Below are 113,633 nucleotides of genomic sequence, written 5' to 3'. Positions count from 1 at the left end.
CCTGATCCAGCTGATCGACCGCTTCATGATGTTCTACGTCACCAGCGCCGACAAACTGCAGCGCACCTCGGTCTGGCTCGGCAACCTGGAAGGGGGCGTCGATTACCTGCGCGAGGTGATCATCGACGACAAGCTCGGGTTAAACGAGACCCTGGAGCGCGACATCCAGGTGCTGATCGACAGCTACGAGTGCGAATGGTCCCGCACCCTGAATGAAGAGGAACAGCTCAAACGCTTCAGCCACTTCATCAACAGCGGCAAACGCGACCCGGACGTACAGTTCGTCACCGAGCGCGACCAGCACAGGCCCGCCACCCCGGCCGAGCGCATTCCCGTCTACCAGATCGACATGGAGGCAAAGTGATGAAACTCGCCTGCCAACTCAATGACATTTTGCCAGGAACCGGCGTCTGCGCCCTGCTCGAAGGGCGTCAGATCGCCCTCTTCCGCCCGAGCGAAGCGGCCGAGGTGTTCGCCATCGACAACCGGGACCCCTTCTTCGCCGCCAACGTGCTGTCGCGGGGCCTCATCTGCGAGCACGAGGGCGAGCTCTGGGTCGCCAGCCCCCTCAAGAAGCAGCACTTTCGTCTCAAAGATGGCCACTGCATGGAGAATCCGTCTATGTCAGTCCAGGGCTATCCCGTCGAAGTGCGCGACCAGCAGGTCTGGGTCGCCATCTAACACCATGAATGTCAGGGCAGCCCGGGGCTGCCCCTTTTAAAGAGAACCAACATGTATACCGAAACCATTAACAAATGCGCCGCCAACGCGGCCCGCATCAACCGCTTCGAGCGCAGCGACAAGCTCGGCTTCTGGCTCAGCTCCGCCATGGCGGGGGCCTATGTGGGCCTCGGCATCATCCTCATCTTCACCCTGGGCAACCTGGTGGATCCGAGCGTGCGTCCGCTGGTGATGGGCGCCACCTTCGGCATCGCCCTGACCCTGGTGATCATCGCCGGTTCCGAGCTGTTCACCGGCCACACCATGTTCCTCACCTTCGGGGTGAAGACGGGCAAGATCACCATGGGGGATCTGCTGCGCATCCTGCCCCAGACCTGGGCCGGCAACCTGCTCGGCTCCATCGCGGTGGCGCTGATCTATTCCTACGGCGGCAGCCTGCTGCCGGACGCGGGCAGCCTGGCGCACAAGGTGGCACTGGCCAAGACCCAGGCGCCGGCCCTGACCCTGTTCATGAAGGGCGTGCTGTGCAACTGGCTGGTCTGCCTCGCCATCTGGATGGCGCTGCGCACCGAGGGTGCGGCCAAGTTCATCGCCATCTGGTGGTGCCTGCTGGCCTTCATCGCCTCCGGCTACGAGCACTCGATCGCCAACATGACCCTGTTCGCCCTCTCCTGGTTTGGCGCCCATTCCGAGGCCTACACCCTGGGTGGCATCGGCCACAACCTGCTGTGGGTGACGCTGGGCAACACCGTCTCCGGCGCTCTCTTCATGGGTCTGGGCTACTGGTATGCCACCCCCAAGGCGGAGCGCCCGGTTGCCGTGACCGAAGAAACCGTTAGCCAGACCCAAACCGCCTGATCCGGAGGTCCCATGGACTACTTGCCCATCTTCTGTCGACTCGACAACAAACCCGTGCTGCTGGTTGGCGGCGGCGAGGTGGCTCTGCGCAAGGCGCGCCTGCTGCTGGATGCCGGCGCCCGGCTCACTGTCGTCTCTCCCCGACTCGACCCCGAGCTGGCCGAACTGGCCGACAGCGAGACCATCGAGTGGCTGGCCGGTGATTTCGAGCCGGCGCAGTTGACGGGCAAGTGGCTGGTGGTGGCCGCCACCGACAGATGCGAGGTGAACGCCCTGGTCTACCAGAGCGCTAACCAGGCGGGGATCTTTGCCAACGTGGTGGATGACCCCAAGCGATCCAGCTTCATCATGCCGTCGATCATCGACCGCTCCCCCCTGATGGTGGCCATCTCCTCCGGCGGCAAGGCCCCGGTGCTGGCCCGTCTGCTGCGCGAGAAGCTGGAGGCCCTGCTGCCCCAGCATCTGGGCGCTGTGGCGGCCTTCGCCGGCGGCCTGCGGGCGCGGGTCAAGGCCCGCTTCGCCAGCATGGGGGAGCGACGCCAGTTCTGGGAGCGGCTGCTCGGCGCTGACCGGCTCGGTCAGGCACTGGCACGGGGTGACCAGGCTTCGGCCAATCAGCTGGCCGACAACCTGTTCGCCGAAGAGGGAGCCAGCCAGGGTGAGGTGATCCTGGTCGGCGCCGGCCCCGGCGATCCCGGTCTGCTCACCCTGCACGCCCTGCGCCAGATGCAGCAGGCGGACGTGGTGGTCCATGACCGGCTGGTATCGGACGAGGTGATGGCGTTGGTGCGCCGCGATGCGAAACGCATCTTCGTCGGCAAACAAGCGGGCAACCACTGCGTGCCCCAGGAGGGCATCAACCAGTTGCTGCTGGATGAGGCCAGGAAGGGGCTGCGGGTGGTACGGCTGAAGGGGGGCGACCCCTTCATCTTCGGCCGTGGCGGCGAGGAGCTGGAGACGCTGGTCGGCAGCGGCGTGGGCTTCCAGGTGGTACCGGGGATCACGGCGGCGAGCGGCTGCGCCGCCTACGCCGGCATTCCGCTGACCCATCGCGATCATGCCCAGAGCGTGCGCTTCGTCACCGCCCACGGCAAGGGCGGCACCCAGGATCTCGACTGGCCCCTGCTGGCCCGAGACAAGCAGACCCTGGTGTTCTACATGGGGCTCTCATCCTGCGCCACCATCCGCGAGCAGCTGCTGGCCCATGGCAAGGAGGGCGACACACCGGTGGCTCTGGTCGAGCGCGGCACCCAGCCCTGCCAGCGGGTCATTCGCGGCACCCTTGACCAACTGCCCGAGCTCGCCATCGGCGTCGAGAGCCCGGCCCTCATCATGGTGGGCTCAGTGGTCACCCTGGCTGACCAGCTCGCCTGGTTCGGCCAGGCCAATGCTCCGTCGCGGATTGCGGCATCGGCCTGAGACACCCGGCACCGCCGGTTTTGACAACGCCACCCTTGGGTGGCGTTTCTTTTACTGCGCTGACTGTCATAACCTCTTGTTTTGAGTCTGGTATCCTATGGGGACGGCCAACCGGCCCACCGAATTCGATTTCAGGAATACTGCTTCATGTCTCTGCCCGCCAAGAACAGCGCCAAACAGCGTGAACAAGACAGATCCCGCATCCTCAGCCTGCTGCTGGCCGACGATGCCCTCACCGACAGCCTGCTCGACCCGCAAGGGGTGCAGGATGCCGAGCTGCGGGATCAGACCAGCGAGCTGACGCGACTGGTCAACAGCCTGCCAGCCGCCGACATCGCCGATGCGCTGGAATCCCTGCCGCCGGACGAGCGCCACGTGCTCTGGCAGCAGGTAGACCCGGAGCGGCACGGCCAGATCCTGGTCGAAGCCTCGGAGACGGTATGGGACAGCCTGATCAGCGGCATGAGCGACAAGGAGCTGCTGCAGGCCCTGCGCAGCCTCGACATCGACGATCAGATCTACCTCGGCCAATACCTGCCCCGCAACCTGATGGGGCGGCTGCTCACCTCCATGGCCCCCGACCAGCGCGACCGGGTGCGGGAGGTGATCCGCTACGGCAAGCACACGGTCGGCGCCATGATGGACTTCGAGATCATCACGGTGCGGGCCGAGATAACCCTGGCGACGGTGCAGCGCTATCTGCGCCAGCTCGGCAAGATCCCCGCCAACACCGACAAGCTGTTCGTCACCGACCGCCGCAACCGGCTGCAGGGGGAGCTGCCGCTCACCACAGTGCTGCTGCACAAGCCCGCCACCAAGGTGAGCGACGTGATGGAGCGCAATCCCGTCACTTTCGATCCGGAGGACAACGACGAGGCGGCGGCCCGCACCTTCGAGCGGGACGACCTGGTCTCCGCCGCCGTGGTGGATGCCAAGGGCAAGCTGATGGGGCGGCTCACCGTCGCCGAGGTGGTGGATCTGGTCTATGAGGAGAGCGACACCGATCTGCGCCGCATGGGCGGGATCAGCGAAGATGAGGACATCTTTGCCCCGGTCAGCAAGGCGGTCAAGACGCGCTGGGCCTGGCTGGCGCTGAACCTCTGCACCGCCTTCGTGGCGTCCCGCGTCATCGGTCTGTTCGAGCACAGCATCTCGCAGCTGGTGGCGCTGGCGGCGCTGATGCCCATCGTCGCGGGGATCGGCGGCAACACCGGCAACCAGACCATCACCATGATAGTGCGGGCGCTGGCGCTGCAGCACATCCAGCCGGGCAACGTCTCCTTCCTGCTGTGGCGCGAGCTGGGGGTGGCGCTGGTCAACGGCCTGGTGTGGGGCGGCACCATGGGGATAGCCACCTACTTCCTCTATCAGGATGCGGCGCTGGGCGCCGTGATGACGCTGGCCATGATGCTGAACCTGCTGGTGGCGGCCCTGATGGGGGTCATCATCCCCATGACCATGACTCGCCTCGGCCGGGATCCTGCGGTGGGGGCCAGCGTGATGATCACCGCCATCACCGACACCGGCGGCTTCTTCATCTTCCTAGGCCTGGCGACGCTGTTCCTGCTCTAGTGCCTTGTGAGTGCACACACCGCTAGAAAGGGAGCCTCAAGGGCTCTCTTCTTTCATCCAGGGCCCGCAATGCATAGACCAAGTCCTTGTCCAATATGGGAATGTGCGATGTTGCCCTGAGCACAAAAGCAGCAATTCACGCATTCGAGCAAGGAATAGTCGTTGAAATGCCCCCCCCACTCCTTATACTGGATCCACCTGTTTCCAGCGGTGGATCTGACTCAATGGAATACAACACTTCAGAACTGTGCGACATCTATCAGGACATGGTGGATGTGCTCGAACCCATGCTCTGCTCCTTCGGCGGACGCGCCTCCTTCGGCGGTGTCATCACCACGATCAAATGCTTCGAATCGAACGGCCTGATCCGTGAACTGGTCAAGGAGAACGGCATCGGTCGCGTGTTGCTGATCGACGGCGGCGGCTCCATGCGCCGGGCGCTGATCGACAGCGAGATCGCCACTACGGCGGCGGAAAATGGCTGGGAAGGCATCGTCTGCTACGGCTGCGTGCGCGAGGTCGATATCCTGGAAGATCTGGACATCGGCATCCAGGCCCTGGCGGCCATCCCGGTCGGTGCCGACAGCAAGGACGTGGGAGAGACCGATCTGCCGGTCAACTTCGGCGGCGTCACCTTCCTGCCGGACGATCACCTCTATGCCGATACCACAGGGGTGATCCTCTCCCCCGATGCACTCGACATCGAGTAAGCCGACACAGACTGAAGATGGGAGCCCTGGCTCCCATTTTTTATGGCCGTCATTCGGCTGCAAGCGGCTGAAAAAAGACAAAAAAAAGAGGGCCAGTAATCTACCGGCCCCTTAACTGGAAGCAATGTGAGCAATGTCGTGCCTTCACAAGAAGTCCATCACGTTGGAACGAATGAAGTCTTTCCCGGAAAACAAGTTAACAATAATCATTCTCATTTAACTGTGCAAGTATTATTTAAGAGAAATGCAAAAAAAATGACCACCCCTGGGTGGTCATTCTCCATCAGGCCTGGCGGCTCGCGGTCTGCAAACCGGCGATGCCGGCCTCTCCCACCAGCTTGCGGCTGAGGTAGCGCAGCAGCACGCCGTAGAGCGGCACGAACAATCCCAGGCTTATCAGCAGCTTGAACACATAGTCCACGGTCGCTATCTCGACCCAGTGCTCGGCCATGAAGGGATCCGTGCTGCGCCAGAAGGCGATGCTGAAGAAGGCGATGGTATCCACCAGGTTGCCGAACAGGGTCGAGGCCGCCGGCGCCACCCACCAGGCCCTGAGCAGCCGCAGCCGGTTGAACACCACCACGTCCATGAACTGGCCCACCAGATAGGCCATGAAACTGGCCAGGGCGATGCGCGCCACGAACAGGTTGAACTCGGCCAGATTGCCCACGCCCTGATAGCTGCCCTCGAAGAACAGCACCGAGAGCACGTAGGAAACCGCCAGCGCGGGCAGCATCACGGTCTGGATGATCTTGCGCGCCAGCCCGGCACCGAAGACTCGCACCGTCAGATCGGTGGCCAGGAAGATGAACGGGAAGCTGAAGGCGCCCCAGGTGGTATGGAAGCCAAAGATGGTGATCGGCAGTTGCACCAGATAGTTGCTGCTGGCGATGATCAAAATGTGGAACAACGAGAGACGCACCAGCGCCGTCTGGTGCTGAGCAGGGGTCAGATTCATATTGTGACCTTTTTGGTTAATGGGGTTAGGGAACCCATACCGCCACCATGGCGATAATTGAGGGGCGAGATTATACGCCCCCGACGTGATAGTTCAATCCTTATGCTGCTGGCCGAGCCAGAGCACCACCTCGCGATCGGCCGGGCGTACCGCCTCCAGCCAGCAGCCACCGTGGTGCTCGAACTCCAGCCGAAGCTGGCTCCCCTCAAACGCCAGCAACCAGCTGTGACGATCCGCCCCCCAGTCCCGCTCAACGGGCTCGAGCTCCCACGCCTTCAGCAAGGCCTCGGCCAGGGCGGGGAAGTTATCCCAACAGAGCCCGGGACAATCCAGCATCAGCACCGCTGGCTCAGTGTCTATCTGCGTGATACGCCAATTCATCTCTCATCCCTCCACTGCTGCATCTCTCAGCTACTGCAAGAAAGCTCGCCGCCGCAATACCAGGCAGCCACCGGGGTGGCGAGATCTTCATATTCCGGTTGCTCCGCATAGGGGTGTTGCAGGGCCGCAAACAGCCGCTCGAACGGCGCCATGTCCCCCCGCTCGGCGGCATCTATCACCTGCTGGGCCAGGGCGTTGCGCAGCACGTACTTGGGATTGACCGTGTCCATCCGTTCCTTGCGGGCGACATCCTCACTCCCCTCCCGGATAAGGCGCTCCCGATAGCTCGTTAGCCACCCCTGCCAGAGCGCGGGATCCGGCAGCAGCGCCAGCAAGGACGCAGGCCAGCCACCTTCCAGGGTCAGCTCGCCGAGCCAGCGCAGGAAGAGGTGATAGTCCACTCGCTGGCTCGCCAGCAGCTGGAACAGCTCGCGGAACAGGGCCGGATCCTGATCCTCCCAGCTCGCCAACCCCAGCTTGTCGCGCATCAGCTCGGAGTAGTGCAGCATCAGCTGGTGCTCGTACTGGGCCAGCGCCCCTGCCAGCGCCTCGCCCTCCACATGGCCCGCCAGCGCCTGGGCGAGCTTTTGCAAGTTCCAGTAGCCGACCGCCGGCTGCTGATCCAGCGCGTAGCGACCGCCCGGATCCGAGTGGTTGCAGACGAAGTCCGGCACATAGGCGTCGATGAAGCCGTAAGGGCCGTAATCCAGGGTCAGCCCCAGCAGGGACATGTTGTCGGTGTTCAGCACCCCGTGGCAGAAGCCCGCCGCCTGCCACTTGGCGATCAGCCGCGCGGTGCGCCGCACCACCTCGGCAAACAGCTCCGCGCCATTTGTCAGGTCGGGGAAGTGGTGGCGCAGCGCATAGTCGATGAGGGCGGGGATCTTCTCCCCCTGGCCGCTCCAGGCGAAATATTCGAAGTGGCCGAAGCGCAGGTGGCTCGGCGCGGTGCGCAGCACGGTCGCCCCGCTCTCGGTCTGCTCCCGGTAGATGGGCTCGTCACTGCCCACCAACACCAGAGCGCGGGTGCTGGGGATTCCGAGGGCGTGCAGCGCTTCTGAGGCCAGATACTCGCGGATGCTGGAGCGCAGCACGGCGCGGCCATCGCCGAAGCGGGAGAAGGGGGTCTTGCCCGCCCCTTTCAGGTGCAGATCCCAGCGGCTGCCATCGGGGGCTTGCTGCTCCCCGAGCAGCATGGCGCGGCCATCGCCGAGGCGCGGGCTGTAACCGCCGAACTGATGACCCGCGTAGACCTGGGCCACCGGCTGCATATCCGCCAGAGGCTGGCCCAGGCCGCAGCAGGCGAGCCAGTCGGCCTCGCTGACGTCTGCCAGCCCCAGCTCGCGCAGCAAGCCGTGGTTGAGGTGCAGCAGCCTGGCGTTGTGCAGGGGTTGGGGCGCCACGGGTTCACAGGCCCAGGGCAGTTCGGTGGCGAAAGTATTGATCAGCTTCATGGTGGTGAGGGTCGTCCCTGCGTATGCTCGTGTCACTCTTTATACCGCCGTTGTCCCCTCTTGGGCCAACACGGATGGCGCTATTTCGAATCGAGGAAAATGAAGATGCAAAAATGGGTCTATGTCCTGCCACTGCTGGCACTGTTCTCGGGTCAGCACGCCAGGGCGGCCGATGTGGAGGCCGGCAAGGCGAAGGCCGTGCTGTGCGCCGCCTGTCATGGACCCGAGGGCAAGGCCAGCGTGCCCCTCTACCCGAATCTGGCGGGCCAGCATGCCCCTTACCTCCTCAAACAGATGAAGGCGTTCAAGGACGGTCAACGCAAGGACCCCATGATGGCTCCCTTTATGGCGGCGCTGACCGAGGCGGATATGGAGAACCTGGCCGCCTATTATGCCGGCCTGAAGCAGTGAAAAATCTCGTGTTTATAGTGAATTAATTCACCATACATTAAAAATGCAGTTCGTCGCACTGCCTTTGATCAGGTGGTCGCCGACCCAGTTGACCGCCAGCATCTCGTCCTCGGTCATCGGCATCGCCGCTGACCCATCGCCACCAGAGAGCGCTCCTAACGGCGGCAATACTCGATGATAAGGTCCATGAAGGCCTCACCGAAGCGCTCCAGCTTGCGGTGACCCACGCCATTGACCGCCAGCAGCTCGTCTTCGGTCATCGGCATCGCCGCTGACCCATCGCCACCAGAGAGCGCTCCTAGCGGCGGCAATACTCGATGATAAGGTCCATGAAGGCTTCACCGAAGCGCTCCAGCTTGCGGTGGCCGACCCCGTTCACCGCCAGCAGTTCGTCCTCGGTCATCGGCATCAGCTGCGCCATCTCGACCAGGGTGGCGTCGTTGAACACCACGTAGGGCGGCACCTCCTCCTCCTCGGCGATCTGCTTGCGCAGGTTGCGCAGCTCCTTGAACAGCCGCTTGTCGTAGTTCGCGCTGTCGAGCAGGCCGTTGCGCTTCTCCTTGCGACTGGAGATGGGCTGCAGCCGCGGCACCGCGAGTGCCAGCGCCAGCTCGCCACGCAGCACAGGGCGGGCCGCCTCGGTCAGCTGCAGCACCAGATTGCGGGTGATGTTCTGGGTCAGCAGCCCCTTGTGGATCAGCTGGCGAATGACGCTCATCCAGTACTCGTGACTCTGATCCTTGCCGATGCCGTAGGTCGACAGCTTGTCGTGACCGTGATCCTTGATGCGCTGATTGAGGGAGCCGCGCAGCACCTCCACCACGTAGCCCACCCCGAAGTTCTGGCCCACCCGCCAGACGCAGGAGAGCGCCTTCTGGGCGTCCTCGGTGCCGTCATAGCTCTTGGGGGGGTCCAGGCAGATGTCACAGTTGCCGCACGGCTTGTCGTTGTACTCGCCGAAGTAGTTGAGCAGCACCTGACGGCGGCAGGTCTGCGCCTCGGCAAAGGCCGCCATCACGTTGAGCTTGTACTGCTCCACCTGCAGCTGCTGCGGGTTCTCGATGTTGTCGAGCAACCGCCGCACCCGGCCGATGTCGGCGGGATCGTACAGCAGCAGCGCCTCGGCCGGGGTACCGTCACGGCCCGCACGGCCGGTCTCCTGATAGTAGGATTCGATGTTCTTGGGGATGTCGTAGTGCACCACGAAGCGCACGTTCGGCTTGTCGATGCCCATGCCAAAGGCCACCGTCGCCACCACTATCTCGACGTCATCCTTGAGGAAGGCATCCTGGGTGCGCAGGCGCTGATCCAGCGGCAGACCGGCGTGATAGGGCGCCGCCTTGCAGCCGTGACGTGAGAGCCGTTCGGCCACCTCCTCCACCCGATTGCGGCTGGAGCAGTAGACGATGCCGCAGTTGCCCTTCTGACTCTGCACGTAGCGCAGCAGTTGCTCCGCCGCCTTGAACTTCTCCACCAGGCTGTAGCGGATGTTGGGCCTGTCGAAGCTGGCGGTGTGGATAAAGGGGTCGTGGAGCTCCAGCCGATGCAGCATGTCGCTGCGGGTCGCCTCGTCGGCGGTGGCGGTAAGCGCCACCACCGGCACCTGGGGGAACCACTGCTTGAGCCGCCCCAGCGCCGCGTATTCCGGCCGAAAATCGTGGCCCCACTGAGAGACGCAGTGCGCCTCGTCGATGGCGAACAGGCCGAGCGGCAGCTCCGCCAGCCGATCCATGAATTCGTGCTGCAGCAGGCGCTCCGGCGAGACGTAGACCAGCTTGATCTCGCCGCGGCGCATGGCGGCGAAGTTCTGGATCATCTCCTCCCGGCTCAGGGCCGAGTTGATGTAGGCCGCCGCCACGCCGTTGGCGCGCAGGCTGTCCACCTGATCCTTCATCAGCGAGATAAGCGGGGAGACGACCACGCCCAAGCCAGGGCGCAGCAGGGCCGGGATCTGGAAGCAGAGCGACTTGCCGCCGCCGGTGGGCTTGAGCACCAGCGCATCGCGGCCCGCCACTATCTGCTCGATGATCTCGAGCTGACCCGGCCGGAACTGCTGGTAGCCGAACACCGCCTGCAGCAGGGCAAGTGGTGTCTCGGGCACAGCATCGGGCTGAGAGTCGGGCTGGATATCGGCGATAGCGGTCATGGGCTCTCCTTTGGGGTCGCCATTCTAAAGCAGCCGCCGCTCACAATAAACCTGCCATTGCGACTGTTACGGAACTGTTGCAGACTGGCTGGAGTTTTTACTCGGCTTGCCGCCAGGGATTGGGATCAGGGAATGAAACACATGCTGAAGAAGATGGCGCTCAGTGGCATCGCCAATCTGTTTGCCGAGCGGATGCCGTTCAACAAGCTGATCGGCCTGCAGGTGACGCACTACGACTTCGAGAAGGTGGAGCTGCGCATCAAGATGGAAGACAAGCTCATCGGCAACCCCTTCCACAATATCTTGCACGGCGGCGTCACCGCCAGCCTGCTGGACGTGGCAGGCGGCATGATAGTGGCGGCCTCCTGCATCGACGAGCTGGAGGACTTCTCCCCCAGCTACCTCAAGGAGCGCTTCTCCCGCCTCGGCACCATCGATCTGCGGGTGGACTACCTGCGTCCCGGCCGCGGCAACGAGTTTATCGCCACCGCCCACATCATCCGCGCCGGCAGCAAGGTGGCCGTCGCCCGTATGGAACTGCACAACGAAGAGGGGACCCACATAGCCTTCGGAACCGGTACTTATCTCGTCGGTTAAGGGCTTTATTGCATAAAAAATGCACTTCTAAGCTGATTTTAATCAATAGAAACCCTGGCCCCTGCGCCACTTCGAGGTCCATACTGAAAGTCGGGATTGTGTGCAGAGGGAGGATTGCAGACGATGAGCGCGACACTGGCTACCAAACCATCCAGAGCCTTACTGACACAGATCGAGCTCATGCTCGACGAGGTACATACCCCTGAGTGTCGTCACTGGCTGGAACAGGAGCTGGAGGGGTATTCTCTTTGTTCGCCCCTGCCCTGGTATCGCATCATCGCCTGTCGGCAACGCGGTCACTTCTTGAACCTGAAGACGGGAAAATATTTGACCTGCCATATCGGCAGTCAAACGCTAAGCCAACGCGACCTGGCCCAAGTTCAGTTCATCTATGCCCGTGAACCCGCCGCCCACTATCTACTGCGTCATGATTCCGGTATTGAACCCTGGCCAGAACAGCTGCTGGAAGCGTATCGAGAGCAGCTGATCCCCGGCCATCTCTGCCTGCAAGCCTGGCATGAGCCCGTGTCTTCGTTGCGCTCACAACTGGTGGAGGGTCTCGGCCACTTCATCAGCGAGTACCCCAAGCATGCGGCTCTGCAAACTCAACACGGCTTCAAGGCATTGCGCCATCAACACTGGCACATCTGAGCAAGCGCCCCGGGCGCAAGGAGGGCACCATAGACAAGACCCACAACGAGATTGCCACAATCTAGAGTGCCGGAGTCAACATCAGACTCCACCAGTGGGCCACCGAGCGGTGGCCCTTTTAATGGCCGGCATCCAGCCCGGGAGCACCTTAGGGCTGATTCTTTCTTCGATTGACCGGCAGCCCGGCCGAATTTCAGATGCGAAAAGGCCGCTCATTGAGCGGCCTTTTCTAATATGGTCGGTGTGAGAGGATTCGAACCTCCGACCCCTTCGTCCCGAACGAAGTGCGCTACCAAGCTGCGCTACACACCGATGTCTGCGGGGCGAGAATTTACCGAAAGCCCAGACCATACACAAGCCTTTTTTCTCTCTGACGGGAAAAAAACGCTTACCGCTCAACAATTCAGCATTTTTCGCACCTTCGACATGCACTGCCACAAGGGGATCTGTTATCCCCTTTACTCCGGTAGCTGAAACTCGGTTGGCCCCAGCAGCCGGCGCCGCCAATCCGCCACCACCCCGTGCTCCAGCCAGTTGGCCGCGTGCTGGCGCCAGTTCGGCGAGAGCGCCGGGTTATCCAGCAGCAACTGCAGGTCATCCTCGTTGCGCACCTGGTTGAACAGGATGTCGGCGGTGCGCCTCACCGTCAGCGCGGGATAGGGCCTGTCTACCAGCACCATCTGCGCATCCGGGGCGACCGTGCCTTCCTCCAGCACCCGCAGCAGCCAGCCGCAGCGACCACCAAGCTGCATCACCTGCGAGAGGTGCGCATAACCGAAACGCTGATTGAGCTTGAAACAGGGGGATCTCGGCTGACTTGTCTGGATCAGGGCATCACCGAGGCGATAGACATCGCCGATACAGGCTTGCGTCTCGGTCAGCCCGAGGCCGGAAAGGTTCTCGCCAAAGGCGGCGGGCTGCCAAGGAGTCCGGGGAGCAGGCAAGCCCAGCGCGCTTTGCCAGGTCTGCCACCAGGGATAGTGATCGGCGGGATAGTAATGCAGTGCCCGGTCCGGGCCACCGTGATGGCGCTGGTCGCTCTGCTCATCGCCAGCCAGACCCGCGAAACTGCACCACAGGGGCTGGTGGACAGCCTGCTTGTGGATGGCACTGACGAGGCCGGGGGCCTGCTCGGGATTCAGTTCGGCGCCTTGGCCGATGAAGAGGGAAATCCGCATTCTATCCTCCTGCTGGATGAGAGAATGCGGATCTTAGGAGCTGTCGAGGCTTGGACGCAAGCCCCAAACAGGCGTCAGGCGACGGCTTGCATCTGGGTGGTCATGGCGATCTCGGCGCGGCGGCGCTTCTCCGCCCTGGCCATCAGATACCAGCTGCTGAAGGTAAACAGTGACACCGACAGCAGGATCAGGCTGGCTACCGCGTTGATCTCGGGTTTCACGCCGAGGCGCACCGCCGAGAACACCTCCATCGGCAGGGTGGTGGCACCTGGGCCCGAGACGAAGCTCGCCAGCACCAGATCATCGAGCGACAGGGCGAAGGACATCATGCCGCCCGCCGCCAGGGAGGGGGCGATCATCGGGATGGTGATCAGGAAGAACACCTTCCAGGGTTTGGCCCCCAGATCCATGGCCGCCTCCTCGATGGAGAGATCCAGCTCCCGCAGCCGCGCCGACACCACGATCGCCACGTAGGCGGTACAGAAGGTGGTGTGGGCTATCCAGATGGTCAGCATGCCCCGCTCGGCCGGCCAGCCAATCAGCTGAGCCATGGCCACGAACAGCAGCAACAGTGACAGACCGGTGATCACCTCCGGCATGACCAGAGGCGCCGTCACCAGGCCACCGAACAGGGTGCGGCCGCGGAAGTGCGGGATCCGGGTCAGCACGAAGGCCGCCATGGTTCCCAACGCCACCGCCGCGATGGCGGTATAGAAGGCGATCTCCAGCGAGCGCAACACCGAGCCTATCAGCTGCTTGTTGTCGAGCAGGCCGAAGTACCACTTCAGCGACCAGCCACCCCACACCGTCACCAGCTTGGAGGCGTTGAAGGAGTAGATCACCATGATCAGCATGGGCAGGTAGATAAACAGCAGCCCCAGCCACAGCATCAGCTTGGCAAAACCGAAGCGCCTCATACTTTACCCTCCAGCTCTTTGGCCTGGTTGCGGTTGCACAGGGATGACAGGGGGACTATCAGCAGTACCTTCTTCATACCTTGCCCTCCAATTCCTTCGCCTGGTTGCGGTTGAACAGGATAATCGGGACTATCAGCACCGCCAGCATCACCACTGCCAGGGCGGACGCCACCGGCCAGTCACGGTTGTTGAAGAACTCCTGCCACAGCACCTTGCCGATCATCAGGGTCTCGGGGCCGCCGAGCAGTTCCGGGATGACGAACTCACCGACCACCGGGATGAACACCAGCATGCAGCCGGCGATGATGCCGTTCTTGGAGAGCGGCACCGTGATCTGCCAGAACCGGGTCAGGTTGCGAGCGCCGAGATCTGAGGCCGCCTCCAGCAGGCTCTGGTCGTGCTTGACCAGGTTGGCGTAGAGCGGCAGCACCATGAACGGCAGGTAGGAATAGACGATGCCGATATAGACCGCCAGGTTGGTGTTGAGAATGATCAGCGGCTCGTCAATCAGGCCAATGCCCATCAGCAGGCTGTTGAGCAGGCCATTGTTGCTGAGGATCCCCATCCAGGCGTAGACCCGGATCAGGATCGCGGTCCAGGTCGGCATCATGATGAGCAGCAGCAGAACGGTCTGGGTCTCCTTGTTGGCCCGCGCAATGGAGTAGGCCATGGGATAACCGATCAGCAGACAGAGAATGGTGCTGATGAGGGCCATCTTGAGAGAGCCCAGATAGGCCGCGATATAGAGCTCATCCTCCTGCAGCAGCAGGTAGTTGCCCATGTTGAGCAAGATGGTGAGCTGATTGTCGGCCCAGCTCACCACGTCGGTATAAGGCGGGATGGCCACGTCCGCTTCGGCGAAGCTTATCTTCACCACTATGATGAAGGGCAGCAGGAAGAACAGGAACAGCCAGAAGAACGGCACGCCGATGACCAGCTGGCGTCCGCCCAGTCGCTTCAGTCGACTCAATACCTTCATGATTGCAACACCACGCCGCTGTCATCTTCCCAATACAGGAACACCTGGTCATCCCAGGTTGGCCGCTTGCCGTGGCGTTCGGCGTTGGCGATGAAGGCCTGCACGATTTTGCCCGAGGGCAGCTGGATGTGATAAACCGAGTGGCCACCGAGGTAGGCGATGTCGTAGACCAGCCCCTTGGTCCAGTTGAAGTCGGGATGCTCCAGATCGCTCGGTTTCTGGGTGCTCATCAGCAGCTTCTCCGGCCGCAGGGCATAGGTCACCTTCTTGTTCTCGGCGCGGGAGCTGATGCCGTGGCCCACGTAGATGGGCTGCTCCAGATCCGCACAGGCGATGGTGGCGTGGTCCTGCTCATCCTCCACCAGCAGGCCGTCAAACAGGTTGACGTTGCCGATGAACTCGCACACCAGGCGGCTGGCCGGGGTCTCGTAGATGTCCATCGGGCTGCCGATCTGCTCGATGCAGCCCAGGTGCATGATGGCGATCCGCTCGGCCATGGTCATGGCCTCTTCCTGATCGTGGGTCACCATGACGCAGGTCACGCCGACCCGCTCGATGATCTCGACCAGCTCGAGCTGCATCCTGGAGCGCAGCTTCTTGTCCAGTGCCCCCATGGGTTCGTCCAGCAGCAGCAGCTTGGGGCGCTTGGCCAATGAACGGGCCAGTGCCACCCGCTGGCGCTGGCCACCGGAGAGCTGGTGCGGCTTGCGACGAGCATACTGGGTCATCTGCACCAGCTTGAGCATCTCCTCGACCTGGGCATCGATCTCGGCCTTGGGCAGGCCGTCCTGCTTGAGGCCGAAGGCAATGTTCTGCGCCACCGTCATGTGGGGGAACAGGGCGTAGGACTGGAACATCATGTTGATCGGCCGTTCGTAAGGCGGCATGTCGGTAATGTCGACCCCATCGAGGAACAAACGCCCCTCGGTGGGGCGCTCGAACCCGGCCAGCATCCGCAGCAGGGTAGATTTGCCGGAGCCGGAGCCTCCCAGCAAGGCGAAGATCTCCCCCTTGTGGATGTTGAGGGACACGTTGTCGACCGCCAGCGTTTCGTCGAACTGCTTGCTTACCCTGTCTATTTTGACCAGCACTTCTTTACGCTGCTGGCTGCCCTCGAGGGCTTTCTTGTAGGCACTGGAGGCTATCGCCATTACCAAACTCCCAAACGTGATACCGGCCTTGAGCCGATCCATAAAACAATCTGGCGCCCCGGGATGGGCGCCAAGGTTAGGTTCCGGACTTGATCTTGGTCCAACTCCGGGTGATCAGGCGCTGCACCGAGCGCGGATGTGCATCCTGCACATAGAGCCGCTCCAGCACCGCCTGGGGGGGGTAGACGGATTCGTCATCGCGCACACGCTTGTCCATGAACTCGCCCGCCTTGGTGTTGGGGTTCGCATACCCCACGTAGTCGCTCACCTTGGCGATCACTTCCGGCTCGAGAATGTAGTTGATCAGGGCGTGCGCCTCTTTGACATTGGTGGCATCGACCGGGATGGCCATCATGTCGAACCAGAGGTTGCCACCCTCCTTCGGAATGCTGTAGGCAATCTTGATGCCCTTGCCCGCCTCGTCGGCCCGCGCCGCCGCCTGCAGGATGTCGCCGGAGAAGCCAGCCGCGACGCAGATGTCGCCGTTGGCGAGATCGCCGATGTACTTGGAGGAGTGGAAGTAGGCCACATAGGGGCGCACCTTCAACAGCAGCTCCTCGGCGCGCTTGAGATCGGCCGGATCATGGCTGTTGGGGCTGATGCCGAGGTAGTTCAACGCCGCCGGGATCATCTCGTCGGCCGAGTCGAGGAAGGCGACGCCGCAGTGGGACAGCTTCTTCATGTTTTCCGGCTCGAAGATGACGGCCCAGGAGTCAATCTTGTCGACGCCGAGCGCGGCCTTCACCTTCTCGACGTTGTAACCTATGCCGTTGGTACCCCACAGATAGGGCACGGCGTATTGATGACCCGGATCCACCTTGTCGAGCTGCTTGAGCAACATGGGATCCAGATTGGCCACGTTCGGCAACAGGGTGGGATCCAGCTTCTGGAAAGCCCCTGCCTTGATCTGTTTGGCCAGGAAATTGTTGGAGGGCACGACCAGATCGTAACCGGTTCGCCCGGTCAGCAACTTGCCTTCCAGCGTCTCATTGGAGTCGAACACGTCGTAGACGGTCTTGATCCCGGTCTTCTGCTGAAAGTCACTGAGGGTGGTCTCGCCGATATAATCGGACCAGTTGTAAAAATGAACCACAGGGGCTGCCAGGGTCAGATTTGCAAACCCCAGGGTCAGGGCCAGCGTTGCTATCTTGGTCATGTGCACTTATCAGTCCTCATATGTGTGATTTTGCCCGTCGCGCATCCATACGCGCCGTCCAACCTGTCGGGTGGGTCACCTCCCTCCCGGCCGAACTGCGGACCGGGAGGGGCATTCGTCACTTATTTACCCGATTTGATCTTGGTCCAGCTGCGGGTCATCAGACGCTGCACCTTGGCCGGCAGGGCCGGGAAGGTGTAGATCTTCGCCAAGGTCTCGCCGGACGGGTATACCCCTGGATCCGAGCTGATGGCCTTGTCCACGAACTGGGTTGATGCGCTATTGCCATTGGGTGCATGAATCTGGTTGGTGATATTGGCGATCACCTCAGGCTTCATCAGATAGTTCAGGAATACATGGGCCTCTTCCACGTTCTTGGCATCGGCCGGAATGGCCAGCATGTCAAAGAAGCTGCCTGCCCCCTCTTTCGGGATCACGTAGGTCAGATTGACCCCGTTCTTGGCCTCGATCGCCCGGGACTTGGACTGCTGCAAGTCCATGGAATAACCGACCGCCACGCAGATGTTGCCGTTGGCCAGATCCGAGATGTATTTGGAGGAGTGGAAGTAGGCGGTATAGGGGCGGATGGAGAGGAACAGCTCCTCCGCCTTCTTCAACTCATCCGGTTTCTGGCTGTTCGGATCGAAGCCCAGATATTTCAGGGCGGCCGGCAGCATTTCGGTCGGTGAGTCGAGGAAGGAGACACCGCACTCCTTCAACTTGGCCATGTTTTCCGGCTTGAACACCAGATCCCAGGAGTCCAGCGGCACATCCGCCCCCAACACCGCCTTTACCTTGTCGATGTTGTAGGCGTAGCCGATGGTGCCCCACAGATAAGGCACCGAATACTGGTTACCCGGATCGCTCGGCTCGAGTGCCTTGAGCAACGAGGTATCCAGGTTTTTCCAGTTGGAGAGTTTGGACTTGTCCAGCTTCTGGAACACGCCTGCCTGGATCTGCTTGGCCAGGAAGGAGTTCGACGGCACGACTATGTCATAGCCCGAACTGCCCGCCAGCAACTTGGCTTCCAGCACCTCGTTGCTGTCGAACACGTCATAGACCACCTTGATGCCCGTCTCTTTCTGGAAATCTTCCAGGGTATTTGGCGCGATATAATCGCTCCAGTTGTAGACGTGCAGCACCTTCTCGTCGGCCATCGCCCCGGTACTCATCATGACCAGCGCCACGGAAGCAGCCATCATTCCTTTTTTAAAAGACATAGTCCTTGTCTCCTAAGCAAATTGTATGCGTAAGCCAATCTGCCCGGGTACAGCCTATTCCTGCAGCTTTGCCGCCGTCAGATCCAGACTGAGCCTGGCCAGTTTGACCAATTCATCCACCTGTTCCTCGGTGATCACCAAGGGGGGCGATATGATCATGGTATCGCCGACCGCCCTCATCACCAAGCCATTGTTAAAGCAGAACTCCCTACAGGTCATCCCGGCTTGCAGCTCAGCCGGGAAACGACGTTTCGTCACCTTGTCCTGGACTATTTCCAACGCGGCAACCAGACCCTTACCCCGGGTCTCCCCCACCAGCGGGTGATCGGCCAGTTCGCTCCAGCGGCGTTGCAAATAGGGGCCGATATTATCATGAATGCGCTTAACTATGCTTTCGCTTTGCATAAGCTTAATGTTGGCAATCGCCACGGCGCAGGCGACCGGATGACCGGAATAGGTGAAGCCGTGGTTGAACTCCCCCCCCTCCTCCACCAGCACCCTGGCGACCCTGTCGCCGACCATCACGGCCCCCATCGGCAGGTAGCCGGAGGTGATGCCCTTGGCCAGGCACATCAGATCCGGCTTGATGCCGAAACCTTCGCTGGCAAACCAGTAACCGGTGCGCCCGAAACCGCAGATCACCTCGTCGGCGATGAGCAGGATGTCGTACTTGTCGCAGATGCGCTGGATCTCGGGCCAGTAGCTGTCGGGCGGAATGATGACGCCGCCGGCACCCTGGATGGGTTCCCCGATGAAGGCGGCGACCTTGTCCGCCCCCAGTTCCAGGATCTTCTGCTCCAGCTGGCGGGCCCGCTCCAGTCCGAACGCCTCGGCACTCATCCCCTGCCCTTCACCGAAGTGATAGGGCTGGTCGATGTGCACTATGCCGGGAATGGGCAGTCCGCCCTGGGCGTGCATGCCCTTCATGCCGCCCAGGCTGGCGCCCGCCACGGTGGATCCGTGGTAGGCATTGTGGCGGCTGATGATCACCTGCCTGTCCGGCTGACCCTTGCTGACCCAGTAGTGACGAGCCATGCGCAGCACGGTATCGTTGCATTCCGAGCCCGAGCCGGTGAAGAAGACGTGGTTGAGATGGGACGGCGTGACCTCGGCCAACAGGGTCGCCAGCTCGGCGGCGGGCGGATGGCTGGTCTGGAAGAACAGATTGTAATAGGGCAGTTGCTGCATCTGCCTGGTGGCAGCCTCCACCAGTTCCTGACGGCCGTAGCCCATGTTGACGCACCACAGGCCCGCCATCCCGTCCAGGATGCGGCGCCCGTCGGAGTCTTCCAGATAGACGCCTTCGGCCTTGGTGATGATGCGGCTGCCCTTCTTGTTCAGGGCCTGAAAATCGGTAAAGGGGTGCAGATGATGGCTGGCATCCAGCTGCTGCCACTCGCGGGTAGTACGTTGCATTGCTTGCTCCTCGGTTCCTTCGATTTAAGCAGTGTTTTTTATGAATCAATGAGATCGCTGCCGGTACGCCGGTCAATGTCACTCACGGGCAGTGCGTTGCATGCTCCTCGATTCCTTCGACATGAGCGGGCGGCATTGAGCCACTCCCAAGTCGCCGTCACTCATCGAGTGGCGGCCTTGTTGCTTGCTGCTTTGGTCAGAGACGGGAGAGGCCGGTGCTGGCCTCTCCCGGTAGTGGTCAGGCGCGCCTCGCGCCCAGGGATCACACGTTCAGCAACAGGAATTCCCGTTCCCAACGGCTGATCACCCCGAAGTAGGTCTCGTATTCCTTGCGTTTGACCGCGACGAAGGCGCGGATGAAACGCTCGCCCAGCATGTCCTTGATGGCCTCGCACTGTTCCAGATGGCTCAGCGACTCCTCCAGCGAGCGGGGCAGGCTGTAGGGCAGGTCATAGGCACTCGCCTTCATCTCCTGCATCGGCTCCAGCTTCTCCAGCATGCCGAGGTAGCCACAGGCCAGGGTCGCGGCCAGCGCCAGATAAGGGTTGGCATCGGCTCCGGCGAAGCGGTTCTCGACCCGGCGCGCACTGGCCTCGGAGAAGGGTACACGCAACCCGCAGGTGCGGTTCTCCACCCCCCACTGCACGTTACGCGGCGCGCTCTCGCCGAAGGTGAGGCGACGGTAGGAGTTGACGTTCGGTGCCAGCAGCGCGGTCACCGCCGGGGTGTATTTCTGCAGCCCGGCGATGAAGTGCATGAACTGCTCGGTATTGCCGCCATTTTCCGTGCCGAACAGGTTGCGACCGTTTGCATCCTCCAGGCTCTGGTGGATGTGCATGGCGGAGCCCGGCTCGTCGCTCATGGGTTTGGCCATGAAGGTGGCGTAGATGCCGTGCTTGTGCGCCGCCTCACGCATGGTGCGCTTGAACAGGAACACCTGATCCGCCAGATCGATGGCATCACCGTGCAGGAAGTTGATCTCCATCTGGGCAGCGCCGGACTCGTGGATCAGGGTGTCCACCTCCAGCTCCTGCGCCTCGCAGTAGTCGTACATGTCCTCGAAGATGGGATCGAATTCGTTGACCGCATCGATGCTGAACGACTGACGGGCGGTTTCCGGGCGGCCGTTGCGGCCGATCGGCGGCACCAGCGGATAGTCGGGGTCTTCGTTGCGCTTGACCAGATAGAACTCGAGCTCGGGGGCCACCACCGGCTTCCAGCCCTGCTTCTCGTAAAATGACAGGACCCGGCGCAGCACGGAGCGCGGCGCAATGTCGATGAGCTTGCCATTGATGTCGAAACAGTCGTGGATCACCTGGGCAGTCGGCTCCAAGGCCCAGGGCACGAAACGAATGGTGTTGGGATCGGGATAGAGCTGCATGTCCCGCTCCAGCGGGTCGATCATGCTGTCGTCATCCGGATATTCGCCAGTCACCGTCTGGGTGAAGATGACTTCGGGTAGCCGCATGCCCCCTTCGCGCAGAAATTTATTGGCTGGAATGATCTTGCCTCGGGCATTGCCGGTGAAATCCGGGAACAGGCACTCCACCTCCGTGATGCGATTGCTCTCCATCCAGCCCTTGATACTGTCCATGTTAAACCCCGACTCTACGGTTGTCATTGGCAAGGGTGTCTAATATAAGGAACACCCTTGTTAAATAAATGTAATCAGCAACACCATAAAAGCCCGCTACAAGGGCCTTTGTCAAGCGATGGTGTTTAAAAAACTATAAACATTGGCCTATATAATGACCAGCCCGACACCAAATACTAAACACCTTGTATCCCGATCAACCTACTCTGCAAAGCCGATGCCAACCGCGGGCAGATTCAGGGAGATACTCAGTCAGCCCCTGTCGGATGAGGGTCATTTCTTTGCAAGGGCGCACAATCCTTGCCCGATATGCTTTGCATCCGTGCTTTTTTTTGGTACAAGGCCCGCCCTGATTTGCACTCTCCTGCATGGATTTGGTGCAAATCGGGATACGAGGGCTTGGTCTGCAGGCAGACAGCCCCCATAAATGGGTAAAATTGGGAAACTGACTGGTAGCTAACCGTATGTGTGATTTCATGACTGAAGACCAACTGGCCTTTTACAAGGGGCAGATCGAGCGCCAAATCATCGAGCTCGAAGAACGTCTCAACTCCCAAGCCAGCCAGGCCATCGCCACCGATACCAACGAGATGGCTGATGAGATTGACCGTGCCAGCATCGAGGAAGCTCGCCGTCTGGAGCTGAACCGCATCGAGCACGACAAGTTGCATCTGCGCAAGCTGAGAGGGGCGTTGAAACGCATCAACGAAGGAGACTTTGGCTACTGCGAATCCTGCGGTGACGAGATCTCTCTCAAACGGCTGCAGGCTCGTCCTGAGTCCCGTTTCTGTGTCGAGTGTCAGAGCACCAAGGAATTCAACGATACCCACGTGTTCCGTCGCGTCGCCTGATCCTGCCGGGTAGCGTTCCGATCGGTCGGGAGCCTGGATCGTGGCGCCGACATCAGATCGTGAACAAGTTCTGATAGACTCCGGGCAAGTCCCGGAATCTATCAGGAGAGCAGAGAGTGAAATGGCTCATCAGACTGTGTTTGTGCCTGCCGCTGCTGGCACAAGCACAGACTCTCACCGTTAAGGTCCCCAGCCGACCGATCAATGACCTCGACAACGAATATCAGCTCAAGCTGCTGGAACTGGCGCTCGATCGCGCCGGGCAGCCATTCAAGCTGGAGCGGGTCGAACTCAACCTCAATCAGTACAGCCTGCAGCAAGAACTGCGCAGGGGTAAGACCATCAATGTGTTCTGGATGGGCACCTCCAGTACCCTCGAATCCAATCTCATCCCGGTACCCATACCGCTGTTTCGCGGCCTGGAAGGCTTGCGGATCGCCTTCATCCACAGCGACGCCCAGGAGAAGTTCAACCAAATCAACTCCCTGGCGGACCTCAAGAAGATGAAGGCGGCGCAGGGGGTGGGCTGGGCCGACAACAAGATCCTGGAGCATGCAGGCATCCCCACCTACGCCGGTCGCTACAGCAACCTGTTTCGCCTCATCAACGACGGCGACAAGCTCGACTTCTTCCCCCGCAACCTGGTGGAGATCTTCGCCGAGCGCGCCGAACTGATGGCCCAATATCCCAACCTCGCCGTCGAGCAACACCTGCTGCTGCGCTATCCCTTCGCCGAGTTCTTCTTCGTCAGTCCCGAATCCCCCAAGCTGGCCAAGGCGCTCCAGCTCGGGCTGGAGCGGGCCTACGCCGATGGCAGCTTCATGAAGTTCTTCCACGAGAATCCCAAGATCCGCGAGGCCCTGGCCAGCGCGAACCTGGATCAGCGGGTCAGCATCCAGCTGGCCAACCCGGACATGACCCCCTTGCTCAGGAGCATTCCACCCCAATATTGGGAATACCCGCCACAGGGGAAGTAGCAGCGCACTTTCGGCGATCTCAACTTTGGGATCGCCGCAACGGCAGGGGAAATAACCCAAGCCAATAGACAACAGATCCGCCCGGGATGGGCGAGAGAGACAGCTTTCACCCACAGCACCAGGGAGGTGCCATGAAACGACTCGCACAATGGTTCGACGACTACGGCCAGAGCCACCGCCATCCGATCAACGTGGCGATCCACAAGGTGGCGGTGCCCGGCATCTACCTGTGCGGGCTCGCCCTGCTCTGGTGCCTGCCGAGGCCAGCCGGGCTCAACTGGGCGATGCTGGCGGCAGTGCCGGTGTTGTTGTTCTACCTGCGCCTGTCGTTTCCCCTGTTTCTGGGCATGGCGGCGTTCACCCGGCCTCGGGCTCCTGCTCTGCGCCCTGTGGAACGAATCCCTGCTGCTGACGGCGCTGATCGGTTTCGTATTACTCTGGATAGCCCAGTTTGTCGGCCACCGGATCGAGGGAAAACGTCCCTCCTTCCTCGCCGACCTGCAATTTCTGCTGATCGGCCCCGCCTGGGTGCTGGCCAGCCTCTATCGTCGCTTGGGCCTTCCCTATTAGGCCAGGAGGAGTCTTTATGTCGTATCGACACATGCTGCTGTTGCTGACAGCCCTGTTTGCCGGGCCCGTCCTCGCGGACAAGGCCGATCCCATCGGCGAGGTGAGCACCGCCTTCCAGCTGGTCGGCCCCAACCACAAGATCCTGGTGGAGGCATTCGACGACCCCAGGATAGCCGGTATCGCCTGCTACCTGGCGCGCCCCAAGACCGGCGGCGTCAAGGGCGGGCTCGGGCTGGCGGAGGATCCTTCCCACGCCTCCCTCTCCTGCCACCAGATCGGTCCCATCACCCTGCCCGCCAAGTTGAAGGCCGGGGAAGAGGTGTTCGACGTCAGCACCTCGCTGGTGTTCAAGGAGCAGAAAGTGGTGCGTTTTTACGACGAAAAACGCAATGCGCTGGTGTATCTGACTTACAGCACCAAGTTGGTGGATGGTTCTTACAAGAGTGCGGTGAGCGCCGTTCCCATCATGCCATGGGGCTAATTCCCCACCATTTATCCCGTGATGAAGGGCGCGAGTTGTTGTAATTTAACCACATCGAAACCTGCGGAGAGCGCATCATGAGAGTCGCCGTTTTCAGTACCAAGAGCTATGACAAGGAACACTTCAACCAGGCCAACAGCCAGTACGGCTTCGAGCTGGAGTTCTTCGACGTGCGGCTGGAGGCCAAGACCGCTCGCCTCGCCCACCAGTTCCCCGTGGTCTGCCTGTTCGTCAACGACGACGCCGACCGGGAGGTATTGACCGAGCTGGCCGCCAACGGCACCAAGGTGATCGCCCTGCGCTGCGCCGGTTACAACAACGTGGACCTGGTCGCCGCCAAGGAACTGGGGCTCAAAGTGGTACGGGTGCCCGCCTACTCGCCGGAGGCGGTGGCCGAGCACGCGGTGGGCCTGATGATGACCCTCAACCGCCGCATCCATAAGGCCTATCAGCGTACCCGCGACGCCAACTTCTCCCTCGAGGGGCTGGTCGGCTTCAACATGCACGGCCGCACCGCCGGCATCGTCGGCACCGGCAAGATCGGCATCGCCACCCTGCGCATCCTCAAGGGCTTCGGCATGCGCCTGCTGGTGAGCGACCCCTATCCGAGCCAGGCCGCGCTGGATCTCGGCGCCGAATACGTGGATCTCGACACCCTGTTCCGCCAGTCCGACGTCATCAGCCTGCACTGCCCGCTGTTCAAGGAGAACTACCACCTGCTGAACAAGGAGGCGTTCGCCAAGATGAAGGACGGGGTGATGATCATCAACACCAGCCGTGGCGGCCTGCTGGACGCCAACGCCGCCATCGAGGCGCTCAAGACCGCCCGCATCGGCGCGCTGGGGCTGGACGTGTACGAGGAGGAGGAAGACTTGTTCTTCTCCGACAAGTCCAATGAGGTGATCACCGACGACGTGTTCCGCCGCCTCTCCGCCTGCCACAACGTGCTGTTCACCGGTCACCAGGCCTTCCTGACCCGGGAGGCGCTGCACGCCATCGCCGACACCACCCTCAGCAACATCCAGGCCATCGCGCGCCAGGGTCGCAGCGACAACGAGGTGGAATAAGCTTTCCTCGCAATAAACGAGGTGCCGGGTTGTGAGACCCGGCGCCATCGGGTAGGCTACCAGCCCTTTTTTACTCAGGAGCCTGGCTGCCCATGTTTGTCGGATTTGATTACGGTACCTCCAACTGTGCCGTCGCCGTGATGGAGCAAGGCAGCCCCAGGCTGCTGAGCCTGTGCGGTTCCCATTATCTGCCCTCCACCCTGCACGCCCCTCACCGGGAGGCCATCGCCGGCCTGCTGGCCGAGGGGCTGGCCCCGGCCCAGCAGCAGGAATACCTCAAGCTGCGCGGCCCCGTGGTGCCCCGTGCCCAGGCGGTGCGTCGCCAGATGCGCGAAGAGGGGCTGATCGACGAGCTCAGCTTCGGGGCCGCGGCGCTGGAGCGCTACCTGGAGGAGCCGGACGACGGCTACTACATCAAGTCGCCGAAGTCCTTCCTCGGCGCCTATGGCCTCAAGGCCCCCCAGATCGCCCTGTTTGAAGACATCGTCTGCGCCATGATGCTGCACGTGCGCCGGGAAGCTGAGCAACAGCTGGGCCAACCGGTGCGCGGCGCCGTCATCGGTCGCCCGGTCAACTTCCAGGGGTTGGCGGGGGAAGAGAGCAATCGCCAGGCCATTGCCATCCTGACCGAGGCGGCCCGGCTCGCCGGTTTCGAGCAGGTGGAATTCCTGTATGAACCCGTGGCCGCCGGCTTCGAGTTCGAGGCGCGCCTCGACGAGGATGCGGTGGTACTGGTGGTGGACATCGGCGGCGGCACCACCGACTGCTCCATGCTGCGCATGGGCCCGAGCCACAGAGACCGGCTGGATCGCGGCGGCGATCTGCTCGGTCACAGCGGCCAGCGCATCGGCGGCAACGATTTCGATATCCGGCTGACGGTGGAGGGCATGATGCCGCTGCTCGGCATGCACGAGACCCTCAAGACCGGCAAGCCGCTGCCCCACCCGCTGTTCTGGGACGCGGCCGCCATCAACGACGTCAGCGCCCAGAGCCGCTTCTACAGCCTGGATACCGCCCGTCAGCTGCAAGATCTGCAGCTCGACAGCGGACCCGGCAGCAAGCTCCCGCGCCTCGCCAGTCTGCGTGCCCACAAGCTGAGCCACCAGCTGGTGTGGCGGGCCGAGCAGGGCAAGATTGCACTGTCCGATCACGAGCTCAATCGTCAGACCCTGAGCGAGCTGGAGAAGGGGCTGGAGGCGGAGCTCAGCCGTGCGCAACTGGCCAGCGCCTCGGCGCCGCTGCTGGAGAAGATAGGCGAGCTGATGGACGAGGCGATCGCCGCCGCCGGGGTACAACCGGATCGGATCTTCGTCACCGGCGGCAGCGCCCGTTCGCCGCTGATCAAGGCCTTCATTCGCCAGAAGCTGCCGGCGATCCCGCTGGAAGGCGGCGATGACTTCGGCTCGGTCGCATCCGGTCTCGCCCGCTACGCCGAGCGCCTGTTCGCGAACTGAGTTAGCCGATACCAACGCAACAAGGGCCACCCACGGGTGGCCCTTGTTGTCGATGACGAGGCTCGACCGAGGCAAGTGTTGCCATTTACCGACACCCCTGCCGCCATGAGGGCGACAGAAGCGGTCGGGATCCCCCCCCCTTGCCCTGCCTCGCGGGCCATGCCGAAGGTATGCTTGTCGCTCCCATCACCGGAGCCCCTTCAATGCCCAGATTTTTGCTACTGTTGCTCGCCTTGCTCCTGCTCAGCGCCTGCAGCAGTACTCCCGCCTTCGTCCAGCAAGACCTGCAGCACCACCACTGGGTGCTCGACAAGCTGGATGGTCAAGCCGTCGCCAGCCGCCGCGACAACCCGCCCGATCTCGAGATAGGCGAACACTTCACCGTCAACGGCATCGCCGGTTGCAACCGCTACTTCGGCCAGGGCCACCTCAAGGATGGCAAGTTCTGGGTCAGCAGCCTCGGCAGCACCGCCATGGCCTGCCCGCCACAACTCGATCAGATAGAACAGGCCGTGCTCGCCACCCTGACCGAGGGCGCCACCCTGAGCGGAACCACGGAGACGCTGATCTTGAAGGGAAAACAGCACCGTTTGGAATACAGGCTGCGGGACTGGGTGTACTAGGGCTCACGAAACCCTATCCCAGGCAGGAACAAGTGGTCAGGCTGTGGCACACTATGAGCACTGTTCGCAATGGAGGCTGCTTCAGCCATGTCGATGGATCGCCTGTTTGGCAAGATCAAACAACTGCCCACAATCCCGAAACTGCTGCATGAACTGATGCAGAGTTTCAATGACGAGAATGCCCGCATCGACGAGATCGCGGCCAAGATCGCCATGGATCAAGTCATCAGCGTCAAGGTGCTGCGGATGGCCAACTCGGCCGCCCTGCGCCGGGGCAACGAGGTCACCTCCATCGAGCAGGCGGTGATCCGGCTCGGCTTCAACCGGTTGCGCTCCGTGGTGGTCGCCTCCGGCATCATCAGCAGCTTCAAGGCCCCTCCCAGCTTCGACAAGAACCGCTTCTGGACCCAGACCTTCCAGGTCGCCACCATAGCCCGCACCCTGGCCCAGCAGACCAAGGTGCTGGATGCCGAGACCGCCTTCACCTGCGCCCTGATCCACAACATCGGCGAGCTGCTCATCCAGAGCACACTGCCGGAAGAGGCCGAACTCATCAACCTGGCCATCGAAAAGGGCAGCAGCCGGGTCGAGGCCCAGCGGGAGATGCTGGGTTACGACTATGCCGAGCTCGGCGCCGAGCTGGCGCGGCGCTGGAACCTGTCGGAGTCCTTCGTCGACGCCATCGACCAGCAACTGGATCCGCTCTCCTATCAGCCGGTCAGCAAGGAGGCCGTGCTGATCCGGCTCGCCGTCTTCGTCTCCTTCGCCTGGCATGCGGGCGTCCCGGCCCAGGCCATCATAGCGCGCTTCCCCAAGCCGCTGGCCGATGAGCTGGGGCTGGATCCCGCCACCCTGGCGGATCAGCTCGAGCAGCTGCACGAGCAGGGTAACGCCCTGGCCGATTTGCTGACCCAGTAGATGTACAACGGCCGATCAGCAGGAGCCGGATCCCCGTCTCATTCAGGCGGATCAGCTCGAGCAGCTCCATGAACAGGGCAATGCCCTCGCCGACCTGCTGACCCAGTAAGGGCACGGCGACCGATCGGCGCCCTGAGCACCCTTGCCGGCTCGCTGAGCCAATCGACACACGGCTGACCGACCCACAGGCCTCATTGTGCGCCGGTCAGCACATATCCAACCCGACGGACAGGGTAAAATGGCCCTCGCCGCCCCTCTGACGCAGTAGACACCATGACCCATCCCTTCCTGTTTCACCCCCAGGTGGCACCCTGGTTCAAAGAGAGTGCCGACACCCTGTTGATCACCCTGTTCAGCGAGCTGGACACTCCCATCCGGGAGGTGTGGCTGCGCCACGAGCCGGACAACGAAGAGTACCTGCTGGCCATGCGCCCGGTCTCGACCCGGGACCGGCTGCAGGTGTGGCAGCTCGAGCTGCCGCTCGCCAGGGGGCAGGACATTCACCTCTACTGCTTCAAGTGTCTCACCGACGAGCAGCAGTGGTGGCTGCACGGGGCCGGCGTCAGCGCCGCCATGCCGCCGCGGGAGCAGCATTTTCGCTTCAACGGCCAGCACCAGCCGCCAGCCTGGGTGCAGGATCAGGTGTTCTACCAGATCTTCCCCGACCGCTTCTGCAACGGCGATCCCTCCCTCAGCGTGCGGCACCACGAATACCAGTACAAGGGCAAGGCCGTCATCAGCAAGGCCTGGGGCGCGCCGGTCAGTCGCCACGAGGAGGGTCACGGGGCCTGCGAGTTCTACGGTGGGGATCTGGCGGGGATCGACGGCAAGCTGCACTACCTGCAGTCCCTCGGCATCACGGCACTCTATCTCAACCCCATCTTCGACTCGCCGAGCAACCACAAGTACGACACCCAGGACTACTTCAAGGTGGATGCCCACCTCGGCACCAACGAGCAGTTCGCCGAGCTGACCCGCAACCTGCACCAGCGCGGCATGAAGATCATCCTCGACGCCGTGGTCAATCACACCTCCACCGAGCACCCCTGGTTCTGTCCGCCGCTGGGCGCCCAGCAGAATCCGGACTCCCCCTGGCGCAGCTTCTACACCTTCGATCAAGAAGGAGATTATGTCAGCTGGAAGGGGATCCGCAGCCTGCCCAAACTTGATTTCTCAAGCGAACAGGTGCAAGACGCTGTATATCGGGCCGACAACGCCATCCTGCGCTACTGGATGCGCGCCCCTTACCAGATCGATGGCTGGCGCTTCGACGTCATCCACATGCTGGGGGAGCGCGGCACCGCCGAAGGCAACCGCGGCCATGTGCGTGCCATTCGCGACGCCGTGAAGCAGGAGAACCCGGACGCCTACGTGCTGGGGGAGCACTTCTTCGAGGCGAGCCAGTGGCTGCAGGGGGATCAGGAGGACGGCGCCATGAACTACTACGGCTTCGCCCACCCCATTCGCGCCTTCCTGGCGGGGCAGGACATCGCCTACCACCCCATCAAGATCAGTGCTACCGAGCTGGACAGCTGGCTCAAGCTGGCGCGGGCCCATATCCCGTTCAAGAACCAGCTGGCCCAGTTCAACCTGCTGGACAGCCACGACACCGCCCGCTTCCTGCACCTGCTGGGGGAGGACAAGCAGCGCATGCGCCTCGCCGCCACCCTGCTCATCACCTATATCGGCGTGCCCTCCATCTACTACGGCGACGAGGTGGGGCTCTCCGGCGGCAACGATCCGGACTGCCGGCGCTGCTTCCCCTGGGACAGCACCCACTGGGATCACGTGCTGCACGATCACTATCGCCGCCTGATCCAGCTGCGCAAGCAGCGCCCGGCCCTGCGCCGGGGGGACATCCAGACCCTCTACGCCGGCCCCCACAGCTATGTGTTCGCCCGCACCCTGCAAAGCGATCAGGTGGTGGTGGCCTGCAACCGCCATCCCAGCGAGCCGCGCACCATCAGCCTGCCCCTGTGGCAGACCGCCAGCCCCGCCAGCCGCTTCACCGACGCCTTCAACGGCGACAAGTTCGAGGTGGTGCAGGGGCAGATCCAGCTCACCATCCCGGCCAACTCGGCCAGGGTGCTGCTCTCAAGCTGAGTTGCCGCGAGCATAAAAAAACCGGAGCCTGTGCTCCGGTTTTTTTATGCGGGATCCGCTTGGGTGACGGATGCTGCTATGACACATATTGTCGGCGATTTCTCGCTATTCAAGGTGAACCAGCAGTACTAAACATCCATCACAGCCGTCAAAATCAGTAGTTGATGCTGATATAGGGTACTTCCGGCACCTCCCAGCACTGCTTGAGGTAGACGGTCAGCACGAAGAAGAAGTTCGCCAGCAGGTTCGCGAAGCGATAGAGGATGGGGTCGAAGCGCACCCCGCTCTCCTCCAGCCGTACCAGCAACCGCACCACCTTCTTGCTGCCGCAGCGGCACAGGTGCAGGGTGGGGATGGGCTGGGGCCCCTGAGGCAGCACGAAGCCGGTCACCCGGCCGCGGCTCGCCTCGTTGTAGTGATCGTAACGCCCCTTCAGCCAGTCCAGATCCTGCTCGAAGATCCCGAGCTTGCCGCGCACCGAGCCGTTGAGGTTGTAGATGAGCCGCTGCAAGACCGCGAGATCCGCCAGCATGGGGTCGGTATCGGCATCCGGTGCAAGGTGTGACAACACGGCCCCGACCTGGCAGCAGAGCTCGTCGGTGGCGATCTCGTAGTCACACTGGAACTGGGTTTCGAAGATGAAGGGGTAGCAGAGCTCGCGCTTGTCTCTTGGCTTCTTGGGGTTCATGGCCGCTTCTGATCGAGGAAAAGGGCAGTGTGCCAGCCCGACGAGGGGCTGGCAAACGAGTCAGGCTGCGGATCGGCGTCAGACCTGGCCGAGCAGCCGCATGGCCTCCAGCATCCGCTGGTTGAAGCCCATAAAACCTGCCCCGTCGGTCTGGCCTCGCGCCGCCAGCACGGCCGGCGTCAGCGCCTGCTGCTGCGCTGCGGGCAGCAAGCCGTCGGCCTGCTGTTGCAGCTGGCCGAGCCTCGGCAGGTAGTCCGCCAGCGGCTTCAGGCTGTCTTGCAGGGAGTGGGCCCCCTGATAGGTCTGGCTCAACTTGGTGGATTGCCTGAGCTTGAGGGAATAGGAGGCCAGCTGGCTGTCATCCAGCTGCAAGCCGTTCAACTTGTCCGCCAACGTCTTGTCATCCCCGCCGAAGAACTTGCCCGCCAGCTCGTCCAACCCCTTCACCAGCTGGCCGATGGCATCCAGCTCACCAGCGTCGAGATCCCCCTCCAGGGAGAAATCGAAACTCTGGCTCGACTTGAGGCTGAACTGGTTGCCTCCCTCTTCACTGCGGGACTTGAACTGCCAGCTGTCGCGAAAGCGCAGTATCACCTTGTCCCCGTCCCGGGTCTCGATCTCGAGGGAACTCTGCTGGCGGCTGGCCATCTCGGCCGCCCCCAGTTCGGTGGTCGAGACCTCGCCGAAAAACGCCTTCTCGAAGGACGCCAACCCCTCCTGGATGAGCTTGTAGCTCTGATCGATACCGGTCTTGATGTCCTCGTTATCGGTGGCCCAACTGCCGAGCTGCTCCCTGGCCGCGCCAAAACCCATGTCCACGCCCTTGCGGGCCTGAGCCATCATCTCGGCCAGCTCGTCGTCGTTCTTGCCATCCGCCTTGGCCACGCCCAGCCGGCCGGTGACAAATTGCAGCACGTTGTCCGCCACCGACTCGAAATCGAACAGGGTCTCCGGGGTGATCGCCTCCGGCTGAGCCAGCTTGAACTCCTGACTCTTGGGGGCCTGATAGTGCTGGCCGTTGATCTCCAGCGCGAACTGCAGCGCCTGTTGGATGAGCCGCTGCGCCCATTTGGGTGGCTGGTTGAGGGAGACCTGATCCCCTTCCTCCGCCTGCTTGCTCTGGGTGGTTTGGGTTGCCTTGGGGGAGGCACCCACTCCCTTGGGTTGGGCCGCGCCCATGCCATCGATCTGCATCATTCTTCCTCCCGCCATAGTGGTGGATCGGTTATCGGCCTGACTGGACACTTCTTGACCATAAAAACTTGGAGAATCTGCGGCCGCCTCTTACAATCTTGCCCCTTTGGTTGGCCAAGGCCTTCCCCCGGTTTCTGCCCGGCCCTGCCGGTGTGCATCTGAGGTATCTATGACCCAATCCCAGCGGACCCCCGCCGACTATCAGGCCCAGCTCGACGAGAAGCGCGCCCGCCTCACCGAGCTGTTCGCCAGCAGCAACCCGCCGGCGCTGGAGGTGCACGCCTCCCCCGCCGAGCACTACCGGATGCGCGCCGAGTTTCGCATCTGGCACGAGGGGGACGATCTCTTCCACTGCATGTATACCCCGGCCACCAAGGAGATCATCCGGGTCGACCAGTTCCCCACCGCCAGCCTGCTCATCAACCAGCTGATGCCCAAGCTGATAGAGGGCCTGCGCCCGCACCCGGTGCTGCGCAAGAAACTGTTCCAGATAGATTACCTCTCCACCCAGTCCGGCCAGATCGCAGTCAGCCTGCTCTATCACCGCCAGCTCCAGGCCGATTGGCAGCCTGTCGCCGAGGCACTGCAAAGCGAGTTGCGCGCCCAGGGCTTCGATCTGCGGCTCATCGGTCGCGCCCACAAGCAGAAGATCTGCCTGGGAGAGGAGTTCGTCATCGAGCGGCTGAATGTGCAGGGCCGTGAACTCATCTACAAGCAGGTGGAGAACAGCTTCACCCAGCCCAATGCCGCCATCAACGAGCAGATGCTGGGCTGGGCGCTGGACGTGACCAAGGGGAGCGAGGGGGACCTGCTGGAGCTCTACTGCGGCAACGGCAACTTCTCCATCGCCCTGGCCCAGAATTTCCGCAAGGTGCTGGCCACCGAGATCGCCAAGCCGAGCGTGGACTCAGCCCAGTTCAACATCGCCGCCAACGGGGTGGAGAACCTGATCATACTGCGCATGTCCGCCGAGGAGTTCACCCTGGCGATGCGCGGCGAGCGGGAGTTCAACCGCCTCAAGGGCGTGGATTTGAAGAGCTACCAGTGCAACACCATCTTCGTCGATCCGCCCCGTGCCGGGCTGGACGATGCGACCGTCAAACTGGTGCAGGAGTACGACAACATCCTCTACATCTCCTGCAACCCCGAGACACTGCAGGCCAACATGGCGGTGCTCGGCGAGACCCACGAGATCGCCCGCTTCGCCCTGTTCGACCAGTTCCCCTGGACCCATCATATGGAAGCCGGGGTCTATTTGAAGCGCAAGGCGGGTTAAGCCCTCTCCTTCATCCTCAGCCCTGCTCCCGCCAGGGGAGAAGGGCGCCAGGAGCCTCGATACGAGGCGGGAGCGGCGCCGCAAGGCCGGTCGATAATCTCACCCGCATAACGACAGGGCCCATGGGCCCTGCTCGATTATTTATCCCAGTGCAGACAGACGGCGGAGCCGTTATGCTGGCGGCACGCGCATTCGCGCCATTGCCTGGGCCTCATGCCACCATGCCACGCGTTCTCTTTGTTGAAGATGACCCCGAAATAGGCCAGCTCATCAGCAGCTGGCTCGGCCGCCACGATATCGAGGTGCTGCTGGAGACCCGGGGCGATCTCGCGCTCGCCAGAGTAGAGGCGGAGCAACCGGATCTGGTGCTGCTCGACATCATGCTGCCGGGTCAGGACGGCCTCTCCCTGTGCCGGGATCTGCGGCCGCGCTTTGCCGGCCCCATCGTCATGCTCACCTCGCTCGACAGCGACATGAACCAGATCCTCAGTCTGGAGCTTGGCGCCAACGACTACATCCTCAAGACCACGCCGCCGCCTGTGCTGCTGGCCCGGTTGCGGGTGCAGTTCCGCCAGCAGCAGACCCCGCAACCGGCCGCCCCCGCCACCCCGGCCCAGCGCCTGCAATTCGGCCGATTGCTGATCGATGGCCCCGGCCGGGACGTGCGCCTCGACGGCAACAGCATCCCGCTCTCCACCGCCGATTTCGATCTGCTGTGGGAGCTGGCCTGCCACGCCGGCCAGATCCTGGGGCGGGAGGCGCTGTTTCGCAGCCTGCGCGGCCGCGACTACGACGGCCAGGACCGCAGCATGGACGTCGCCATCTCCCGCCTGCGCCGCAAGCTCGGCGATGACACCACCAACCCGACCCGGATCAAGACGGTACGCCAGAAAGGCTACCTGCTGGTGCCCCAGGCCTGGGACTAACCGGGCTGCTGGCGGCTCAGTGTCGATGGCCAGCCCCCACCTCAACTCACAGGGAAAGCGTCCATGCGTCGCCTGTTTATCCAGTTTTATCTGCTGCTGATCGGCTGTTTTGGCCTCGCCATTCTGCTGATCGGCCTGGTCTATCAGGTCAGCGCCGAGCGAGCGGGGGATCGCTATCTGGAGCACATGATGCAAGGCTCCCTCGGCCTGCTGACCGGCGAGCTGGCCCGCTTGCCACCGGAGCGCTGGTCTGAGCGCACGGCGGAGCAGAGCCGTCAGCTCGCCCTGCCGCTGCAGATAGGCGCCCTCGCCAACCAGCCTCTCGCCCGGGAGGATCAGAGCTTTCTCGAGGCGGGCAACATCGTCATCGTCGAGGAGGATGACACCTTCCTGCAGCGCATCCCCGCCACCGATCAGGTGCTGATCGTCGGCCCCGTGCCCTATCTCTCCTACCTGCACGAGTTGCACTGGGTCGATGTGGGCCTGCTGCTGCTCATCGGTCTCTCCCTTGGCCTGCCCATACTGCTCTGGCTGCGCCCCCACTGGCGCGGCCTGCAACAACTCGAGCAAACCGCCCGCCGGGTCGGTGACGGCGATCTCTCCAGCCGCACCGGCCTGCCCGCCAACAGCAGCCTGGCCAGGGTCGGTCGCACCTTCGATCTGATGGCCGAGCAGCTGCAGGCCATGCTGGCCAGTCGCAAGCAGCTGACCGATGCCATCGCCCACGAGCTGCGCACCCCGCTGGTGCGGCTGCGCTACCGGCTCGCCATGCTGGAGCCGCAACCGGCCGAAGCGGACAGACTGGGGCTGGAGCGCGATCTCGGGGCGCTGGATGCCCTCATCGAGGAGATGCTCACCTACGCCAGGCTCGATCGCCCCGAGCTACCGCTGCAATGCAGCGATCTGGAGCTAGGCGACTGGGCCGGGGCGCACCTCGCCGACTGGCAGGCGCTGCGGCCGGAGAAGCGACTCGAGTTCATTTCCCCCGCCGGTCCCCTGCCCTGGCGTGGCGACGCCAGGCTGCTGGAGCGGGCGCTGGAGAACCTCATCGGCAATGCCCTGCGCCACGCCAGCAGTCGGGTGACCCTGCACATGGCGCGGCAGCAGGAGCATTATCTGCTGGAAGTGAGTGACGATGGGCCCGGCATAGACCCGGCGCTGGCTCCCCAGATCTTCGAGCCCTTCGTGCGCCTCGATCAGAGCCGGGACAGGCGCACCGGTGGCGCCGGGCTCGGGCTCGCCATAGTGCGCAGCATCGCCCGCCACCACGGCGGCGAGGTGCAGCTGCTGCCCTCTGCGAGCGGCGCCCGTTTCTGCCTGACCTTGCCCGTACATTTGGATACAAACCGTCACCAGCCACTCACTGAAGCAAACCAGGCGCTGCCCTAGGATGAACGCATGGAGAAACGCTCCATGTCATCAACCCGAATGAGGAACTGGAATATGAAAAAGCTGATCCCCCTGACCCTGGCCGCTGTCTTCGCCCTGACCTCTGGCTTCACCATGGCGGCCACCCCGACCAAGGCTGCCGCTCCCCATGCCACCCAGACCAAGGTCGTGAAAAAACACCACAAGGCGGCCCACACCTCCGTCGCTCCTGCCAAGGTCAAACCCGCAGCAGCGGCACCCAAGGCCTGATAGCAACGACTCGGCTTTGCCCTAACGAGAAGGGGCCCCATCGCGGGGCCCCTTCTGTTTTTGCCGAGAACGAGCCTGAGGCTCAATCCAGCATATAGTCTGCCGGCAGCGCGATGCGCGCCACGCCGGAGGCCACCGCCGCCAGTGCCACGGCGCGGGCCACCCGCGGCAACAGGCGGGCATCCATCGGCTTGGGAATGACGTAATCCTTGCCAAAATGCAGCTCGCTCACCCCGGCGGCCACCAGCACCTCGGCCGGTACGGGCTCTTTCACCAAGCCACGAATGGCCTCCACCGCCGCCACTTTCATGGCATCGTTGATCCGGCTGGCACGGGCATCCAGCGCGCCGCGGAAGATGAAGGGAAAACAGATCACGTTGTTGATCTGGTTCGGATAGTCCGAACGACCGGTGCCCATGATGAGATCGCCCCGCACGGCATGGGCCAGGGCGGGCTTGATCTCGGGATCCGGGTTGGAGCAGGCGAAGATCACCGGGCGCGGCGCCATCAGGGCCACCGCCTCGGCGGGCAGCACGTCCGGGCCGGAGACGCCGACGAACACATCCGCCCCTTCGATGACATCCATCAGGGTGCGCAGCGGGGTGGCGTTGGCGAAGCGCTGCTTGTACTGGTTCAGATCGGTGCGATCGGCGTGGATCACTCCCTGACGATCCAGCATGAAGATGTTCTGTGGCGCCGCCCCGCACTTGATCAGCAGATCCATGCAGGCGGTGGCGGCCGCACCGGCCCCCATGCAGACGATGCGGCTCTGCTCGATGCGCTTGCCCTGCACCTCCAGCGCGTTGAGCAGGCCGGCGGCGGTGACGATGGCGGTACCGTGCTGATCGTCGTGGAACACCGGGATGTCACAGCGCGCAATCAGCGCCTGCTCGATCTCGAAACACTCCGGTGCCTTGATGTCTTCCAGATTGATGCCACCGAAGGTGTCGGCGATGGCCGCTACGGTGTCGATGAACTGCGCGCTGGTCTCATGCTTGACCTCGATGTCGATGGCGTCGATGCCGGCGAAGCGCTTGAACAGCAGGGCCTTGCCCTCCATCACCGGCTTGGAGGCCAGCGGACCCAGGTTGCCCAGCCCCAGGATGGCGGTGCCATTGGAGATGACGGCTACCAGATTGCCCTTGCCGGTGTAGCGATAGGCATGCTCGGGATTGGCGGCGATCTCGCGCACCGGCTCGGCCACCCCGGGGCTGTAGGCCAGCGCCAGATCACGGGCGGTCTCGGCGGGCTTGGTGAGGGCGATGGCAATCTTGCCGGGGATGGGATGAGCGTGGTAATCGAGCGCTTCTTGACGCAGATCGGACATGGGGGACCCCGATACGGATAATGGATGAGTGATACGAGCTCGCCGGTGGCGAGGGGTCGGGATCATAAAGAAAACCCGCCCCCTTTCACAGCAGAAAGTATTGCCATACCCCACTGATCAGCCAATCATCAGCACGTATCACCAACCACTCATACCTATTTAGTTATAGATATGGTTTCAATCCATCACGGGTATGCCTGCTCGCTCCTCCGCCTGACGGGCGATGGCCTCGGTCATCCCCTGGAAGATGAAGAGGTGGAACGGCAGCATGGCGAGCCAGTAGGCCAGCCCCCAGGCGCCCTGCGGGTGCCAGTGTGCCGTCACCTTGAGCCGGGTCAGGCCGGACTCCTGCGGCAGTATGTTGAACTCCAGCCGCCCCACGCCGGGGGCCTTCATGTTGAACAGCAGATCCAGCCTGCGCCCCTCATCCACCCCGAGGATCTGCCAGGAGTCCAGCATATCGCCCTTCACGAAGCGATCCGGATTGGTGCGCCCCCGGGTCAGGGCCGGGCCGCCGATCAGGTGATCCATCCACTCGCGCACCACCCACAACTCGTTCATGTAGAAGTAGCGTTGCTCACCGCCGAGCTGTTGCAACACCTGCCACACCACCTCGGGAGCGGCGAGGCAGTCGGCCTCCCCGCTGGCGGTGCGGTCGTAGAAGCCGTACTCGGGATGGCGCCAGCGCAGGCCCAGCGGTGTCTCCTCCCCCTGCTGCTCGGCGCCGAGCCGCTGCTCCAGCGCCAGACTCTCGGTCAGCGCCTCGTCGAAGCTGAGCAGGTGCTGGGGTAGCAACGCCCGCAGCGGGCCGTCGTCGGCCGGGATGTCGTGCTTGAGCCCGCCCACCAGCGCCTTGGCAATGGGCTGCGGTACCGAGGTGGCAAACTGCAGCCACCAGGCGGAGAGGCGGGGACTCAGCAAGGGGATGGGGATGATGGGGCAACGCTTGCCGATATGGGCCGCAAACTTCTGCAACTGCTGCTGGTAGCTGAGCAGCTCGGGCCCGGCGGCGTTGAACACCTGGCCCTCCACCCCTTGTGCCTCCACCAGCCCGACCAGATAGTGCAGCAGGTTGGACAGCGCGATGGGCGGCGTGCGGGAGCGTACCCACCTGGGGGTCACCATCATGGGCAGGTTGAACACCAGATCCCGCATCACCTCGAACGCGGCCGAGCCGGGCCCGATGATGATGCCGGCCCGCAGTTCCACCGTCGGCACGCCCGCCTCGCGAAACAGCTCGCCACAGTGGCGGCGGGAGTTGAGGTGACGGCTGTTGCAGTGCGCCGGCTGGATGGCGCCGAGATAGATGATGCGGCGCACCCCGGCGGCGCGAGCGGCGGCGGCGAAATTCTTCACCCCCTGCTGTTCCAGCCGGTGGAAACCGGCACCGGCGCCCATGGCATGCACCAGATAGAAGACGGTGTCGATCCCGGCCAGGGCCGGTGGCAGGGTGGCGGGCTTGAGGCTGTCGGCGAGACGAAACTCCACCCCCTCCGGCAGACGGCAGGGACGGCGGGCCCCGGCGATCACCCGATAGCCCAAGCCTTGCAGATGAGGCACCAGGTAGGATCCTATGTAGCCAGCCGCTCCCATCACCAGACATGTGCGCATGTGTTCTTCTCCCATGATTGAGCCAACACCATAGGGCAAAGCGGCGCAATACAGAACGCCACCCAATAAAAAAGGCGCCCATCGGGCGCCTTTTTCAGAATTCTTTAGAAGTAAGATTACTTCTTGGCAGTCAGACCACCGAAACGCTTGTTGAACTTGTCTACGCGGCCGCCGCTAGAAACTTCTTTCTGCTTGCCGGTGTAGAACGGGTGGCACGCGGAACACACGTCCAGGTTCAGATCTTTACCCAGGGTAGAGAAGGTATTGATGACGTTACCGCAAGAGCATTTGCAGGTGATGGCGACGTACTCGGGATGGATATTAGCTTTCATGGACAACCTCGATAATAGGCCGTGTCGCCATCCGATCTCTTGTCGGACACCACACGATTGTTGAACACAGTTTCAAAGGCTGCGAATAATATAGGAAATGCCTGAGATCAGGCAAGTGGCTTCGCAGAAAAAATAGGCAACCCTTGGTGGATTCATCGCAAACGCTTGATCTGGTTCGTGTCGCAGTACCGGTGCCCCTGCGCCGTCACTTCGACTATCTCTCCCCTCTGCCCCTGCCCGCCCCCGGTTGCCGGGTCGAGATCCCCTTCGGCCCCCAGACCCTGGTCGGCCTGGTGGTGGCCCATCCGACCGAGAGCCAAGTGCCGCGCAACAAGCTCAAACCCATTAAACGGGTGCTGGACAGCGAGCCGGTGCTGGGGCCGGACATACTGGCCCTGATGGCCTGGAGCGCCAGTTATTACCAGCACCCGCTGGGAGAGGTGCTGCCCCATGCCCTGCCGGTGCTGGTACGCAAGGGCGAGAGCGCCGCCTACCGGGAGCTGGAGTTCTGGTTCGCCACCGACGCGGGAATGGCCATCGATCTGAACGAGCTCAAGCGATCCCCCAAGCAGCAGCAGGCCCTCGCCTGGCTGCGCAAGGGGCCGCAGACGCCGTCCGCCCTCAAGCAGGAGGAGATCCAGAGCGCGGCGCTCAACGCGCTGGAGAAGAAGGGTCTGCTGGAGAAACGCAGTCTCGAACCGAGCCACGAAGGGGACTGGGCGACCCGCTTCGATGCGGGCGAGGGGCTGCGCCTCAACGGCGAGCAGGCGCTGGCGGTAGCCGCCATCACCAGCCAGCGCGACAAGTTCGGTGCCTTCCTGCTGGACGGTATCACCGGCTCCGGCAAGACCGAGGTTTACCTGAGCATCCTCGAACCCCTGCTCAAGGCGGGCAAGCAGGCGCTGGTGATGGTGCCGGAGATCGGCCTCACACCGCAGACCATCAACCGCTTCCGCCGCCGCTTCCAGGTGCCGGTGGTGGCGATGAACTCCGCCATGAACGACAGGGAGCGGCTCGATGCCTGGCTCGCCTGCCGGGACGGCGGTGCCGCCATCCTGATCGGCACCCGCTCCGCCGTGTTCACCCCCTTCAAGGATCTCGGCATCATCATCATCGATGAGGAGCACGACGGCTCCTTCAAACAGCAGGACGGTTTCCGCTACCACGCCCGGGATCTCGCGGTGATGCGGGCCCACCGCGCCGGCATCCCCATCCTGCTCGGCTCGGCCACCCCGTCCCTGGAGACACTGCACAACGCCCGCACCGGCAAGTATCACCACCTGCACCTGACCCGACGCGCCGGCAACGCCCAGACCGCCCGCCAGGTGATCCTGGACATCAAGAGCGTGCGGCTGCAGGCCGGATTGTCCCCCCAGCTGGAGCAACTGATGGCGGAACACTTGGCGGCGGGCAATCAGGTGATGCTGTTTCTCAACCGCCGCGGCTACGCCCCGGCCCTCATCTGCCACCAGTGCGGCTGGAGCGCCGCCTGCGAACGCTGCGATGCCTGGTACACCTGGCACCAGGCCGGACGGCGGTTGCACTGTCACCACTGCGACAGCGTCCGCCCGCTGCCCCACCACTGCCCCTCGTGCGGCAGCAACGAGCTGGTGGGTTCCGGGGTCGGCACCGAGCAGCTGGAACAACTGCTCACCACCGCTTTCCCGCAATATCCAGTGGTGCGTATCGATCGGGACAACACCCGCCGCAAGGGAGAGCTGGAGACGCACCTCGGCGACATCAAGGCCGGCAAGTACAAGATCCTGATCGGCACCCAGATGCTGGCCAAGGGTCACCACTTCCCGGACGTGACGCTAGTGGGCCTGCTGGATGTGGATGGCGCCCTGTTCAGCGCCGATTTTCGCGCCGCCGAGAAGCTGGCCCAGCTCTACACCCAGGTGGCGGGTCGCGCCGGACGTGCCAGCAAGCCAGGGCTGGTGGTGCTGCAGAGTCATCACCCGGAGCACGCCCTGCTGCAGGATCTGACCCAGAACGGCTACGGCCACTTCGCCGACACGGCGCTCAAGGAGCGCCGCCTGCTGGGGTTGCCACCCTTCAGCTATCAGGGGCTATTCCGGGCCGAGGCCAACGGCCGCGATGAGGTGCAGTTGTTCCTCGCCCGCCTCGCCGACACCCTGCGCAGTGCCCGTTACCCTCAGGTACAGGTGCTGGGGCCCATCAGCGGCTTCATGGAGCGCAAGGCGGGCAAGTTCCGCATGCAGTTGCTGGTGCAGGGGCCGAACCGGGCCCCGCTCGCCCAGTTGCTGGATTGGGTGGTCAAGGAGCTGGATGGCTGGCCCGAGACCAAGAAGGTGCGCTGGAGTCTGGACATAGACCCCACGGAATTGAATTAACCCCCGTGAGCCTTACAGTGGCGTTTTCCTTATTGCGCGTCTGATTACGCCGCCCCGCGGCTAATCAAACCTAGGGGCCTAGCGATAGTAGGCAGCCGTCATGGCATCTTTACTCCCTTCTCCCCTCGCGGGAGAAGGGTTGGGGATGAGGGGTATAGCCAGAACACAACGAGGGGGCCTTGGCCCCCTCGTTGTTTTTACGCCATGACTGCAGCGGCTTATTCGGCGGCCTGGGAGACCCCGGTCAGCCGCACTTCGACCCGGCGATCCGGGGCCAGACAGGCGATCATCTGCGCCTTGGCACCATCCGGGCAACTGCCGCCCGTCACCGGGGAGGATTCACCGCGCCCCTCGGCACGCACCTTGTCGGCAAACAGGCCCTTGGCGATGAGGTAATCCGCCACGCTGCGGGCTCGTTGCTCGGACAGGGACTGATTGTAGGCATCGGAGCCGATGCGGTCGGTGTGGCCGATCACGGTCGCCACCCCATCCTTCGGATTGGCGGCCAGGATCTGGGCAAACAAGTTATCGAGAGCCTGGCTGGCCTCGGGCTTCAGGGTCGCCTTGTTGAATTCGAACAGCACATCCGAATCCAGACTGAACTGTTTCTCCACCAGCACCGGAGCTGGCGCGGGTTCAGGAGCAGGCACAGGCGCCACCGGCTCGTCGCCGACCTGGCCGAAGCGATAGAGCATGCCAACCGACAACAGGCCGTTGTCCATCTCTATGCCGGACTCATCGAGCGAGGTCTTGCCGAGCGGCGTGGTGTACTGGTACTCGAGGCGAGCGGCCCAATCCTTGTCGATGGCATATTCGATCCCCAGCGCACCGACGAAGGCGGCCCCATGGTACTTGCCACCGCCAGACAGGGACTGGTTGCTGATGCCATCGTTGGCAGATGCATCGATGGAGCTATCGGTCCAGGCATAGGCCCCCCCCAGCCGACCGTAGATGTCCAGCGCCTGAGTCGCCGGGAAGCCTATCTTCATGGTGGCCTGGATCATCTGGGCCTTGGCCTCCCCGTCCAGCCGCGCATCGACACCATTATCTGTAAAGTGTTGATTGACTTGATACTTTCCAAGCCAGTCATAGCCGAGCTCAACGGCCACATTGCGGTTCACCTGATAGCCGGCGAAGGCGCCGAGGCCAAGATCGCTGTGATCCTTGCCGGCATCAAAGGCATCGACCAGGTCCTTGACCTGATCGTCATAATCCACCCCGTAGTAATTGGACCAGCCGGCCTTGCCGCCGACATACCAGGTGTTGTCCTGAGCGGCGGCCTGCACCGCCCCCGTTGCCATCAGGCCGCCGACGAGCACGGCAAGCGTAGACTTGTTCATGATGAGCCCCTGCAATGAATTGTTATGACGCGCTGGCGTCTCTCTTCCCTGATGAGGCCCAGAACCCAAGCCCCTCACTGAGATTATCCTATCTCTTGGTAGCCTCAAATGACCAGGGACTCAGGAGTGTGATATTGGCGACATTATCGGCAGATGACAAAGCTCTACCTATCCACCACCAACGGACATAAAAAAACCGGAGGAGATCCTCCGGTTTCGTCTCTCAGCACCCATGGGCTCGATTCGCGCAACGCAATCCAACCCCATGAACCCCTCAACTCGCCAGGAACAACCTGTAGGCGGGGTCGTCACTGACCTCCTTCCAGCCATAGCCAATCTCGCGCAGGTAGTCGTGGAAGGCGGCCACATCCTGATCCGGTAACTCGAAGGCGCAGAGCACCCGGCCATAGTCGGCGCCGTGGTTGCGATAGTGGAACAGGCTGATGTTCCAGCGACAGCCCAGCGTCTCCAGGAAGCGCATCAGGGCACCCGGTTGCTCCGGGAACTTGAAGCTGTAGAGCCGCTCTCCCAATGGCCGCGCCGGACGGCCACCAATCATGTAACGCACATGATTCTTGGCCAGCTCGCTCTCGGTCATATTGACCACCGGGTAGCCGTTCTCCTCCAGCTGGCCGGTGATCTGGGTCAGCTCCTCGTCGCCACCGGTCAGGCGCACCGAGACGAACAGCGAGGCCTGCGCCGCATCGGCGTAGCGGTAGTTGAACTCGGTCACCATGCGCGGCCCGAGCTGACGGCAGAAGTCGAGAAAGGCCCCCTTACGCTCGGGGATGGTCACCGCCAGCATACCCTCGCGCTTCTCGCCGATCTCGCAACGCTCGGAGACGTAGCGCAGGCTGTGGAAGTTGACGTTGGCGCCAGACAGGATGGCCGCCATCCGGCCGCCCTTGACCTGCTCCCGCTCGCTGTAAGCCTTGAGCCCCGCCAGCGACAGCGCGCCCGAGGGCTCGGCGATGGCACGGCAGTCGTCGAAGATATCTTTCAGCGCCGCGCAGATCTGGTCGTTGGAGACGGTGATCACCTCGTCCAGATACTGGTTGCAGAGGCGGAAGGTCTCGGTGCCGATGCGCTTGACCGCCACCCCGTCCGCAAACAGCGAGACCCGATCCAGATTGACCGGCTCACCGGCCTCCAGCGCCGCCTTGAGGCAGGCGGAACCCTCCGCCTCCACCCCGATCACCTTCACCTCCGGCAGCAACTGCTTGATGTAGACCGCCACCCCGGCGGCCAGACCGCCGCCGCCCACCGGCACAAAGACGTGCGTGAGGTGGGTATCCTGCTCCAGCAGCTCCTTGCCGATGGTGCCCTGGCCCGCGATCACCTCGACGTCATCGAACGGCGGTATCAGGGTATAACCCTCGGTCTCGGCGAGGCGGCGGCTCTCGGCATAGGCCTCGTCGAAGCTGTTGCCAAACAGCAGCACGTTGCCGCCCTGGGCACGCACCGCGTCGATCTTGATGTCCGGCGTGGTCTTGGGCATCACGATGACCGCGTGGATGCCGAGCTTGGCCGCCGACAGGGCGACCCCCTGGGCGTGGTTGCCCGCCGAGGCTGCCACCACGCCGCTGGCCTTCTGCTCGGCGCTCAAGGTCGCGATCTTGTGATAGGCGCCGCGCAGCTTGAAGGAGTGCACCGGCTGCAAGTCTTCCCGCTTGAGCGCCACCTGGTTGCCGAGCCGTTCGGACAATTTTTTAAGGGTCTGCAAGGGAGTGACTCGCGCCGCCTCGTAGACGGGAGAGAGCAACACCTTGCGTAGATAATCCGCCGCAGAAACCATGTTTTTACTCCTCCAGCTTGCTGAGATCGCGCACCGCGCCTTTGTCGGCGCTGGTGGCCAGCATGGCGTAGGCGCGTAGGGCATAGGAGACCTGACGCTGACGGTTGAGCGGCTTCCAGCCACGGGCATCGACGGCCACGCGACGGGCGGCCAGCACGCTGTCGGCGACTTCCAGCACCATGCTGCGGGCCGGGATGTTGATGTTGATGATGTCGCCATCCTCCACCAGCCCTATGGTGCCGCCGGAGGCCGCCTCGGGGGAGACGTGACCGATAGACAGACCCGAGGTGCCACCGGAGAAGCGACCATCGGTGATCAGCGCGCAGGCCTTGCCCAGCCCCATCGACTTGAGATAGGTGGTGGGGTAGAGCATCTCCTGCATACCGGGGCCGCCCTTGGGCCCTTCGTAGCGGATCACCACCACTTCACCGGCCTTGACGGTGCCGTCCAGGATACCGGCGACCGCCGTATCCTGGCTCTCGAACACCCGCGCCGGGCCACGGAAGCAGAGGTTGTCTTCATCCACCCCGGCGGTCTTGACGATGGCGCCATTGAGGGCGATGTTGCCGGACAGCACGGCCAGACCGCCTTCCAGGCTGTAGGCGTTGTCCAGCGAGCGGATGCAGCCCTCGGCGCGGTCCAGATCCAGATCGGGCCAGCGGCAATCCTGACTGAACGCCTTGGTAGTACGGATGCCCGCCGGGCCCGCGCGGTAGAAGTCGTGTACCGCCTGATCATCACAGCGGCTGACGTCGTACTGCTCCAGCAACTCGCTCAGCGAGGTGCCGAGCACGTTGCGGGTATCGCCATGCACCAGGCCGGCCTTCTCCAGTTGACCCAGGATAGCGACCACGCCCCCGGCGCGGTGCACGTCTTCCATGTGGTACTTCTGGGTGGACGGCGCCACCTTGCACAGCTGCGGCACCAGGCGGGACATGCGGTCGATGTCGGCCAGGGTGAAGTCCACCCCCGCCTCCTGCGCCGCCGCCAGCAGGTGCAGCACCGTATTGGTGGAGCCGCCCATGGCGATGTCGAGGGCCATGGCGTTCTCAAACGCCGCCTTGGTGGCGATGTTGCGCGGCAGGGCGCTCTCGTCGTCTTGCAGGTAGTAGCGGTTGGCGAGGGTGACGATGCGCTGACCCGCCAGCTTGAACAGCTGCTCGCGGTCGACGTGAGTGGCCAGCATGGAGCCGTTGCCCGGCTGGGAGAGGCCGAGCGCCTCGGTCAGGCAGTTCATGGAGTTGGCGGTAAACATGCCGGAGCAGGAGCCGCAGGTGGGGCAGGCACTGCGCTCGATCTGATCGCTCTGGGCGTCGGAGACCTTGGGGTCGGCACCCTGGATCATGGCGTCCACCAGATCCAGCTTGATGATCTGATCCGACAGCTTGGTCTTGCCCGCTTCCATCGGGCCGCCGGAGACGAAGATCACCGGGATATTGATGCGCAGGGCGGCCATCAGCATCCCCGGGGTGATCTTGTCGCAGTTGGAGATGCAGACCATGGCGTCGGCGCAGTGGGCGTTGACCATGTACTCCACCGAATCGGCGATGAGTTCGCGGGACGGCAGCGAATAGAGCATGCCGCCGTGGCCCATGGCGATACCGTCATCCACCGCTATGGTGTTGAATTCTTTGGCAACGCCACCCGCGGCTTCAATTTCCCGCGCCACCAGCTGGCCGAGATCCTTGAGGTGAACGTGGCCCGGTACGAACTGGGTGAAGGAGTTGACCACGGCGATGATGGGCTTGCCGAAATCCTGATCGGTCATGCCGGTGGCGCGCCAGAGCGCACGGGCTCCGGCCATGTTACGTCCGTGGGTGGTGGTGGCGGATCTCAACTTCGGCATGGTCTCTACTCCCTGAATACATGAGCCCTGTTGGGCAAATTAGCGATACAAAACGGTCACTTCAAATCGGTTGTGGCCAAGGATGCGGCCCTTGCCACAGCCGACTCTGCGGTTGTCATCCGCATGGGATGGCGCGGGCGACCAGGCCGCCCGCGCCATCATCGATCAGTCGTTGACCGGGGTCAGCCAGCCCCACTTGTCATCGGTCTGGCCGTTGAACAGGCCGAAGAAGGCATTTTGCAACTGTTCGGTCACGGGGCCACGACTGCCGGCGCCGACCCGCATCCGATCCACCGAACGTACCGGGGTGACCTCTGCCGCCGTGCCGGTCATGAAGATTTCGTCGGCCACATAGAGCGCCTCGCGCGGCAATGCCTGCTCGCGCACCTCGTAGCCTAAGTCTCGTGCCAGCGTCATGATGGTGTCGCGGGTGATGCCGGGCAGGATGGCGGCGGTGGCGGGTGGGGTGAACAGCACGCCGTTCTTCACCAGGAACAGGTTCTCCCCCGCCCCTTCGCTCAGGTAGCCGTTCACGTCCAGCGCCAGCCCTTCGGCATAGCCGTTGCGCTTGGCCTCGCGGCTGATCAGCTGGGACGACAGGTAGTTGCCCCCCGCCTTGGCACCGGTGGGGATGGTATTGGGCGCGAGCCGGTGCCAGGAGGTGACACAGACATCCACCCCGTTTTTCAGCCCCTCCTCGCCGAGATAGGCGCCCCAAGGCAGGGCCGCAACCATGAGATCGGCCTTGGCATCGAGCGGCGGATGCAGCCCCAGCCCCACGTTGCCGATGAAGGCCAAGGGGCGCAGATAGCCGCTCTTGAGGCCATTCTCGCGCACCACGGCGCGACAGGCTTCATTCAGCTCGGCCTCGCTGTAGGGCACGTCCATCCAGTAGATCTTGGCGGAGTCGAACAGGCGACGACTGTGCTCCTGCAAGCGGAAGATGCAGGTGCCCCTGGGGGTGTCGTAGGCACGCACCCCCTCGAACACCGAGGAGCCGTAGTGCAGGGCGTGGCTCATGACGTGGACCTGGGCATCTTGCCAGGGCACCATCTTGCCGTTGAACCAGATATATTGCGGCTGAGAGTGAGGATGGGAAGGCTGTGACATTGGCTTTGCTCCTTAAGCGCTGATCCGGGGTTGCTGTTCCAGTGCATCGACCCGGGAGACATCCACCAGCTTGACCAGCTGGCTCCACAACTGCTGGATGGGACGTACCGACTCGACAGTAACCGTGATCCGCAGCTGTTGGCAATCTTGCTCCATGTGCAGGGCATTGAGCGCGAAGCCACGGTGGCGCACCACCCGCAGCACCCGCTCCATCACCTCGGGTCTCGCCTGGGCGTGGATCTGCAAGGTGCTGGTGTGGCTCAAGGGCATGGCGACTACGCTGGCCTGGGTATGTGCATTGGGCTGGTTCATGGGCGTTGCTCCATCATCTTGTGGTTGGCGACTCCTGGCGGAACCAGGGGCCAGACGTTTTCTTCCTCTGAAATCGCGACATGCAGCAGGTAGGCACTCTCGCTGGCGAGCAGGCGACCGAACGCCCCTGCTATCTGATCTTTGCGGCTGATGGTCTCGCCCGGAATACCGAAGGCGGCCGCCAGGGCGATGAAGTCCGGGTTGTCCGAGAGGATGGTCTCGCTGTAGCGGCCATCGAAGAACAACTCCTGCCACTGGCGCACCATGCCGAGCCGCTGGTTGTCGATCAGCACCATCTTCACCTTGAGCTGGGCCCGGCGTATGGTGCCGAGCTCCTGCACGTTCATCATGAAGGAGCCGTCACCGCTCACCAGCACCACTTCATCCTCGGGGCGCGACATCTTGGCGCCGATGGCGGCGGGCAGGCCGAAGCCCATGGTGCCAAGCCCGGCGCTGGAGAGGTGATTGCGCGGGCTGGTGAAACGCATGTGCTGGGCCACCCACATCTGATGCTGGCCGACATCGCAGGCCACCACGCTGCTCTCTGGCAGGCGCTCGGAGAGCTGTTTGAGCAAGGCCGGGGCATAGATGGGCTGGCCGGGATGGTCGTAACGGAACGCGTATTCCAGCGCCATGGCGGCGCAGTGCGCGCGCCAGGGGGCGATATCGAGTTCCATGATCAGCGCCGGCAGCACCCGTTTCAGGTCGGTGGTGATACCCACCTCGGCGGCGCGGCGCTTGCCAAACTCGGCGGCGTCCACGTCCAGATGGATCACCTTGGCGCCGGGGGCAAATTCATCCAGCTTGCCGGTCACCCGATCATCGAAACGGGCGCCGACCACCAGCAACAGATCGCACTGCTGCACCGCGAAGTTGGCCGCCTTGGTGCCGTGCATGCCGAGCATGCCGAGGTAGACGGAGCTGTCGGGGTCCAGCGCCCCAATTCCCTTGAGAGTGGTGACCGCCGGCATGCCGGTGGTGGCGGCAAATTCGCGCAGCTCAGCTTCCGCATTGGCCATGCCTACCCCACCACCGACGTAGAGCACCGGACGCTCGGCAGCACCGAGCAGGGCGCGGGCCGCATTGATCTCGGCCGGGTTGAGGTGCTCTGGCTCCTCCACCGCAAACAGCGGGCTCTGCTTGGGGACCGCGGCCAGCTGCACGTCCTTGGGAAAATCGATAAGCACCGGGCCGGGCCGCCCCGAGGTGGCGATGGCGAAGGCTTCTGCCAGCACCCGGCCCAGATCCGCCGCGTCTGTGACCATGAAGGAGTGCTTGGTGCAGGAGAGCGACATGCCGAGCACGTCCACCTCCTGGAAGGCGTCGGTCCCCACGGCGGCGCAAGCAACCTGGCCGCTGATGGCCACCAGCGGCACCGAGTCGAGCAGCGCCTCGGCCAGCCCGGTCACCAGATTGGTGGCACCGGGGCCCGAGGTGGCGATGCAGACGCCAACCTGACCGGAGGCGCGGGCGTAGCCCACCGCCGCCATGGCGGCGCCCTGCTCGTGACGGCAGAGCTGATGGGCCAGGCCACCGTCATACAGGGCGTCGTAGACCGGCATGATGGCCCCACCCGGGTAACCAAACACCTGGGTCACACCCTGTTTCTTGAGAGCCTGTACCAAAAACTGCGCGCCGTTCATGTGGAAATCCTGTCCTTGGGTCGAAAAAAAACCCCCGAGCCTGGAGGCTCGGGGGTCGCTTGTTTTCGTTCTGTCCGGTGGTGGGTCTATCCCTTGTTCCGTGCAGCTAAACGAGCCCCGAGCGGTGAGATAATAATCACCACTAGGACCACGATAATGCTGACGAAACGGGAGGCCATGTTCATAGTTACAACCGGAAATCCTGTGAAATGGGGGCGGTTCTTACCGCGAATGGCTATTAGAACTAGCACGGTGATTTTTATTGGGCAAGCGTTTTTTACCTGACAAGATCCTGGTTTAAAGCGAGTCCAGTGCCTAAAACTGGCACAAAAAACTAATAAAAAACGGTTAACCAGCATATACATCAAACCAAGGACGGGATTTATGTCATTAGCTGTGGTTTATAGCCGTGCCAGTCTGGGGATAGCGGCACCGCAAGTCACGGTGGAAGTGCATCTCTCCAACGGCCTGCCCGCCTTCAACATGGTGGGGCTGCCGGAAACGTCGGTGAAGGAGTCGCGGGATCGGGTACGCAGCGCCCTGCTCAACGGCAACTTCGAATTCCCGAGCAAGCACATCACCGTCAATCTGGCTCCCGCCGATCTGCCCAAGGAGGGCGGCCGCTTCGATCTGGCCATCGCCATCGGCATCCTCGCCGCTTCCAAGCAGATACCGGCAAAATACCTGCTCGATCATGAATTTTTGGGGGAGCTGGCGCTGACCGGCGAGATCCGCCCCGTGCTCGGGGTGCTGCCCGCCGTGCTCGCCTGCCGGGATGCGGGTCGCACCCTGCTGGTGCCGCGAGAGAACGGTCCCGAGGCCTCCCTCATCGGGGACGCCGAGGTGCGCACCGCCCACCAGCTGTTGGCGGTCACCGCCTGGCTGGCGGGTCAGTATGAACTGCCGCTGCCGGATCCCCAGACCACGGATGCCCTGCCCGATGTGCCGGACTTGCAGGACGTGATCGGCCAGTCCCAGGCCAAGCGAGCGCTGGAGATCGCCGCCGCTGGCAGCCACAACCTGCTGTTCATCGGTCCGCCCGGCACCGGCAAGAGCATGCTGGCGAGCCGCCTGCCCGGCATACTGCCACCGCTCAGCGAACAGGAGGCGCAGCAGACCGCCGCCATCCACTCCATCGGCGGCCTGACCCCGCGCGCCGGCCACTGGCACCACAGGCCCTATCGCACGCCCCATCACAGTGCCTCTGCGGTGGCACTGGTCGGCGGCGGCAGTCATCCACGACCGGGCGAGATCTCGCTGGCCCACAACGGGGTGCTGTTTCTCGACGAGCTGCCGGAGTTCGAGCGCAAGGTGCTCGACTCCCTGCGCGAGCCGTTGGAGACAGGCCACATCACCATCAGCCGGGCCGCCCGTCAGGTGGATTTCCCTGCCCGTTTCCAGCTCATCGGCGCCATGAACCCCAGCCCCTGCGGCCACTACGGTGACGGCCAGACCCGCTCCAGCCCGGATCAGATCCTGCGCTACCTCGGCAAGCTGTCCGGCCCCTTCCTCGATCGCTTCGATCTGACGGTGGAGGTGCCGCTGCTGCCCAAGGGCAGCCTCACCGGCAAGGCGGAGCGGGGGGAGTCGAGCCAGCAGATCCGCGAGCGGGTGCTGGCGGCGCGGGAGCGAATGCTCGCCCGCAACGGCAAGCTCAACAATCTGCTGGATAGCCGTGAGATCGAAACCATTTGCCGACTATCACCGCAAGATGCCGAATTTTTGGAGGGTGCCATTCAGAAGCTCGGGCTCAGCATCCGGGCCTGGCACCGCATCCTGCGGGTGTCGCGCACCATCGCCGATCTCGCAGGCCAGTCCACCATCCGTAAGGAACACCTGATCGAGGCGCTCGGCTATCGCGCCATGGACCGGCTGCTGTCACGGCTGCGCAGCGGTTGAATTCTGTGGGTTAAAGGAGAAGTGAGTCCCATGTGTTTCATGGGCTCACGCATGGTCTCGCGGCGCCTCGGCTGGTATTATGGCCACAGATCAGACCACTTGGTGGTTCCCCACAGACAAGAAGACGGACTCGACTCATGCAAAACAAGCTGATAGAGCGGCTGCGTGGCAGCCTCTCGACCCTGCTCTATTTTCTCAACACCCTGTTCTGGTTTGTCCCCATCCTGCTGCTCGGCCTGCTCAAGCTGCTGCTGCCGCTCAAGGGCTGGCGCACCCTGTGCAACGCCCTGCTGGATGGCTGCGCCAGTTGCTGGATAGGTTTCAACAACCTGATCCAGAAAGTCATCATCAGGACCACTTTCGAGGTGGTCGGACTGGACAAAGGGAGCCGGAATGAGTGGTATATGGTGATTGCCAACCATCAATCCTGGGTCGACATACTGGTATTACAGCGGATTTTTAATCAAAAAATCCCCTTCCTGAAGTTTTTCCTCAAGAAAGAACTGATTTGGGTACCTTTTCTCGGTCTGGCCTGGTGGGCGCTGGATTTCCCCTTCATGCGGCGTTACTCCCGTAAATTTCTGGAAAAACGCCCCCATCTGAAGGGAAAAGACATAGAAACGACGCGCAAGGCCTGTGCCAAGTTCCGCCACATTCCGGTGAGTGTGATGAACTTCGTGGAGGGCACCCGCTTCACCGCTCACAAGCATGACAAGCAGGCCGCGCCCTATCGCCATCTGCTGCACCCGAGAGCAGGCGGCGTCGCTTTTACCCTGGCAGCCATGGGGGATCAACTGCACAAGCTGGTGGATGTGACCATCGCCTATCCGGGCGGTATCCCCAGCTACTGGGACTTCATGTGCGGTCGGGTCAGGGAGATCAAGGTTCGGGTCCGCTTTCTGCCGATCGAACGCAATCTGGTGGGGGATTACTTCAATGACCCCGAGTTCCAACAAGAGTTTCAACAGTGGCTGAACGGGATCTGGCACGAGAAAGACCAGACCCTGAGCCGGCTGCTGGCGGACGAGACACAGTAAACGACACCCATGCTAACCTTCCTGCCCGGCCCGCTGGTGATGCTCATCAGCGCCAGCCTGACCATATTGTTCATCATCCTGGTCTCCAGCCTGATCCTGCTGGTCTCCCTGCTCAAGCTGCTGCCGATCCCGGCCCTCAGCCGCGCCTGCAGCCGGATCAACAACGGCATCATGCGCTGCTGGCTGGGCTGCAATGCCTTCGTCATCCGCCTCACCACCCGCATCGAGTGGCAGATCGAAGACGACACCCGGCTGCGCAAGGATGGCTGGTATCTCATCGTCAGCAACCACATGAGCTGGACCGACATAGTGGTGCTGGGTCACCTGTTCCGGGACCGGCTGCCGGTGCCCAAGTTCTTCATGAAGCACGAGCTGATCTACATCCCCCTGATGGGGCTGGCTTGCTGGGGGCTGGACATGCCCTTTATGCGCCGCTATTCGCGAGAGTTCCTGCTACGAAATCCGCACCTGAGAGGGAAAGATATCGAAACGACGCGCCACGCCTGCGAGAAATTCCGCCACATCCCCACCACCGTCATCAACTTCGTGGAAGGCACCCGTTTCACCGAGTCCAAGCGGGATGCGGGGCGTTCACCCTATCGTCATCTGATGCCCCCCAAGGCGGCGGGCCTGGCCTTCACCCTGGCGGCCATGGGGGAGCAGTTCGACAGCCTGATCAACGTCACCATCAGTTACCCTGACAACCGCGAGACGCCCTTCAAGGACTTCCTGATGGGACGGATGAAGCGCATCCGGGTGCGCATCGAGGAGTTGCCCGTGGACGAGCAACTGGTGGGGGATTACTTCAACGACAAGCAGTTCAAGCGTGGCTTCCAGCAGTGGCTGAACCAGTGCTGGCAGGAGAAGGACAAGGTGCTGGCGCAGTGGCAGGAGGCCGATGCCCTGAGTCAGGCGGAGGTAGCCGCCGCCAAGGCGAGCGCCGCGGCCAAGTCCGGCAACTGATCCTCCGAGAAGACGTTGATGCCGTGGCGGCGCAGCAGGGCCGTGGTCTTGCCCTCGCCCGCCATGGAGGTACCCTCGAAGCGGCCGTTGTAGATGCGGCCGCTGCCACAGGAGGGGCTGCCCTCTTTGAGCAGGGCGAAGCGAATATCCTGGGCCTGGCAGAGTTGCAGCGCCAGTTCGGCGCCGCGATCAAATTCCGCCGTCACATCCAGCCCAGACTGGGTCAGCACCCGCTCCCCCCGCCGCTCGGCGGGCGGGCGCGGGGTCGGCAAGCCGCCGGCCACCTCGGGGCAAAACGCCAGCGCCCGCCCCTCGGCCCCCAGCGCCTCCAGCCAGTCGCTGATGATGCCCTTGCTCTGGCCGTCGTAACGTACCGGCTGGCCGAGCAGGCAGGCGCTGACCAGCACTTTGGGCTTGAGCAGCGTCATGCTTCGGCTCCATTCATGACCTGATCGAACATCACGCAGCAGGGACTCTCCAGCCGGTAAAGAATGGCGGGACGCTGCTTGCCGGTACGCTTGCGACCGGTATCCACCAGGATGTCGGCACGATGGATCCGCTTGCGAAATGCCGCCGTGTTCATCGGGGTCTGCAAGATGAGCTCGAAGGCACGCTGCACCTCGGAGAGGGTGAACTCGGGCCCCAGCAGTTGCAGCGGCAGCGTGCTGTAGCGGCTCTTGATGCGCAGCCGCTCCAGCCCCTTGGCAATCAGCTGCGCATGATCGAAGGCGAGGCTGAGCCCCGGCAGGGCATCGAGTGGATGCCAGTGACCGCGTACCACCTCCACCTCGGGCTCGACCAGGCACAGATACACCAGCGTGGTCGACCAGCCGCGCGGATCCCGCTCCAGATTGCCGAGGGTACAGACCTGCTCGCTGTAGCACTGGCCCAACCCCCACTCCGCCAGCAGGCGATGGCGGGCGGCGTCCAGATCCCTGTCCCGCGTCTCGTCGATACGCAGCGCGGGCAACTGCCAGCTGTGGGCAAAGGGGGGGCGATCGCGGGTCTCAAGCAGCAACTCGAGTCGCTCCTCGTTCAACCGCAGCACCACCATATCCAGACTCATTCTCGGCATCTTGGTCGACCTGCTCGCCTTCTAATAATGTTTGGTAGATAATATCACAAGAATAATATGTGCAGGAGCCAATCATGGGAACCATCGCCAGCCTGGATATTGATGCGCAGAAGGGGTTCACCCCCCTCTGTCCGAGCGAACTGCCCGTCGCGGGCGGGGATGATATTGTGGCTGCGCTCAACGCTCAGGCCTGCCTCGCCAGCCTGCGCGCAGGCAGCAAGGATGCCCACCCCCGCAATGCCGTCTGGGCCGTCACCGACCCGGCCGCCGCGCTGCAGCCGCTGACCCTGGCCAACGCCGACCTCAGCTGGCCGGTGCACTGCGTGCCGGGCACCCCGGGCTTTGAGCTGCTCGATGGCCTGCCCGCCCCCATCGATTACGACTTCTTCGTCTGGAAGGGGGTCGAGCCGGATCTGCATCCCTACGGTGCCTGCTTCCACGATCTGGCCGAGCGACGCAGCACCGGCCTCATCGAGTTTCTGCACTCGCGCGGCGTCGATACCGTGCTGGTCGGCGGCCTCGCCACCGACTACTGCGTCAAGACCAGCGTGCTGCAACTGCGCCGCGCGGGGCTGCGGGTGATAGTGCATCTCGATGCCTGCCGCGGCATCGCCACCGACACCGTCGCCCTTGCCCACACCCAGATGATCGAGGCCGGGGCCGAGCTGGCCCAGACCCTGACCGATGTACAACGCCTGCTGGACGCCTGATATGTCTCCCACCCTGACCCGACTCGTCGACACCGATGCCTGCAAATTACCTATGCAGCAGGGGGATTCCATCATACGTCCCCGTCTGCGAGGAGTCTGATATGCCTCCCATCCTCACTCGTTTTGTCGACACCGATGCCAGCACGTTACCTGTGCAACAGGACGTCATCCCGTCCATCCGACTGCGAGGCGTCTGATATGCCACCGATCCTCACCAGTTTGCTCGACACCGATGCCTACAAACTGCATATGCAGCAGGCCGTCTTCCACCGCTATCCGGATGCCGAGGTGGTGGCCGAGTTCCACAGCCGCAACGACGAAGATCTGCTGCCCATGATGGGCCAGATCGAGGAGCAGCTACGGCTCGCCGGCTCGTTACGGTTGACCAAACCCGAGCTCAACTTCCTGGCCGAGCGCCCCTTCTTCACCGCCGATTACCTCGATCACCTGCGCCGCAAGCCGCTGGACGCCTCCCTGCTGCAGGTATTTGAGCGCGATGGCCGCATCAACGTCCGCGTGGAAGGCCCCTGGCAGGACGTGATCCTGTGGGAGATCCCGGTGCTCGCCATCATCAGCGAGATGCGCAACCGCTTCCGATATCCCCAGTTCGGGGTGAGCCACGCCCTGACCCGGCTGGATCAGAAGATCGACAAGCTGGAACAGACCCTGAGCCCGGCGGAGATGGGCGAGTTCAACCTCATCGACTTTGGTACCCGCCGCCGCTTCTCCCACGGGGTGCAGGATGCCGTGGTGGGCCGTCTCAAGGAGCGTCTACCGGCGTTTCGCGGCACCAGCAACTACCTGCTGGCCCAGAAGTACGGGCTGCCGGCGGTGGGCACCCAGGCCCACGAGTGGTTCCAGGCCCACCAGCAACTCGGCTTCCCGCTGGAACACAGCCAGCGCGCAGCCCTCACCAGCTGGCTGGATGAGTTCACCAACCACCTCGGTATCGCCCTGACCGATTGCATCACCATGGATGCCTTCCTGCGCGACTTCGACTTCGAGCTGGCCAGCCGCTATCAGGGGCTGCGCCACGACTCCGGCGATCCCGTGGTGTGGGGGGAGAAGGCCATCAGCCACTATCAGCGGCTCGGCATAGACCCGACCGACAAGACGCTAGTGTTCTCCGACGGCCTCAACCTGGACAAGGCGGTCCAGCTGTTCCGCCACTTCCGTGGCCGCATCAACACCAGCTTCGGCATCGGCACCAAGCTCACCTGCGATCTGCCCGGCGTCACCCCCATGAACATCGTGTTCAAGCTGATGGAGTGCAACGGCGGCCCGGTCGCCAAGATCTCCGACAGCCCGGGCAAGACCCTGTGCCGGGATGCGGACTTCATCCGCAACCTCAAGCAGGCGTTCCACGTCGGGGTATAAACCCCTCTCAGGGCGAAACAATGCCAAACAAAAAGCCCGCCGGTGCAAACCGGCGGGCTTTTTGTTTGGCATCAGAGGGGATCAGTCTTTCTTGGCCAGCAGGAATTTCACCAGCTGGTTGAACTGCTCCTGGGAAGTGATGGATTCAATCTTCACCATGTATTTGCCATTGACCAGGAAGGCCGGCACACCGCGCACGTTGTAGCTCTCGGTGTTGCGATCGAACTGGGAGACCATGCCGGAGACGGCGAAGCTGTCGACGGCACCGTCGAACTCTTCGGCCGGCACGCCGCTGTCCACGAAGATCTGCTTCAGATCGCCGCGGCTCTGCGGAACCTGCTTCTGGGTGTGGATCTTGTCGAAGATGACCGGGGTCAGCTTGCCTTCGACGTTCAGCAGGTTGGCAACGGCGTAGGCACGCTGGAACTCAGGACCCATTTCGCGACCCAGGAAGGCCACCGGGTTCTTCTTCATCGGCACGCCTTCCGGCAGGCTCTTCTTCAGATCCTCGGCGATCGGCTCGAACTTGGCGCAGTGCGGGCAGAGGTAGGAGAAGAACTCCAGCACTTCCGGTTGGGCACTGCCGGTCTGTTTGACCACGTCATAGTTGACGCCTTCCTTGAATTCCGGGGCGGCGTGAACCATGGGGATCATCAGCATGGCAGCGAGGAAAAATAGTACTTTTTTCATGACGTTTCCTGTTAAGGGATCACTGTGAGGCACGCCCGGCGAACCGAAGCAGTCCAAGCCTATTGTGTCCCTCCGCCAACGTCAATGACAAAGGCAGAGCAGGCAGTACAAGGCGTTAGCTGCGTCACTGCCCCAACGTCAATGGCAAAGGCAGGGCGGACGGGTCAGCCCCAGTCCGGTTCAGGCGAGGAACCGGGCTGGTCGCCCCACCACTCCGCCATCAGGCTCGACGAGAGCACCTGCAAAGCCCCCACAGCCACTCTCTCACAGGGGAGTGCGACCTGCGACCCTCGTGAACATCTCACCAGTCCGGCATCAGGCTCAGCGGCGGGGCCTTCAAGGCCTCCAGCTGATCATGCAGGGTGGCAATCTGCTGGCGCCAGTAGTGATCGGTATTGAACCAGGGGAAGTGGCGAGGGAAGGCCGGGTCTTCCCAGCGCCGGGCCAGCCAGGCCATGTAATGGACGATGCGCATGGCCCGCAGCGGCTCGATGAGCGCCAGCTCGCGCGGGTCAAATTCCATGAACTCCTCGTAGCCCGCCAGCAGGGTATCGAGCTGGATCAGCTGTTCGTTGCGATCGCCGCTGAGCAGCATCCACAAATCCTGGATGGCAGGGCCGGTGCGGCAGTCATCGAGGTCGACAAACATGGGGCCATCGCGCCACAGGATGTTGCCGGGGTGGCAGTCCCCGTGCAGGGAGATCTGGGCCACGTCCAGGGTCATGGCGTCGCACACGTGGCGGATCAGCTCGTCCAGCACCCCGAAGAACTGCTTGGCCAGGCCGCTTGGCACCCACTCCCCGGCCGCCAGCAGCTGGCGCGGCTCGTGCAACATGCTCTCCACATCCAGCCTGACCCTGTGGTGGAACGGCCGGCTGGCACCTATCCGGTGGATGCGACCGAGGTAGCGCCCCACCCACTCCAGTTGCTCCAGGTTGTCCACCTCGAACTGGCGACCACCGACGCTCTGCCAGATGGCGAAGGGGTAGCCCTGATGCTCCAGCAGGGTCTCGCCGGCGAAGCCGAGTGGCGCCGCCACCGGGATCTCCGCCTCATTGAGGCGGGCGGCGAAGCCGTGCTCTTCCAGGATCTGGGCCCGACTCCAGCGACCGGGACGATAGAACTTCACCACGTAACGGCGGCGATCCTCGTCCTGAAACTGGTAGACCCGGTTCTCGTAGCTGTTGAGCTCGATGAGGCCGGAATCGATACGCAGGCCGCTGAGATCGATAGCATCCATGATGAGGTCGGGATTGAGGTCGGAATAGTTGAAACGCATGTCATCCACCATGAGAAAGGGGCGCTGTTGCGCCCCATTCTATCTCATCGTCACCGGGGATACCTCCCGCAGCACCATCACAACCGGCTGATAAACTTGCTGGCCTGACGCAGGGTACCCTTGCTGTCATCCGGATCCGCTCCCTCCCGCTTGAGCACGAAGCGGATATCCAGGGTCGGCTTCTTCAGGTTGAAGGGATCAACCGCCAGACTGACCGGCAGGGTGAAGATTTCCCCTGGTTTGAGAGTCACCTCCCGTGGGCCGAACCACTGGTATTCCGGCAACCCCTCCACGTCCAGCTGGTAGCGCTGGGGTTGCAGGGTCTTGTTGAGGATCTTGAGGGTATAGGTGTTCTCGATGAGCCCCTCGCTGTTCTCCCGGAACAGCTGGTTGCGATCCCGCAGTATGTCGAGCCCCATCGGCATGATGGACATGGCGTTGTAGACGAAGACCCCCAGCATGATCACCATCACCAGGCCATAACCAAGCAGCTTGGGCCGCGCCACATGGGTGCTGTTGTGGGCCAGCTTGTGCTCTGTGGTGTAGCTGATCAGCCCCTTCGGATAACCCATCCGATCCATGGTCTGATCGCAGGCATCGACGCAGGCGCCACAGTTGATGCACTCGTATTGCAGGCCGTCGCGGATGTCGATGCCGGTCGGGCAGACCTGCACGCAGAGATCGCAGTCGATGCAGTCCCCCAGCCCCAGCGCCTTGGGATCGGCCTTGCGGGCACGGGGGCCACGGGCTTCGCCACGCTTGGTGTCATAGCCGACGATGTAGGTGTCCTTGTCGAACATGGCGGACTGGAAGCGGGCATAGGGGCACATGTGGATGCACATGATGGCGCGCATCCAGCCGGCGTTGCCGTAGGTACAGGCGGCGAAGAACAGCACCCAGAAAATGACCCAGCCGCTCGCCTGCAAGGTGAAGAACTCGGGCACCAGCTGGAATACATCCTGGAAGTAGGCAACGAAGGTGAGGCCGGTGCCGAGGGAAAGCAGGATCCAGGCCAGATGTTTGGCTCCCTTGCGCGCCAGCTTGTCGGCACTCCAGGGGGCGGCATCCAGCTTGCGCCGCTTGTTGGCCGAGCCTTCCAGCTTCTCCTCGAACCAGATGAACATGAAGGTCCACACCGTCTGCGGGCAGAGATAGCCACACCAGACCCGGCCGAGGAAGGTGGTCACGAAGAAGAGGGCGAAGGCGGCGATCATGAAGACCCAGGCCAGCAGGGTCAGATCCTGCGGCCAGATGGTCGCGCCGAAGATGTGGAACTGCTGATGTTCGAGATCGAACAGCACGGCCTGACGACCGTCGTAGCGCAGCCATGGCAAGGCGACGAAGAGCACCACGAAGAACCAGCCCATGGCCTTGCGCATCCGCTGCCAGTAGCCGGTCTGGGCTCTCACATAGATGCGGTTGCCCGGATTGAACCTGTCATCGCTGGCTTTGAAGGTCTTGGGATTGAAGGTCCCGGTGACGTCGCCGGTGACATCCTTGATATCGATCTTGTCCTGGTCGGCCATTGCAGCACATCGCTCCACTTATATTGTTATGAAGCAGATTATATCTTAAACAACCTGCTAATTGTGTGGGTTAAATGTATCTATAGTTCGAGACTCGTCGCAATTTCGGGTAACAAAAAAGGCCCGTCGCCAGTTGACTACGGACCTTTTTGGAGATTCTTTTGAAAACCTGTCAGCTTCCCGCAGGGGCAAGCTTTACTTGATGCCGCGGGCCTTGAGCAGGGCTTCCTTGAAGTCGGGAACATGATCCTTGGCCAGCCCCGGGATCAGCGCCTGCTTGTCGGCATCCCGCATCTTGAGGTGGTAGATCAGCATGTCATCGGTCAGCTCGGACAGGGCGCCCTCATAACCGGCCTCCGCCGCCAGTTTGCTGATGAACTGCACCAGGCTGAGGTCCTGTTCCTTGATCCAGGCGGGCTGCAGCAGTTCCAGCAGCTCTTCGATACGATGACATTGCATAGACGACCTCTCTCATCTGTCTTTTGAAACTCAGGCAACCTTACCCATCAAGGCTGCTTCGATACGATCCCGCCCATTATGCTTGGCCTGATAGAGGGCCGCATCCGCTTTTTGGATCAGTTCGGCGATGGAGAGACTCGGATCCGGGACCAGAGTCGCCACCCCGAAGCTGCAACTGACCCGCCCGGAGACCCGGGATTGCTGATGCGGTATGCCCAGGGCGCGCAGGGCAGTGCGCACCTGCTCGGCGATCTGGAGTGCCCCCTGCTGGCTGGTGCAGGGCAGCAGCAGGGCGAACTCCTCCCCGCCGTAGCGGGCAGCCAGATCGTCCTCCCGCCGCAACACCTCCGCCAGCAGGCCCGCCACCTCCTGCAGGCATTCATCCCCCAGCTGGTGACCATAGTGATCGTTGAATTGCTTGAAGTAATCCACATCCACCAGCACCAGCGACAATGGCGCCCTGGCTCGCTGGCAACGGCGCCAGGCCCGCGCCAGACAATCATCGAGGTGGGCGCGATTGGCGATGCCGGTCAGCCCATCCAGGCGGGAGGTGAGCTTGAGATGCTCGGAGACCACCTTGAGCTCGGCCACCAGATCCGCATTGGAGAAGCGATGATAGAGAGAGGCCACCTGATCCCGTCGCAACCGTCGCAGTAAAGTCGGCAGAAACACGAACAGGTAGCCCGCCAGCATGCAGGAGACGATGCGCTCCTGCTCGTTGCCGCCGCTGAGCTCGAACAGCATGGCGAAACCCAGCGGCAGCACGGCGCCGTAGAGGGTACGACGACTGCCAAACAGCATGATGGCACTGCCGGTGAGGATCAGGCTGGTGAGCATCATCATGGCGGCCCGGTAGGTGTCGGGCAGCTTGTCCATGTAGAGCAGCACCCCGAGAGCCCAGACGATGGAGGTGATGGTCACCCCGATGAACAGCTCGCGCTCCAGCGTGGCCAGTGGCAACCGTGCCAACCTGGGTGCCCGCCAGCGCAGATGCCACCAGCGTCCCAGCAGCAGCAGGCAGACCAGTCCCAGCCAGCCCAGCGCCTCCCTGGCCGGCAGGTAATCGTGGAACAGCAGGCTCCAGCTGATCGCCAGCAGCGCCAGACAAGGCAGGCTGAAGGAGGCGTGGGTGTAGAGCTGGACCATGATGGCCTGCCTCACCTGGCGTGTCACACTCTGGGTCAACTGGGTACTCCCTGTACAAGAGCCGAGCAGCTTACCACTCCCCCTTCCCGCTCAACAATCAATCGCCAGCTATTAAGCTGCCACTCAGCCCCACGGTGGAACGACGGCTCCCCCAGCCAAGCGCTAGCTCGCCGAACATCTCGATGAGCCTGGCTTAGCCGCGCTCCAGCTCGTCGAGGATCGGGCACTCCGGGCTCGCATCCCCGTGACAGCAGCCCACCACCTCCTCGAGCGAGGCCAGCATTGCCTGCAGCCCGGCGATGCGGGTGCGCAGATCCACTATCTTCTCCTGCGCCAGCTTCTTCACCTGAGCGCTGGTCCTGTGCTCGTCCCGGTAGAGCGCCAGCAACTCCTGGCACTCCTCCAGATTGAAGCCGGTCTCCCGCGCCCGCTTGACGAAGCGCAGCTCCCGCAGCGCCCCGTCGCTGTAGCTGCGGTAGCCGTTGTCGCTGCGCACCGGCGCCGAGATGAGACCGATGCTCTCGTAGTAGCGGATGGTCTTGGCAGACAGCCCCGTGGCCTTGGCAACCTTGCTGATGTTCATCGATGACTCCTTAAATGTGCGGGTGAGCGCTGACACGGTTGCCCGCCTTGGGCCGCCAGCGTTTCAGTAACAGGGAATTGCTCAATACGGTGATGCTGCTCAGGGCCATGGCCGCCCCCGCCAGCTCGGGGCTGAGGTAGCCCAGCGCCGCCAGCGGAATACCGACCACGTTGAACACGAAGGCCCAGAACAGGTTCTGCTGTATGGTGCGCCAGGTCGCCGCCGAGATGTCGATGGCATCGGCCACCAGCCGCGGGTCAGATCGCATGAGAGTGATGGAGGCGGTCTCCATCGCCACGTCGGAGCCGGAACCCATGGCGATCCCCACATCGGCCGCCGCCAGCGCCGGGGCATCGTTCACCCCATCCCCCACCATGGCCACCAGCCCGTCGACCTGGGCACGCAGTGCCTCGACCTTCTCCACCTTGCCGGCGGGCAGCACCGAATCGAAGGCGCCGTCCAGCCCCAGCTTGGCGGCGATATGGGCCACCGGGGCCGGCGCATCACCGCTCACCAGCCAGCTGGCGATGCCGCGTTGACGCAGGGTCGCGATGGCCGCCGGGCTCTCTGGCCTCAGGGTATCCGCCAGTGCAGCGATGCCGACCGCCGCCCCGTCGATGGCGACCCAGACCCGGGTCGCCCCATCGTTACCCGGCTCGGCTTGCGCCGGCATGGGGATCCCGAGTGCGGCCAGCAGGGAGGGGTTGCCGATGGCGACAGAGTGACCCGCTACCTTGCCGAGGATACCGGCGCCGATGCGCACCTCCACCTCGTCCGGTTGCGGCAGGGCCGCATCGGTATCGCTCACAGCCTCCCGCATCGCCAGCGCCAGCGGGTGTTCGCTCGCCTGTTGCAGGGCGGCGGCCAGACGCAGTTGCTCCTCGTTGCCGCTCCAGCTTGCCAGCACCGGTCGACCCTGGGTGAGGGTGCCGGTCTTGTCGAAGATCAGCGCCTTGATGGCGTGGGCCTTCTGCAGGGTATCCACGTCTTTTATCAGGATGCCGTGGCGCGCCGCCACCCCGGTGCCGGTAACGATGGCGGCCGGCGTGGCCAGGCCGAGAGCACAGGGACAGGCGATCACCAGCACGGCCACCGCCGCCAGCAGCGCCTGACCGAAGTCGCCGCTATAGGCATACCAGATCAGCAGGGTGAACAGGGCGATGGCCATCACCACCGGCACGAACACGGCGGAGACCCTGTCCACCAGCTGCTGCAGCGGCGCCTTGCCCATCTGGGCGTTCTCCACCAGAGCGATGATTTTGCTGAGGCTGGAATCTTCCCCCACGGTCGTGGCTTCAATTTCCAGCACGCCGGATCGGTTGATGGCGCCCCCCAGCACGTTGTCACCTGGGGTGCGCAGCACCGGCAGGCTCTCGCCGGTGAGAATGGATTCATCCAGTTCGCTCTCGCCGCTGGTTATCTTGCCATCCACCGGCACCCGTTCTCCCACCAGCACCCGCAGCCGATCACCGCGCAGCACCTCGTCGACGGAGAGGCTCTGCCACTCCCCCCCGCGCCAGACGGTGGCTGTCTCGGGCCTAAGTGCCATCAGCTCGCGAATGGCGGACTGGGTGCTGCGCCGGGCCCGGGCCTCCAGCAGTTTACCGAGCGAAATCAGAGTGATGATGATGGCGCTCGCCTCGAAGTAGAGCTTGCCGCTGGCAGCCATTCCCAGAGTCGCCAACAGGTAGAGGCTGTAAAAGTAGGCGGCGCTGGTGCCGGTCGCGACCAGCACGTCCATGTTGGCGGAGCGATTCTTGATGGCGAGCCAGGCGCCGCGATAGAAGCGGGCCCCGATCCAGAACTGCACCGGGGTGGCGAGCACTAGCTCCAGCCAGGCGGGCAGATGCCAGGGCAGCAGCCCCGCCATGGCCAGCATCCCCACCAGCAGCGGCAGGGTCAGCAGGGCCGAGAGGCTGACCTGGATTAGCGCCTTGTGGGCGGCGGCGGATTCTTGCTCTTCCCGTGCCAGCAGCTGCTGACGGCGGGCGCTGGCACTGCCCTGCGCCAGCTGGGCACCAAAGCCCAGCGCCTCGATCTGCTCGCGCAGGGAAGCCGGGGTTTGCACGCCGGGCACTTGCGTGATACGGGCCTGCTCGAGGGAGAAGTTCACCTCCGCCGAGATGACCCCCGGCAACGCGCTCAGCATCTTGCTCAGCCGAGCCGAACAACCGGCGCAGGTCATGCCGGAAATTTGAAACAACAGCGTCTCTTCGCCGTAGTCGTAGCCCTGGGACTTGATGCTCTCCAGCACCGCCGGCAGCTGGGTATCCTGGCGAAGCTCGATGGCCGCCTGCTCCAGCGCGAAGTTGACGGTGGCTTCGACCCCGTCGAGTTTGTTGAGTGCGGTGGTGATCCGGCTGGCGCAGTTGGCGCAGCTCATGCCGCTGATGGGAAGTTGAATGTGCATGGTCATGACAATGCTCCTCGGAGTTGACCCGCAAACATTAACCTTTACTGTAAGGGTAAGCTCAAGCCGCTGTCTTCACTTTTTGTGCAAATAAAATACGGCGCCTGTTGGCGCCGTATTTTGCTCTCGAACGGAGCGACGAACTCAGGCCGCAGGCCCGGTCGTCGTCAGATCCCGTACTGGGCGCGGTAGGCCTGCATGGCCGCCAGCTGCTCGGCCAGCTCTGGCCGCTCTGCCTGCTGCTCTTCCAGATAGGCAATGAGATCGGCCATCTGGATGATGGCGATGATGTGGGCGCCGTAGTCGCGTTCCACCTCCTGGATGGCGGAGAGCTCGCCCTTGCCCTTCTCCTGGCGATCAAGGGCGATCAGCACACCGGCGAGGGAGGCGCCGTTGGCCTGGATCAGATCCATGGATTCACGGATGGCGGTACCGGCGGTGATCACGTCGTCCACCAGCATGATGCGCCCCTTGAGCGGGCTGCCTACCAGGTTGCCGCCCTCGCCGTGATCCTTGGCTTCCTTGCGGTTGAAGCACCAGGGCACGTCCACGTCGTGCTGCTCCACCAGCTGCACCGCGGTGGCGGAGGCAATCGGGATCCCCTTGTAGGCCGGGCCAAACAGCACGTCGAATGCTATGCCGGCATCCATCAGGGCGGCGGCATAGAAACGGCCGAGGCGGGCCAGATCGCGACCGCTGTTGAACAGGCCGGCGTTGAAGAAGTAGGGACTCTTGCGGCCGGACTTCAGGGTGAACTCACCGAATTTGAGGACCTGTTTCTCCAGGGCGAACTCGATAAATTGACGCTGGTAGGCTTTCATTCTGGCTCCTTGCTTGTCTCGTCTTGGTGTGGGGTAAAACAGGGGGTATAAAAAACGCGGCCAATGCCGCGTTTTTAAAATCAGGAGAGCGACTGCTTCTGCAGCGCGATGATGTCGGCTATGCCGCCCTTGGCGAGCGCCAGCATGGCCAGCAGCTCCTCGTGGGTGAAAGGCTCGGCCTCGGCGGTGCCCTGCACCTCGATGATGCGACCGTCTTCGGTCATCACCACGTTCATGTCAGTCTCGGCGGCGGAGTCTTCGAGGTACTCCAGATCGCAGATGGCTTCGCCCTGGAACATGCCGACGGAGACGGCCGCGATCATCTGCTTGAGCGGGCTCTGCTTGAGCATGCCCTTCTCGACCATCCAGTTCAGCGCGTCCACCAGGGCCACACAGGCGCCGGTGATGGCGGCGGTGCGGGTGCCGCCATCGGCCTGCAGCACGTCACAGTCCACGGTGATGGAGTGCTCGCCCAGGGCGGTCAAGTCCACGGCGGCACGCAGGGAGCGGGCGATCAGGCGGGAGATCTCCAGGGTACGGCCACTCTGCTTGCCGGCGGCGGCTTCACGGTTCATGCGGGAGTGAGTGGAGCGCGGCAGCATGCCGTACTCGGCGGTGACCCAGCCCTGACCCTTGCCCTTGAGGAAGCGCGGCACGCTGGTGTCGACGCTGGCGGTGCAGAGTACGCGGGTGTTGCCGAACTCCACCAGCACAGATCCTTCCGCATGTTTGGTGAAGTGGCGGGTGATGTTAACCGGGCGCACTTGCGCGGCACTGCGATCGCTGGGACGTGGCATGGGATGGCTCTCTGGGCTGGCTGAATTGGCGCAGGAGTATAAGCCATCGTGGCCCAAATATCAGCCGCTAATACCAATACATCGGCTGACGCCCTGCCCCCTGCTGGGTATAATCCAGCCACACTTCATCAAGCCCGGAACAATCAATGATTCACAGCATGACCGCCTACGCCCGCAAGGAACTCAAGGGCGACTGGGGCACAGCCGTTTGGGAAATTCGTTCGGTCAACCAGCGCTATCTGGAAACCTACATCCGACTGCCGGAGCAGCTGCGCAGCCTGGAGCCGGTCCTGCGTGAGCGTTTCCGCGCCAAGCTGCAGCGCGGCAAGGTGGAGTGCAACCTGCGTTTCGAAGCCGCTCAGGCCGCCGCCAGCCAGCTGCACATCAATGAAGATCTGGCCAAGCTCATCATCGAGGGCGCCAACTGGGTGATGAAAGAGGCCGGTCAGGGTCAGCTCAATCCGGTCGACGTGCTGCGCTGGCCCGGTGTCATGGCTGCCGCCGAGCAGGACATGGACGCCGTCGCCACCGAGCTGATGGGCGGTTTCGATCTGACCATGGAGGACTTCATCGCCTCCCGCGCCAGCGAAGGGGCCAACCTCAAGGCCCTGATCCAGCAGCGTCTGGACGGCATCCAGGTGGAAGTGAAGAAGGTGCGGGTGCACCTGCCGCAGATCATCGAATGGCAGCGCCAGAAGCTCACCGACCGCCTGGCCGAGGCCAAGGTGGAGCTGGATCCGGCCCGCATCGAGCAGGAAATCGTGTTGCTGGCCCAGAAGATCGACGTGGCCGAAGAGCTAGATCGCCTCGAGATGCACATCAGCGAGACCATCAAGATCATGAAGAAGGGTGGCGCCTGTGGCCGTCGTCTCGACTTCATGATGCAGGAGTTCAACCGCGAATCGAACACGCTGGGCTCCAAGTCCATCAACGCCGAGGTGACCCAGTCCGCCGTCGAGCTGAAGGTGCTGATCGAACAGATGCGCGAGCAGATCCAAAATATTGAATGATGGTTTTCTTTATCCAGGCAGGATAGAAAACACATTAAAATCAAAAGCTTTTCTTGTTTTGAAAATCACAGCATTCATCTAAACGCATTTTAGTTTGGGTAGTGGTGGGTAGTAGATTGGGGAGTTCAATCTCGCTATAGTTTTGCTAGCGAAATTGTACTCCCCAATTTTTTAAGGCAGGAAAATGGGTAAGCTGTACGACAAAACAGTCAAAAAACTGATCAAAGAAAAATCCGCCGTCCGGCATGCCGATGGTAGCGGACTATACCTGATGACCCCTGCTCGCGGTGAAGCTTATTGGATGCTGCGCTACACCACGCCCACAACAAAACTTCGGCGAGAGTACACCATAGGTCAGGTATCCGACTGGTCTCTGGCAGATGCTCGGGACGAAGCGGCTAAGCTGCGGCTGGCCATCAGACGCGATGGTGTTGACCCGGTTCAGGTGCGCCTCAAGACCAACAGGAACCCGTTCAAGACACTGAACGACCTTTTTGAGGATTATCACCAGTTACGCAAACGCGAAATTGCCTCATATGAAAAAGAGCGCAGCCTCTATGAGCGCGAGATCGCCGGGCGCATCGGTCATCTTGAACTAGATAAAATCAGGCCGCTGGATATCAGTGAAATCCTGCGCGATATCACCAACGGATATGGCGGCAAACCAGCAAGGCCGACCATTTCGAATGATGTGATGCGTATGCTCAAACGTACCTTTGAACATGGTATGAAGCTGGATGTCACCCGCTTTAATCCTGCCAGTCCATTCCGTCCCAGAGATGCGGGTGGGCCAGAGCGGGCCGCCAACTACCCAATGACAGAACCGGAGGTGATCGAGTTTTTCACCAAGCTTCGTGCGATCCCGGCCCAGTTCAGTCGTGAAAACTACCTTGCCTGTGCCCTACTGATCGCTACCTGCACCAGGAAAATGGAACTGCTGGCTGCGCCATGGAGCGAGTTTGATCTGGAGCAGAAGGTTTGGCATCTCCCCAAAGAGCGAACCAAAAAGCGCAAGTCTATCGACATTCCACTCAGTGAACCCGCCATGTCCTGGCTAAAAGAGCTGAAAATTCGTAGTTGTGGCAGTGAGTGGGTTTTCCCGGCCAGAAGGATCAGCAAGCTGGCTCGAACACCCCATGTCTGCGAAAACACTCTGAATCATGCAATCAAAAAGCTGTTCGAACAGAACTTCTTCTCGTTTGATAAACGACGCGTTCATGACCTGCGCGGTACCGCGAGGACAATGCTCGGCAAAATGGGATTTGATGATGCCCTGGCCAAACACTGCTTGAACCAGCAAGCGGGGAGTCGTGTTGATGAAATCTACAACCGCCACGCCTACTTTGCAGAGCGCACAGGGGCACACATCAAACTCGGTGAATGGTTGGCCCCCATCGTCAACGGCCCGGTCAACTATGCTGGTGCTCAGCTTGATGAGGTCAGTTAATACAAGAGCCCCATAGCAGGGGCTCAACTCTATTTCTAGGCAGCCTTGCGTTGCTCAATCCACCACAGCAGATCAGACAGCCGCCATGCAACGCAGTGGATGCTCAGTCTCACCCGTTTTGGCGCCAGCCCCTCTCGCTCCATCTTCCACCACAGCGTTCGAGTAACGCCAGTAATGGCTCGACGATCAGCTTCTCTGACCAGGCGCTCACATTGACCAGAGCAGTGAAGCACCTGAGTTCTCATTTCATCACTCGGTGCAGCAAATAGAGACTTATCCATGGTATGACGCCTCAAAACAGCGCTGGGAAAAATGGGAAAGTGGGAAACATTCATTCATCGCCATCCAACTCCTGTATTCCCGCGTAAATGCGATCCGGCCACAGGGCGAAGAAGCGATAAAATTTCCCCTGAATCATGATCTTTACTGTCGCGCGCTCCGGTTCATTGGTGGCTAACCACTCTCGCTGCAGCAGCGGCATCACCTCCCGCATGTACTGGCCAGGCAAGCCCAATTGCTGCAGAAACTGATTTTTATCGATCAGCCACTGCCGCTCACCACTGACCTCTCGGGTATATCCCAGCGACGAACCGGTGCGATGTTGATCCAATGCCTGCAATCCCCTCTCCCATTTCGGCAACAGCTCTTTCAAACGTGCCAACACCAGATGTTCTTCCAGGTTCATCACATGGCCTCTGGCAACCAGCCATTGCAGCCACACGGCTCGTACAGATGCGATGGATTCCTCCTCCTCCCAGGGCACCAGATAATTGCGCGATGCCAACCCCAAGGCCGTAGCAACCAGCGCAAACCGCCTTAGCACTCTGACAACCTGGGAGGACATTTGATTTGTACGCCAGAGATCGGTGAGCCGCTGAGTCTCCCCTGCGACATAGCGAGATAACTCATCGGTAGATGTCAGCAGATGCATTAACTCTTTAAACAAGCTTCCGTGATATTGGCCTGTCTGAAGCTTTATGTGATCGGCAAACTGCTGTGAGCTCTGCAGGTTGTGCAGTACATCAAATGCACCATACCTGCCAAAGATCGGAATCTCGATCAATCGGGTCTGCTGACCGGCCAGCGGTCTTGTGCCCAACGATGCAAAAATCTCAGACAGGTATATCTCCCCAGAGCTCAATGCCTGTGTGCGCCAATAGGTTGATCTGGCGAGACTACCATTCTCCGTGGCGCGCAGCTTGCTAGCCCCGGATACAAGGTGGTAGATGGTGACATCCACGTCCTCAGGCTTAGCCATACCGATCTCATCCAGTGGCAGCAGCATGTCATGCTGTTCGGCGGCCACTGCCGCCAGGCCGTTGGCGGTAGCAATCCACCCTCTCACAAACTGATGTCCTGCATAGACTGATGCGGCAACCGCCAACAGGGTCGTTTTCCCTGTGGATGAATGGCCCACCAGATGAAATAAGCCGCTTTCCAAACCTGCGGGATACAGAAGTGGTGCCATCAGCGCCACGCCCACAGCAAATATCATCATCGGATTACCGATACAGTGTTCACCGACATTTGCCTGCCACTGAGCCAATGATCCTGAACACTGCGACCTCACGTCACCCAGCTGACCAGCATAAAAATAGGGTTCCCCCGCCGAACCCACAGACCAATCCGGTGTGACAAATACCCGTTCATGCCACCCCGTGCGTTCAACACAAATTCCGGTAGGTGCCTTTGCCATTTCCCGAATCAAATAGAGCTGCAGGCGAGGCCAGCTTTGTGGATATGGTTCCAGCCAATAACCAGAGTCGAGCAGTTTTTCGCGGATCTGTCGCGACTGCTCCCCATAGAGCACACGGTTGAAAATCACCTCCTGCTGCACCACACCATCCAGGTTTCGCCACTGGATCAGAGCACCAAATCCCCTTTTATATGAGGCGTCCCGTGTTCTGGCCGACACCCGGATCCAACTGCCAACCCGCAACCATCGGTCCCGGTCCAGGCACTCCAATCCATCATCCGTCAATCGAAATTCCATCCCACCTCCCTATCACAGCTCAGCCATCCAATGGCGCAAATCGGTGGCACGAAAACGCACCGCTTTTCCGGCAGGATTAGGTTTAATCGGTTGGGGAAACCGGCCAGCTTTTACATACCGACGCAGTGTCGGCTGAGACAGTCGAGTGACCGCACAGACCTCCTCATAGGTGAGCAAATTGTCGGTATTGATCTGAAAATGAACGTTCATATGTCCTCCCATAACATCGTGATGTGTCATGAGCGATCATAAGGTGCAGAGTCGTTCAGCCTCGCCTCTGTAACTGCCCGTTTTGGGCACTTACAGCGTTTTCTGAGAAAAAATTTCACATGTGAAATTTTGGCGAGAGACCGCCAGTAAAATCATCTGACTCCACCAGGTTGGCCATCCTAGGCCAACCGCATCATCAACGATGGCTCATTTCCTTGATCCAATGAAGAACGCAGTCAGGGTCTGCAAGCAGTTGGGCGAGGGGTACATGATTGGAGCAAAACGCTAGCTGGTTGCACTCCTCACTGTTCTTCCAATCCGGTTGATGAAGGGGCCAAGGCTCCGGGCGCCACAGCTCATCGAAATGCTTATCGCTATTTTCCAGGCAACGGAACAGGCTCACTTCCACGACGGCTTGGCCATCTAGTTGCAAAGGGTCTGGCTGGCCTTTTACCCCTATACGCAGCACTGAGGTATGGCGAAAATCGCTATCCATATAAAGGCGGAAAGCCAGAGTGATATCGTCCTTTGCGGCCGTATCGCCATCCCAATCACGGTAACAATGGTTAGAGGCGAACAGGGGTAGGTAATCCCATGCCCAACTGCTGGAGGGACGAGTTCCCGAGCGGCAAGGGCGGCTCGTTTCACTGAGCTCCCAATACCAGAACTCGGCATCCTGCGCCTGACTGGCGATCTGATCGAACAACGGGAGGATACGCTGGTAGAAACCGGCGGCGAGTCGGTGGGCTTGTTGAAGTTGAGTAACCAGCTGGGTGGTCTGTTCAAGATCGTGTTGCATGGCGACATCCTTAGCCAAAGTCAGTTATTCAAAAAGGAGAAATCGGGGCGAGAGAGGTGCAATGTCCCGGTATAGTCGAGCAGAGCAGCCCAACCAGCAGGCTCGGCCGGTGGGGGGAGTTTCCCGTTCTGACATCATCCCACAATCCAGATTCAGTTGCTCTGCATAGGCAAACAGGGGAGCCCACTTGGGCACCACCGGGGCCATGCCAAACAGCTCAAACGCCTGCAGCCACTCATCGCGAATGGCGCGATCCTGCCGGAAGGACTCAAAAAACTCCGTTGCGGTTTGCAGGTAGCAGCGCAGTGGCTCCCATTCGCGCAAGGTCATTTGGACAAAGCGCTCCGGCAGATCGGGGCGAGTCAGCGGTGCGAGCGGAATATTGCCGAGCGCCACGTAATAGAGCCGATCCTCATACTTTTCAAGCTCGGCTTCACTCACCACGGCGTTGACCTGCGCCAGCCACTGCTCCCGATATTGGTCGCCACCAAAAGGGGGTTTCACCTCGACAACAACCAATGCACCGTCAAAGTGAAGAAGTACATCGGGCTCCACATACCGGCGGTCCTGCAAAGATGCCAGTTTTGGCCACAGCTCCAGCCGTTGAAATGTGGCCGGGTCTAGCGGATTGTCGCCAAGCAAAAAACGCAGTAAGCCGTGTAGAGCGGGGTCCGAGAGATGAGGTAAACGGCCGAAGCTCGTCACCATGGCGATGATGGTAGTGACGCACAAAATCTTCTTTGGAACGCGTTACCAATCCTCGGTATGTCTCCATCCACGCCTCAAAACGGGTCTGGCGGCTCCCCCTGTATGCTGACTGCCTGATAAAGCTGGGGTGAAAGTAACCGCTATCGAGATGGGCAAAGGTATTTCGCTTGCCCAGGAGATAGGCAAGATCGACCCACAAGGCCACCTCGATTCGCTCCAGCGCATCAAGCACCTGCAGCGCAGCTTCTTGTCGAACAGATAGAGCTCCACCGCATCCAGCAGATGGGTATTGGGGCAGAATTGATCGGTCGCCCATGTCTCCCGTTTGCCTTCGCCCGCAGCCGCAGGCTCAAAGTGGCGGAAGGGATACCAGTAGCCGCTTAAACGGGGCGTTGTTGCCCAAATCCGTCTAGCCAGGAGGGAACTTATGACGCGACGAGGGATCTGATCACCCAAATCCCCTTTCGTGTCAGCTTTATGGGCAAGTCGCTTCACCCCATCGTCAACTGGTCGCAGTACAACCAATCCCTCATTAACCGAGGCTCCCTCACCTTCTGGGTGGATACCGATGCCATGAACAACTGGTTCCATCAGGAACACCATGGCCGACCGGGACGCAGCCCGCGCTTCACCGACCAGACCATCTGCACCTTTCTGATGCTCAAGGGGATTTCCCTGCGGGCGACCCAGGGCCTGCTCGACTCGCTGTTTACGCTGATGAATGTGCCGCTGTGTGCGCCCGATTACACCTGCGTCAGCAAGCGTGCCGGCTCGCTCAAGGTGGCTTACCGGCAATCGCCCAAGGGCAAGAGCACCGACCTGATTATCGACTCCACCGGCCTGAAAGTATTTGGTGAAGGCGAGAGGAAAGTGCGAAAGCACGGCAAAGAGCAGCGTCGGGTTTGGCGCAAGCTGCATCTGGCGGTGGCTCCAGCCCGTCACGACATCGTGGCGGCCGAGGTCTCACTGGAGAATGTCCATGATGCCGAGGTCTTGCCCACCCTGCTCAATCCACTGCGCCGCACCTTGGGTACGGTGTATGCAGATAGCACTTATGACACCAAAGCCTGCCATGCCTTGATACGGCGGCGATGGCCTGTATCCCACCGCGCAAGAATGCGGAACTCTGGGAGGAGGGACATCCGCGTAACGATGCGGTGCTGGTCATGCACAAGGAAGGGCTGACCCACTGGAAGAGGGCATCTGGCTATCATCGGCGTTCGTTAGCGGAAACGGCGATGTCGCGGTTCAAGCAGCTATTGGCGGGAAAGCTGAGCTTGCGAAATTACAACAACTAGGTGGGTGAAGTGATGGCGTATGTGTGCGCCATGAACAAACTGAACGCCCTGGGTCTACCTGTGAGAAAGCTGCACGTGTAGCTACCCCTCGGGGCTGGGGGAATGGCGTTTCAATGACCGATTTGGGGCACAACGCTGCACCTAACTCATATTATTTTCAACAAATTTATTCGGTAAATTACTGCCAAGTACAGGATAGGTTAAGTTTTTTAATGGGGTGCTGAGTGCTAGGGAAGGTTAGAATAAGTCACCTAAGTAGAAAACACATCAGTGTAAGTACTTGACCGGGAAGGAGTAAAACTCTCAACTTTATGGTAAAGGATACTTATTCACATATTCCCTAACAGCTATTGAATGCATTCTTCGAAAGGTGAGCTTAATCACACCAGAAGTCAATCCGAGCACACCAATGCGGCTTAATGTAATGTGTCACCGCTCTACTGAAAGACTTAAATAAATATTATCTAGGAAATTTTCGATCCAGATCACGGAAATTAATTTCTAAAACCTAAAATCTATTTCCCATTTTAATTCGATAATATCTATCCCGAAATCCAGTTCGGTCTGGGGATAGTATGAATCCAGGTACTATCAATGAAAAGAAATTTAACAAAAAACGACCTTAGAATTTACAGGTTTTGCCAAGAGAATCCCGCTGAAGTCTATGAAATGAAGATTCACGAACTGGCTGAACGCGTATATACCACTGCGCCCTCAATTTCCAAGTTGGTGAAAAAATTAGATTTTAATAATTTTCAAGAGTTTAAAGTCAACATTCGCGATGCGTTCACAATGTCTAAAAACTCACAGCATTACAATGCATTTATCGAACATTATGCGCAGGAATTCAAGGATGTTCTAGTAAAGACATCCGAAAAAAAAGTCATCGCATTTTGTGAGTTTTTGACAGGCCGTAAGTCAATTGTTACCTGGGGGTACGGTACGTCTGACAGCGTAGCAAAATATATTAGTTATAACCTGATGGTACTGGGTATTAATGCTCACAATGAATCAGACTATACCAATTGTAACGTCAGAAGTAGATTTATGACTAAAGATGACTGCCTGCTAATAGTTTCCAACAGCGGTGACTCGGAGATGCTGGATGAAATCATCAGTAATGCTAATAAATATGGTGTCAAAGTAGCCGGCCTGACCAGCAAATTAAACTCCAAATTGGAAAGGAAAGCGGATATTTCACTAGTTCACAAAAATGCCATCATTAAGGGGTCGGCATTTGAAAATATTAGCTATCCAATGCAGATAGCAGTTGTGGATATTATGCTTTTCCATTTATCTAAAATGCGAAAAATATCATTAAAATTCAATTCAAAAGAGGAGGGGTAATGAAAAAGGTTAAACTGGTTGTTATTGGTGCAGGTAGCAGTTACACCCCAGAACTGATCGAAGGTGTAATTAAGAATCATGTGAAATTACCCGTGTCTGATATTACGTTGGTTGATGTAGATATGGGTAAAGAGAAAATGGATATCATTTTCAACCTAACTCAGCGAATGCTAAAAAAAGCCGGTTTAGCCATTCAGGTGGTACAAACGCTTGATCGTAATATGGCGCTAAAAAACGCAGACTTTGTGATTACACAGCTTCGTGTAGGTGGCATTGATGCACGTATCATCGACGAAACGTTACCCAAAAGTTATGGCTTTATCGGCCAGGAAACGAATGGCGCGGGAGGGATGTTTAAGGCTTTACGCACTATCCCGGTGATTATTGATATTGCTAATGAGATGGTAGATATTTGCCCTGATGCATGGTTAATTAACTTTACCAACCCTGCATCAATGGTTACTGAAGCGGTTTTAAAATACAGTCGTAACCGTCGTGTGATTGGTTTGTGCAACGGCCCTATCAATATGACCTATAAAATTGCAGATCTCCTTAAGGTTAAGGTTGATGATCTTTTTATTGAATTTAAAGGATCCAACCATATGAACTTTATTACTAAGGTTATTTTCCAAGGATTAGACCGCACGCGTGACGTCATTGATATTATGAACGCCTCTGAGGTCGACGAGCTTGGATTTAAAAACGTTAACAATGAGCAGTTTAATAAAGAGCTGCTCAGGGCAACCAACTGCATCCCTTCATCTTATTTAAAATACTATATTAAAACGAACGAACTTTTAGCAGAGCAAGAGTCCTCCGATCTATCCAGAGGGCAGATTGTAAAAAAAATAGAAACTGAGCTGTTCGAAAAATATCGTGATGAGTCTTTACAGGAAAAACCTAAGGAGCTTGAAGCAAGAGGTGGTTCACTATATTCTACAGCCGCATTAAATGTCATTAGATCAATTTATCTTGATGATAAAAGCATTCAGACCGTGAACGTGATGAACAACGGCGCGATCACCAATTTACCCTTTGATGTTGTTGTTGAAGTCAATTGCATCATGACTAGCTCAGGCCCAATTCCTCTTTGTGCCGGTGGAATTCCTTCGCCAGCAAAGGGTATTGTCTCGATGATGAAGGACTATGAATCACAAGTCGTCACCGCTGCCGCGACCGGAGATTTTCAAACGCTTATCGCAGCGTTTGTATTTAACCCTCTGTGCCCCAGCGATAACAATGGCGTTGAGTTGGTTAAAAAGATGCTGATAGCGAACAAAATGTATTTGCCGCAATTCGCCACTGCCATTGACTCAATCCACTAATCTGGAAATTTTCATGAAAACGACCATTTTTAAAGATAATAATGCGCTTGCACAGCAGGTTGTTACTGAACTTTCCACGCTTAAGCTAGGCGCACGGGTGCTCATTCCATCGGGCAGTACGCCACACTGGATATATGATGTACTGAGCACCACCAGTTTTACTAAAAACCTCACTTTCTTTGCGCTTGATGAATGGTTAAAAGTCCCCAGCGAAATGGATGGTAGTTGCCTAAGTATGATTAATGCAGATTTTATTAATCAATGTCCTCACCCAGTTAAATTGATCCATTTTGATCCTTTTTATACAAAGGAACAGAATGTTGCTATCTATGAGTCTGTCCTTAACGGGGCTGAGTTTGACTATGTCATTCTTGGGGTTGGAATGAATGGACACATTGGATTGAACGAACCTGGCGTCGATCTCAATGCGGATTATCTGGTGACCAAACTTGATGACCTAACAATTGAGGTGGCTAGAAAAAAATATTTCTCCGGCACTGTGGCGCTTTCTGAAGGCATGACCGTCGGTATTAACAAAATCATCAAATCAAAAAAAATCATCGTCGTTGTTAATAATAAAGCTAAAAAGGATATTTATCGGGAAGTTGTTAATGGCAATCCACAAAACACCAACCTGCCTGCTGTCTACATTAAACAGTTCTCGAATGTCAATTACTATATCACAGAAAATATAGAAGGATAACTGTCGATGAGCCTTACCTCTGTACTCGAAAGAAGAATGCTGCCGTTAGCTGAGAAAATATCCGCAAATATTTATTTAACAGCGCTTAAAAACGCATTCATTTCGTTAATTCCATTTTTGATTGTGGGATCATTTTTTCTTTTGCTGACCAACTTTCCGATCAATGGCTATAGTGAATTTATGGCCTTGCTGTTGGGCAAAGGGACGCTGGATAAATTAAATTATGGTATTGATGTCAGCTATGGTTTGATGACTATGCTGGTTATTGTTAACTTTTCCAGGGAGTTGGTTGAGAAGCTTAAGCTTAGCCAAAGTACCGCGATCCTACCGCTAGCGATATTTTTCTTAATGTCTCCAGGGAAGATCACCACGGCGGCGGGAGAAGTGGTATTGGGATCATACTCGCTAAGTGATTTTGGTTCACAGTCGATGTTCCTCGGTATTATTGTCACCATCCTCACCATTAAACTGGTTCAGTTTCTGGAGAACCGTGCATTTACTATTAAGATGCCGGACAGTGTTCCACCAGAAATTGCTAATTCATTTAAATCATTAATCCCTATTCTTTTTGTGATTTTATTCTGGATAGTGGTAAAGACGTTTTTTGAGGCCACCCACTTTGTTACGGCTGGCAACTTTATTGGTGTAATACTTCAAGAACCGTTACTCTATTTAGGAAATTCGATTTTCTCCCAGCTTGTTGCTGAGTTGCTGATTAGTCTGTTCTGGTTTTTTGGTATTCATGGTGACTCCATCGTATCGTCGGTCATGGGACCAATCTGGCAGACACTTAGCGCACAAAATCTCACTGCCACGCAGTCTGGCCTAGAGACAACCAATATCATTACACAACAATTCAGAGACGTTTATCTGATTGCCGGTGGTACCGGGTTTACCGGTGCATTACTGATTAGTATTTTTTTAGTCGCGAAAAGCAATCGACTCAAACAGTTGTCTAAGCTAGCGGCTCCCGCTGCAATATTTAATATTAACGAGCCAATTATATTTGGTTTACCCATTGTGCTGAATCCTTTGATGCTTATTCCATTTTTGCTAACACCGATCGTGCTTTGCACCATAACCTATATTGTCATTTATATTGGATGGGTTCCCCCTACCTCGGGGATTGCAATTCCGTGGACTACCCCTATATTTATTTCAGGCTTCCTTACTACCGGTATTTCCGGCGCAATCCTGCAGGGGGTAAACTTGCTTATTGCCACGGCTATTTATATACCTTTTGTTAAGGTTCTGGATAAACAATATTTTCACGAAGAAACTCAAACGGTAAGTGAGTAATATTATGACGGTAAAAATTGCACTCCTTTGCATGGCAGGAATGTCAACCAGTTTATTAGTTAATAAGATGAAACGCGCGGCGGCAGAATCGAATAGTGACGTAGATATTTGCGCTTATCCGGCTGAAAAATTTGAAAACATTGTAAATGAGTATGATGTCTTTTTATTGGGTCCGCAAATTCGCTACAAGCTAAACGAGTTTAAGCCGATAGCCGAAAGCGCCGGTAAGCCGATTGCTATCATTGACATGTTAGATTACGGCACGGCTAACGGAGCGGTAATTCTAGATAAAGCATTAAAGCTGGTCGGCTAAAGAATGAAAGGAGTCAGAGTAAATCTGACTGTGACACTGACTCCACATAAATATCCAGGGGGAATTAAAAAATGCAAGATTTTGATTACGAAGAAATTGTAATGAGCTTAATTATGCGTTCAGGTGAGGCTAAAAGCTTATGTTTTGAAGCTCTTAACGCTGCTAAATCTCAGCAGTTTGATCTAGCTAAACAGCTGATGGATGATGCGCAAGAAGCTTTTCGTGACGCGCATGAGGTACAGACAAAACTTATAGGCTTTGATGAAGGCACAGGAAAAGTTCCTGTGCATCTGGTAATGGTCCACGCTCAGGATCACTTAATGACCAGTATGCTGGCTAAAGAGCTGATAAGCGAACTGATAGAACTGTATAAAATGGGCAGGAGGCCTTAGACAATGTCTAGCCAGGGCCACCACGCGACAACTGCCGAAGAACCGCGCTTTGAGAGCGGTCTCCACGAGCTTAAGCTGGATGAAGTGCTTGAGCCGGAGATGATTGAGGGGCTGCCCGCCTCCGATGCCTTCACCCCCGCTGAGCGCTATCTCGAACTGTTTGAGCACGTCCAGGTTTCCCGACTCTTTGCCGACAGCAAGACTTTCCCCGACTGCGAACCGAAACGGGATCCGCTGGAGATCCTGATCAGCTACCGCAAGGTCAGACGCCATCCGGACTTTGACCTACGCCGCTTTGTTGAGGACCACTTCTGGCTACCAGCTTCGTCGTTTGACGACTATGTTTCCGATCCGGGACTCAGCCTGAAGGCGCATATCGACAGCTTGTGGCCAGTGCTAACACGCAAGCCACAGGACCATATCCCATGGTCCTCCCTGCTGGCGCTACCGCAAGCCTATATCGTCCCCGGCGGGCGCTTCAGCGAGATTTACTACTGGGACTCGTACTTTACCATGCTCGGGCTAGCAGAGAGCGGACGCAACGACCTGCTTAAATGCATGGTGGATAACTTTGCGTGGATGATTGAGCACTACGGCCATATTCCCAACGGCAACCGCACCTACTATTTGAGCCGCTCTCAGCCGCCGGTGTTCGCGCTGATGGTGGAGCTGTTCGAGGAGGAAGGCGAGCGTGGCGCGATGCGCTATCTCGGCCATCTGCAACTGGAGTACGCCTTCTGGATGGACGGGGCCGACTCGCTGATGCTGAACCAGGCTTACCGCCATGTGGTCAGGATGCCGGACGGCAGCATGCTCAATCGTTACTGGGACGACCGCGACACCCCGCGGGACGAATCCTGGCGGGAGGATGTGGCCACAGCCCGCCTCTCCGGACGCCCAGCAAACGAGGTCTACCGCGACCTGCGGGCTGGGGCGGCATCCGGCTGGGACTACTCCTCCCGCTGGCTGCGCCATACCGGACGGCTCGCCAGCATCCGTACCACCCAGTTTATCCCAGTGGACCTGAACGCTTTCCTGTTTAAGCTTGAAACCACCATCGCCGCGCTCTGCGAACGGAAGGGCGACGCAGAAACCGCGGCACAGTTTCACCAGAAGGCGAAGGCCCGTCGGGCGGCGGTGGACCGCCACCTGTGGGACGAGGCGCAGGGCTGCTATCGCGACTACGACTGGCGGCGTCAGGAGAAGGCTTTGTTTTCCGCAGCAGGGGTGGTGCCACTGTTTACCGGCATGGCCAGCCATGCGCAGGCGGAGCGGACTGCCCGGACTGTTAGAGATCGTCTGCTGACGCCGGGAGGGATGATGGCCACCGAGTACGACACCGGCGAACAGTGGGACAAACCGAACGGCTGGGCTCCGTTGCAGTGGATGGCGGTGCAGGGGTTCAAGCAGTATGGACATGACCCGCTGGGGGATGAAATTGCCCGCAGCTGGCTGCAGACAGTGAACCACTTCTATAAAACCCACCACAAGCTGATAGAGAAGTACCATATTGCGGGCGGGTCGCCGCGCGAGGGGGGCGGGGGTGAATATCCGCTGCAGGATGGGTTTGGCTGGACTAACGGCGTGGTGCGGCGACTGATAGGACTGTACGGAGAGCCGTGAAACTACCGGTAACGCAGACAGACACCTTCGTCCGATTTTTTTGGGGAAATATCTCTCGTCGAAGTTGCATTAGTACTGTGATCTACTACGCGGAACAGCTAGTTAGAGGAATCTGTTGCACTAATTAAGGGTGTTGTTACCTCAGCCTGATCTTTACCTTCAATTTTCATTTACTTATTTCAGTTAATGATCTTTTTTTGCTGGATGACTGTGAACGTATTTATGGTTGAAAAAGGAGCCAATGCTGGTGCTCTTTATATAAATGAGTTGAGAATATATGGTTCGAAAATAATAGAACATCTTAAAGAGAAGAGTCTATTTATGTGGGCGTCGCACAAACCTGTTCAATAAAGTAAATGACTGTGTGAAGTTTCCATAGGGAGGAGGACGCTCCGGCATAATAATGCCAATTCCTAATATATAACCCTCCTTGCACAATGACGTGTAGGGATTTTACCTGTCATGGAATCGACTTGATGAGGCTCTGATTTTCTTCAGGGCCTCACATTACATACTTTAATAAAGGAAAGGAAAATGAAAACCAAATTGCTCCCGATTACTGCTGCCGTTGTAGCTGTACTACTATCTGCTCCGACCGTATATGCTGTTGAAGCAACCGGTTTCGACTATTACGGTTATTTTCGTTCAGGCATGGGGAGTGGCGATGGCGGTTCCATGCAAGACGCTGTGGGGGGCAGCTTCCATAAGAACAAGCTGGGCCGTCTGGGTAACGAATTCGATACCTATGCTGAAGTCGGTTTTGGCAAAGAGCTAAAAAGCGATGACAGCAAGTCTGTCTATATTCAGACCATGTTCAACATGTACGATGGTGATACCAATAGCAATATGGACGATTCCAATTTTGGTTGGGAAAACATGAACATGCAGCTTCGCAACTTCATGGGCCTGGGGGAGACCTCTTGGGTTGGTATTCGTCAGTACAAAAGTAGCTTCTTCATTGATTCAAGCGATTATTCCTATTGGAACAACACCAACGTTGGTGGCGGTATCGAAGACATGAAGCTGGGTCAGGGTAAACTCTCCGTGGCCGCGCTGCACCGTGACATCGCCGATAGCTACAACCACAATGATATGACTATTGGCGAAGGTATCGATTCCAGCCAGTTGGATCTGCTCTACACCGAACTGCCGCTGTGGAACGGCGCAACTCTGGCCATGGGTTATAAGTTCCTGAACGCAGATCCGACCAGTGAACAAAAGGATTCCTCCATCATCGGTAATCACGACTATGCAGATGGTCATGCCGTGATGCTGGAGTTGAATCAGACTCTTTTGGGTTCTGGTTGGAACAAGACAACCATCCAATACTACGTTGACGGTTCCGCCCTGCAAGGCGTCACCTTCGGTGGGGCCGACACCCTGAATGGCACCGTCGAGAGCGGTGACGGCTTCGCCATCCGTAACTACGGTATCATCCCACTGGCCGCCGATTGGGATCTGAGCCATGCCATCAATTACGCCGAAGCCAATGACGTCAAGCTGTGGAATAGCATTGAGGGTGACGCAAGTGCCTTCGCAGTGAGCGCCAAGGTGACCTACCACTGGACCGATATCACCCGCACCTATGTAGAAGCCGGTTACTTTGATGACAAAAAGACCGAAAACGGTGATGAAATGTCCCGTAGTGGTTCCAAGACCACGATCGCCCAGGCCTTCTCCTTCGGTCGTGATGAGCCGGAGCTGCGTGTGTTCGCCAGCTATCTCGATAGCGACAACAGCGATTGGGATAACTCCCATAGCTTTAACAGCGGCACCGCGGATGACTCCTGGACCATCGGTCTACAAGCTCACGTATGGTGGTAACGACATAGCCAAGATCAACGGCTGAAATCCGTTCTCTGCTCAGATTAGGGAACGGACTTGGAAGATATACAAACATAAAAAGAAATTGTTGGCATCACAATGATGCCAACTGAATCGCCCCGGCTTCTCTAGACACTTTTGAGCCGTTCGAAATATTGCTTCTCACACTCTACTGGCGATAGCCCATTGTTGAAACTGTGCCGACGCTTGGGGTTGTAAAACATCTCAATGTAATCGAACACATCCTGCCGGGCCTCCTCGCGATCCGCATAGGTTTTACGTCGGATCCGCTCGCGTTTGAGGAGCTGTAAAAAACTCTCCGCCACCGCGTTATCATGACAATTGCCACGTCTGCTCATGCTGGCCTTGAGCCGGTGATCCCGCAAAAAATCCTACCAGTCATAGCTGCTAAACTGGCTCCCTTGGTCAGAATGAACCAGCACTTCCTGTTCGGGTTGCCGTCGCCACACCGCCATCAGTAACGCGCTGATGGCCAACTCTCGGTCGATCCGTGGTCCCATTGACCAACCAATGACTTGTCGTGAAAACAAATCCAATACCGCGGCCAGATAGAGCCAGCCTTCATGGGTTCGAATATAACTGATGTCCGTTACCCAGACCTTATTTGGCTCAGTTACATCGAACTGGCGTTCAAGATGATTCGGTGCAACCACCGTTGGCCGGCCACCATAATGACCGGGACGGCGACGATAACCGGTTTGTGAACGTAAACCTTCATGACGCATTAATCGCGCCACCCGGTGTTTCCCACAGGTCTCGCCCATCTCTCGCAGGTCGTCCCGGATCTTGCGATAACCATAGACGCCGCCGCTTTCTAGCCAACATTGCTTGATCTGGCCCAGAAGGCGTTGGTCTTCAAGTGCTCGGGCAGATAAAGGCTGGTGCTGCCAGGCGTAATAACCGCTCGGGTGGACATTCATCATCCGACACAGTCGGCGGATGGGATGTGTGGACGCGTGCTCCCGGATGAAGGCGTACCTTACCCTGACAGCTTGGCAAAGTACGCGGCTGTAGATTCAACTTGTCAACGCAACACCCTTTTCAATAACTTCTTTTGGTGTTTTAAATTTCAGGGTCTTCCTCGGTCTGCTGTTTAGTTGGGCTGCAACCTTATCCAGCTCCTGCTGGGAATATTGGGCAAGGCATGTCTTTTTGGGGAAAAACTGTCGTATCAGACCATTGGTGTTCTCGTTCGTGCCCCGTTGCCAGGGACTTTGAGGATCACAGAAGTAAACTTTTACTCCTGTACTGGCAGTAAGCTCCAGATGCTTGGCCAGTTCCATGCCGCGATCCCACGTCAGGGACAGCCTGAGCGTGGGTGGCAGTGCCTGGAATTTATCTATAAGCGCTTGATTTACAGACCCTGCATCCTTTCCATTTAGCTTGAGAATAACGGTATAGCGCGATTTCCTATCTACAAGTGTGGCTATGTGAGAGTTATTAGTGCCGGACACCAAATCCCCCTCCCAGTGACCGAATGATCGTCGGTTATCGATGTGCTTGGAGCGCTCGTGGATTGATATGCCATTCACGATATTGATGGTGCCTCTTTCTCCCTTGCGTATATGGCGTTTTCCATGGCGCAGGCTATGAGAACGGCGCAGATGTTTGACAAGCAGGTGGTGCAGCGCACTCCGATTGCGAAAATACAGCGTTTTATAAATCGTCTCGGCGGATATCTGCATCATGTTCTGGCGGGGGAACGTTCTTCTGAGCCACCCAGAGATCTGCTCCGGAGACCATTTTAACTCGAGTTTTTCCAGCACCAGATTTCGCAGTTGCGGATTCCGCTCCAGAAGGCATACCTTGGGTCTTTTGGCCATTCGATTAGCGCGATTATTGGCATCAACAGCTTTGTAGCCGCGTCTACCACGATTACGTTGAACTTCCCGAGATATTGTTGAAGGAGAGCGGTTAAGGGAGCGTGCTATGGCACGAATACTCATTCGTGCCGATAGACCGGCTCGAATCTCCTCACGCTCAGATAACGTCAGGTGAGCTACTGCTCGACGGCGCTCGCTCGGTTTGATGCCTCCCGTGTCCCTCAACATGGTGAAAATGGTGCCGGGCTTTGAATCCAAGATTCTCGCTATCTCGCTGAAGCCTGTTCCCCGCTTCCACAGATCAAAAACAAACGCTTTTTCCTTTGCTGTAAATGTTCGCTTCATTCAACAATCCTCCGCAACGGCATGCTTTCACATGGTTGTTGCGTTGATCAATTGAATCTACAGCGGCCTTTTTTAAGATATCTCGCTCATCGGTGACGCGGCGCAGTTCAGCCTTGAGGCGCCGAATTTCGGCTGGCTGGCGTCGTGCTGTTGCTGCACGTCGGGCTGGCTGTAGCGTTTGATCCAGACGTAGAGACTGTGGCTGGAAACACCAAGTCGCTCAGCGACCTCTGCCACTGGGTAATGGCGCTCAGTCACCTGCTTGACGGCGGCCAGTTTGAATTCTTCCGTGTAACGTTGCTGCTTGCTCATAACACCTCCTGAATGACCTCAGTTTGAGGCTCTTGAGGTGTCTAGGAAAGTAGGGGCGATTCAGCCTTCTGGTCAAGGAAGCACCTCCATGTTGCGCAGAATGCTTGTTGAAGGGCATCGCTTGAGTTAGTCCCATCGCCAGTCAACCGGTTTGGCTCTCACTGAATGCAAAGGCCAAGATTCCAGATAGATAGGAATCCGCCCCCATCTATTCCTGCACACCAAGGTCTCTCCCCCCCCCCAAACAAGATGGCCAACATTCCAGAGAGAAAAACAGTACGAAGTTTCCAGATAGATAGGAAGTCTTCGATCAGGATTCCACGTAGCTCGTTCTGAACTGACATTCCACTATGTGGAAAAATCGCACCAATTTTCCAGATAGATAGTTATCTGGAAAGCAAATGGACGGGAATTGGTTGGGAATGACAGTGTTCATTCCATGGCTCCACATCCTGCGTGATTCCACGCAATCATGTTTGTTACTAACGAACAAAATTCAATTATTTCAGTAGCTTGTTGATTTTTTCCTGAGCAGAGTCCATGGTGATATGGAGTTTTGTCACACGATCACCTGATTGCGAGGTCATCACCATGAACAGCATCGTCATCCTGAGCATCTTGTTTGCATTCCTGATAGGCTTTGGCGCCTTTGCTGCATGGCTGTATATCGAAAAGCGTCGTATGGGTGCTTCGGATAAATGACCCGCTATTTTGCGGAACGGATCTCTTTTGCCACGCACGAAATCAGATGGCGGGAGCAACCCAACATATCCTGGATCACCGAGTAGCTGTGTCCAGTGCTCAACAACTGTGCGATGTGCTGGCGCTTCTTATCATCTTTCTGGCGACCGCGATATTTCCCCTCATCCCTGGCCTTAGCAATACCTTGCTGTTGCCTGCGTCGGCGATCTTCATAGTCTTTGCGAGCGACGGCTGCCAGCATATCCAGTAGCATGCCATTTACAGCCTGCAAAATGGCGCAGGTGAACTCGGAGCGGCTGTCCCCCTGTAACGCCACCCACGAGGTCGGAAGCTCCGGAGAAACGATGGAGAGCTGTTTCTGCGCCAACAGTTGCTTCAGTGTTTGCCAATCCGTCTGATTGAGGCGAGCCAGACGATCAATCTGTTCTACCAACACAATGTCACAGTCTGCTGCATCGCGGATCAGCCGCATAAGCTCAGGCCTGTCCAGCGTCGCACCCGACTCATTTTCCACATAGAAACTGGCAATCTGATGGCCGTGCTCCGCAGCAAAACCAATCAGCAGCTCTCGTGCCCGCTCTGCATCCTGCTCCACTGTCGATGCACGCAAATACGCCCGTATGAACATTGAAACCCCCATCGGTCTGTTTAAATTGGTTCCGAATAATTGGTTCAATATAAATGGTTTCAATATAGTTTTCGAGAGGGTATTGAGTGGTTTTTATGGGGTATACCTTTTTGGAACCATCGCGCGGCATCAAAACACGACCTTTCGGCAGCCTTTTGATCTAACAGCACAAACTTCAAGTCTGCGCCTTCACCAACAGGTCGCTTTTGAGTTGTCTTTGAACGCCTGATACAGACCCACATACTTCAATCAGGATCGGTAGGTTTGCTGCACGTTACGCACAGAAGCAGTAAGCCCGCAGCACGATAATTCGTATATCCCCCTCCAAAAATGACCCCAACGAGACCAAAGCAAAGTTTTCATAGTGTGTTTATTACCTTGCGTAGGGAAAACTATCCCGTTTTGCTTATTTGCACGGTAGGTTCATTGCACGATAAATCCAGCGGTAGGTTTGTTGCACGATAGGCCCATGCGATAGCTACCGAACACCAAAACTTGAAATGCTTTGGAGATGAATACGGATCAACGTGAGGGTTAAAACTGGCTGTTTGGGGGTTAAAATTTAATAATAACCACCACAAATCAAAATGTTATGTTTTGGTCTTTGTTTAAGATATCTAAGTTGCATAGCATTCCAGCTTGGCTGGCTCGATGAAGCCTATTGGAAGTTACGTACAAAAGCCCAGCCATGTGGCACCATACCAACCAGTAGTTCTGTATCGAATGACCAAATGGCCGCACCAAATATGAAACCTGACAGCGATGTTATTCACCAGTTGATTGCCCTCGCCAACAGCAACCACCAGGTGCAGGTACTTTGGCTTTACGGCTCTCGTGCCAAGGGGACGGCTGGGCCCGCCAGCGACTGGGATCTGGCGGTGGCGTTCGATCCGGTCAAACAGAGTGGGCCTCTTGGCGCTGCGCTGGAGAACCGGTTGCGGCCCGAACTGCTGGCGCTGGAGTGGCAACGAGCCCTGGGGCTGGCGGAAGGGGAACTCTCTGTCGTTGATATCAATCAGGCCCCCATTCCGTTGGCTTTTGCTGTGGTCGATGCCAATTACCTTCTCTATAGCCGTGATGAGGGGCGACGCTTGCGGGAAGAGGCGCGGAACATGTCGCAGATGGAACTTGGTTATCCCCGTCGCCAGACAGATATCAACAAGCATCAATCAGAGGAGTAGGATGAGCGATAACGCCTATATCGGCGCTTTGCGCCTCAGCATGTCACGCTATCAGGCAGAGCTGGCAGAGATCCGGGCTATCCTAGCGCAACGTGCGCTTTCCAATCTGGAGTACCGCGCCGCCGAGCGAACCCTGCAGGTTTCTATCGAAGCTTGCATCGGCCACTGGGCCAGAGCACTGGCTGGCCATACGCCGCAGGATGCCTATCAGGCATTCGAGATCCTTGCCCAGCGTGGCGAGCTATCCCCCGAGATCATCCGTAGCGTCATTGCTCAAGGCTATAGCGACCAGCTGTTCACGTTTGCAGAGCAAGGGCTCGATTGGTTGGCCGCCCATATTGATTGAAATGTCGACGTCATCTCCCCGTTTGCTGTTCTCTTACCCGCTATAGGGGATAAATGTTAAATACTGCCTTTGGCGTGTAAATGATATTTACACCCTATAACAGGTAAGCATTGATATACCTGCCATAGCGTGTAAATTGGAAGAACGCACGCTCTCAGGTAGTCGAATCATGAAAGTAACCAGCGCCAAGCAGCTCAGCGCCTGTATCAAGGATGCCAGGCTTTCGCAAAAGCTCTCCCAGGGCAAAGTGGCCGAGAAAGTGGGGATTAGGCAAGACACTGTCTCCAGCTTCGAGCTCAACCCTGAGTCCACCAAGCTGGAGACCCTGTTCAAGATCCTCGCAGCACTCGAATTGTCACTGGATATCAAGCCCCGCAATGAATCATCCGATAGCCCTACATCAGGCTGGAAGGAGGAGTGGTAATGGCCAATCTGGCTGTCTACATGAACGGCTATCGGGTAGGCACATTCACCAAAACTACCAGCGGTGCCCATCAGTTTCAGTACCATGAGTCATGGCTGGCACAGTCAGGTTGCCGTCCCATCTCACTCTCCATGCCATTGCGCCATCAGGCCTACCGGGGCGATGAAGCCTATAACTTCTTCGACAACCTGCTGCCAGATAATCCGGAGGTGAGGAACAGGGTTGTAGCCCGCTATCAAGCGGCATCAACCCAGCCCTTTGATCTGCTCAGTTGCATTGGCCAGGACAGCGTAGGGGCATTACAGCTGGTTGCCGAAGGGAACGATGTTCCAGATATCAGGCAAATCGACTACAAGGCCCTCTCCGATGACGAGCTGGAACAGATCCTGACCAGCTACAAATCAGGAATCCCGTTGGGTATGGTCAGGGAGCAAGAGGAGTTCCGGATCTCCATCGCCGGGGCGCAAGAAAAGACAGCTCTGCTCTATCTCGATGGCCGTTGGTGCTTGCCGCTCAATGCAACACCCACAACCCACATTATCAAACTCCCCATCGGCAAGATTGAAAGCCACTCCTACTCGATAGACCTCTCCCAGAGCGTAGAAAACGAATATATCTGCACTCTGATTGCCAAAGAGTTTGGTCTACCCGTGCCCCACTGTTTCATGATGCAGGTTGGCCAGGTCAAAGCACTTGCTGTGGGGCGCTTCGACAGACGTTACGCCATAGATCGCAGTTGGATCATGCGCCTTCCACAGGAAGACTTCTGCCAGGTATTGAATGTTCCGTCAGCACGAAAGTACGAGAGCCATGGAGGCCCTGGGATCACTGACATCATGACAATCCTGCTGGGCTCTGCTACGCCAGAACAGGATCGCTACCTGTTCATGAAATCTCAGGTGCTGTTCTGGTTGCTGGCTGCAACCGATGGCCATGCCAAGAATTTCTCGGTATTTATAGAACCGGAAGGGCGTTTTCGCCTGACACCATTTTACGACATCCTCTCCATGTACCCCGCATTTGGTGGCCGCGGGCTGCACCCACGCGATGCAAAACTGGCCATGGGCCTGACCGCGACCAAGGGCAAGAAATATGCGATAGAGCAGATATTTCCTCGCCATTTCTATCAGACTGCCAAAGCGGTTGGATTTGAGAAGGTGCAAATGGAAATGATCCTAAACGAAATGGCAAGTAGTCTGGATGAAGTGATCTCGGCCGTCCGTCGGCAGTTACCAGATACATTTCCCACCCAGATTGCGGACTCGATTCTGGATGGACTCAGCACCAGAGCACAGCGTTTAACTCGGTAGTCAACCAACTGAAATGATATGAATCCTGGCCAGAGACAGAACATAAACACCAACCATTGCCACCTTACATCCAGGCCCAGTTTTCCCTGTTTCCCACTTTTCCCACCTCCACTTGGCCAGCGTGGGGATGGTTCCGCATAAACAGGGGGCTATCACCATTGTTTGGGTAGTACTTTGGGTGGTTTTTTCTTAAGAAATCAGAAACCTTATATCATGCCTATGATTTTTATAGTTATTTACAATCCAGTATGTAATCAGATCCAGAACATCGAGTGATCCCGCGCCGTTGCTGAGACGATTGAAAAAGCCCTTGTTAACAAGGGCTTTTTTGTTGGTATCGAATGGACGATCAGTTGGCCGCGATCTGGACTCAACCACCGAGCAGGAAGCCGGACTTCTCTTTTGCCGGTTGGGGCGCGGCCTTCAACGCTGTGGTCAGATCCTGTGCCTCCTCGCACTCGCCGCACAGGCGCTGCAGGATCTGCAGCTGTTCCTGGGCCTTCTGCCGCTCGCCGTTTTGCAGGTAAGCCTCACCCAGATATTCGTGGGCGCCGCGGTGTTTCGGGTCGATCGCCAGGGCCTTATCGTAATAGGGAAAAGCCTGCGACAAACGGCCGGACTTGCGGGCCACGTAACCCGACCAGTTCCACACATCGGCCGAGTGGGATGCGCTGTGGCGCAGCTCCCGCAGCTCTGCCTCTGCCTGCGACCATTGCTGCGCCTTCACCAGTTGCTCGACATGCTGCAACTTCTGCTGGGTCATGGACCAGCCACCGCCCCCGCCGTTGCCACTGCTGCCACCTCCACCACTACTGCCCCCTCCACCACTACTGCCGCCTCCGCCACTGCTCCCTCCGCCCCCGCTACTACCGCCTCCTCCGCTGCTCCCCCCACCTCCACTACCGCCGCCGCCTCCTCCACTGCTACCACCACCCCCCGCCGCCAGCGCCAGGCCGCTGCTGAGGCACAGGATAGCCACCAGCAATATTTTCGGGATTTTCATGACTCGCCTCCACAGGTTCGATCTCGGGATCCCACCTACTAGATTAGACCTCTCCCGGATCCGGAGATGCGACGGCCGCACGGCTTGGCAGCCCTGAGGAAAACCCGCCAACCAGCCATGACTATGGAACCAAGGGCCGGTCGTTAAAGCGTCATGGAAGAAAGGAGAAAAGCGGGGCAACACGGGCCGGCAGGCTGCCGGCCCGTGGGTCAGTCGTTTTCCAGGCTGGCGAGGCAGTGGGACAGGGTGCGGGCCAGGGCGCCCTGGTTGCGCAGCACCACGGCGCGGGCCTGCTCGCCCATTTCGCGACGCTGGTGCTCATCGCTCAGCAACGCGCTCAACCTGGCTCCCAGCGCGGCCACATCCGCCACCACCATGGCGCCACCCTGAGCCACCAGCTGGCGGGTGATGTCGCTGAAGTTGAAGAAGGCGGGGCCGGTCAGGCAGGGCTTGCCGAGCGCTGCCGGCTCCAGCAGGTTGTGGCCGCCGATGGGCACCAGGCTGCCACCGACGAAGGCCACATCGGCCGCCGCCAGCATCAGCGGCAGCTCCCCCATGGTATCGCCAAGATAGATCCTGTCGGTTGCCTCGAGAGGCTCGCCCAGGCGGTGGTGCACGGAGCGCCGCACGCAGCCATAGGGCGCGCACAGCTCGGCCACCCGCTCGAAGCGCTCGGGATGACGTGGCACCAGCACCAGCAGCGCCCCGGGATGCGTCACCCGCACCCGATCGAAGGCGGCAAGCACCTGCTCGTCCTCCCCCTGATGGGTGCTGGCGGCGATCCAGACCGGCCGCTCGGCTCCCAGCGTCTGGCGCAGAGCCTGGCCCTTGGCCAGCAGATCATCATCCAGCTGGATGTCGAACTTGATGGAGCCGGTCACCGCCAGTCGCTCGCGGCCGATGCCGAGGCGATGGAAGCGATCGGCGTCGTCCTGGTGTTGGCAGAGCAGGTGAGTCAGCGGTCGACTGAGGGCATCGAAGGCCCCCTGGAAACGGGCATAGCGCTGGCAGGAACGCTCGGAGAGCCGGGCGTTGAGGATGGTCACCGGCAGATGCCGTGCCTCGCAGGCCGCCAGCCAGTTCGGCCACAGCTCGGTCTCCATCACCCAGAGCGCGCGCGGCTTGAAGGTGTTGAGGAAGGCGGCGATCGCCCAGGGATAATCGAGGGGGGCGTAGCGATGCACCACCAGCTCGCCGAGCTTGGCGGCCTGCTCGGCGCCGGTGCGGGTGGTGGTGGTGAGCAGGATTGGCAAGTCCGGCCGCTCGGCCTTGAGGGCTCGAATGAAGGGGGTGATGGCCAGCGTCTCCCCCACGCTGACCGCGTGGATCCACAGCGGCGCCTCCTGCCCGCTCGGCGGCAGCCGGCCGAGGTGCTCGGTCCAGCGCGTCCCGAAACCCGGCTTGCCCTTCTTCGGTCGATAGAGCGCCAACAGCACCAGAGGCAGGCCGAGGTGGATCAGCAGACGGTAGAGCAGGCGATAGATCATGCTACTTATTACTGGATTCAGTAGAAGAATCTTCCACTGACTCTATTGCAATAGTCAGATCCCCTGCCTCACCGCGCTCCAACCGCTTTCCCGCCGCGATGACCTGCTCCGGCATCAGCTCGATCAGGCACTTGAGGTGACCGAACTTGCAGGTGCGCTTGAAGCAGGGGCGGCACTCGATGTCGGTGTGCACTATCTCGACCCTGTCCGCCAGGGGTGGCGTGTAAAGCGGCGAGGTGGAGCCATAGACCCCGATCAGTGGCCGGTTGAGGGCGGCGGCGACGTGCATCAGGCCGGAGTCGTTGGCGATCACCCGCCCCGCCAGCGCCATCAGATCGATCGCCTCGTGCAGGCTGGTCTTGCCCGCCAGCACGTGGCAGTTGGGACGCGACAGCGGATTGATGCGATCGCGGATGGTGTTGGCCACCTCGACATCCTTGCCGGAGCCGAAGATCCAGACCTGCCAGCCCTCATCCAGGTGCTTCTGGGCCACCACGGCGTAGTGACCCTCCGGCCAGCGCTTGGCCGGGCCGAACTCGGCGCCGGGGCAGAGCACCAACACCGGGCGGGCACGATCCAGCCCGAGCCGCGCCAGCGCCTGCTCCTGATTGACGAGATCCACGTGCAACGAAGGATGAGGAATGGTCGGGATATCGGCCCGGCTCTTCACCTGCGCCTTGGGATAGGCCAGCGCCAGATAGGCTTCCACCATCAGCGGGAAGGCCTGCTTGTTGCTGCGCAGATCGTTGAGCAGGCCGAAGCGGTGTTCTCCCTTCCAGCCGGTGCGCAGCGGGATATTGGCAAACCAGGGGATCAACGCCGACTTCATGGAGTTCGGCTGGATGATGGCCTGATCGTATTGCTCGGCGGCCAACTGCTTGCCGAGCCGGCGGCGGGCCCCCAGCTTGAAGTCGCCGTGGCCGAGCGGCATGGGGATGGCCTTGTCTACCTCGGGCATCCGCTCCAGCAGCGCCACACACCAGGCCGGTGCCATCACATGCAGCTCGCAGTCGGGTTGATTGGCCTTGATCGCCTTGTAGAGGCTCTGGGACATCACCATGTCGCCGACCCAGGAGGGGCCGATCACCAATATCTTCATCTCACACGTCTCTTGGGCCACGCCCAGCGGTTATTCGTTACTGGTCGAGATTATGCCCCAAGAGTAGCCGGATAAATAACAGAAGATCCGTCATCTGGTACTGCCAAGGCCCCGAAGGCGCGGTCCTGCGCTGCATTCGACCAAGGGAGGGCAAGCGCCGCGCACGATCGGACCGATGGCGGAAGATCCCCGCGCCCTGACCGACAGGATGCCCACCTTCCCCTTTGAATCTTTCCCGGGATCCCTGCCCCGACCGTCGTTTTAGGCTAGAATGGGCGCCAATATGACCGTGGCCCGCCAGCCGGGCGCCAACGAGAGCCCTTTACCCGTGACAAAACCGACTCTGGCGGCCGTCCTGATCGTCAAGAATGAAGCCGACAACCTGCGCGCCTGCCTCGCCTCCTTGGGCGATCTGGTGGACGAGATCGTCATCCTGGACTCCGGTAGCCAGGACGAAACTCCGAGCATTGCCGCCGAATTCGGCGCCCGCTTCTTCGTCAACACCAATTGGCCCGGCTTTGGCCGCCAGCGCCGCCTCGCTCAATCCCACGTCCAATCCGACTGGGTGTTGTGGCTGGATGCGGACGAGCGGCTCACCCCCGAGCTGAAGGCGGCCATCGCCACCGTCATGGCCAACCCGGCCCCCGACACCATCTACTCGATCCCGCGCCTCTCCTGGGTGTTTGGCCGCTTCATCCGCCACAGCGGCTGGTATCCGGATCGGGTGCTGCGGCTCTATCCCAAGACGCTGACCAGTTACAACGAGGTGCTGGTGCACGAGAAGGTGGAGGTGCGCGCCAACATGCAGATCGTCAACCTGCACGGCGACCTGCTTCACTTCACCTACCGGGATCTGGAGCACTATCTGGTGAAATCCGCCGGTTACGCCAGGGCCTGGGCCGATCAGCGCACCGCCCGCGGCAAGAAGGGCTCCCTCGGCCAGGGACTGGTGCACGCGCTCGGCTGCTTCCTGAAGATGTACCTGCTCAAGGCTGGCTTCCTCGATGGCAAGCAGGGGCTGCTGCTCGCCATCCTCTCCGCTCACTCCACCTTCGTGAAGTACGCGGACCTCTGGATCCGCCAGCAACCCCAGGCGCCGAAATAATCGCCACCGCCGCAATCAGCGGCGTCGGACAATGAAACAGGGCCCGCGAGGGCCCTGTTTTTATTGCTCGGCTTGCGCCTGCCAGAACGGCGGCGCCCAGCGGGCGATCGCCGCCGCCATGGTCTTGGGATCGAGCTGGCTCATGTCCTCCGGGTGATCGCTGTCTTCCGGCGGACTGAACGCCAGGTGGCGTCCCTCGCTGTTGAGCGGACGCCAGCGCAACGGGGTGGCGGAGCGGTGGGCCGGGAAGAAACCGACGGTCGGCACGTCCAGCGCCGCCGCTATGTGCAGCGGTCCGGTGCTGCCCGCCACGAACAGGGCGGCGTTGGCCATCACCTGGCAGAACTTCGGCAGCCCCTCGTCGGAGCGATAGATCCAGCCGTTGCCACCGTGAGCCAGCAATTCCGCTGCGAGCTGCTCGGCCTTGCTCTCTTCCCCCGGCCCCGCCGTCAGCAGGCACTGCAGCTCGGGGCAGGCCTGGTTGAGCTTGATGATGAGGCGGGCGTACTGCGGGATCGAGAGGTTGTTGGCCGAGCCGCCGCTGCCGGCATGCACCATCAGCCAGGGGCGGCTGGCGTCCAGCTTGAGCCTGGTGGCCAGTTGCTCGCGCACCTGCTGCAGGATCGCAGGATCGAAGCTGAGATAGGGCGCCCTGGGCTCCACCGCACTCAGTTGCTGATCGGCGAGGAACCGACGGATCAGGTCCAGGTTGTATTCGAACTCCGGCTTCTGGGAGCGGGAGCGACGCTGGATCAGGCGCTGGTTGTAGAGCACCTGCGCCAGCTTGGTAGCCGGCGCCAACCGATAGGGGATGTGCGCCTTCCACACCAGCATGGCGTTGCGGGAGTTGGAAAACAGACAGATGGCGGCATCGAAGGCGGCACCCTTGATGCGGGCCTGCAAGGCCCTTTGCTGCTCCTTGTCGGCCCGTGAGCCCGGATCCAGGATGATATCGTCGATCCAGGGGCAGAGACGGGCCAGGGGTGCCGTGTAGGCGGGCACCAGGGCAGTCACATGACAATCCATGGAGCCCTTGAGCATGGCAAAGCTCGGCCAGGCCAGCATGAAGTCACCAATCTTGTCATTGCGAACTACCAGAATGCGTTTCATAAGAAATCCCTTTGCTTCCTGTCACCAATGCAGGAAGGCTTGATGCGCGGTGCCGGTATTCTTGCCTGATGCACTGCTATTCTCAAGCGACGACCTTATAATGCGACCAAAATTTCCCGGTTGCAGGAATCAGCAGCATGACCAACAAGGTAATTTACCCAGGCACCTTCGACCCCATCACCAACGGCCATACCGACCTGATTGGCCGGGCCGCCAGGCTGTTTGACGAGGTGGTGGTCGGGGTGGCCAACAGCCCGAGCAAGCGGCCGCTGTTCGATCTGGCAGAACGTGTCCTGCTTGCCCAGCAAGTGACCGCCCATCTGCCCAACGTCAAGGTGGTCGGCTTCTCCGGTCTGCTGGTGAGTTTTGCCAAGGAGCAGCAGGCCAACGTGTTGATCCGCGGCCTGCGCGCCGTCTCCGACTTCGAGTACGAGTTCCAGCTCGCCAACATGAACCGCCGGCTGATGCCGGAACTGGAGAGCGTGTTTCTCACCCCGGCGGAGGAGAACTCCTTCATCTCCTCGACCCTGGTGAAGGAGGTCGCCCTGCACGGTGGTGACATCCACCAGTTTGTCGATCCCATCGTCGCCCGGGCGATCGCCGCCAAGCAGGGCAAGTAACGAGAAGGGTCGCCCGCAGGCGACCCTTCTGTTTTCATGTCACCGACGGCCAGCAACCGTTACGCAGGACTCAGCGCCTGTTGGCACGCCAGGGTCAGCTCGTCGAGCCACTCGTAGCGGCGCCGGTACATGGCGCGCTTCTTGGAGGCGATCTCCTCCAGCGGCTTGCGCACTGCCGGCTGCAGTCGCACGAAGTTCGCATCCAGCGGGACGGCGCCAAACTCCTGCCACAGTTCGTCATAATCCGCCTGCAGACAGGCTTTCTTCTTCTGGCTGTAACGCCTGGCCTGGAAGATATGCGCCCTCATCCGCACCGCCGAGACACGGCGGGCCCCCATCGCCTCGGCCAGCGCCAGCACCAGCATCACCACCAGCGACTTGGGCCTCAGCCCGTGCCCGGCCTTGGTCAGCGCCCGCACCAGATCCTGAGGCTGCACGACACAAGGTTCGGGGCCCTGCACCGAACCGATCACCAGCGCCAGCTCAGTCTCGCTGCCCGCCAATGAGAAGGCACAGCTGTAGAGCCGCTCTCCCCGCTCGTTGACGATGGAGAGGGCCAGCTCGGCTTCTCGCCGGAAGGTACCGTCGTGGCGCAGCAGGATGCGGCAGTCGCTCTGGGGATAACGGCCCAGCTCTATGCCCTGCCCCAGATAGAGCGGCTCGATGAGGGCCGGGTAACGGGCCAGCAGCAGGCGGTAGTGCGCCTCCACCATCTCGGTGCGCTGGTTCACGGTGGAACAGGCGAAGCGATAGGGCCGCATCGGCTTGTCGAGCAGCTCGGGATAGTGGGCAGGCAGGGCCTTGAGCGGCCCGGCCTGAAACAGCTCGAACACCCGGCTCAGCTGCGGCCGATAGAGCAGGCTGCGCAGCACGAACTTGCCGCGGTTGAAGGTCTTGCGGCTGCTGCCCTCGGGATAGAGGTAGCGCGCCATTTTTTGGGCACAATAGTGCCCCTGCCGGGACAAATGATCCCAGTCTATTGATTTTGCTGTCATTTTATTATCTCGCTGCGTGCGTGAGCGAGATAGTAGTAATGGACGGGCGGGGCTTCAACCGACTGGCAATACCCGGTTACAACTTCAGCTCCTTTCCCCCCAAATGGTAGCCATCAGCGCTGGCAGTGGGAGCAGAACACCGTGGTGCGCTGCCCGAGCCGCACCTCGCTGAGCAGGGTGTGGCAGTGGAAACAGGGCTGGCCGCCACGACCATAGACCTGCAGTTGCTGCACGAAATAGCCCGGCTTGCCGTCGGCGCTAGTGAAGTCCTTGAGGGTGGTGCCACCCTGGCGAATGGCCTCGGTCAACACCCGTTTGATCTCGGCCACCAGGGTCCCCAACCGCTCGGCGCTGATGTTGCCCGCCGCCCGCTTGGGGTGAATGCCGGCGGCATAGAGCGCCTCGTTGGCGTAGATGTTGCCCACCCCGACCACCACATGGTTGTCCATCAGGAAGGTCTTGATCGGGGTGCTGCGCCCCTTGGCGCGCCCTTGCAGGTAGCTGGCGCTGAAGGCGTCGGTGAGCGGCTCGGGGCCAAGCTTGGCCAGCAGTGCATGGGCCTCGGCCGGTTCACGGGTCCACAGCAGGGCGCCGAAGCGGCGCGGATCGTTGAGCCGCAGCAGCTTGCCGTTGGCGAGCTCGATGTCCACGTGATCGTGCTTCTCGGCCGGGGTGCCGATGTCCAGCACCCGCAGGCTGCCGGACATGCCCAGGTGGAGGATGGCGGTGCCAAAGTCGGTCTCCAGCAGCAGGTACTTGGCGCGGCGACTGACCCTGTGAATAGTGAGGTCCACCAGCTCCTGGATCTCGCCAGGCACCGGCCAGCGCAGGCGACCGTCACGCACCACCACCCGGGTGACCTTGATGCCGGTGAGCCAGGGGGAGATACCCTGGCGGCTGACTTCGACTTCCGGTAATTCAGGCATAGCAACCTCGTACTGGGGGTGGTCAGGGCGTCGGACGCAGCAGGCTGCGGTACTGCTCGGGGCTCAATTCTAGCCAGGTCGAGGGCGGCAGCAGGACGGCAAACTTGCCGCCGTCCTGGTAGAGCCCCAGTTCGATCGGGTCGCTCTGGCCGGCGACCCATACCCTGAGGGTGGCCGGGGTGCCGCGCAGGGCCTCGGCGGGCGGTAACAACCAACCCTGCCAGGTCTCGATATGAGTGCCGAGCCGGGCGCTATCCAGCCCCAGATCCGGGCCACTGCGCCAGCCCTGGCCGATGCGCTCGATCTGCCAGCTCGGCCCCTGCCAGGTCAGCACCACGGCAGACTCCGGCAGCAGCGGGCGCGGTCGCACGGCGTCGCTTTCCTGCCGAGCCTGCTCCAGCCGGTGCAGCAGGGTAATCACGATCAGCACGGCGACGATGATCAGATTGTTCCAGCCCTTGCGGCTCAGTTTGAACATCACAACTCTCCCTTCGAACTGGCAGTGTACTGAATTTCAGCCATAAAAAAACCCGGCACTAGGCCGGGTTTTTGCAGCGAAACCAAGTAATTACTTGATTTTGCCTTCTTTGTAGATCACATGCTGACGAATCACGGGATCAAATTTCTTGATCTCCATTTTTTCGGGCATGGTGCGCTTGTTCTTGGTAGTGGTATAGAAGTGACCAGTACCGGCGCTGGAGTTCAGGCGAATCTTATCGCGAATACCTTTAGCCATGATCTAATTCCTTATACCTTAACGCCGCTGGCACGCAGTTCAGCCAGAACCACTTCAACGCCGCGCTTGTCGATGATACGCATGCCTTTTGCGGATACGCGCAGGCTCACGAAGCGTTTTTCACTCTCAACCCAAAAACGGTGAGTGTGCAGGTTCGGCAGGAAACGACGCTTGGTAGCGTTGTTAGCGTGCGAACGGTTGTTACCAACTGCCGGGCGCTTGCCGGTTACTTGGCATACTCTAGACATGTCAGTCTCTCCAAATCTTACTTCATTGCTCGAGCAAATATCTGCCCCGCTGGCCTTCGATTGCGGGGCAAACAGAAGGCGGCATTTTATACAGCATCCGTGATCAAAGATCAACTAATACAGTGCCAGAGCCCAGTTCATAGCCAACCACGCTCAGCAAAAGAAACCGTGATGCCGTCACCGATCACCAAGTGATCCAGCACTCTGATATCGACCAAGGCCAGGGCGGCCAGGATCCGATCCGTGATCTGGCGGTCGGCCCGACTGGGCTCGGCCACGCCGGACGGGTGATTATGCGCCAGAATCACGGCGGCTGCATTATGTTTGAGCGCGATCTGCACGATTTCCCTGGGCCAGACGCTCGCCGCATCGAGCGTGCCGTAGAAAAGTTCAACGAATTGAATGACCCTATGCTGATTATCGAGCAGCAGCAGGGCGAACACCTCCCGCGGTCTGTCCCGTAGCTGGGCCTGCAGATAATCCCGAGTCAACTGGGGCGAGGTGAGCGCATCGCCCCGTTGCAACTGTTCGGCCAGATGGCGCTTGCCCATCTCCAGCACCGCCTGCAACTGGGCAAACTTGGCGGGCCCCAGGCCATGAGCACCACAAAACGCCTGCTGCTCGGCCCCGAGCAGCGCCCGCAGCGAGCCAAATTGCAACAACAACTGGCGGGAGAGATCCACCGCACTCAACCCGTTGACCCCGGTACGCAGAAAAATTGCCAGCAATTCGGCATCGGACAGCACCTCGGCGCCATGGCGCAGCAGCTTCTCCCGTGGACGTTCATCCTCCGGCCACTCCTTGATGCTCATTTGTCTCTCCCATCGGGCTATTGAGAGAAAACATAGCAAAAAACGCGGGAGCTCGAGCACAACTCCCCCATGTCAGCCTCTGTCGTCATCCACAGCCTGTGGTATCTTAGCCGCCCAGTCAGAGTGAGTCGGAAGAGAGACAGCAGATGAGATTGGCCGATAAGCGCATCCTGTTGGGTGTCAGTGGCGGGATCGCCGCCTACAAGAGTGCCGAGCTGGTACGCCGCCTGAAAGATCAGGGGGCCGAGGTGCGTGTCGTGATGACCCGCTCCGCCAAGGAGTTCATCACCCCGCTGACCCTGCAGGCAGTATCCGGCCACCCGGTCGCCGACAGCCTGCTGGATCCCGCCGCCGAAGCCGGCATGGGCCACATCGAGCTGGCCAAGTGGGCCGATCTGGTGCTGATCGCCCCCGCCAGCGCCAACCTGATGGCGCGCCTGGCCGCCGGCATGGCCGACGAGCTGCTGACCACCCTCTGCCTGGCAACCCCGGCACACATCGCCCTGGCACCCGCCATGAACCAGCAGATGTATCGCAACGCCGCCACCCAGGCCAACCTTGCGACCCTGGCCAGCCGCGGCATCCTGCTGTGGGGGCCGGACTCCGGCAGCCAGGCCTGCGGCGATGTGGGCCCCGGCCGGATGCTGGATCCCCTCGAGCTGGTCGAACGCAGCTGTCAGCAGCTCGCCGCCGAACCGCTGCTGGCGGGCGTCAGACTGCTGCTCACCGCCGGGCCGACCCGCGAGGCGCTGGATCCGGTGCGTTACATCAGCAACCACAGCTCCGGCAAGATGGGCTATGCCATCGCCCGCGCCGCCCGTGAGGCGGGCGCCGAGGTGACGCTGGTCAGCGGCCCCGTGGCCCTGGCGACGCCCAGCGGGGTAGCGCGTGTCGATGTGGAAAGCGCCGAGCAGATGCACCAGGCGGTGATGAGCCGGGTCGGCGACTGTGACCTCTTCATCGGCTGCGCCGCCGTGGCGGACTATAGGCCCGATCAGGTCGCCAGCCAGAAGATCAAGAAGACAGGTAGCAACGATCAGATGGTGCTGACCCTGGTCAAAAATCCGGACATCATCGCCGCCGTGGGGGCGCTGCCAGACAAGCCCTTCACCGTCGGATTTGCTGCCGAAACCACGGATGTGGAACAATACGCCCTCGATAAACTGGGGCGCAAGCGGCTGGACATGATCGCCGCCAATGACGTGTCCCGCGCGGGCCAGGGCTTCAATGCCGATGACAACGCCCTGACCGTCTTCTGGCACGGGGGTCAAGCCCCACTGCCACTGGCCGATAAGCTGACGCTGGCTCGTCACCTCATCACCCTGATTGCACGCCACTATCGACCCTGAGCAAGCGGCGCCGGGCACCCAGCTTGCCCTGCGCGCTCCCAACTGACGGACGTTTCGTGACGACGCCCAAGGCATCGAACATGCCAGGCGCCCGGCCATGAGCCCGCAGAGCCACCCGATCGCTTCCGGGCGATCCCATTGAAAAACGATTCATGACAACGACACAAATTGAACTGAAAATCCTGGACGCCCGCATCGGCACCGATTACCCGCTGCCGGCCTACGCCACCCCGGGCTCCGCCGGCATGGATTTGCGCGCCCTGCTGGATGCGCCGCTGATATTGGCACCGGGTGACACCCAACTGGTACCGACCGGCCTGGCCATCCACATCCAGGATCCGGGCCTGTGCGCCACCATACTGCCGCGCTCCGGCCTCGGCCATAAGCACGGCATCGTGCTGGGCAACCTGGTCGGTCTCATCGATTCCGACTACCAGGGCCAGCTGATGGTCTCGGTCTGGAACCGTGGCAACGACAGCTTCACCATGCAGCCCGGCGAGCGCATCGCCCAGCTGGTGATCATGCCGGTGGTGCAGGCCAGCTTCCAGTTGGTCGACGAATTCAATCAGAGTGAACGGGGTGAAGGCGGGTTTGGTTCTTCTGGTCGCCAATAACAAGACCACACCGGCTCCTTGGGCCGGTGACTAATAACAGAATCAAGCCATTGTTTTTTTAGGGGAATCCATGGCAAGCAGTAATCAGAAACAGAGTCGGCGCGATCAGATCCTGCAGGCACTCGCCCACATGCTGGAAACCAGTCCGGGCCAGCGTATCACCACGGCTCGTCTCGCAGCCGAGGTGGGCGTCTCCGAGGCGGCCCTCTATCGACATTTTCCCAGCAAGGCGCGGATGTTTGAGGGGCTGATCGACTTTATCGAGGATTCCCTGCTGTCACGGGTCAACCTGATCATGGCCGAAGAGAAGGACACCATGGCCCGTTGCCACCACATACTGCAGCTGCTGCTGGTGTTCGCCGAGCGCAATCCCGGCATCACCCGCATCCTCAACGGCGATGCCCTGCTGGGGGAACACGATCGGCTGCGAGATCGCATCAGCACCCTGTTCGACAAGCTGGAGACCCAGCTCAAGCAGGCGCTGAGAGAGAAGCGGTTGCGGGAAGGTCAGGGCTTCCAGCTCGATGAGACCATGCTGGCCAACCTGTTGCTGGCCTATGCCGAGGGCCGGATCAGCCAGTTCGTCCGCTCCGAATTCAAGCTCAAACCCACCGCCGGGTTCGAGGATCAGTGGCAGTTCATGCGCAGCCAGCTGTTGCAAAGCTGAGTCAGCGGAGCGGAACGGCCACGTCAAACCCAACACAGGGTGCGAGGATCAGTGGCAGTTCATGGGCAGCCAGCTGTTGCAAAGCTGGGCCGGCTAAGCGGAACGGCCACGTCAAACCCAGCTCAGGGTCCGAGGATCGGTGGCAGTTCATGGGCAGCCAGCTGTTGCAAAGCTGAGTCAGCGGAGCGGAACGGCCACGTCAAACCCAACTCAGGGTCCGAGGATCAGTGGCGGTTCATGGGCAGCCAAGTTCGGCGAAGCTGACCCATACTGGGGTGTGCAAAGTGGGAGGCCTTGGCCTCCCCTGTTTTTTGTGGCAGCTTTCTATAGCAGAAAATAAGCACCAGATGCGACCCAAGCTGTCGCGTTTCGGTGTTAGATTCATGCGCCATAAACCTTTGGAACAACAGGACATCCTATGGAACCCGAGATCATCACAGAAGCGCAGACCTGGCTGGTCAACAATCAGGGACTGCTGATCGAGTATGCGGTCAACATCGCGGCCGCCCTGCTCACCCTGCTGGTCGGCTACATCGCCGCCAACCTCCTCAGCGGCGGCGTGGTCAAGGTGATGCACACCCGCAAGCTGGACACCACGGTGACCCACTTCGTCGGCAGCATCCTCAAGTACACCATACTGGTGTTCGTGGTGATCGCCGCGCTGGGTCGGGTTGGGGTACAGACCGCCTCCTTCGTCGCCATCATAGGTGCCGCCGGCCTCGCCATCGGTCTGGCGCTGCAGGGCTCGCTCTCCAACTTCGCCGCCGGTTTCCTGCTGATCATCTTCCGTCCCATCAAGTCTGGTGAATTCATCGAGGTGGCGGGCACAGCGGGCGTGGTGCAATCCGTGCAACTGTTCACCACCACCCTCACCTCAGGTGACAACAAGATGGTGGTGGTGCCGAACTCAGCCATCCTCAACGGCACCATAGTCAACTACTCGCGCATGGATACCCGCCGGGTCGACATGACCTTCGGCATCGGTTATGGCTCGGATCTGCGCAAGGCCAAGCAGATCCTGGAGCGGCTGGTGAACGAAGAGCCGCGCATCCTGAAAGATCCGGAGGTCGTCATCGCCGTCGCCGCCCTGGCCGATTCCTCGGTCAACATAGTGGTGCGCCCCTGGGTCAAGACCGCCGATTACTGGGGTGTCTGGTTCGACTTCCACGAGAAGGTAAAGCTGGCCTTCGATGCCGAAGGCGTCGAGATCCCCTTCCCGCAGATGGTCATGCACATGCAAAAACCCCAGGCCTGATGCCTGAGTCGATGACCACAATGCCAGCCTTCGGGCTGGCATTGTCATTTCTGTGGAGCCGTCATCCGGCGGTCGCACAGCTTGATGGCGATGGCGCCTGCCGCTCCCGGCGGCCCATGGCCCTGGCCTTCTGCATCTTCCCTTTTCGTCATGCCGGTGCGGCCCGGTGCCCGAGCTGGCTTGAAATCCCTTTCAGCCGCCCGAGACCGGCGAAGCATGCGCAAACGCAAGATTTCATGGGCAGAGCTGACTCATAATCGCAGCGTTTTGGTTGTAAACTCGGTCGATGGCAGACAATTGGTAAAGCTCTGTTACACGAGCCACCCATCAGGCTCGGTATAATGTTCGAATAATAAGGTTTGGCGGGGCCTTGCCTGCAAGGTTCAAACACAACTTGGAATCTCAGGAATCCTATGAAAAACATCAATCCAACCCAGACCAAGGCCTGGCAGGCTCTGGCAACCCACTTCGCGGCTCATAAAGAGACTCAACTCCGGGATCTGTTCGCACAGGATCCGCAGCGCTTCGACAAATTCTCCCTCACCTTTGGTGGCGACATTCTGGTCGACTACTCCAAGAACCTGATCACCGAGGAGACCCTCAAGCTGCTGATCGGGTTGGCCAACGAGACCGACCTGCGCGGCGCCATCGACGCCATGTATAACGGCGACAAGATCAACAAGACCGAGGGCCGTGCCGTGCTGCACACCGCCCTGCGCAACCGCTCCGATCGCCCCATCGAGGTGGATGGCAAGGACGTGATGCCGGAAGTGAACGCCGTGCTGGCCAAGATGAAGAGCTTCTGCGAGAAGATTATTTCTGGCGAGTGGAAGGGCTATACCGGCAAGGCGATCCAGCACGTGGTCAACATCGGCATCGGCGGCTCGGATCTGGGCCCGGTGATGATCACCGAGGCACTGCGTCCCTACAAAAACCACCTGCAGATGCATTTCGTCTCCAACGTCGATGGCACCCACATCGCCGAGACGCTCAAAAAGATTGATGCGGAAACCACCCTGTTCCTGGTGGCCTCCAAAACCTTCACCACCCAGGAGACCATGACCAACGCCCTGACCGCCCGCGACTGGTTCATCGACATCGCCGGTGACAAGGCCCACGTCGCCAAGCACTTCGCCGCGCTCTCCACCAACGGCAAGGCCGTGGCCGAGTTCGGCATCGACACCGACAACATGTTCGAATTCTGGGACTGGGTCGGCGGCCGTTACTCCTCCTGGTCAGCCATCGGCCTGCCCATCGCCCTCTCGCTCGGTTTCGAGCACTTCGAGGCCCTGCTGCAAGGCGCCTTCGAGATGGACATGCACTTCGCCACTGCCGCCTATGGGCAGAACGTGCCGGTGCTGCTGGCGCTGATCGGCTTGTGGTACAACAACTTCCACGGTGCCGAGTCCGAAGCTATTCTGCCGTACGATCAGTACATGCACCGTTTCCCCGCCTACTTCCAGCAGGGCAACATGGAGTCCAACGGCAAGTTCACCGACCGCAACGGCAACAAGGTTGACTACCAGACCGGCCCCATCATCTGGGGTGAGCCGGGCACCAACGGCCAGCACGCCTTCTACCAGCTGATCCACCAGGGAACCAAGCTGATCCCCTGCGACTTCCTGGCACCGGCCATCAGCCACAACCCCATCGGCGACCACCATCCGAAACTGCTGGCGAACTTCTTCGCCCAGACCGAGGCCCTGGCATTCGGCAAGAGCAAAGAACAGGTCGAAGCCGAGTTCCTGGCCGCCGGCAAGACGCTGGAGCAGGTCAAGGATCTGGTGCCGTTCAAGGTGTTCGAAGGCAATCGTCCCACCAACAGCATCCTGTTCAAGAGCCTGACCCCGAAGACGCTGGGTTCCCTGATCGCCATGTACGAGCACAAGATCTTCGTGCAGGGCGCTATCTGGAACATCTTCAGCTTCGATCAGTGGGGCGTTGAGCTGGGCAAACAGCTGGCCAACAAGATCCTGCCGGAGCTGACCACCGCCGCAGCTGTCACCAGCCACGACTGCTCCACCAACGGCCTGATCAACACCTGGAAAGCCTGGAAAGCCTGACTTCCTGCGCTTGCCTGAATGCAAAAGCCCCGCTCATTGAGCGGGGCTTTTCATTGCCGGAAACCGGCGTCGTCATCTCTGGATATCTGGCCAGGTGTCCAGGCTGACCAGAAGGCGGGGATCGTCATCCCCGTCCCGATGAAGCTTAGCCGCCAACGGCGATGCGCTTCATGTCTTTCATGTAGCCGCGCAGGGTATGGCCGATCGCTTCGATCGGGTGGTTGCGGGTCGCCTCGTTGGCGGCCAGCAGCGCCTGGTTGTCGACAGCCTGGTTGTCGGCCTGGCTGGTGCCCAGATCACCGGCCTTCAGGGTCGGCATGAAATGGTCGCGCAACAGCGGCACGGCGGCGTTGGCGAACAGGTAGTTACCGTACTCGGCAGTGTCGGAGATCACCACGTTCATCTCGTACAGACGCTTGCGGGCGACGGTGTTGGCGATGAGCGGCAGCTCATGCAGGGATTCGTAGTAGGCGGACTCTTCATAGATGCCGGAGGCCACCATGGTCTCGAACGCCAGCTCCACCCCCGCCTTGACCATGGCTACCATGACCACGCCATTGTCAAAATACTCCTGCTCGGCGATCTTGCCGGCATAGGCCGGGGCATTCTCGAAGGCAGACTTGCCGGTCTCTTCGCGCCAGCCAAACAGCTTGGCGTCATCTTCGGCCCAGTCGGCCATCATGCCGCGGGAGAACTCACCGGCGATGATGTCATCCATGTGCTTCTCGAACAGCGGGCGCATCAGGGTGCGCAGTTGCTCGGACAGCTCGAAGGCACGCAGCTTGGCCGGGTTGGAGAGGCGGTCCATCATCAGGCTGATGCCACCCTGCTTGAGGGCCTCGGTGATGGTCTCCCAGCCGAACTGGATCAGCTTGCCGGCGTAGGCCGGGTCGGTGCCTTCGGCGACCAGCTTGTCGTAGCACAGCAGGGAACCGGCCTGCAGCATGCCGCACAGTATGGTCTGCTCACCCATCAGATCGGATTTCACTTCCGCCACGAAGGAGGATTCCAGCACCCCGGCACGATCGCCGCCGGTAGCGGAGGCCCAGGCCTTGGCGATGGCCATGCCTTCACCCTGGGGATCGTTCTCCGGGTGCACCGCCAGCAGGGTCGGCACACCGAAGCCGCGCTTGTACTCCTCACGTACCTCGGTACCCGGGCACTTGGGCGCCACCATGACGACGGTGATGTCGCCGCGGATCTGCTGACCTTCCTCGACCACGTTGAAGCCGTGGGAGTAGCCAAGGGCCGCGCCCTGCTTCATCAGCGGCATCACGGTCTTGACGACGTCGGAGTGCTGCTTGTCCGGGGTCAGGTTCAGCACCAGATCGGCACTCGGGATCAGGTCCTCATAGGTGCCGACCACGAAGCCGTTGTCGGTGGCCTTCTGCCAGGAGGCACGCTTCTCGGTGATGGCGGCCTTGCGCAGGGCGTAGGAGATGTCCAGCCCGGAGTCGCGCATGTTCAGACCCTGGTTCAGGCCCTGGGCGCCACAACCCACAATCACCACCTTCTTGCCCTTGAGCGCCGCACAACCGTCCGCGAACTCTTCGCGCTGCATGAAACGACACTTGCCCAGCTGGGCCAGCTGCTGACGCAGGTTCAGGGTGTTGAAATAATTAGCCATGGTGATTGCTCCGTTCGATTGATTCCATGCCGGATGACGGCGTTGTCGAAACCACTATAGCGCGGGACACTTATTGCCTGAACTGATATATTTGGCATAGTACGTTGCAGTAATTGAAACATTCAATTTCGCAATCCCGAGCTGTTTTTCCACCTCGCTGACGCCACAACAGTCGCATGGCGCGAGGTACGTCCCTAGATAGCCGGCACAATATTCGCCGCAGGAATTGAAAGATGGATCTTCGCAATCTCGAGCTGTTTCTCCACCTCGCCGACTCCCTCCACTTCGGCAAGAGCGCCGATGCCATGGCCGTCAGCCCCTCCACCCTGAGCCGTGCCATCCAACGGCTGGAACAGGAAACCGGCTGCGTGCTGTTCGAGCGGGACAACCGCAGCGTGCGGCTCACGCCAGCCGGCGAGAAGCTGCGGGAGTTCGGCGGCAGCCTGTTGCAGGAATGGCGCCGGCTCAAGCAGGAGCTCAGACGCAGTGACGAGCCGCTGCAGGGGCGGCTGCGGGTGTTCTGTTCGGTCACCGCCAGCTACTTCCTGCTGCCCGAGGTGCTCGAGCGTTTTCGCCGTCGCTACCCCCAGCTCGAGATCAAGCTCGAGACTGGTGACCCTGCGCTGGCGGTGGACAAGATCCTGGCCGATGAGGCCGATCTCGCCATCGCCGCGCGCCCCGATGCGCTCTCCGCCAAGCTGGAATTTGCCAGCCTGCAACAGGTGCCGCTGGTGTTTATCGCCCCCAGGCATCCTCCCCAAGCATCCCACTGGTTTGTGAACGGCGAACCGGATTGGGAACGGTTACCGCTCATCCTCTCCGAGCAGGGATTGGCCCGCAAACGCTGCGATCAGTGGTTTCGCAACAAGGGCATCGCCCCCAACCTCTATGCCGAAGTGGCTGGTAATGAGGGCATAGTCGCCATGGTGGCGCTTGGCTTCGGCGTCGGCCTGGTGCCCGCCGCCGTGATCGATCACAGCCCCATGGGGGACAAGGTGCGCATCGTCGATCCCAAACCCGCCCTCAAGCCCTTCGATGTCGGCATCGCCGTGCTCAAGAAGCGACTGGAAGAGCCGTTGATCCGCGCCTTCTGGGACACCGCCCGTGGTCAGGGCGCGCTGCGCTGAAGCACCACGGCACAACCCGGGTCGGATCGTGTGCAAGCAGGCACCTTGGATGGCCGCCTGATTTGGGTGTCAAATGTGTCAGTATAAAAACCCAAGGAAAGAAGGGACACTGACCCGACAAGCCCATCAGCCAGAAAGGAGTACGCCGTGAGCCAGCATCTTGTCGAGATCAAGGGTTCCATCCTGTTTGAGGAATATCTGCAGAGCCTGGGGGTTCGCCGTTGCCAGCTCGAGCAGGAACAGGAGATCTATCTGCAGGATCGCCACCTGGCCACGGTGCGGCGCATCCGGGGCGAGCTGAGGTTTTATCTGCGCGCCAATGCCCTGGTCAGGCAGTGATCCGCAATTGGTCACAGAACCCGCACTGAAAGCGTATTAGACTGGCACCATCCGTCTCCCTCGCCTTGAGGGTCGCCATGAGGAGTGCCCATGAAACCAAGCGGCCTGGACCGGCTCTTCAAACCCCAATCGATCGCCGTCATCGGTGCCTCGAGTGACCCGCATAAGGCGGGTCATGTGGTGATAAGGCATCTGCTCGCGGGCCAGTTCAAGGGCCCCATACTGCCGGTCAGCCCTCATAGCCGGGCCATCGCCGGCGTACTCGCCTATCCCGATATCGCCAGCCTGCCGCTGGCCCCCGACCTCGCCATTGTCTGCACCCGCCGCGAGCGGGTGTTGCCCCTCATCGAGGAACTCGGCAAGAAGGGAACAGGCGCCGCCATCATTCTGGCCGCCCAGTTTCCGGCAGAGGATCGCCTGCGGCTGCAACAGCTGTGCCGGCAATACGGCATCCGCCTGCTCGGCCCCAACAGCATGGGCATGCTGCTGCCGGGACAAGGCATCAATGCCAGCTTCTCCCCCATCGCCGCCACCCCGGGACAGGTCGCCTTCCTGTCACAATCGGCGGCAGTCAGCACCACCATTCTCGACTGGGCAAAACAGCGTGAACTCGGCTTCTCGGCCTTTATTTCGCTGGGGGATCACTGCGACATCGACTTCGGCCAGCTGCTGGATCAACTCTCCCGCGACGGGACCACCCGCGCCATCCTGATCTACATGGACAAGCTGCACGACGCCCGCCACTTCCTCTCGGCCGCTCGCGCCGCCTCGCGCAACAAGCCGATCCTGGTGCTCAAGAGCGGGCGCCACGATCCGGCCAATGGTCTCGACAACGTCTATGACGCGGCCATTCGTCGGGCCGGCATGCTGCGGGTACGGGATACCCACGAGCTGTTTGCTACCGTCGAGACCCTCAGCCACTCCTTGACCCTCAAGGGGGAGCGGCTCGCCATCCTCTCCAACGGCCGCGGCCTCGCCAACATGGCCGCCGACGTGCTGCTGGAGCGCGGCGGCAAGCTGGCCATGCCGCCGCAAGATATCGGCAGCGATGCCGATATCGAGGCCTACCGAATTGCGCTGGATGCATTGCTGCAGGGGGACGGCGCCGACGCCATACTGCTGATCCATGCTCCGTCTCTGACCGCACAGGGGGCGCGGCTTGCCAGCAACCTGATCGACTTCATCAAGCAGCACCCCAGGGCCAGGCGTTTCAACATCCTGACCAACTGGGCCGGGGAATACTCGGCCCAGGCCGGTCGCCGCCTGTTCAATGAGGCGGGGATCCCTACCTACCGCACCCCGGAGAGCGCCGTCACCGCCTTCATGCACATGGTGGAATACCGCCGCAACCAGAAGCAGCTGATGGAAACCCCTGCCTCCCTGCAAGGGGGGCGACTCAATGTCGAGCGCTGCCAGCAGTTGTTCCGTCAGGCACAGGATCGCAAGCAGCGGGTGCTCGATACCCATCTGGTGCATCCCATCATGCAGGCCGCCGGGCTCTCCACCCTGCCGACCTGGATAGTCTCGGATGCCAGCGAGGCGGCGCTGACCGCAGAGCAGATTGGTTATCCAGTGGCGGTGAAACTGCGCTCGCCCGATATCGCCCATAAGTCAGAGGTACACGGCGTCATGTTGAACCTGCGCACCTCGGCCGAGGTGGCGCAGGCGGCAGATGCCATTCTGGATCGGGTGCGTCAGCACGATCCGGGTGCCCGAGTGGAGGGCTTGCTGGTCCAGCGGATGGCAAAACGCAGCGGAGGGCTGGAGCTGCGGATCCGCCTGCAACAAGACCCTGTTTTCGGCCCCGTGATCCTGCTCGGTGAATCCGGCGCCGAGCCGCACGAGATGGTTGCAGCCCTGCCCCCCCTCAATCAGGCACTGGCGCGCTACCAGATCATCGGCGCCCTCAAGCACGGCAAGATCCGTGAACAAGCCACCCCGACCCGGCTCGATATCGATGCGCTCGGCCAGGTACTGTGCCAACTGTCAGAATTGCTGCTGGCCTTCCCCGAGATCCAGGAGCTGGATCTGCACCCGTTGCAGGCCTGTGCGGACGAGATGGTGATCCTGGATGCCAGGCTGGTGCTGATGGAAGCAGGGCAGCGGATGCTGCCGCTGGCGATTAGCCCCTACCCCACCGAATTGGAAGAGGGCGCCTGGCTCAAAGATCAGAGCCATGTCCTGCTGCGCCCAATCCGCCCGGAAGACGAGCCTGCCCACAAAGAGTTTGTGCTCAGGGTCTCTGATGAAGACAGATACAAGCGTTTCTTCGCCGACGTGGGGGAGTTGGGCCATGAGGAGCTGGCTCGCATGACTCAGATAGATTACGACCGGGAGATGGCCTTCGTCGCCATAGGGCAGGATGGGGCATTCAATCAGCAGATCTTGGGGGTGGTGAGAGCCATCTCCAATCCGGATCTATCCGATGCGGAATTTGCCATCCTGATCCGCTCAGATCTGAAAGGGATAGGGCTGGGCAAACTCATGATGGAGAAGATTGTGCGCTACGCCAGGGAGCGCGGTATCGGCCAGCTCTCCGGCATGACCATGCCCAGCAATCGCGGCATGATCAACCTGGCCAAGCGGCTGGGCTTTCAGATCGACATCCAGCTGGTGGACGGAGTAGTGAATATGATGCTGCCCTGCGTAGATCAGAGTCAGCAAGATCGGTGAAATAGCGAGAAGGCAGAGGTTTATAGCGTAAAAATGATAAAAATCAGCCAATAAAAAAGCCCGCTCGATTGAGCGGGCTTCTTCTAATTGGGTGCCTGGCAGTGTCCTACTCTCGCATGGCGAATGCCACACTACCATCGGCGCTACCGCGTTTCACTTCTGAGTTCGGCATGGGATCAGGTGGTTCCACGGCGCTATGGCCGCCAGGCAAAAAACTTCATCTGGAAAGCTGACGTGAATAACGACTTAGGCGTTTGCCTTGTCACTATCACTGAATTAGATAAGTAGTTCGTTCACTTGCTACAAGGCCCAGAACACTTCTTGGGTGTTGTATGGTTAAGCCTCACGGGTAATTAGTATGGGTTAGCTCAACACGTCGCCGCGCTTACACACCCCACCTATCAACGTTGTGGTCTCCAACGGCCCTTTAGGACCCTCAAGGGGTCAGGGATGACTCATCTCAGGGCTCGCTTCCCGCTTAGATGCTTTCAGCGGTTATCGATTCCGAACTTAGCTACCGGGCAGTGCCACTGGCGTGACAACCCGAACACCAGAGGTTCGTTCACTCCGGTCCTCTCGTACTAGGAGCAACTCCCTTCAATCATCCAACGCCCACGGCAGATAGGGACCGAACTGTCTCACGACGTTCTGAACCCAGCTCGCGTACCACTTTAAATGGCGAACAGCCATACCCTTGGGACCGACTTCAGCCCCAGGATGTGATGAGCCGACATCGAGGTGCCAAACACCGCCGTCGATATGAACTCTTGGGCGGTATCAGCCTGTTATCCCCGGAGTACCTTTTATCCGTTGAGCGATGGCCCTTCCATTCAGAACCACCGGATCACTATGACCTACTTTCGTACCTGCTCGACCTGTCCGTCTCGCAGTTAAGCTGGCTTATGCCATTGCACTAACCTCCTGATGTCCGACCAGGATTAGCCAACCTTCGTGCTCCTCCGTTACTCTTTGGGAGGAGACCGCCCCAGTCAAACTACCCACCAGGCACTGTCCGCGAGCCCGATTCAGGGCCCTGCGTTAGAACATCAAACATACAAGGGTGGTATTTCAAGGACGGCTCCAGCGCAACTAGCGTCACGCCTTCAAAGCCTCCCACCTATCCTACACATGTAGGTTCAATGTTCAGTGCCAAGCTGTAGTAAAGGTTCACGGGGTCTTTCCGTCTAGCCGCGGGTACACCGCATCTTCACGGCGAATTCGATTTCACTGAGTCTCGGGTGGAGACAGCATGGCCATGGTTACACCATTCGTGCAGGTCGGAACTTACCCGACAAGGAATTTCGCTACCTTAGGACCGTTATAGTTACGGCCGCCGTTTACCGGGGCTTCGATCAAGAGCTTCGCTTGCGCTAACCCCATCAATTAACCTTCCGGCACCGGGCAGGTGTCACACCCTATACGTCCACTTTCGTGTTTGCAGAGTGCTGTGTTTTTGATAAACAGTCCCAGCCATCTGGTCACTGCGACTCCCAACTGCTCCATCCGCAAGGGACTTCACTGTCAAGAGCGAACCTTCTCCCGAAGTTACGGTTCTATTTTGCCTAGTTCCTTCACCCGAGTTCTCTCAAGCGCCTTGGTATTCTCTACCCGACCACCTGTGTCGGTTTGGGGTACGATGACTTGTAATCTGAAGCTTAGAGGCTTTTCCTGGAAGCAGGGCATCAATGGCTTCACCACCGTAGTGGCTTCGTCTCGTGTCTCAGCGTTGTATCTCCGG

104 protein-coding genes, 1 tRNA gene, 2 rRNA genes and 6 pseudogenes (2 of these 113 only partly in view) are annotated in these 113,633 nt (G+C 60.1%); 54 read left to right on the top strand and 59 right to left on the bottom strand.

The features are described 5' to 3' along the window. The 6 genes from nirB to rraA form a co-directional block, all read left to right on the top strand. Positions 1 to 364, top strand: the final stretch of a protein-coding gene (nirB, locus tag ACZ9IL_RS18940) for a nitrite reductase large subunit NirB (RefSeq protein ID WP_476004853.1). Its footprint begins 2,183 nt before the window's first position; the window shows 364 of its 2,547 coding nt (coding positions 2,184-2,547); its start codon lies off the left edge, out of view; it ends in the stop codon at positions 362 to 364. After that, positions 364 to 681 (top strand): nitrite reductase small subunit NirD, encoded by a 318-nt coding sequence (gene nirD, locus ACZ9IL_RS18935; protein WP_476004852.1) that lies wholly within the window; start codon positions 364 to 366, stop codon positions 679 to 681. Before nirB ends, nirD begins: the two co-directional genes overlap by 1 nt. Before the next feature lie 51 nt (positions 682 to 732). Next, entirely contained in the window at positions 733 to 1,539 is an 807-nt protein-coding gene (gene nirC / locus ACZ9IL_RS18930; protein WP_476004851.1) for a nitrite transporter NirC, read from the top strand. A gap of 12 nt (positions 1,540 to 1,551) precedes the next feature. Then, entirely contained in the window at positions 1,552 to 2,958 is a 1,407-nt protein-coding gene (gene cysG / locus ACZ9IL_RS18925) for a siroheme synthase CysG (protein WP_476004850.1), read from the top strand. A gap of 147 nt (positions 2,959 to 3,105) precedes the next feature. Beyond that, positions 3,106 to 4,530, top strand: a complete 1,425-nt coding sequence (gene mgtE / locus ACZ9IL_RS18920) for a magnesium transporter (protein WP_476004849.1) — start codon at positions 3,106 to 3,108, stop codon at positions 4,528 to 4,530. A 224-nt stretch (positions 4,531 to 4,754) separates the two neighbouring features. Then, complete coding sequence (rraA, locus tag ACZ9IL_RS18915; protein WP_042644578.1) at positions 4,755 to 5,240, top strand: ribonuclease E activity regulator RraA; 486 nt, start codon at positions 4,755 to 4,757, stop codon at positions 5,238 to 5,240. Between the two features lie 283 nt (positions 5,241 to 5,523). On the opposite strand, the gene ACZ9IL_RS18910 is transcribed toward rraA, so the two are convergent. From ACZ9IL_RS18910 to ACZ9IL_RS18900, 3 genes are all read right to left on the bottom strand, one after another. After that, positions 5,524 to 6,198 carry a 7-cyano-7-deazaguanine/7-aminomethyl-7-deazaguanine transporter gene (locus ACZ9IL_RS18910; RefSeq protein WP_476004848.1) on the bottom strand — a complete coding sequence of 225 codons (675 nt, stop codon included), beginning with the start codon at positions 6,196 to 6,198 and terminating at the stop codon, positions 5,524 to 5,526. 93 nt (positions 6,199 to 6,291) lie between these two features. Further along, positions 6,292 to 6,579, bottom strand: a complete 288-nt coding sequence (locus ACZ9IL_RS18905) for a DUF3630 family protein (RefSeq protein ID WP_476004847.1) — start codon at positions 6,577 to 6,579, stop codon at positions 6,292 to 6,294. A 26-nt stretch (positions 6,580 to 6,605) separates the two neighbouring features. Beyond that, positions 6,606 to 8,033, bottom strand: a complete 1,428-nt coding sequence (locus tag ACZ9IL_RS18900; RefSeq protein WP_476004846.1) for a protein adenylyltransferase SelO — start codon at positions 8,031 to 8,033, stop codon at positions 6,606 to 6,608. 105 nt (positions 8,034 to 8,138) lie between these two features. Here ACZ9IL_RS18900 and ACZ9IL_RS18895 point away from each other — a divergent pair, with 105 nt between their 5' ends. Beyond that, positions 8,139 to 8,444, top strand: a complete 306-nt coding sequence (locus ACZ9IL_RS18895; RefSeq protein WP_476004845.1) for a c-type cytochrome — start codon at positions 8,139 to 8,141, stop codon at positions 8,442 to 8,444. Between the two features lie 155 nt (positions 8,445 to 8,599). On the opposite strand, the pseudogene ACZ9IL_RS18890 reads toward ACZ9IL_RS18895, so the two are convergent. Then, positions 8,600 to 8,710: pseudogene (locus ACZ9IL_RS18890) on the bottom strand (HRDC domain-containing protein); the annotation flags it as partial. 32 nt (positions 8,711 to 8,742) lie between these two features. After that, complete coding sequence (gene recQ / locus ACZ9IL_RS18885; protein WP_476004844.1) at positions 8,743 to 10,590, bottom strand: ATP-dependent DNA helicase RecQ; 1,848 nt, start codon at positions 10,588 to 10,590, stop codon at positions 8,743 to 8,745. A 132-nt stretch (positions 10,591 to 10,722) separates the two neighbouring features. Here recQ and ACZ9IL_RS18880 point away from each other — a divergent pair, with 132 nt between their 5' ends. Together ACZ9IL_RS18880 and ACZ9IL_RS18875 are read left to right on the top strand one after the other, a co-directional pair. After that, positions 10,723 to 11,187 (top strand): thioesterase family protein, encoded by a 465-nt coding sequence (locus ACZ9IL_RS18880; RefSeq protein ID WP_476004843.1) that lies wholly within the window; start codon positions 10,723 to 10,725, stop codon positions 11,185 to 11,187. A gap of 123 nt (positions 11,188 to 11,310) precedes the next feature. Next, positions 11,311 to 11,838, top strand: coding sequence for an AbiTii domain-containing protein (locus ACZ9IL_RS18875; RefSeq protein WP_476004842.1), 528 nt, complete (start codon positions 11,311 to 11,313; stop codon positions 11,836 to 11,838). Positions 11,839 to 12,073: 235 nt separating this feature from the next. On the opposite strand, the gene ACZ9IL_RS18870 is transcribed toward ACZ9IL_RS18875, so the two are convergent. The 9 genes from ACZ9IL_RS18870 to ACZ9IL_RS18830 all read right to left on the bottom strand — a co-directional run bounded on the left by ACZ9IL_RS18870 (position 12,074) and on the right by ACZ9IL_RS18830 (position 21,449). Next, positions 12,074 to 12,150 (bottom strand) — tRNA-Pro (locus ACZ9IL_RS18870). A 146-nt stretch (positions 12,151 to 12,296) separates the two neighbouring features. Then, on the bottom strand, positions 12,297 to 13,016 hold the full coding sequence (locus ACZ9IL_RS18865) for an MOSC domain-containing protein (RefSeq protein ID WP_476004841.1): 720 nt from the start codon (positions 13,014 to 13,016) through the stop codon (positions 12,297 to 12,299). Positions 13,017 to 13,090: 74 nt separating this feature from the next. Then, a complete protein-coding gene (locus ACZ9IL_RS18860) occupies positions 13,091 to 13,933 on the bottom strand; it encodes an ABC transporter permease subunit (protein ID WP_476004840.1) in 843 nt (280 codons plus the stop codon). 73 nt (positions 13,934 to 14,006) lie between these two features. Further along, the gene (locus ACZ9IL_RS18855; protein ID WP_476004839.1) at positions 14,007 to 14,912 is read right to left on the bottom strand and encodes an ABC transporter permease subunit; all 906 of its coding nucleotides are present in this window, start codon (positions 14,910 to 14,912) and stop codon (positions 14,007 to 14,009) included. Beyond that, the gene (potA, locus tag ACZ9IL_RS18850) at positions 14,909 to 16,063 is read right to left on the bottom strand and encodes a polyamine ABC transporter ATP-binding protein (protein WP_042644592.1); all 1,155 of its coding nucleotides are present in this window, start codon (positions 16,061 to 16,063) and stop codon (positions 14,909 to 14,911) included. The genes ACZ9IL_RS18855 and potA overlap by 4 nt, the downstream gene beginning before the upstream one ends. 76 nt (positions 16,064 to 16,139) lie before the next feature. Beyond that, on the bottom strand, positions 16,140 to 17,219 hold the full coding sequence (locus ACZ9IL_RS18845; protein ID WP_476004838.1) for a polyamine ABC transporter substrate-binding protein: 1,080 nt from the start codon (positions 17,217 to 17,219) through the stop codon (positions 16,140 to 16,142). Positions 17,220 to 17,341: 122 nt separating this feature from the next. Beyond that, positions 17,342 to 18,439: an extracellular solute-binding protein gene (locus ACZ9IL_RS18840; protein WP_476004837.1), complete on the bottom strand. Its 1,098-nt coding sequence runs from the start codon at positions 18,437 to 18,439 to the stop codon at positions 17,342 to 17,344. Positions 18,440 to 18,493: 54 nt separating this feature from the next. Further along, positions 18,494 to 19,855: an aspartate aminotransferase family protein gene (locus tag ACZ9IL_RS18835; RefSeq protein WP_476004836.1), complete on the bottom strand. Its 1,362-nt coding sequence runs from the start codon at positions 19,853 to 19,855 to the stop codon at positions 18,494 to 18,496. Positions 19,856 to 20,117: 262 nt separating this feature from the next. After that, the gene (locus tag ACZ9IL_RS18830; protein ID WP_476004835.1) at positions 20,118 to 21,449 is read right to left on the bottom strand and encodes a glutamine synthetase family protein; all 1,332 of its coding nucleotides are present in this window, start codon (positions 21,447 to 21,449) and stop codon (positions 20,118 to 20,120) included. Between the two features lie 464 nt (positions 21,450 to 21,913). Here ACZ9IL_RS18830 and ACZ9IL_RS18825 point away from each other — a divergent pair, with 464 nt between their 5' ends. The 9 genes and pseudogenes from ACZ9IL_RS18825 (at position 21,914) to malZ (ending at position 30,493) form a co-directional block, all read left to right on the top strand. Beyond that, a complete protein-coding gene (locus tag ACZ9IL_RS18825; protein WP_033129010.1) occupies positions 21,914 to 22,300 on the top strand; it encodes a TraR/DksA family transcriptional regulator in 387 nt (128 codons plus the stop codon). A gap of 116 nt (positions 22,301 to 22,416) precedes the next feature. Continuing rightward, the gene (locus tag ACZ9IL_RS18820) at positions 22,417 to 23,277 is read left to right on the top strand and encodes a type 2 periplasmic-binding domain-containing protein (RefSeq protein ID WP_476004834.1); all 861 of its coding nucleotides are present in this window, start codon (positions 22,417 to 22,419) and stop codon (positions 23,275 to 23,277) included. A gap of 131 nt (positions 23,278 to 23,408) precedes the next feature. Next, a pseudogene (locus ACZ9IL_RS18815) lies at positions 23,409 to 23,847 on the top strand (Mpo1 family 2-hydroxy fatty acid dioxygenase). A gap of 16 nt (positions 23,848 to 23,863) precedes the next feature. Further along, the gene (locus ACZ9IL_RS18810) at positions 23,864 to 24,328 is read left to right on the top strand and encodes a CreA family protein (protein ID WP_476004833.1); all 465 of its coding nucleotides are present in this window, start codon (positions 23,864 to 23,866) and stop codon (positions 24,326 to 24,328) included. A 77-nt stretch (positions 24,329 to 24,405) separates the two neighbouring features. Next, positions 24,406 to 25,395, top strand: a complete 990-nt coding sequence (locus ACZ9IL_RS18805) for a 2-hydroxyacid dehydrogenase (protein ID WP_476004832.1) — start codon at positions 24,406 to 24,408, stop codon at positions 25,393 to 25,395. Positions 25,396 to 25,487: 92 nt separating this feature from the next. Next, positions 25,488 to 26,849: a molecular chaperone gene (gene yegD / locus ACZ9IL_RS18800; protein WP_476004831.1), complete on the top strand. Its 1,362-nt coding sequence runs from the start codon at positions 25,488 to 25,490 to the stop codon at positions 26,847 to 26,849. A gap of 203 nt (positions 26,850 to 27,052) precedes the next feature. Beyond that, positions 27,053 to 27,472: an META domain-containing protein gene (locus tag ACZ9IL_RS18795; RefSeq protein WP_476004830.1), complete on the top strand. Its 420-nt coding sequence runs from the start codon at positions 27,053 to 27,055 to the stop codon at positions 27,470 to 27,472. Positions 27,473 to 27,541: 69 nt separating this feature from the next. Continuing rightward, positions 27,542 to 28,390 (top strand): HDOD domain-containing protein, encoded by an 849-nt coding sequence (locus tag ACZ9IL_RS18790; protein ID WP_476004829.1) that lies wholly within the window; start codon positions 27,542 to 27,544, stop codon positions 28,388 to 28,390. A 273-nt stretch (positions 28,391 to 28,663) separates the two neighbouring features. Further along, positions 28,664 to 30,493, top strand: coding sequence for a maltodextrin glucosidase (malZ, locus tag ACZ9IL_RS18785; RefSeq protein ID WP_476004828.1), 1,830 nt, complete (start codon positions 28,664 to 28,666; stop codon positions 30,491 to 30,493). A 154-nt stretch (positions 30,494 to 30,647) separates the two neighbouring features. Here malZ and ACZ9IL_RS18780 read toward each other — a convergent pair whose 3' ends face one another. Both ACZ9IL_RS18780 and ACZ9IL_RS18775 read right to left on the bottom strand, forming a co-directional pair. Then, on the bottom strand, positions 30,648 to 31,181 hold the full coding sequence (locus tag ACZ9IL_RS18780; RefSeq protein WP_476004827.1) for an ATP--cob(I)alamin adenosyltransferase: 534 nt from the start codon (positions 31,179 to 31,181) through the stop codon (positions 30,648 to 30,650). Positions 31,182 to 31,259: 78 nt separating this feature from the next. Next, a complete protein-coding gene (locus tag ACZ9IL_RS18775; RefSeq protein WP_476005380.1) occupies positions 31,260 to 32,375 on the bottom strand; it encodes a DUF5610 domain-containing protein in 1,116 nt (371 codons plus the stop codon). A gap of 169 nt (positions 32,376 to 32,544) precedes the next feature. Here ACZ9IL_RS18775 and trmA point away from each other — a divergent pair, with 169 nt between their 5' ends. The 4 genes from trmA (at position 32,545) to ACZ9IL_RS18755 (ending at position 36,215) form a co-directional block, all read left to right on the top strand. Further along, on the top strand, positions 32,545 to 33,651 hold the full coding sequence (trmA, locus tag ACZ9IL_RS18770) for a tRNA (uridine(54)-C5)-methyltransferase TrmA (RefSeq protein WP_476004826.1): 1,107 nt from the start codon (positions 32,545 to 32,547) through the stop codon (positions 33,649 to 33,651). Positions 33,652 to 33,872: 221 nt separating this feature from the next. Further along, complete coding sequence (gene rstA, locus ACZ9IL_RS18765; protein WP_476004825.1) at positions 33,873 to 34,577, top strand: two-component system response regulator RstA; 705 nt, start codon at positions 33,873 to 33,875, stop codon at positions 34,575 to 34,577. A 63-nt stretch (positions 34,578 to 34,640) separates the two neighbouring features. Continuing rightward, positions 34,641 to 35,966 (top strand): two-component system sensor histidine kinase RstB, encoded by a 1,326-nt coding sequence (gene rstB, locus ACZ9IL_RS18760; protein WP_476004824.1) that lies wholly within the window; start codon positions 34,641 to 34,643, stop codon positions 35,964 to 35,966. 54 nt (positions 35,967 to 36,020) lie between these two features. After that, positions 36,021 to 36,215, top strand: coding sequence for a hypothetical protein (locus ACZ9IL_RS18755; protein ID WP_033129024.1), 195 nt, complete (start codon positions 36,021 to 36,023; stop codon positions 36,213 to 36,215). 82 nt (positions 36,216 to 36,297) lie between these two features. Here ACZ9IL_RS18755 and ACZ9IL_RS18750 read toward each other — a convergent pair whose 3' ends face one another. The 3 genes from ACZ9IL_RS18750 to rpmE all read right to left on the bottom strand — a co-directional run bounded on the left by ACZ9IL_RS18750 (position 36,298) and on the right by rpmE (position 39,485). Then, entirely contained in the window at positions 36,298 to 37,542 is a 1,245-nt protein-coding gene (locus ACZ9IL_RS18750; protein WP_476004823.1) for a malic enzyme-like NAD(P)-binding protein, read from the bottom strand. Between the two features lie 177 nt (positions 37,543 to 37,719). Beyond that, positions 37,720 to 39,153, bottom strand: a complete 1,434-nt coding sequence (locus ACZ9IL_RS18745) for a DUF2867 domain-containing protein (RefSeq protein WP_476004822.1) — start codon at positions 39,151 to 39,153, stop codon at positions 37,720 to 37,722. 116 nt (positions 39,154 to 39,269) lie between these two features. Next, complete coding sequence (gene rpmE, locus ACZ9IL_RS18740) at positions 39,270 to 39,485, bottom strand: 50S ribosomal protein L31 (RefSeq protein WP_033129027.1); 216 nt, start codon at positions 39,483 to 39,485, stop codon at positions 39,270 to 39,272. Positions 39,486 to 39,631: 146 nt separating this feature from the next. Here rpmE and priA point away from each other — a divergent pair, with 146 nt between their 5' ends. Next, positions 39,632 to 41,839 (top strand): primosomal protein N', encoded by a 2,208-nt coding sequence (gene priA, locus ACZ9IL_RS18735; protein ID WP_476004821.1) that lies wholly within the window; start codon positions 39,632 to 39,634, stop codon positions 41,837 to 41,839. A 218-nt stretch (positions 41,840 to 42,057) separates the two neighbouring features. Here the strand turns inward: priA and ompA are convergent, their stop codons facing one another. The 6 genes from ompA to ilvG all read right to left on the bottom strand — a co-directional run bounded on the left by ompA (position 42,058) and on the right by ilvG (position 49,885). Beyond that, positions 42,058 to 43,179, bottom strand: a complete 1,122-nt coding sequence (gene ompA, locus ACZ9IL_RS18730) for a porin OmpA (RefSeq protein ID WP_476004820.1) — start codon at positions 43,177 to 43,179, stop codon at positions 42,058 to 42,060. 274 nt (positions 43,180 to 43,453) lie between these two features. Next, positions 43,454 to 44,974 (bottom strand): threonine ammonia-lyase, biosynthetic, encoded by a 1,521-nt coding sequence (gene ilvA / locus ACZ9IL_RS18725; protein WP_476004819.1) that lies wholly within the window; start codon positions 44,972 to 44,974, stop codon positions 43,454 to 43,456. Positions 44,975 to 44,978: 4 nt separating this feature from the next. Further along, complete coding sequence (ilvD, locus tag ACZ9IL_RS18720) at positions 44,979 to 46,820, bottom strand: dihydroxy-acid dehydratase (RefSeq protein WP_476004818.1); 1,842 nt, start codon at positions 46,818 to 46,820, stop codon at positions 44,979 to 44,981. A gap of 165 nt (positions 46,821 to 46,985) precedes the next feature. Further along, the gene (locus ACZ9IL_RS18715; RefSeq protein ID WP_476004817.1) at positions 46,986 to 47,930 is read right to left on the bottom strand and encodes a branched-chain amino acid transaminase; all 945 of its coding nucleotides are present in this window, start codon (positions 47,928 to 47,930) and stop codon (positions 46,986 to 46,988) included. Between the two features lie 12 nt (positions 47,931 to 47,942). Beyond that, entirely contained in the window at positions 47,943 to 48,200 is a 258-nt protein-coding gene (ilvM, locus tag ACZ9IL_RS18710; RefSeq protein ID WP_476005379.1) for an acetolactate synthase 2 small subunit, read from the bottom strand. 38 nt (positions 48,201 to 48,238) lie between these two features. Then, complete coding sequence (gene ilvG, locus ACZ9IL_RS18705; RefSeq protein WP_476004816.1) at positions 48,239 to 49,885, bottom strand: acetolactate synthase 2 catalytic subunit; 1,647 nt, start codon at positions 49,883 to 49,885, stop codon at positions 48,239 to 48,241. Positions 49,886 to 50,269: 384 nt separating this feature from the next. On the opposite strand from ilvG, the gene ACZ9IL_RS18700 reads away from it, so the two are divergent. The 3 genes from ACZ9IL_RS18700 (at position 50,270) to ACZ9IL_RS18690 (ending at position 53,784) form a co-directional block, all read left to right on the top strand. Continuing rightward, the gene (locus ACZ9IL_RS18700) at positions 50,270 to 51,784 is read left to right on the top strand and encodes a YifB family Mg chelatase-like AAA ATPase (protein WP_476004815.1); all 1,515 of its coding nucleotides are present in this window, start codon (positions 50,270 to 50,272) and stop codon (positions 51,782 to 51,784) included. Positions 51,785 to 51,921: 137 nt separating this feature from the next. Beyond that, positions 51,922 to 52,821 (top strand): acyltransferase, encoded by a 900-nt coding sequence (locus tag ACZ9IL_RS18695; RefSeq protein WP_476004814.1) that lies wholly within the window; start codon positions 51,922 to 51,924, stop codon positions 52,819 to 52,821. Positions 52,822 to 52,830: 9 nt separating this feature from the next. Further along, positions 52,831 to 53,784: an acyltransferase gene (locus ACZ9IL_RS18690; RefSeq protein ID WP_476004813.1), complete on the top strand. Its 954-nt coding sequence runs from the start codon at positions 52,831 to 52,833 to the stop codon at positions 53,782 to 53,784. On the opposite strand, the gene ACZ9IL_RS18685 is transcribed toward ACZ9IL_RS18690, so the two are convergent. After that, positions 53,730 to 54,212, bottom strand: coding sequence for a 2-thiouracil desulfurase family protein (locus ACZ9IL_RS18685; protein ID WP_476004812.1), 483 nt, complete (start codon positions 54,210 to 54,212; stop codon positions 53,730 to 53,732). The genes ACZ9IL_RS18690 and ACZ9IL_RS18685 overlap by 55 nt on opposite strands. Then, on the bottom strand, positions 54,209 to 54,859 hold the full coding sequence (locus tag ACZ9IL_RS18680; RefSeq protein ID WP_476004811.1) for an NUDIX hydrolase: 651 nt from the start codon (positions 54,857 to 54,859) through the stop codon (positions 54,209 to 54,211). Before ACZ9IL_RS18680 ends, ACZ9IL_RS18685 begins: the two co-directional genes overlap by 4 nt. Before the next feature lie 74 nt (positions 54,860 to 54,933). Here ACZ9IL_RS18680 and ACZ9IL_RS18675 point away from each other — a divergent pair, with 74 nt between their 5' ends. Beyond that, on the top strand, positions 54,934 to 55,569 hold the full coding sequence (locus ACZ9IL_RS18675; RefSeq protein ID WP_476004810.1) for a nicotinamidase: 636 nt from the start codon (positions 54,934 to 54,936) through the stop codon (positions 55,567 to 55,569). 198 nt (positions 55,570 to 55,767) lie between these two features. Beyond that, on the top strand, positions 55,768 to 56,946 hold the full coding sequence (gene pncB, locus ACZ9IL_RS18670; protein ID WP_476004809.1) for a nicotinate phosphoribosyltransferase: 1,179 nt from the start codon (positions 55,768 to 55,770) through the stop codon (positions 56,944 to 56,946). 81 nt (positions 56,947 to 57,027) lie between these two features. Here the strand turns inward: pncB and ACZ9IL_RS18665 are convergent, their stop codons facing one another. The 9 genes from ACZ9IL_RS18665 to rph all read right to left on the bottom strand — a co-directional run bounded on the left by ACZ9IL_RS18665 (position 57,028) and on the right by rph (position 66,657). After that, a complete protein-coding gene (locus ACZ9IL_RS18665; protein ID WP_310597562.1) occupies positions 57,028 to 57,636 on the bottom strand; it encodes a thiol:disulfide interchange protein DsbA/DsbL in 609 nt (202 codons plus the stop codon). Between the two features lie 301 nt (positions 57,637 to 57,937). Continuing rightward, complete coding sequence (locus tag ACZ9IL_RS18660; RefSeq protein WP_476004807.1) at positions 57,938 to 58,927, bottom strand: serine/threonine protein kinase; 990 nt, start codon at positions 58,925 to 58,927, stop codon at positions 57,938 to 57,940. Between the two features lie 65 nt (positions 58,928 to 58,992). After that, complete coding sequence (gene ccoG, locus ACZ9IL_RS18655) at positions 58,993 to 60,441, bottom strand: cytochrome c oxidase accessory protein CcoG (protein WP_476004806.1); 1,449 nt, start codon at positions 60,439 to 60,441, stop codon at positions 58,993 to 58,995. 195 nt (positions 60,442 to 60,636) lie between these two features. After that, entirely contained in the window at positions 60,637 to 60,900 is a 264-nt protein-coding gene (locus ACZ9IL_RS18650; protein WP_476004805.1) for a YihD family protein, read from the bottom strand. A 30-nt stretch (positions 60,901 to 60,930) separates the two neighbouring features. After that, positions 60,931 to 62,085 (bottom strand): GGDEF domain-containing protein, encoded by a 1,155-nt coding sequence (locus tag ACZ9IL_RS18645; RefSeq protein WP_476004804.1) that lies wholly within the window; start codon positions 62,083 to 62,085, stop codon positions 60,931 to 60,933. Positions 62,086 to 62,239: 154 nt separating this feature from the next. After that, positions 62,240 to 62,629, bottom strand: a complete 390-nt coding sequence (gene cueR / locus ACZ9IL_RS18640) for a Cu(I)-responsive transcriptional regulator (RefSeq protein ID WP_476004803.1) — start codon at positions 62,627 to 62,629, stop codon at positions 62,240 to 62,242. Positions 62,630 to 62,639: 10 nt separating this feature from the next. Next, the gene (locus ACZ9IL_RS18635) at positions 62,640 to 65,045 is read right to left on the bottom strand and encodes a heavy metal translocating P-type ATPase (RefSeq protein WP_476004802.1); all 2,406 of its coding nucleotides are present in this window, start codon (positions 65,043 to 65,045) and stop codon (positions 62,640 to 62,642) included. Between the two features lie 161 nt (positions 65,046 to 65,206). Further along, entirely contained in the window at positions 65,207 to 65,860 is a 654-nt protein-coding gene (gene pyrE, locus ACZ9IL_RS18630) for an orotate phosphoribosyltransferase (protein WP_476004801.1), read from the bottom strand. A gap of 80 nt (positions 65,861 to 65,940) precedes the next feature. Next, a complete protein-coding gene (gene rph, locus ACZ9IL_RS18625) occupies positions 65,941 to 66,657 on the bottom strand; it encodes a ribonuclease PH (RefSeq protein ID WP_476004800.1) in 717 nt (238 codons plus the stop codon). Positions 66,658 to 66,803: 146 nt separating this feature from the next. Here rph and ACZ9IL_RS18620 point away from each other — a divergent pair, with 146 nt between their 5' ends. Further along, positions 66,804 to 67,667, top strand: coding sequence for a YicC/YloC family endoribonuclease (locus tag ACZ9IL_RS18620; protein WP_476004799.1), 864 nt, complete (start codon positions 66,804 to 66,806; stop codon positions 67,665 to 67,667). Positions 67,668 to 67,851: 184 nt separating this feature from the next. Then, on the top strand, positions 67,852 to 69,114 hold the full coding sequence (locus ACZ9IL_RS18615; protein ID WP_476004798.1) for a tyrosine-type recombinase/integrase: 1,263 nt from the start codon (positions 67,852 to 67,854) through the stop codon (positions 69,112 to 69,114). A 35-nt stretch (positions 69,115 to 69,149) separates the two neighbouring features. Here ACZ9IL_RS18615 and ACZ9IL_RS18610 read toward each other — a convergent pair whose 3' ends face one another. The 6 genes and pseudogenes from ACZ9IL_RS18610 to ACZ9IL_RS18585 form a co-directional block, all read right to left on the bottom strand. Next, positions 69,150 to 69,359 carry a helix-turn-helix transcriptional regulator gene (locus ACZ9IL_RS18610; protein WP_476005378.1) on the bottom strand — a complete coding sequence of 70 codons (210 nt, stop codon included), beginning with the start codon at positions 69,357 to 69,359 and terminating at the stop codon, positions 69,150 to 69,152. 86 nt (positions 69,360 to 69,445) lie between these two features. Next, a complete protein-coding gene (locus tag ACZ9IL_RS18605; RefSeq protein ID WP_476004797.1) occupies positions 69,446 to 71,107 on the bottom strand; it encodes a DUF927 domain-containing protein in 1,662 nt (553 codons plus the stop codon). A 12-nt stretch (positions 71,108 to 71,119) separates the two neighbouring features. Then, positions 71,120 to 71,317, bottom strand: coding sequence for a helix-turn-helix transcriptional regulator (locus ACZ9IL_RS18600; protein WP_476004796.1), 198 nt, complete (start codon positions 71,315 to 71,317; stop codon positions 71,120 to 71,122). 196 nt (positions 71,318 to 71,513) lie between these two features. After that, positions 71,514 to 72,116: a hypothetical protein gene (locus ACZ9IL_RS18595; RefSeq protein ID WP_476004795.1), complete on the bottom strand. Its 603-nt coding sequence runs from the start codon at positions 72,114 to 72,116 to the stop codon at positions 71,514 to 71,516. A 24-nt stretch (positions 72,117 to 72,140) separates the two neighbouring features. Further along, the gene (locus ACZ9IL_RS18590; protein WP_476005398.1) at positions 72,141 to 72,848 is read right to left on the bottom strand and encodes a hypothetical protein; all 708 of its coding nucleotides are present in this window, start codon (positions 72,846 to 72,848) and stop codon (positions 72,141 to 72,143) included. Positions 72,849 to 72,876: 28 nt separating this feature from the next. Beyond that, a pseudogene (locus ACZ9IL_RS18585) lies at positions 72,877 to 73,140 on the bottom strand (hypothetical protein); the annotation flags it as partial. A 161-nt stretch (positions 73,141 to 73,301) separates the two neighbouring features. Between ACZ9IL_RS18585 and ACZ9IL_RS18580 the strand changes: the two are divergent. The 9 genes and pseudogenes from ACZ9IL_RS18580 (at position 73,302) to ACZ9IL_RS18540 (ending at position 82,948) form a co-directional block, all read left to right on the top strand. After that, positions 73,302 to 74,203: pseudogene (locus tag ACZ9IL_RS18580) on the top strand (IS5 family transposase). Between the two features lie 513 nt (positions 74,204 to 74,716). Next, positions 74,717 to 75,469, top strand: coding sequence for a MurR/RpiR family transcriptional regulator (locus ACZ9IL_RS18575; RefSeq protein WP_476004794.1), 753 nt, complete (start codon positions 74,717 to 74,719; stop codon positions 75,467 to 75,469). Next, positions 75,469 to 76,794 (top strand): 6-phospho-beta-glucosidase, encoded by a 1,326-nt coding sequence (locus tag ACZ9IL_RS18570; RefSeq protein ID WP_476004793.1) that lies wholly within the window; start codon positions 75,469 to 75,471, stop codon positions 76,792 to 76,794. Before ACZ9IL_RS18575 ends, ACZ9IL_RS18570 begins: the two co-directional genes overlap by 1 nt. Before the next feature lie 13 nt (positions 76,795 to 76,807). Beyond that, positions 76,808 to 77,497: a 6-phosphogluconolactonase gene (locus ACZ9IL_RS18565; RefSeq protein WP_476004792.1), complete on the top strand. Its 690-nt coding sequence runs from the start codon at positions 76,808 to 76,810 to the stop codon at positions 77,495 to 77,497. A 6-nt stretch (positions 77,498 to 77,503) separates the two neighbouring features. Then, positions 77,504 to 78,796 carry a PTS sugar transporter subunit IIC gene (locus ACZ9IL_RS18560; RefSeq protein ID WP_476004791.1) on the top strand — a complete coding sequence of 431 codons (1,293 nt, stop codon included), beginning with the start codon at positions 77,504 to 77,506 and terminating at the stop codon, positions 78,794 to 78,796. Between the two features lie 4 nt (positions 78,797 to 78,800). Beyond that, positions 78,801 to 79,109, top strand: a complete 309-nt coding sequence (locus ACZ9IL_RS18555; protein WP_476004790.1) for a PTS sugar transporter subunit IIB — start codon at positions 78,801 to 78,803, stop codon at positions 79,107 to 79,109. A 71-nt stretch (positions 79,110 to 79,180) separates the two neighbouring features. After that, positions 79,181 to 79,501 carry a PTS lactose/cellobiose transporter subunit IIA gene (locus ACZ9IL_RS18550; protein ID WP_476004789.1) on the top strand — a complete coding sequence of 107 codons (321 nt, stop codon included), beginning with the start codon at positions 79,181 to 79,183 and terminating at the stop codon, positions 79,499 to 79,501. A gap of 3 nt (positions 79,502 to 79,504) precedes the next feature. Continuing rightward, on the top strand, positions 79,505 to 81,124 hold the full coding sequence (gene treF / locus ACZ9IL_RS18545; protein ID WP_476004788.1) for an alpha,alpha-trehalase TreF: 1,620 nt from the start codon (positions 79,505 to 79,507) through the stop codon (positions 81,122 to 81,124). Between the two features lie 534 nt (positions 81,125 to 81,658). Further along, positions 81,659 to 82,948, top strand: coding sequence for a carbohydrate porin (locus ACZ9IL_RS18540; RefSeq protein ID WP_476004787.1), 1,290 nt, complete (start codon positions 81,659 to 81,661; stop codon positions 82,946 to 82,948). Positions 82,949 to 83,076: 128 nt separating this feature from the next. On the opposite strand, the pseudogene ACZ9IL_RS18535 reads toward ACZ9IL_RS18540, so the two are convergent. The 4 genes and pseudogenes from ACZ9IL_RS18535 to ACZ9IL_RS18520 form a co-directional block, all read right to left on the bottom strand. After that, a pseudogene (locus ACZ9IL_RS18535) lies at positions 83,077 to 83,976 on the bottom strand (IS3 family transposase); the annotation flags it as partial. A 9-nt stretch (positions 83,977 to 83,985) separates the two neighbouring features. Further along, positions 83,986 to 85,137 carry an IS30 family transposase gene (locus ACZ9IL_RS18530; RefSeq protein WP_476001825.1) on the bottom strand — a complete coding sequence of 384 codons (1,152 nt, stop codon included), beginning with the start codon at positions 85,135 to 85,137 and terminating at the stop codon, positions 83,986 to 83,988. Between the two features lie 67 nt (positions 85,138 to 85,204). Further along, a pseudogene (locus ACZ9IL_RS18525) lies at positions 85,205 to 85,449 on the bottom strand (transposase); the annotation flags it as partial. Positions 85,450 to 86,155: 706 nt separating this feature from the next. Further along, on the bottom strand, positions 86,156 to 86,842 hold the full coding sequence (locus ACZ9IL_RS18520) for a recombinase family protein (RefSeq protein WP_476004786.1): 687 nt from the start codon (positions 86,840 to 86,842) through the stop codon (positions 86,156 to 86,158). Between the two features lie 683 nt (positions 86,843 to 87,525). Between ACZ9IL_RS18520 and mntA the strand changes: the two genes are divergently transcribed. The 4 genes from mntA to ACZ9IL_RS18500 all read left to right on the top strand — a co-directional run bounded on the left by mntA (position 87,526) and on the right by ACZ9IL_RS18500 (position 90,040). Next, a complete protein-coding gene (gene mntA, locus ACZ9IL_RS18515; protein ID WP_476004785.1) occupies positions 87,526 to 87,960 on the top strand; it encodes a type VII toxin-antitoxin system MntA family adenylyltransferase antitoxin in 435 nt (144 codons plus the stop codon). Position 87,961: 1 nt separating this feature from the next. Beyond that, positions 87,962 to 88,306, top strand: a complete 345-nt coding sequence (locus ACZ9IL_RS18510) for a HepT-like ribonuclease domain-containing protein (protein WP_476004784.1) — start codon at positions 87,962 to 87,964, stop codon at positions 88,304 to 88,306. 169 nt (positions 88,307 to 88,475) lie between these two features. Continuing rightward, complete coding sequence (locus ACZ9IL_RS18505; protein WP_101323164.1) at positions 88,476 to 88,730, top strand: helix-turn-helix domain-containing protein; 255 nt, start codon at positions 88,476 to 88,478, stop codon at positions 88,728 to 88,730. Further along, on the top strand, positions 88,730 to 90,040 hold the full coding sequence (locus ACZ9IL_RS18500) for a type II toxin-antitoxin system HipA family toxin (RefSeq protein ID WP_476004783.1): 1,311 nt from the start codon (positions 88,730 to 88,732) through the stop codon (positions 90,038 to 90,040). The genes ACZ9IL_RS18505 and ACZ9IL_RS18500 overlap by 1 nt, the downstream gene beginning before the upstream one ends. A 370-nt stretch (positions 90,041 to 90,410) precedes the next feature. On the opposite strand, the gene ACZ9IL_RS18495 is transcribed toward ACZ9IL_RS18500, so the two are convergent. Then, entirely contained in the window at positions 90,411 to 90,803 is a 393-nt protein-coding gene (locus ACZ9IL_RS18495; protein WP_476004782.1) for a tetratricopeptide repeat protein, read from the bottom strand. On the opposite strand from ACZ9IL_RS18495, the gene ACZ9IL_RS18490 reads away from it, so the two are divergent. Then, positions 90,780 to 91,085, top strand: coding sequence for a hypothetical protein (locus ACZ9IL_RS18490; RefSeq protein ID WP_476004781.1), 306 nt, complete (start codon positions 90,780 to 90,782; stop codon positions 91,083 to 91,085). The genes ACZ9IL_RS18495 and ACZ9IL_RS18490 overlap by 24 nt on opposite strands. Positions 91,086 to 91,252: 167 nt before the next feature. Here the strand turns inward: ACZ9IL_RS18490 and waaA are convergent, their stop codons facing one another. Together waaA and waaF are read right to left on the bottom strand one after the other, a co-directional pair. Next, entirely contained in the window at positions 91,253 to 92,530 is a 1,278-nt protein-coding gene (waaA, locus tag ACZ9IL_RS18485; RefSeq protein ID WP_476004780.1) for a lipid IV(A) 3-deoxy-D-manno-octulosonic acid transferase, read from the bottom strand. Between the two features lies 1 nt (position 92,531). Beyond that, a complete protein-coding gene (waaF, locus tag ACZ9IL_RS18480; protein WP_476004779.1) occupies positions 92,532 to 93,629 on the bottom strand; it encodes a lipopolysaccharide heptosyltransferase II in 1,098 nt (365 codons plus the stop codon). 328 nt (positions 93,630 to 93,957) lie between these two features. On the opposite strand from waaF, the gene ACZ9IL_RS18475 reads away from it, so the two are divergent. After that, positions 93,958 to 94,734: a glycosyltransferase family 2 protein gene (locus tag ACZ9IL_RS18475; protein WP_476004778.1), complete on the top strand. Its 777-nt coding sequence runs from the start codon at positions 93,958 to 93,960 to the stop codon at positions 94,732 to 94,734. A gap of 60 nt (positions 94,735 to 94,794) precedes the next feature. On the opposite strand, the gene ACZ9IL_RS18470 is transcribed toward ACZ9IL_RS18475, so the two are convergent. After that, entirely contained in the window at positions 94,795 to 95,844 is a 1,050-nt protein-coding gene (locus ACZ9IL_RS18470; protein ID WP_476004777.1) for a glycosyltransferase family 9 protein, read from the bottom strand. A 137-nt stretch (positions 95,845 to 95,981) separates the two neighbouring features. On the opposite strand from ACZ9IL_RS18470, the gene coaD reads away from it, so the two are divergent. Beyond that, positions 95,982 to 96,464, top strand: a complete 483-nt coding sequence (gene coaD / locus ACZ9IL_RS18465; protein WP_476004776.1) for a pantetheine-phosphate adenylyltransferase — start codon at positions 95,982 to 95,984, stop codon at positions 96,462 to 96,464. Positions 96,465 to 96,523: 59 nt separating this feature from the next. On the opposite strand, the gene ACZ9IL_RS18460 is transcribed toward coaD, so the two are convergent. From ACZ9IL_RS18460 to radC, 6 genes are all read right to left on the bottom strand, one after another. Beyond that, entirely contained in the window at positions 96,524 to 97,396 is an 873-nt protein-coding gene (locus tag ACZ9IL_RS18460; RefSeq protein ID WP_476004775.1) for a VirK/YbjX family protein, read from the bottom strand. A 176-nt stretch (positions 97,397 to 97,572) separates the two neighbouring features. After that, complete coding sequence (gene mutM, locus ACZ9IL_RS18455; protein ID WP_476004774.1) at positions 97,573 to 98,385, bottom strand: bifunctional DNA-formamidopyrimidine glycosylase/DNA-(apurinic or apyrimidinic site) lyase; 813 nt, start codon at positions 98,383 to 98,385, stop codon at positions 97,573 to 97,575. Between the two features lie 22 nt (positions 98,386 to 98,407). Next, positions 98,408 to 98,863, bottom strand: coding sequence for a hypothetical protein (locus ACZ9IL_RS18450; protein ID WP_476004773.1), 456 nt, complete (start codon positions 98,861 to 98,863; stop codon positions 98,408 to 98,410). A gap of 90 nt (positions 98,864 to 98,953) precedes the next feature. Further along, positions 98,954 to 99,121: a 50S ribosomal protein L33 gene (gene rpmG, locus ACZ9IL_RS18445; protein ID WP_005323752.1), complete on the bottom strand. Its 168-nt coding sequence runs from the start codon at positions 99,119 to 99,121 to the stop codon at positions 98,954 to 98,956. An 11-nt stretch (positions 99,122 to 99,132) separates the two neighbouring features. Continuing rightward, positions 99,133 to 99,369, bottom strand: coding sequence for a 50S ribosomal protein L28 (gene rpmB / locus ACZ9IL_RS18440; RefSeq protein WP_005307492.1), 237 nt, complete (start codon positions 99,367 to 99,369; stop codon positions 99,133 to 99,135). Between the two features lie 137 nt (positions 99,370 to 99,506). Then, entirely contained in the window at positions 99,507 to 100,181 is a 675-nt protein-coding gene (gene radC / locus ACZ9IL_RS18435; protein WP_476004772.1) for a RadC family protein, read from the bottom strand. A 146-nt stretch (positions 100,182 to 100,327) separates the two neighbouring features. Here radC and coaBC point away from each other — a divergent pair, with 146 nt between their 5' ends. The 5 genes from coaBC to pgi all read left to right on the top strand — a co-directional run bounded on the left by coaBC (position 100,328) and on the right by pgi (position 106,129). Beyond that, on the top strand, positions 100,328 to 101,530 hold the full coding sequence (coaBC, locus tag ACZ9IL_RS18430) for a bifunctional phosphopantothenoylcysteine decarboxylase/phosphopantothenate--cysteine ligase CoaBC (RefSeq protein WP_476004771.1): 1,203 nt from the start codon (positions 100,328 to 100,330) through the stop codon (positions 101,528 to 101,530). 152 nt (positions 101,531 to 101,682) lie between these two features. Next, positions 101,683 to 102,144 (top strand): dUTP diphosphatase, encoded by a 462-nt coding sequence (dut, locus tag ACZ9IL_RS18425; protein WP_476004770.1) that lies wholly within the window; start codon positions 101,683 to 101,685, stop codon positions 102,142 to 102,144. A gap of 70 nt (positions 102,145 to 102,214) precedes the next feature. Then, on the top strand, positions 102,215 to 102,811 hold the full coding sequence (gene slmA, locus ACZ9IL_RS18420) for a nucleoid occlusion factor SlmA (protein ID WP_476004769.1): 597 nt from the start codon (positions 102,215 to 102,217) through the stop codon (positions 102,809 to 102,811). 418 nt (positions 102,812 to 103,229) lie between these two features. Further along, positions 103,230 to 104,066: a mechanosensitive ion channel domain-containing protein gene (locus ACZ9IL_RS18415; protein ID WP_476004768.1), complete on the top strand. Its 837-nt coding sequence runs from the start codon at positions 103,230 to 103,232 to the stop codon at positions 104,064 to 104,066. Positions 104,067 to 104,479: 413 nt separating this feature from the next. Then, entirely contained in the window at positions 104,480 to 106,129 is a 1,650-nt protein-coding gene (gene pgi, locus ACZ9IL_RS18410; RefSeq protein ID WP_476004767.1) for a glucose-6-phosphate isomerase, read from the top strand. Between the two features lie 145 nt (positions 106,130 to 106,274). Here the strand turns inward: pgi and ilvC are convergent, their stop codons facing one another. Continuing rightward, a complete protein-coding gene (gene ilvC, locus ACZ9IL_RS18405) occupies positions 106,275 to 107,756 on the bottom strand; it encodes a ketol-acid reductoisomerase (RefSeq protein WP_476004766.1) in 1,482 nt (493 codons plus the stop codon). A gap of 233 nt (positions 107,757 to 107,989) precedes the next feature. On the opposite strand from ilvC, the gene ilvY reads away from it, so the two are divergent. From ilvY to ACZ9IL_RS18390, 3 genes are all read left to right on the top strand, one after another. Then, positions 107,990 to 108,883 carry an HTH-type transcriptional activator IlvY gene (gene ilvY, locus ACZ9IL_RS18400; RefSeq protein WP_476004765.1) on the top strand — a complete coding sequence of 298 codons (894 nt, stop codon included), beginning with the start codon at positions 107,990 to 107,992 and terminating at the stop codon, positions 108,881 to 108,883. Between the two features lie 147 nt (positions 108,884 to 109,030). Beyond that, on the top strand, positions 109,031 to 109,222 hold the full coding sequence (locus ACZ9IL_RS18395; protein ID WP_476004764.1) for a hypothetical protein: 192 nt from the start codon (positions 109,031 to 109,033) through the stop codon (positions 109,220 to 109,222). 90 nt (positions 109,223 to 109,312) lie between these two features. Further along, on the top strand, positions 109,313 to 111,895 hold the full coding sequence (locus ACZ9IL_RS18390) for a bifunctional acetate--CoA ligase family protein/GNAT family N-acetyltransferase (protein ID WP_476004763.1): 2,583 nt from the start codon (positions 109,313 to 109,315) through the stop codon (positions 111,893 to 111,895). Between the two features lie 93 nt (positions 111,896 to 111,988). Here ACZ9IL_RS18390 and rrf read toward each other — a convergent pair. Both rrf and ACZ9IL_RS18380 read right to left on the bottom strand, forming a co-directional pair. Next, positions 111,989 to 112,103: ribosomal RNA gene (gene rrf, locus ACZ9IL_RS18385) — 5S ribosomal RNA — on the bottom strand. 124 nt (positions 112,104 to 112,227) lie between these two features. Further along, positions 112,228 to 113,633, bottom strand: a 23S ribosomal RNA gene (locus ACZ9IL_RS18380); it runs 1,484 nt beyond the window's last position.

The sequence above is a fragment of the Aeromonas sp. TECH754 genome (genome assembly GCF_056279295.1).
The sequence above is the reverse complement of the archived record's forward strand: the minus strand, read 5'-3'. Positions and strand labels throughout refer to the sequence as shown.

Coding starts and splice junctions, on each gene's coding strand:
- ACZ9IL_RS18860 (WP_476004840.1), bottom strand. CDS start 13,933: ATGAGGCGCTTCGGTTTTGCCAAGCTGATGCTGTGGCTGGGGCTGCTG.
- dut (WP_476004770.1), top strand. CDS start 101,683: ATGACAACGACACAAATTGAACTGAAAATCCTGGACGCCCGCATCGGC.
- ACZ9IL_RS18700 (WP_476004815.1), top strand. CDS start 50,270: ATGTCATTAGCTGTGGTTTATAGCCGTGCCAGTCTGGGGATAGCGGCA.
- waaF (WP_476004779.1), bottom strand. CDS start 93,629: ATGAAGATATTGGTGATCGGCCCCTCCTGGGTCGGCGACATGGTGATG.
- ilvA (WP_476004819.1), bottom strand. CDS start 44,974: ATGGTTTCTGCGGCGGATTATCTACGCAAGGTGTTGCTCTCTCCCGTC.
- rph (WP_476004800.1), bottom strand. CDS start 66,657: ATGCCACGTCCCAGCGATCGCAGTGCCGCGCAAGTGCGCCCGGTTAAC.
- recQ (WP_476004844.1), bottom strand. CDS start 10,590: ATGACCGCTATCGCCGATATCCAGCCCGACTCTCAGCCCGATGCTGTG.
- ACZ9IL_RS18805 (WP_476004832.1), top strand. CDS start 24,406: ATGAGAGTCGCCGTTTTCAGTACCAAGAGCTATGACAAGGAACACTTC.
- ACZ9IL_RS18550 (WP_476004789.1), top strand. CDS start 79,181: ATGCAAGATTTTGATTACGAAGAAATTGTAATGAGCTTAATTATGCGT.
- slmA (WP_476004769.1), top strand. CDS start 102,215: ATGGCAAGCAGTAATCAGAAACAGAGTCGGCGCGATCAGATCCTGCAG.
- ilvM (WP_476005379.1), bottom strand. CDS start 48,200: ATGCCCTTGAGCCACACCAGCACCTTGCAGATCCACGCCCAGGCGAGA.
- ACZ9IL_RS18510 (WP_476004784.1), top strand. CDS start 87,962: ATGAGCGATAACGCCTATATCGGCGCTTTGCGCCTCAGCATGTCACGC.
- ACZ9IL_RS18460 (WP_476004775.1), bottom strand. CDS start 97,396: ATGGCGCGCTACCTCTATCCCGAGGGCAGCAGCCGCAAGACCTTCAAC.
- ACZ9IL_RS18470 (WP_476004777.1), bottom strand. CDS start 95,844: ATGAAACGCATTCTGGTAGTTCGCAATGACAAGATTGGTGACTTCATG.
- ACZ9IL_RS18605 (WP_476004797.1), bottom strand. CDS start 71,107: ATGGAATTTCGATTGACGGATGATGGATTGGAGTGCCTGGACCGGGAC.
- ACZ9IL_RS18695 (WP_476004814.1), top strand. CDS start 51,922: ATGCAAAACAAGCTGATAGAGCGGCTGCGTGGCAGCCTCTCGACCCTG.
- ACZ9IL_RS18675 (WP_476004810.1), top strand. CDS start 54,934: ATGGGAACCATCGCCAGCCTGGATATTGATGCGCAGAAGGGGTTCACC.
- ACZ9IL_RS18895 (WP_476004845.1), top strand. CDS start 8,139: ATGCAAAAATGGGTCTATGTCCTGCCACTGCTGGCACTGTTCTCGGGT.
- ACZ9IL_RS18610 (WP_476005378.1), bottom strand. CDS start 69,359: ATGAGAACTCAGGTGCTTCACTGCTCTGGTCAATGTGAGCGCCTGGTC.
- ACZ9IL_RS18845 (WP_476004838.1), bottom strand. CDS start 17,219: ATGACCAAGATAGCAACGCTGGCCCTGACCCTGGGGTTTGCAAATCTG.
- pyrE (WP_476004801.1), bottom strand. CDS start 65,860: ATGAAAGCCTACCAGCGTCAATTTATCGAGTTCGCCCTGGAGAAACAG.
- mntA (WP_476004785.1), top strand. CDS start 87,526: ATGAAACCTGACAGCGATGTTATTCACCAGTTGATTGCCCTCGCCAAC.
- ACZ9IL_RS18810 (WP_476004833.1), top strand. CDS start 23,864: ATGTCGTATCGACACATGCTGCTGTTGCTGACAGCCCTGTTTGCCGGG.
- ACZ9IL_RS18660 (WP_476004807.1), bottom strand. CDS start 58,927: ATGGTGGATGACATGCGTTTCAACTATTCCGACCTCAATCCCGACCTC.
- ACZ9IL_RS18795 (WP_476004830.1), top strand. CDS start 27,053: ATGCCCAGATTTTTGCTACTGTTGCTCGCCTTGCTCCTGCTCAGCGCC.
- ACZ9IL_RS18830 (WP_476004835.1), bottom strand. CDS start 21,449: ATGGACAGTATCAAGGGCTGGATGGAGAGCAATCGCATCACGGAGGTG.
- waaA (WP_476004780.1), bottom strand. CDS start 92,530: ATGATCTATCGCCTGCTCTACCGTCTGCTGATCCACCTCGGCCTGCCT.
- ACZ9IL_RS18880 (WP_476004843.1), top strand. CDS start 10,723: ATGAAACACATGCTGAAGAAGATGGCGCTCAGTGGCATCGCCAATCTG.
- ACZ9IL_RS18835 (WP_476004836.1), bottom strand. CDS start 19,855: ATGCAACGTACTACCCGCGAGTGGCAGCAGCTGGATGCCAGCCATCAT.
- rpmB (WP_005307492.1), bottom strand. CDS start 99,369: ATGTCTAGAGTATGCCAAGTAACCGGCAAGCGCCCGGCAGTTGGTAAC.
- ACZ9IL_RS18555 (WP_476004790.1), top strand. CDS start 78,801: ATGACGGTAAAAATTGCACTCCTTTGCATGGCAGGAATGTCAACCAGT.
- cueR (WP_476004803.1), bottom strand. CDS start 62,629: ATGAACATCAGCAAGGTTGCCAAGGCCACGGGGCTGTCTGCCAAGACC.
- ACZ9IL_RS18665 (WP_310597562.1), bottom strand. CDS start 57,636: ATGAAAAAAGTACTATTTTTCCTCGCTGCCATGCTGATGATCCCCATG.
- ACZ9IL_RS18500 (WP_476004783.1), top strand. CDS start 88,730: ATGGCCAATCTGGCTGTCTACATGAACGGCTATCGGGTAGGCACATTC.
- ACZ9IL_RS18620 (WP_476004799.1), top strand. CDS start 66,804: ATGATTCACAGCATGACCGCCTACGCCCGCAAGGAACTCAAGGGCGAC.
- ACZ9IL_RS18825 (WP_033129010.1), top strand. CDS start 21,914: ATGTGTGATTTCATGACTGAAGACCAACTGGCCTTTTACAAGGGGCAG.
- potA (WP_042644592.1), bottom strand. CDS start 16,063: ATGGCGATAGCCTCCAGTGCCTACAAGAAAGCCCTCGAGGGCAGCCAG.
- ccoG (WP_476004806.1), bottom strand. CDS start 60,441: ATGGCCGACCAGGACAAGATCGATATCAAGGATGTCACCGGCGACGTC.
- ACZ9IL_RS18600 (WP_476004796.1), bottom strand. CDS start 71,317: ATGAACGTTCATTTTCAGATCAATACCGACAATTTGCTCACCTATGAG.
- ACZ9IL_RS18750 (WP_476004823.1), bottom strand. CDS start 37,542: ATGTCCGATCTGCGTCAAGAAGCGCTCGATTACCACGCTCATCCCATC.
- cysG (WP_476004850.1), top strand. CDS start 1,552: ATGGACTACTTGCCCATCTTCTGTCGACTCGACAACAAACCCGTGCTG.
- ACZ9IL_RS18570 (WP_476004793.1), top strand. CDS start 75,469: ATGAAAAAGGTTAAACTGGTTGTTATTGGTGCAGGTAGCAGTTACACC.
- ACZ9IL_RS18755 (WP_033129024.1), top strand. CDS start 36,021: ATGAAAAAGCTGATCCCCCTGACCCTGGCCGCTGTCTTCGCCCTGACC.
- ACZ9IL_RS18840 (WP_476004837.1), bottom strand. CDS start 18,439: ATGTCTTTTAAAAAAGGAATGATGGCTGCTTCCGTGGCGCTGGTCATG.
- ACZ9IL_RS18900 (WP_476004846.1), bottom strand. CDS start 8,033: ATGAAGCTGATCAATACTTTCGCCACCGAACTGCCCTGGGCCTGTGAA.
- mutM (WP_476004774.1), bottom strand. CDS start 98,385: ATGCCTGAATTACCGGAAGTCGAAGTCAGCCGCCAGGGTATCTCCCCC.
- ACZ9IL_RS18560 (WP_476004791.1), top strand. CDS start 77,504: ATGAGCCTTACCTCTGTACTCGAAAGAAGAATGCTGCCGTTAGCTGAG.
- ACZ9IL_RS18415 (WP_476004768.1), top strand. CDS start 103,230: ATGGAACCCGAGATCATCACAGAAGCGCAGACCTGGCTGGTCAACAAT.
- rpmE (WP_033129027.1), bottom strand. CDS start 39,485: ATGAAAGCTAATATCCATCCCGAGTACGTCGCCATCACCTGCAAATGC.
- ACZ9IL_RS18575 (WP_476004794.1), top strand. CDS start 74,717: ATGAAAAGAAATTTAACAAAAAACGACCTTAGAATTTACAGGTTTTGC.
- ACZ9IL_RS18530 (WP_476001825.1), bottom strand. CDS start 85,137: ATGAAGCGAACATTTACAGCAAAGGAAAAAGCGTTTGTTTTTGATCTG.
- ACZ9IL_RS18595 (WP_476004795.1), bottom strand. CDS start 72,116: ATGCAACACGATCTTGAACAGACCACCCAGCTGGTTACTCAACTTCAA.
- ACZ9IL_RS18910 (WP_476004848.1), bottom strand. CDS start 6,198: ATGAATCTGACCCCTGCTCAGCACCAGACGGCGCTGGTGCGTCTCTCG.
- ACZ9IL_RS18790 (WP_476004829.1), top strand. CDS start 27,542: ATGGAGGCTGCTTCAGCCATGTCGATGGATCGCCTGTTTGGCAAGATC.
- ACZ9IL_RS18855 (WP_476004839.1), bottom strand. CDS start 14,912: ATGAAGGTATTGAGTCGACTGAAGCGACTGGGCGGACGCCAGCTGGTC.
- treF (WP_476004788.1), top strand. CDS start 79,505: ATGTCTAGCCAGGGCCACCACGCGACAACTGCCGAAGAACCGCGCTTT.
- ompA (WP_476004820.1), bottom strand. CDS start 43,179: ATGAACAAGTCTACGCTTGCCGTGCTCGTCGGCGGCCTGATGGCAACG.
- rstA (WP_476004825.1), top strand. CDS start 33,873: ATGCCACGCGTTCTCTTTGTTGAAGATGACCCCGAAATAGGCCAGCTC.
- rraA (WP_042644578.1), top strand. CDS start 4,755: ATGGAATACAACACTTCAGAACTGTGCGACATCTATCAGGACATGGTG.
- pncB (WP_476004809.1), top strand. CDS start 55,768: ATGCCACCGATCCTCACCAGTTTGCTCGACACCGATGCCTACAAACTG.
- ilvC (WP_476004766.1), bottom strand. CDS start 107,756: ATGGCTAATTATTTCAACACCCTGAACCTGCGTCAGCAGCTGGCCCAG.
- ACZ9IL_RS18680 (WP_476004811.1), bottom strand. CDS start 54,859: ATGCCGAGAATGAGTCTGGATATGGTGGTGCTGCGGTTGAACGAGGAG.
- pgi (WP_476004767.1), top strand. CDS start 104,480: ATGAAAAACATCAATCCAACCCAGACCAAGGCCTGGCAGGCTCTGGCA.
- nirD (WP_476004852.1), top strand. CDS start 364: ATGAAACTCGCCTGCCAACTCAATGACATTTTGCCAGGAACCGGCGTC.
- ACZ9IL_RS18685 (WP_476004812.1), bottom strand. CDS start 54,212: ATGACGCTGCTCAAGCCCAAAGTGCTGGTCAGCGCCTGCCTGCTCGGC.
- ACZ9IL_RS18875 (WP_476004842.1), top strand. CDS start 11,311: ATGAGCGCGACACTGGCTACCAAACCATCCAGAGCCTTACTGACACAG.
- ilvG (WP_476004816.1), bottom strand. CDS start 49,885: ATGAACGGCGCGCAGTTTTTGGTACAGGCTCTCAAGAAACAGGGTGTG.
- ACZ9IL_RS18690 (WP_476004813.1), top strand. CDS start 52,831: ATGCTAACCTTCCTGCCCGGCCCGCTGGTGATGCTCATCAGCGCCAGC.
- ACZ9IL_RS18565 (WP_476004792.1), top strand. CDS start 76,808: ATGAAAACGACCATTTTTAAAGATAATAATGCGCTTGCACAGCAGGTT.
- ACZ9IL_RS18615 (WP_476004798.1), top strand. CDS start 67,852: ATGGGTAAGCTGTACGACAAAACAGTCAAAAAACTGATCAAAGAAAAA.
- trmA (WP_476004826.1), top strand. CDS start 32,545: ATGACCCAATCCCAGCGGACCCCCGCCGACTATCAGGCCCAGCTCGAC.
- coaBC (WP_476004771.1), top strand. CDS start 100,328: ATGAGATTGGCCGATAAGCGCATCCTGTTGGGTGTCAGTGGCGGGATC.
- ilvY (WP_476004765.1), top strand. CDS start 107,990: ATGGATCTTCGCAATCTCGAGCTGTTTCTCCACCTCGCCGACTCCCTC.
- ACZ9IL_RS18780 (WP_476004827.1), bottom strand. CDS start 31,181: ATGAACCCCAAGAAGCCAAGAGACAAGCGCGAGCTCTGCTACCCCTTC.
- yegD (WP_476004831.1), top strand. CDS start 25,488: ATGTTTGTCGGATTTGATTACGGTACCTCCAACTGTGCCGTCGCCGTG.
- ACZ9IL_RS18490 (WP_476004781.1), top strand. CDS start 90,780: ATGCTGCAACTTCTGCTGGGTCATGGACCAGCCACCGCCCCCGCCGTT.
- ACZ9IL_RS18390 (WP_476004763.1), top strand. CDS start 109,313: ATGAAACCAAGCGGCCTGGACCGGCTCTTCAAACCCCAATCGATCGCC.
- rpmG (WP_005323752.1), bottom strand. CDS start 99,121: ATGGCTAAAGGTATTCGCGATAAGATTCGCCTGAACTCCAGCGCCGGT.
- ACZ9IL_RS18650 (WP_476004805.1), bottom strand. CDS start 60,900: ATGCAATGTCATCGTATCGAAGAGCTGCTGGAACTGCTGCAGCCCGCC.
- ilvD (WP_476004818.1), bottom strand. CDS start 46,820: ATGCCGAAGTTGAGATCCGCCACCACCACCCACGGACGTAACATGGCC.
- ACZ9IL_RS18540 (WP_476004787.1), top strand. CDS start 81,659: ATGAAAACCAAATTGCTCCCGATTACTGCTGCCGTTGTAGCTGTACTA.
- ACZ9IL_RS18745 (WP_476004822.1), bottom strand. CDS start 39,153: ATGCGCACATGTCTGGTGATGGGAGCGGCTGGCTACATAGGATCCTAC.
- ACZ9IL_RS18450 (WP_476004773.1), bottom strand. CDS start 98,863: ATGTTCAAACTGAGCCGCAAGGGCTGGAACAATCTGATCATCGTCGCC.
- ACZ9IL_RS18635 (WP_476004802.1), bottom strand. CDS start 65,045: ATGACCATGCACATTCAACTTCCCATCAGCGGCATGAGCTGCGCCAAC.
- radC (WP_476004772.1), bottom strand. CDS start 100,181: ATGAGCATCAAGGAGTGGCCGGAGGATGAACGTCCACGGGAGAAGCTG.
- coaD (WP_476004776.1), top strand. CDS start 95,982: ATGACCAACAAGGTAATTTACCCAGGCACCTTCGACCCCATCACCAAC.
- rstB (WP_476004824.1), top strand. CDS start 34,641: ATGCGTCGCCTGTTTATCCAGTTTTATCTGCTGCTGATCGGCTGTTTT.
- ACZ9IL_RS18495 (WP_476004782.1), bottom strand. CDS start 90,803: ATGACCCAGCAGAAGTTGCAGCATGTCGAGCAACTGGTGAAGGCGCAG.
- malZ (WP_476004828.1), top strand. CDS start 28,664: ATGACCCATCCCTTCCTGTTTCACCCCCAGGTGGCACCCTGGTTCAAA.
- nirC (WP_476004851.1), top strand. CDS start 733: ATGTATACCGAAACCATTAACAAATGCGCCGCCAACGCGGCCCGCATC.
- mgtE (WP_476004849.1), top strand. CDS start 3,106: ATGTCTCTGCCCGCCAAGAACAGCGCCAAACAGCGTGAACAAGACAGA.
- ACZ9IL_RS18505 (WP_101323164.1), top strand. CDS start 88,476: ATGAAAGTAACCAGCGCCAAGCAGCTCAGCGCCTGTATCAAGGATGCC.
- ACZ9IL_RS18865 (WP_476004841.1), bottom strand. CDS start 13,016: ATGCGGATTTCCCTCTTCATCGGCCAAGGCGCCGAACTGAATCCCGAG.
- ACZ9IL_RS18715 (WP_476004817.1), bottom strand. CDS start 47,930: ATGTCACAGCCTTCCCATCCTCACTCTCAGCCGCAATATATCTGGTTC.
- ACZ9IL_RS18905 (WP_476004847.1), bottom strand. CDS start 6,579: ATGAATTGGCGTATCACGCAGATAGACACTGAGCCAGCGGTGCTGATG.
- ACZ9IL_RS18775 (WP_476005380.1), bottom strand. CDS start 32,375: ATGCAGATCGATGGCATGGGCGCGGCCCAACCCAAGGGAGTGGGTGCC.